Origin of the sequence: Agrobacterium sp. CNPSo 3708, assembly GCF_028674915.1 — a bacterium.
Classification (GTDB): domain Bacteria; phylum Pseudomonadota; class Alphaproteobacteria; order Rhizobiales; family Rhizobiaceae; genus Agrobacterium; species Agrobacterium cavarae.
Genome location: NZ_JAQZSF010000004.1, coordinates 114,726 through 230,068 on the forward strand (window position 1 = coordinate 114,726; position 115,343 = coordinate 230,068).

The window sequence follows — 115,343 nt, forward strand, 5'->3', positions numbered from 1 at the left end:
ACCGAAATAAAGTCACCAGTTTCACCGTGGCATCTGGATGATGGAGCAGCCGCGGCTCTTCGACAGTATGACAGACCGGCGCTCCAGGAGATTGGGAAAGAAGTCCGCTGATTTGCTGAAACGAAACTGGAGCGATATGTAAAATCTACTACAGATAGCTGCGTTGCGGATCCAGCGCACTCCCGAGCGCCGGGAATCCTTCATGATCGACAGAAGCAACAAATACTCGAATCGGCGCCTTGACGCCCTCTGCTTTGTTCCGTATTTGTTCCGCCATGATCAAATTTCGTCGACAACCTCAACAACGCTGACATTCCGCCGGGGAACCGGCGGTCATTGCATGTTTGTTGTGGAGATGACGATGAAACCTACAGACCTTGCAGGTCTCCGACTGCGCACAGACGGATCCGGGCCTGTCGAACGCTTCCGTCCATTTGGAACCGTGCGCTGCACGAACACTCCCTATTTCAAAAGCCAGCTTGCGCGCGATCAGGCATGTCTGCTCGACTTGGACGACGACGTCGTCGCCTGGTGCTGCCGTCCCACGGGAATGGATATCCTTCTACTCCAGCGAGGCTGGAGGGGCGAGGTGCCAGATTTCATGGCGAGCTACGCAAATGGACAGGATGTCTACATCAGCGTCCGAGAAGAAAGAGGCGACCCGGAGCTAACCGAAATCGCGGCATGCGGCCGGTTCACGCATACGTACGCGTCAAGGGCACAAATCAATTCCGGCTATCGTCTGCAGAACGCCAAGGACCTTCTTCGCTATGCGCGTTATCGATGCCCACTCGGCGATCGTATGCGCATCTTGTCGGCTCTCGAGCACGAAGGATCCGCGACAGTCGCAGAGTGCCTCGATGCATTCAAAGAGATCAACCCGATGGCAGGCCTGTCGTCGCTGATTCTACATCGTTTCGTGGCGCTCGAACTTGACGTTGAACCCATCGCACCGACCACCACCGTGAGCATCTTCAGGAGCGGGTGCAATGCGTAGATTGAAAACCAATAGTTCGTCCGCGCTCGCTCATGTCGCATGCACACTGGCTTTGCGAAGTACGCTGGAACGCACAATAAACCTTATCGAAAACAAGATGTTTGCGCTGGTTGTTCGTGTTCCGGATGATCTTTTGAAAGACTTCGTCACCGCTGCAGTGGACCTACCTAAAATCATGCCCGAGGTCGAGGAAATCGAAGTGTGCGAGGCCCTCAAGGGACCCAAGGGCGGCGTCGACTTTTCCGAAATTACTTCAGCCCTGAGGCTCGCAGACAGGGTGTTGATCGTGGTGAGGCGCGATCTGCCGCTCCCTCGAACAGTTCTCGCGGCAGTGGACGCCGTCGTGGATGCGGAGCCGGTGGGCGCGGCGACCATCGCGCACGCGGTCCGTCTGCTCGAGGATAGGGAGATCCCCGTCGCGGAGATCCAGAGAATGCTGGTGTACCCAATTGCCGATGTACTGGCCGCGATCCGACCGGGCAGGGACGCTAATCTGGCCCTAGAGAGACTGCGCGAGGCGCACCCCCGACGGGACCATTCCGACGACCCTCCGGGGATCGAGGAGTTGCACGGATATGGCATGGCGTCGGATTGGGCCCGAGACCTCGCCGACGATGTGGACGCTTGGCGACGAGGCGCTATCTCATGGAGCGATATCGACGCCGGATTGCTCCTTTCAGGACCCCCAGGCGTCGGAAAATCGATGTTCGCCAATGCGGTCGCGAAGAGTTGCGGCATGTCCTTCGTGGCGTCGTCGCTGGCCCAGTGGCAGTCGCGCGGTCACCTGGGAGATCTACTAGAGGCGATGAGAGCCACGTTCGAGGAAGCTGCGGCGAAAGCACCCTGCGTCCTGCTCCTCGACGAATTCGACAGCATTGGAGACCGCGCTCGCTTCGACGACCGGAGCGCCCAGTACTGCACCGAGGTAGTCTCAGGCCTGCTGGAGTGCCTAGACGGCGTCGGTCGCAGGGACGGGGTCGTCGTAGTCGGCGCGTGCAACCATCCTCAGAAGATCGATGCAGCGCTGCTCCGCCCTGGCAGATTAGGAACACACATTCGCGTGCCCCTTCCGGACTCGTCGGCGAGAGCACGCATTCTTCGTGGATACCTTCCCGAGGAACTGAGCGACCAGCAGATCGCGCAGGCGGCGTTTGAATGTGACGGTTTCTCCGGGGCCGATCTAGCCAACGTCGCGAAGAGAGCGCTGCGTCGTGCCCGCAGACGCGAAGAACCTCTTACCGTCGACGATCTGCGTGCAGCACTGCCGCCCGCGACGCCGATCAAGGGAGAGCTCCGCAGGCGGATCGCGGTACACGAGGCGGGGCATGCCGCCGTGGGCCTCGCGCTGGACGTCGGGGAACTCACCGGCGTAGTGGTTAGACACGCTTTCACGCAGAACTCACCCGTTGGCGGCGGCACGTTGTTCGAGGACTCGGAGCGCTTGCGGAACAGCGGATACTTCCTTGACGCAATCGCGATGGGTCTAGGTGGAATGGCGGCGGAGCTCGTCGTCTATGGCGAACATCTCGACGGCTCGGGCGGCGGCGTCGGGAGCGATCTTCACGCCGCCGCCGACCAGGCGACCGCTATGATCGCACAGGCCGGGATGGGCAGGAACCTCGGTCATTTCAACGCCCGCGACCAAATAGAAAGGGAGGCGCTTCGACGCGCGCTGCCTGCGCTGAATCGCCAGGTTGAGCAGATCCTGGATACCCAGCTAGTGCGAGCGATGGAGATCGTCCGCGGGCGGCTGGAGTTCGTGAAAGAACTCGCCGACATCCTCGATTTGGAGGGCGCCGTCGATGGAGATCGGGCGAGGGCGCTGTTCCGATAAGGGAATGACAAGTTGTCGCTATCCGGAGATGAAGTCGTAGGCGTCCAGCTTCAAGGCGCCTGCGTCAGCCAACGATGCGACGCTCCCGGCTTGGCGGCTGTTGCGTTTGACTTCCGCCTGTCTGTAAACAGATGACTGCCGAAGGATTCCCGACCAGCATTCGTCGCGCAAGAGCCAAATGGGCTTCCGCGCCGTCTGGCCATCACACCGAACGGTCATCCGTCGACGTGAGCATGCGGGTGCTATTCTTCAAGCAAATCGTGCCGTGCAATGACGACAGGCTTCCTCGACAGGATGACATCGAGCGTAACGGGGCGGAGACCCTGCGCGTCGACGCCGACGTCGAACTGCCGGGGAAGGGGCTTCAGACGGCCGTGGGAATGGCCGTGCAGATTGATCGACTTCTTTCCCATCTGGTTCCACGTCCGGAACGCGTAGTGGCATAGGATGAGGTGATAACCGCCCAGCCGGAGCTCGACGTAATGCTGCACGCTCTCCCAACCTGGGGACCCCGTCGTCATCTCCGCGTCGTTGTTGCCGACGATCAGGTGCTTGCGACCGTTCAGCTTGGATAGCAGCTCTGAGCAATCACCGGCTCTTGCCGACATGACGTCCCCCAGATGCCAGACCTCGTCTTCAGGCCCGACGGCGTCGTTCCAGTTCCGAATGAGCTCGGCGTCGTGTTCGACCATGTTGGCAAACGGTCGTCTGTCGAGGCGCAGGACGCGTGGATCGCCGAAATGAGTATCTGCGGTAAAATAGATCATCGGTTATCCAATGCAGTAGTTGACTCGGTTGCTGATCCTCTCAGCTATCGGAGCCGTCGGCGCGTGTAGCTCGAAAGCAGGACACCTTGTCACTCGCCGTTCCGGCCGACGCCCGACTATGAAACTGTATCGACGTCAGAGGCGATCTCCGCAAGTTCCAGGTTCCGCAAATCTTTTCCATGAACTACGAGATTTGAAGTGTCGAAAGCTCGCGTCCATTCCGCTGCTTACCACGCTGAATCAGAATTCGATGCCTACTGCAGGCGTATGACTGCTGACATGAAGATGCCTTGCCTGCGTTGGGCGGATTTCGAAGGTCGTCCGGAGCTGGTGATTCTTTCGATAAAACGCCTCTCAAACCCTTAAAGACAAGAATATGAAGCGAGGCTCATAAGTCGCGGCGATCGTATTTGGATCGAAGGACTTGAGCCAGTCGACAGGATGGCGCGGGCCGTGCTGCCTTGCCCGAATTCATTAAGGATAGAGGCATTTGCCAGAATTTGGGAACTTGGCGTTAAGACCTGGCAGTTGAAGAAGTCGGATACCGCTAAAATAGCTCCGAGGCTCCCCGTGACTGACGTTCCACCAATCTACCACCTCCATAGGCGAGTACGACAGCACCGCACTTCCGACTACGTGGCGGAAGCGGTGCGCTGCTACGACGCCGGAGCGTACCGGGCGTGCATCATTATGACCTGCAATGCGGTGTTCGACGCCGTGCGGGCGCGCATGGAGGAATTACAAGCAGGGCAAGTAAGCCGGGCGGAGAAAGTAGTCGCCGCTGTAAAAGAAGCGTTGAACGACAAAAAGACATATGAAGGCGCGCTCCTTACGAAGCTCCGGGAAACCGGAGTTGTGCCTGTCGTTGAAACCGATGCATTGGGTGAAATTCTCAACAAGCGCAATCATGCCGCCCACCCGAACTGCTCTGCTGCAACGGCAAAGGACGCATATTATGTGTTCGAGAAGGCTGTGACGTACTTCCTGTGCGAACAGGCAAGGCCCCTTCAGTTTAAAATCGACACGTTGAAGCGCGATATCTACACTGAAGGGTTCTTCACCGTCCCGATCATCGACGACGTCGCAAGAAAAGTAGACGAGGAAATCGCAATTTTCGACGAGTCGGACTACTACAAGCTCATCAGCAAGCTGAAAAAGTGGCTACTCAATGACAACTTCGACGAAGATTCGAAATCGCTATGGTTCCTATTAGGACTATTGCACCTGGACCGACCGAAATTACACTCGATTATCTCGACCGAGTTCTTTGGAAAGAGAGGCTTCAGTCCACAGAACGACGCTTTTCTGGTGGACATGTGCGTCGTTCGTCCTGAACTCCTGTCGATGATAAGTGGTGAAAACCGCAAGCGACTGGACGACACGTTTGCAAAGTTTACTGAGTCCCTTGAGACGCCTTCCGCCAAAGGATCGGTAAGAAGTCCGACGGCGCTCTTGGTCGCCATAGCAGACCACCTCAAAGATCCATGCATTGATACAGGCTACCCGAAGACGGTGGACGTCGTGCTGCGTCGGTTCTGGGCACATCCCGATCTTCCTGCGCTCTTCAACACTAGCCTCAAGAACAGGATGTTTGAACATCTATTGGAAGAGGTAAAGAGAACCGATGAAGAAGGCGGGACGGATCTTGCTTCGTATCTCGAGCGAGAAGACTCCACTCTTGCGACCGCGCTTACCCGTGGGCAGATCGAGACGCTGTTCCAAGCCTCGATGGCCTCCGGTTGCCGAAAGGAACTTCTCGAGTTGCGCGAAAGCGGCTTTGATCGGATCCCATGCCTTCGGGAGGTGATATCTCTTCCGAAGCCCCCGTCGACCAGACCGGTCCCATCCACTTCCTATCTCATATTGAAGGGGAACAATCTCGTGCGTGAATTCAGACAGCGGGCTTAGATTTGTGTCTCCGCCACGTCACCAGTTCTTCGGAACGCCAGCCCATGTTGGAGCGGGCTCGTCTCGCCTAAAACTGTTCGCTATCACCTCCGAAGCAGTGGGATTCGCTAGCATGAAACGGCCCGCGATACGTACCGCAAAATGCGTTAGGGTATCATCCTTGTGCTCAACGAACTTATAGGCACCGGCGAGAAGTAGATATGCATAGGCGATTGTATTATCGGCGAATTCAACGCCATCGTCGAAGTCGATAGGAGGATGGGTGCCATACCGGAGGCCATCCTCCTCTTCCCAAGTCAGTTTTCGTTCCCCGTTGGGGTTCCATTCCTCTAGAAGTTCGTAGGCAATATCGGACATGCACCTGATTGGATCAAGCAACGGCCGATCGTCATCGTAGTCAATGCCCCAGCGCCATCCAACTGCCGTGTATTCCTCAAGCCTCAACGCTTCCCCAGCCATTGCTTCGGGTCGCTCGTACCCGTGGTCCTCAAGACATTTCGCCGCCAGAAAGAACGCGACGGACTCGGGCGTTTCCCCATCGAGGGTGAGCGAGAGGTCCGCCTGCATAGCGCTCGCGACCTGGAACAGCACCGCGAACGGATCGGAGAGGTCGACGTCCCGCTCGAACAAGGCAGTATGCGCAGGCCCCTGACGCCTGACGCCTGTGACTTCAAAGTCCGCTAAGTTCCGCATCTTCAGCTTGATCCGCGCCGCCTTCAAAGCCTGCTCGAGGCCGTCAGCCCTCACGATCAGTCGGCTTTCGGTACCGTTGCCGAGAAACGTCACCTCGAAATTGTTCAGGTTGGCAGCCACGCTGAATGCTCCTTGCGCTTGTCCAGGCATTCGAGGCCACGTTGTCCGGCTCGCCACCCGAGAGCCCAACTCTGGCTTGGAACGTCGCAAGCAAGAACCGATTTCGACGAAGCGAACAGACATGTGGTTCGGAACGTTGACGACAAAGCGAGAAGCATCTCATCACGCCAATCCTTGACAGCGCAGATAACCAATCCTTCACAGCGGTGTGGCAAGAAGGGAGAAACTTTGGACGCCACATGACATACAGCCCAGACGAAAGAGCCTCAATCAAGCGGAAGATCGCCGAAGTCTGCTCCGCCCAGATCGCGGAGATGGGCCTCGAGAAAGTTTCAGCCCGCTCGGTGGCCAAGGGCATGCGAAAGACTGTTGGCTGGCTCTACACGATGTACGAAGATTTCGGCGAGATCATAAATGCCGCAAACTCGATGACGTTGAAGGAGCTGAACGATGCGTTGAGACATAACGGATCCGGTCAGGGTTCGATGCAGGCCGCCGACAAGCTCTCCGCGTTCGCCAACTCCTACCTCGTCTTCGCGCGAAAACATCCCGAACGGTGCGCGGCTCTGCTTGCACCCATGCCAATATCGCAAGCATTGCATCCAGCTCTAGACACCGGGTTCCAGTCGTTGGTGTCCCATCTAAAGGCTCCGCTCGCGCAGATCATGCCGGAAATTGATGGCGAGACGATCAACGCGACTGCAAAGACCGTATTAACGGCCTTGCATGCCATCGTCCTGCTTGATCATCCCAACAGGCCTGCCTACAGCCGCGATGTCGCAGTGGACGACCAACTCCGATCTTTCGTGAAGGCAATCGCTGCCGGCTACTCCGCGCTTCGCACGGATGAACTAGCAGGGCGCTGACCGAGTAGATAGGCCAGTTGCGAGGCATAGCGTGAAGAAGTAAAACGGGCACCTCCAATTTCTGGTGCAATCGAACCAAATATGGGTGCGACGTGTCGATGGTCGATTTTCTTCTCTCAGAACGGAAACAGAGGATGCTGAGCGCGTTGCTTCTCCAACCGGACCGACAATATGGCGCCAACGAGCTTATCGCGATCGGAGGGCCGGGGCAGGGCGCGGGGAAGCGAATCCTCGAGCAGTTCGAGAACTCCGGGGTCGTCACGAAGACACCACGCGGAAATCAACGCCTGTATTCGGCAAACAAGCAGAATCCGATCTATTCCGAGCTTCGCTCGATCTGCCTCAAGACCTTCGGGCTTGCCTACGTCATCAGTGAAGAACTCTGCAAGCACCGAGAACAAATCAGCGAAGCTTTCGTCTTCGGGTCGATCGCCCAAGGAACTGACAAGCCGCAGAGCGACGTCGATCTCATGCTTGTCGGGAGCGTAGACCTATTTGATCTGGGTGAAGTTCTAGAGCGCTTGGAGAGAGCGCTCGGAAGACGAATAGACCTGAATCTCTATACCGACGAGGAATGGAACAATGCACAGGGCGATCGCGTCGTCAGGTCGATAGTGGAGGGGCTGCGGATCATGATTTTTGAAAGGATCAGATGAGCGAGACCTTCGCCAACACGCGTGGCACTTTACAGCGGTTAGTCCAGACGCTCTTCTGACTGAAGTGCTAGCGCCAAGTTCGCTGCCTCCATATCCTTGCAACCATCTCCTGAGTTTCGCCGATCGCTGCGAGTTCCTCAAAGCCGATTACGCCGTTCTGAGTTTTAGGCCGCGGCGATCGACAATCTGGCAAACTAGGGCGCGGCTCGGCAAGATGTCGGTGCGAATAACAGTGAGTGAGAGGGGACTATTGCATTTCTGTCCGGCCCAACTGTCGCATTACCAAGATGGGCGCTACACACGAAGATCGCATAATATAGATTATGGAACTAAAACAATTCTTTAGTGGCTGCTGAGGCAGATAGCCCCTTGAACCGCCTTGAAATCGAGCGTGGATCATCTGATCATACTTATCGGAATTGGCGTCAAGGCTATGGGGTTTGTATTGGAACGCTTCGAATTACGGCGATTGCGTGCGGCGGATGCACCAGCGTTTCGGCATATCCGTTTACAGGCACTGTACAAGCATCCCGAAGCGTTTGGCGCTTCGTGGGCGGATGAAAATGAATTTGATGAACCGCACTTCGCCAAAAGACTGGAAAGCGGCTATGTTATCGGCGGGTTCTCTGATCAACAGACTATTGTTGGCACAATTGGTATCAAGTCCTCTCAAGCTGAGAAGACGCGACACATAGCTTCTATTTGGGGCATGTATGTCAGCCCTTCAGCGCGTAGTCGTGGGTTGGGGCGGCTTTTACTCATGGCGGCGATATCCGAACTGGAGCACTCCGTTAAATCGATAAGGCTCTGCGTGGAAGCCAACAACGGAGCGGCGATAAACCTCTATGAGTCTGTCGGTTTCAGACGTTGGGCTCTTGAGGCCGAAGCACTCAAGGTTGGAGATACGTATCACGATGAGATTTTGATGCGTTTGGATGTCACCTAGAAACGGTCTTCAACATCTGTCATCCGACTACTCCTCAAATCTCACCCGAAGCCTCGCGGCGTCGCATCTCCAGTTCTTCGCTGTAGCGGCGTAACGTGTGGCTTTCAGTCAACAGTCCCACCGGCCGGTTTTCCACCTTGTCATTGACGACGGCCAGCGCTTCGCTTTCGGTGTTGTCGAAAGCGGCAGCGGCTTGGCGCGCGTTCATGGTCGGAAGCAGCACGTCGTTCTTGTAATGCAGATATGTTTCAAGTCCGATCTTCGAAGCGTCGCGCTCCATCGGGTCGGCGTAGATTTCCGGCACCAGAATCATGCCTGCATAGCGACCGTCGTCGTGGGTCATGATGACGCGCTGGGTCGAGCCGAGCGGAAACTTTTCCTTGAAGGCTTCAAGGCCCATGCTGAGGTTGGCTTTGCGGATATCGGCACGCATCATCTTGCCAACGGTCAGGTCGCGGATCCAGCCGATGTCATGCGCGCTACGGATGCTTTCTCCGCGCAGGTGAAAACGCCATGTGGCGAAGGAGTAGCCGAAGGTGGTTCGCACCACGAGCGATGTGGTGATCACGGCGGCCAGCACAAGCGCGGTGATCTGGAAGTCACCGGTCAGCTCCAGGGCAAGAAACGTCATGGTCAAAGGGCCACCGATGATAGCGGCAGCAAAGGCGCTCATGCCGATAACGGCGTAGACGACCGGTTGCGTGGCGCCATAGCCGATATATGGTGCGCAGATCGCAAAAATCTTGCCCAGTAGCGAGCCCATGAACAGCGACGCGAAAAACAGGCCGCCACGGAAGCTCGATCCGATGGAGACCGCACTGGCCGTCGCCTTGAGCAGAAACAGCCCCACAAGGCCAAACAGTGTAATATTCGCATCGAGATTGAGATGCAGCGCGCCATGGCCGCTGGACAGCACCTGCGGTGAAATCAGTGCCAATGCGCCAACGACGAGACCACCGAGTGTTGGACGAAGCCAAAGTGGAATGGCGCTTTTGCGCGCGGTCTCCTCGATGAAGGATACTGCCTGCATCAGAACGATGCCGATGCCTGCGCACACGACGCCGAGGAAGATGGCTGGCACATAATCCGTCGGCGTCACCGTACTGGAGCCGACAACATCGATATTGATGCCATGGTGTGAAACGAGACCTGCCACGATATTCGCCACCAGCGCTGAGACGATCAGCGGTGCAAGCGTGACGATGGTATAGGTGCCGATAATCAACTCGATGGCGTAGAACGTACCCGTCAACGGCGCGTTGAAGGCGGCAGCAATGGCGCCGGCGGCGCCGCATCCAACAAGGATGCGCATGTCCCCTCGCCTCAGCTTCAAATTAAGACCGAGTTTCGACGCGACGCCACTGGCGACCTGCGTATAGCCAGCCTCAAGGCCGACAGAGGCGCCAAAGCCGTTGGAGACGATGTTCTGCACGCAGACAATGATACTGTCGGTCAAAGACAGACGCCCGCCATGCAGCGCATTGGCCTCGATCGGGTCGACCATCGGCTTTTTGCGGGTTCGGGAGAGAATGAAGAGAATCAAGCCAAGAACCGCACCACCGACGACTGGCCCGGCCAGCACGGTCCAACCAGTGAGATTGCTGCTGCTCAGCCTCTCGACCCCGAAGACGAAAACGTGAAGCGCCGTGCTCAGCGCGCCAATCAAAGCAACGAGAAGCCCTGCGGCGGCACCAACGAGGATCGCGAGAATGACGAGCGCAAGTTCGCCGCGACGGAACAGAGCACGCAGTCGACCGCTGCGGATATTGTCGAAAAAGCTCGCCATGCTGGGGGCGCGGAAGGGCTTGGTCGACATTGCATTCCTCTGTTGCAGCTACAGGCGCTCGTCCGCCAATTCCACCTCGAAACGCATCTGATCATAGCCGGGTTCGACATGGTCCGGCGTTTCCCGCAAGACGGTTTCATAATCCAGTGGCGTGTGCATATGCGTCAGTATCGCGTGCTTGGCGCCAAGCTTCTCGATCCAGGCGAGCGACTGCTCAAGCGAAAGATGGCTGGGGTGATAGCGATACTGCAACGTGTCGATGACAATCGTGTCGAGATTTTGAAGTTTCGCTACGGATTCTGGTGGAAAATCACTGACATCTGTGCAGTAGGCCACATCCCCGATGCGAAATCCAAGCGAGATGATATCGCCATGTTGCTGCAGGTGCGGCGTGATCCGCAGACGACCACCCTCGCCGTCGATGACGATGTCCTGATCCAGATCCTCGATCAGATGGGGTTCGATGATCGGCGGATAGTTGCTGCCGACGGGCGTCTCAAGACAGTAAGGAAAACCGTCGCGAATGCGTTGCATCGTGTCCGGCTCGGCATAGATCGGTATCCGGCTTCCAGAGGTGATGAAGTAGCCGCGCAGATCGTCGATTCCGTGCAGATGATCCGCATGATGATGGGTGTAAATCACGGCATCGATCGTCTTGACCCCGGCAGCAATCATTTGCTCGCGAAAATCCGGACCGGTATCGACAACGACCGTCGTTACACCGCCGTCTGGCGCGATCTGCTCGATCAGGAACGCGGCACGGGTGCGTCTGTTTTTCGGGTTGGTCGGGTCGCAGGCACCCCAGTCTCCATTGATGCGCGGAACGCCAGGAGAAGACGAACAGCCAAGAATGGTGAAGCGACGCCGGTATAATGCCAAGGATCAGACCTTTGTCATTTTCGAAAAACAGCGAAAAGCATTGTCCGTGGTGATCTCGGCCATTTTCTCGTAGGAGAGGCCGTGAACCTCGGCCAGTACCTCAGCCGTGTTGACGACGTAGGATGGCTCGTTGCGCTTCCCACGCCAGCGCTTCGGCGCAAGATACGGCGCATCCGTTTCCACCAGTAGCCGGTCCAGGGGAACTGTCGCGGCGATATCGCGGATGTCCTGCGACTTCGGAAAGGTCAGAATGCCGGAAAAGGACACGTAGCCGCCAAGCTCGACACCAGCCTTTGCAAGATCGGGACCTGCTGAGAAGCAATGGAGAATGAAGGGGAAGGCCCCCTTCCCGCTTTCCTCGCGCAAGATTGCGATCATGTCATCATCGGCGCTGCGGCTGTGAATGACGAGCGGGAGCTTGGTGATGCGTGCCGCTTCGATATGGCGCCGCAGGCCGGTTTTCTGGTCTTCCGGCTTCTGCGTATCATAGAAGTGATCCAGACCCGCCTCACCGATCGCCACGATCTTGTCATGGCTGTTGGCAAGCCGCACGAGGTCGTCCGTTGAAATATCCAACTCTTCGTCGGCATTGTTCGGATGCGTACCGACCGAACAGAAAACGGACGGATATGCGTCTACGATCTTAAGCAGTTCCGGCAGACGCCGAACACGGGTCGAGATCGTCACCATCTGGGCAACGCCCGACGCATGGGCGCGCGCGATGATGTCGTCGCGCTCCGCATCAAAATCGGCAAAGTCCAGATGGCAATGGGTATCGATCAGCATGCTGTGCTTCACGCCTCCGGCGCCACATAACGCGGGAAGACCGGCTTTGGCGCCTCAAGCGGCGTACCGGGCACCAGACGACCAGCTTCTCCAAGCGCCGCAAAATCCCGCTTGTCGGCAGGTGAAGCCACGAGATCGAGAAGCTTCTCGCAGGAGGCCGGCATGAAGGGCTGCAGCAAAATGCCGATCTGGCGCACGACTTCCGCCGTCACATAAAGCACGGTGCCCATCCGCTCCGGATCGGTCTTCTTTAGCGCCCATGGTTCCTGGCTGGCGAAATAGCGGTCCGTTTCGGAAACGACAGCGATGATCGAGGCCAGCGCCTTGTGGATCATCTGCTTGTTCATCTCGTCGCGGCAGCTCGCCAAAAGCGCATCGGCCGCAGCAAGCATGGCCTTGTCTTCATCGGTGTAGGGACCGGGTGTAGGGATTTGCCCATCGCAGTTCTTGACGATCATGGAGAGCGAACGGCTGGCGAGGTTGCCAATACCGTTGGCGAGATCGGCGTTGATACGGGTCGCAATACCCTCCTCGCTGTAGCTGCCATCCTGGCCGAATGAGACTTCGCGCAGGAAGAAATAGCGTACCTGATCAAGCCCGAAATGGTTCACCAGATTGACCGGATCGACCACATTGCCGAGAGACTTCGACATCTTCTCGCCCTTGTTGAGCAGGAAGCCATGAGCATAGACGCGCTTTGGCAGCGGCAGCCCCGCGCTCATCAGGAAAGCTGGCCAGTAGACGGCGTGGAAACGGATAATGTCCTTGCCGATGATATGCACATCAGCCGGCCAGTATTTTGCCCGCGGGCCATTTTTGTCTTCAATATAGCCTGTCGCAGTAATGTAGTTGGTCAGCGCATCTACCCACACATACATCACATGCTTCGGATCGTTCGGCACCTTGATGCCCCAGTCGAAGGTCGTGCGCGAAACGGAAAGATCCTTCAGACCCGATTTGACGAAGGAGATGATTTCATTGCGGCGCTCGGCCGGACCAATGAAATCGGGATTCTCCTCATAGTGCTTCAAAAGCTTGTCTTGATATTCTGAGAGCTTGAAGAAGTAGCTTTCCTCCTCCACCCACTCCACCGGCGTGCCTTGCGGCCCATAGCGAACGCCATCGGCGCGCACCTCGGTTTCGTCCTCGGCGTAATAGGCCTCATCGCGGACCGAGTACCATCCGGCGTAGCTATCCTTGTAGATGTCACCGGCATTTGACATCAGGTTCCAGATGTTGCGCGACGTCTCGTGGTGACGCTCTTCCGTGGTACGGATGAAATCGTCGTTGGAGGCATTCAGCAGCTTGCCCATCTCGCGAAACTGATCGGAATTGCGCTGCGCCAGTTCTTCCGGCGAAATGCCTTCCGCACGCGCCGTCTGCTGCATCTTCTGCCCGTGCTCGTCGGTGCCCGTCAAAAAGAACACATCCCGCCCATCCAGACGCTGAAACCGCGCCATGGCATCCGTCGCGATCAGCTCATAGGCATGGCCGATATGCGGCTTGCCGTTTGGGTAGGAAATCGCGGTGGTGATGTAAAAAGGGGTCTTGTCTGTCATGACGCTCGATCGGCTTTACGGTCTGATTTTTGAGTTAGACCGCTTTAGCCTATTGTTCGCACAAGCGAAAGCAAAAGCCGTACATTTCGTACGATCAAACCGAGCGCATGTCTTCCAGAATGGAAAGCACCATCTGCTTCTTGTCGAGATTGTAGGCCTGCGCAATCGTAATACGCTCGGAGAGCGACGATGACAGGCGCGCCTGGCGCTCGGCGCCCCTCAGATCACCGGCGACGGCCGCGGCTTTGGCGCGGTGCATCAGCTCTTCGGTCGCGTGCTCCATGAAAAATCCGAGAATGATATCGCCATCCTTCTGCGCCAAAGCATCGGCCAGCTTGTGCATCTGCTTGCGTGCCGAAGGCCCTTCCGCACTCATCACGGCGTTGAAGACGTCGACGATATCGGAGCCGCCATAATTGACGAGCTTCAGCGCTTGCGCGACGCTGCCTTTGGAGGCTTGTAGCAACGCCTCGCGCTTCTCGCCTGCGACACTCAGCCCCAGATTATCAAGTGCACGCTCCATGGCGCTGTCAGCCAAAGGCTGGAGACGCAGGGGCATGCAGCGCGATCGTATGGTTGGCAGAAGCTTGCCGGGCGCATGGGACAGCACCAGGAACATTGCCCGTTTCGGCGGCTCCTCCAGGATTTTCAGGATCGCATTGGCAGCGTTGCGGTTGAGGTCATCCGCCGGGTCGATGATCACGATCCGCCAGTTGCCAGTGCCCGACGTTTGCGAGAAGAAGTGCCCTGCCCGCCTCACCTCATCCACGGTGATGGCAGACTTCGTCTTTCCGGTTTTTTCATCGACTGGCCGAGTCAGGTGCAGGAGATTGTGCGATGCGCCCGATGAAATCTGGCGGCTGACGAAAGACGATGGCTCAGGATCGGCAATCTGGTCGGGCGCCTCCGTCGGATCGGGATGGGTGAGAACATGATTGGCGAAGCGAAAGGCGAGCGTCGCCTTGCCGATCCCTTCCGGCCCTTCGATCAGAACGGCATGGTGCCCTTTGCCGGAGCGATAGGACTGCGCTAGAAATTGCTCCGCCTCTTCATGACCGAAAAGGCGCGTATTGTCCTGAGGGGCAATGGCACCATCGAGAACGCCTGGCGTCTCACTCATTGCGCCACATCCGGAAGATGATCAAAACGCTCCAGCAACGGCTCGACCATGGACAGAACGTCTTCCGTCACCCTCTCTTGCGGCTGCTTGGCATCCACGATCCGGCAACGCCGTGGCTCGTTCAGCGCAATGTCAAGATAAGCTTCGCGCCGCTTTTCATGCGTTTCCAGCTCTTCCTTCTCGAAACGATCAGGCGTTGCGCCATCATCGGCGCGCTTGCGTGCCCGCGCCAAACCATCCACAGCCGGAATATCGAAGATCAGCGTGAGATCAGGCATGGTGCCGTCCACCGCAATACGTTGCAGCGTCTCGATAAAATCCGGCTCCAGGTTTCCAGTCGTTCCCTGATAAACGCGTGACGAATCGAGAAAGCGATCGCACAGAACCACCGCGCCGCTCTCGAGTGCCGGACGGATCACCTCTTCGACATGGTCGTTTCGTGCTGCGGCAAACAGCATCGCTTCCATGCGCACGCCAAATGCTTCCGCAGCCCCGGAGAGCAGCACGTGACGAATGGCTTCTGCCCCTGGCGAACCGCCGGGCTCCCGTGTCACGACAACTTCCAACCCGCGGCTGCGCAGGGTTTCCGCCAGAATACGGATCTGCGTGGACTTGCCAGCGCCCTCGCCGCCTTCAAAGCTTATGAACAGTCCTTTTTGGGGCAATGTCTTTTCCTGATAGTCTCAGCTTTGCTTCTTATTAGACGATATCGCCGCGGCGCGAAACGGCTTCGGCGACGCTGCGCATCCTTTTCAGGCGTACCGCGGGCTTTTTCAGAGCCAGAAAAACAGCAGTTCTTTCAGGGCGCCTGCCGCATTCTGGGTCAGCGTGCCGGGTGCAACGGCCGCCGTCGTATAAAGCGGCACTTCCCGCAACAATCGCTCACCGGAGAAGATGCGAAGCGTAGCAGCGTTGAAACCCGGCTCAAGCGGCGCGTTGAGCGGCCAGTTGTAGACGATCCGCCCCGATAACCGATCAGGGTTGTTGAGCGGCACGAGCACGCTTACCGTCTCATGCACCGCAAGATCGATGGCCGAAGCCGCGCCGCCATAGACGCTGACGCTGCCAACGGTCTCGTTCTTTTGAAACAGCTCGCGCTTTTGAAACGCCGTCAGTCCCCACTCGACGACGCGACGGGCTTCTTCCTGCCGCGTCTTGTCGTCTTCCATCCCGGCAAGCGTCAGGTAGATACGGCGACCGTCTCGTTCGGCGGAGATGACAGCGGAATAGCCATGGCCCTCGGCAAAGCCGAGCCCAAGACCATCGATGCCGAGATCAGGGGCAAGAAGCGTATTCTTGTTGCGTTGAAAGATGCGGTTCCACTCGAAATCCGGCTTGGTGAACAGGCTGTAGCGATCCGGATAGGTATCGCGCATATGCTTGGCCAGCGTCACCATGTCCTTGGCGGTCGTCTTGTTGGCCGGGTCGGGAAGACCAGTGGAATTGGCAAAGACGCTTCCCGTCAGACCAAGCGCTTTCGCCCGCTCCGTCATCGTCTTGGCGAAGGCCGCGTCGGAGCCAGTCATGCCTTCCGCCAGAATGATGCAGCCATCATTGGCATTTTGAACCACGATGCCTGTCAGAAGATCATTGATGCTGACGGAGGATTTCAGTGCTGCAAACATGGTTGACGTTCGGGACGGAGCACCACCCGTTCGCCAGGCATATTCCGAGACAGGATAAGCCGTCTCCGGCGTGACGCGCTCATTCTTCAGCGCATCCAGAACGGTTTCAACCGTCATCAGCTTGGCAAGAGAGGCAGGTGGAAATTGGGTGTTCTCATTCAGCGATAGCAGGACTGTGCCCGTCTCGGCATCGATCATATAGGCCTGCTGCGCTTTGACCGCGAGACCACCGGATTGGGAAAACGCAGTGCCTATGCTGCAGGCAAGCGCCAGCGCAACGAGGCTGAGACGCCGGAAGATTTTCGGTATCAAAGTCACCATGAAACGCCGGCCCGCCGTCTGTTTTGCTGCTTCACGCCCGCCGGACGATCCATAAAATGGAATCGTCCTCAGACACAGCGATTATGGGCCACAAGGCCGCCGAGGCAAAGCTCAACGGGCCTTGTTCTGCTTGTTCTTTACGTAGTTCAGAATGGACTGTTCCGTCAGCTCGCCACGCTCGACAAGAACGGCGTCGAAAACGTGAGCAGCCTTGGATGCTGGCGCTGCTTCGGAATAGGCGGAAGCGTAGCGCGGCGATGGGCCTGGAACGCGCAGGAAGTTGCCTTCAGGACGCTCGTTGATAAACGGACCGATCTCTGGAAGCGCGATGAACTGAACGTTGCCCTGCCCTCCAAAGGAAGCCGGAGCGGGACCCTCAACCAGCGGCATGGCCTGGAGCGCATTGTTCTTCTTCGTGCCAACCAGCGCGGTCTGCGCCGAGCCACCGTAAGCAGGGTTGGATGGAATCGGAATATTGCTTTTCGATGCAGAGGCAACCATCACACCGCTTGCAATCTGACCTTCAGGATTGACGCCCGGAGAACGCGATCCTTTGGGAATGTAGGACGCCATGAGGAATGGCATGTCGTGACCGTCAAGCGGTGCGCGACCGACATACTGCACGCGAACCTTGGCAGTGCCCGTACCCTTCATGTCGAGCAGATCGGCTGTCTTGCTGGAGACGTCGATCAGGCGACCCTCATGGAACGGGCCGCGATCGTTGACGCGCACGACGACAGAGGAGCCGTTTTCGAGGTTGGTCACGCGGGCGTAGCTTGGAAGCGGGAACGTCGGATGGGCGGCAGAAAGATGTTCTTTGTCGTAGGCTTCGCCATTGGCCGTCATGCGGCCATGAAAGGCGGAACCATACCAGGATGCCAGGCCTGACTTGTCGTAGCCCGGATCTTCCTTCGGGAAGTACCGACGGCCCTTGACCGTGTAGGCGTTACCGACGAGGAACCGGCCACCGCCCTTGGGGACGTTGGCACCTTCTGCGATACGCGGACTTGCCTTCACGCCATATTCCGACTCGGCGAAATATTCCTTGCTGCGCTTCGGCTTCGTTTTTGTTTCCGACGTCGTCGAACATGATGCGGTCGCGGCGCAGAGAACGGCAATGCCGACCCATTTGACGCTGACGCCAAGCTTCGTAACGGTAGACTTCAAATTCTTGCCCCGTGCTGCTTTAGACCGCGCCTGTGCACGGCCCCTCTCACACCTCGATGATCACGCCCATCACATCGAAGCACTTAACGGATGCCTAATCTTGCCCGCAACATGGCGAAAATGCGAACGATATGATCCGGAAAGCTAAAATTGTAATCAACGTGGTTAAGCAATGGTTAAATCTGAACTGATGAGAGCGACTGGTAAATAAGGCTTTTGAGGCAATTGACGCGCTGGCCCAAATGTTTATAAACCCGCGGCAGGCGAGGATGGGTGTCCGAGTGGTTTAAGGAACCGGTCTTGAAAACCGGCGTGCGGGAGACCGTACCGTGGGTTCGAATCCCACCCCATCCGCCATTTTCAGAAAAATCAAATACTTGCTGTATCACCCACGCAACGGGTTTGGCGTCCGCTGTCTTCTGATCGGTGCTTTCGCAGCGGCTAGGCTCCACATCCTGGCGTAGCGACGCCTTGGCTTGTGTTGAAAGTTGGTGATCCGAACCGTTCTTCGTCGTGGTCTCGAATGCCCGCCTTCAAGCGCGGTGGAACCTTGTGCATCGGCATATGTTAATGTCCGGCATTGGGAGAGAAATCATGAAGCTTTTAAGCGCAGCGATCTGCCTCGTTTCCGTCGGAATTCTGAGTGGATGCGTGGATGACCGCGGTTACCGCAGTGGCGGCTACTATTCGGCGGGCGTTTACGACCGATCCTATGAAAGGGATCGATACTACCGCAACTACGACCGCCGCGATTGGCGTGATCGCCGCGGCCCGCGCCGTGACTACCGCTACCGCCCACCGGTCTATGGCGGCACTCAAGAGTATCGCGTCATCGTCAGGTAAACTGTAGAAACTGTTGCGGTTTCAAACGTCTCAGCAGAATAAAAGCCTTTGGACATCGGCGCCGGTAAAGCGTTTCGCTAAGTTGCAAACACCAGACGGCCAGGGACACGATCGCTATTCAACTATTGGAGTAGAGTAGTCCCTTCGTGAGGCGACCAGACTAAGCAGTCGGCGGCATCCGGAGCCTCCTCAAGTGATGGCAAGGACCACATCTCCGGTCGTGCCCCACAAGCTTGGAGCCTACCCGCAATTCGCCCCCAGATTTAGGTGTTTCATCCGTCGCACACCTCGACGTCCGCCGCTAAAGATGAGCGGCAAAATGAGCCGAAAACCGATGACAGTTCCGGCTCATCGAGGTGGCTTACTTCCAGCTTCGATAATCTCCAGCCGTGCAGCCAAATGGTGCGTTTTGATCGCCGAAGCGTTTTTGCAATTGGGCGCATCCCCACTTGTTAATTGGACCCGGCATGAGGTTGTTAATGTCCATGGCCGGTGACGTGAATTGTGACGGCGCGGCGGTAACATACCAGAGCCAGTAGCCTCCGAGTCCGACGATCATCAGCAGGATGATGATACCGAATGCCTTAAGGCCTTGCAGGGCGGAAGCGCCAGCGGATTTTTGAGGCTGGGTTCCTGTCGTCCGCGTGACTTCCGACACCGCTGTATTGGCAGCGACAGCTGACAGCGCCTGTGCCCTCTCCGCGTCGGTCAATTCGATCCGCTCCAGACGATCGTCCAGAAGGACGGGCAGTGGGCTGTTCTTCTGCCAGGCTGCAAGCGCGATATCGTGTTTTTCGGATTGTCCGATGATGAATGGAACCTCATCCCTGCCCATCAGCGAGAAGGACTGCCGCTTCGTCTTGTTGTCGCGGATCGTGTCCGAATAGGTGAGGAAAACGCCACCGCGTTTTTTCGTGACATTCGTGAGAGCGACAGGCAACAGGGTCAGTGGCTGAGCTTCGCTGAGCTTGGCCTTTGCCCGGAAAAATCGAACGAGTGCAAAAAGCAGGGCGATCCCGCCGAAGCCGAGAAGAACAAAAAGGATTGCCAGGGTGATAATCCGGTTCCACAGCATGTCGAGACCGAGCGAGATGGTCGCAAGCTGCGGATCAGAGCCCGAGATGAAAAGACCTGCCTCATAGTCTCCGGAGTGCATATCGATGAACATCACCTCAACGTCGCTGTTATAGTGCTTGCCCTGATAATCGTAGGCGAGCTTGGCGTTGCAGGTGGTGAAGACAGCCTTCCGAGTTTTGCAGCTGCCGTTGAGATCGCCGTCCTCGATCTCCACCGGGTTCTGGCTAATCTTATAGTCCCGGATGATTCCAGGTCCTTCAGCCCACAGCATGAAGACGGCGAGTGCCAGCAGAATCAGCGGAGAGAAGTAGTAGGCGAATGGTACGGACAACACGCCACGCTTTAGTTTCAAAGGGCGCGGAGGAAGCTTGATGTCGGGGATTGTCATGATGGCCTTTGCGCAGTTTCTGATCACAAGCGCGGCATCAATAGTTTATCAGAGATAACTAAACAACCGCGACAAGCCACTTGACCGGTTTCACCTTATCCGGTTGCGCTGGCGGAATCGGCCGGGGCAGTACGCCGCGCGGTCTGAATTGCGCTCATCATAAAAGATGTCACAAGTCTCGCATGGTCATCGGTTCTCGTCGCGATGGCGATCGGTGCGCGCGGTGATTGCCCGGCGATCGGGCGGTAGACGGCGCCTTCATTCCGGATCGAACCAACCGAGCGCGGCACGATCGAAACGCCAAAGCCTGCGGCAACCAGAGGGATGATGGAAACGATCTGCGACGCCTCCTGGCCGAGCTTGGGGCTGACGCCTGCCTCGTTGCAGGCGGAGACGATGCTGTCATAGAGGCCAGGTCCGATGTCTCGGGGAAAGAGAATCAGATTCTCACCGGCAATGGCGTCGAGCGGCACCGCGTCATGGTCACGCAAAGCATGATCGGCGGGCAGCGCGATCACCATGTCTTCATCCAGACAGGCGCGAACGGAGAGCAACCCATCTTCAAGAACCGGCGGGCGGATGAAGGCCACATCCAGCCTCCCTTCCCGCAGGCCCGCAAGAAGAGCGGGCGTATTGCTCTGCTCCGGCGACAGCACAACATCTGGATAGGCTGAACGATAGGCGCGAATGATGAGCGGAATTGCCGGATGAAAATAGGTGGCGCCGGCAAAGCCTAGACGGAGGCGTCCCGTTTGGCCGGCCGCGTGGCGCCGCACCTGAGTGAGTGCGTCCTCGAAGCGCGCGACAATATCCAGCGCAGTCTCCTGAAATACCCTCCCCGCCGCCGTCAACTCCACGCCCTTGGCATGTCGAGTGAAAAGCTGTGCACCCACCGTTTCCTCAAGCTGACGGATCTGCATGCTGAGTGGCGGCTGGCGAATGCCAATCTTCTCTGCGGCTCGGGTGAAATGCTTTTGCTCCGCCACGACAAGGAAATAGCGAAGCCGCCGAATATCGATGTCATCCAATATCATATATGAAAAAGCCTCTGTTTATATATTGGAAATTAGATCGAAATGCTCCCAGCTTTCAAGGCAGACACCGATGCAAAGCAGAGAAGGAGATATCCATGACCATGACCGTCGCTGATCTACTGGCAGAAACCCTCGCCGATATCGGTGTCGAACGCATCTGGGGCGTCACTGGCGATAGCCTCAACGGGCTGAACGACAGCCTGAGGCGGCTTGGAAAAATAGAATGGATGCATGTGCGTCATGAAGAGACCGCTGCCTTTGCAGCGGGCGCCGAAGCGGCAGTCACCGGCAAGTTGGCCGTCTGCGCCGGCAGTTGCGGCCCGGGCAACCTGCATTTGATCAATGGCCTGTTCGACTGCAAGCGCAATCACGTTCCGGTACTGGCGATCGCGGCTCACATCCCCTCCTCCGAAATTGGTCTCGGCTATTTTCAGGAAACCCATCCGCAGGAACTGTTTCGCGAATGCGCGGATTTTGTCGAGCTCGTCTCCAATCCCGCACAGATGCCGGGCGTCCTCAACCGCGCGCTGAATACGGCAATCGGCCAGAACGGCGTTGCCGTGCTTGTCATTCCGGGCGATGTCGCTCTCGCCAATGCGCCCGTTTCGACAGTCCCGCCTCAGGCCGTTCCGGCCCTGCCTCGCATCCTCCCACGCGAGGAGGAAATCAGCCGCCTTGCCAATCTGCTGAATGAGGGCAAGGCCATCACCATTCTCGCGGGCAGTGGCTGCGCTGGCCATCACGATGCCGTTGTGGCTTTGGCAGAGGCACTGAAAGCCCCGGTGGTTCATGCGCTGCGTGGCAAGGAACATGTCGAATGGGACAACCCCTTCGATGTTGGCATGACAGGTCTGATCGGCTTCTCGTCCGGTTATCACGCCATGGAAAATGCCGACACGCTGGTGATGCTCGGCACCGATTTCCCCTATCGCGCCTTCTATCCGACGAAGGCGCGGATCATTCAGATCGACCGCGATGCGGGCGCGCTGGGAAAGCGCGCCACGCTGACGCAAGGCCTGGTCGGCGACGTTGGCGAGACAATCTCAGCTCTTATGCCGCACTTGAAGCCTCGCAGCGACGCGCATTTTCTCGACGCTGCCCGCGCCAATTATCTCAAGGCGCGCGAAGGACTGGATGATCTGGCGAAACCCTCTGGGGCCGGCCAACCGATCCATCCGCAATATCTGGCACAACGAATCAGCGAACTTGCGGCAGAAGACGCGATCTTTACCGCCGATGTCGGTACCCCCACCGTCTGGGCGGCACGCTATCTGGCGATGAATGGCAAGCGGCGTCTGCTGGGCTCCTTCAACCACGGCTCGATGGCAAATGCCATGCTTCAGGCCATCGGCGCCCAGGCTGCAGCCCCCGACCGGCAGGTCGTGTCACTCTCAGGTGACGGCGGCTTCACCATGATGATGGGCGACTTCATCACGCTGGCGCAACTCAATCTACCGGTCAAAATCGTCGTCTTCAACAATGGCTCGCTCGGCTTCGTGGCAATGGAAATGAAAGCGGCCGGCTATATCGATACCGGCACGGACCTCGAAAACCCGAATTTTGCCGCCATGGCCAACGCCATGGGCATCAAGGGCATCCGGGTCGAAGAATCCGTTGATGTCGACTGGGCTTTGAGTTCCGCCTTTGCCCATCCAGGCCCCGTGCTGGTGGATGTCGTGACCGCGAAACAGGAACTCGTCATGCCGCCGAAGATCAAGGCCGAACAGGCCAAGGGCTTCAGCCTCTACATGCTGAAGGCCATCATCAGCGGCCGCGGCGATGAGGTGGTCGAACTCGCACGTACCAATCTGCTGAGGTAAGGGAGACGACGGTGAACGAGACACGCGTCCGCGACCTGGCTTTTGTCCTGCGCTGCTCGGGGGCCGCGACGCTGTCCTATATTCTGGCGGAGGCGGCCGGGCTTCCTCATCCCGTCTGGGCTGCGATGTCCGGTATCATCGTTGGTCAGGAAAAGCTTGGCGATACGCGCCAGGCTACCATCGGGCGGTTTGCCGGCACGCTGCTCGGCGTGATCATCGCCGTTGTCATTGGAACGGCGGCGCAAGGCTTTGGCATCGGTCCTGTAGCGGAAATTGCCATTGCCGTCGCGCTCGCAGCCGTCATCGTGCGAAGCTATCCATCTTTGAAGGTTTGTATGTGGACCTGTCCCATCGTGTTCCTGACAAGCACGGCGGAGACGCCTCTTTGGGAAGTCGGCATGTATCGAGGCGCGGAAGTTTTGCTGGGGAGCGCTGTCGGTGCAGCGCTGCATGCCATCGCGGAACAGATTATCTGGATGCGTTATGGCCGACGCTGAACAGCAAAGACGCCGTGGTAATATCCGGTTGAAAGGCAGATGGGCGCTACCTCATCTTCGACGGGCCGCCCGCCGGCTGGAATTGCGCGCCGTCGGCCTGCTCCCCGAGCAATTCAGCGGCGAAGAAGGTGCGCGCGCCGCACTCGCTGTCGGAGCGCCGTTGATCATCGCGCTGACAACCGGTCAGCCCGCACTCGGCTGGGCGGTCTTCGCTGCGTTCTGGACATGCCTTTGCGACGGACCAGGTCCTCATGCCATGCGCCGCCACACCCTTGGACTTTTCGTCCTGATCGGCACCGTCCTCGCCTTTGCCGGATCCTGGGGCGCATCGGCGGGGATGGAAACTGCTCTCGCCGTCGGTCCTGCTCTTGTCTTCGTCGCCATACTGGCTGGTGCTGCCTTTTCCCTCGACGGTTTGCTGGGGACACTGCTCGCTGTGGTCGCCGTTGTTGCTGTCGGCTTTCCGCACCCGGCTCCCGCCGCTGCAGCGCAGTCGCTGACATTCCTGGCTGGCGGAAGCTGGGCCTTTATCCTCATCAATCTGGTCTGGCGCATCGATCCAACGGCCTCGCTCGACCGCAACGCGGGTGCGGTCATCGCACGGCTGTTCGATATGGCAGCAGATCTGGCCGCCATTGGCGATCGCGGCCATCGAGACGCGCAGTGGCACAGTGAACATGCCGAGCACAGACGCGCCGTGCGCATGTCGATGGAGCGATTGAGAACGGTGCTGGCTCGGCACCCGGCAGACGCGCGTCAATACCACAATGCGCTCCGGGCAACAGAGATCATCTTCGGCGCCCTCGTCGCCTTGGACCACGCCTATATCCACAGATTGGGGCCGACAACGGAGCGCGCGACAACAGCGCGTGCGTTCGCCACCGCCCTGCTCGGGGTCCGCCTCTCTCTGCGAGACGATGTCCGTCAGAGAAACCTCCTTCGCCGCGGCATCGAGCGGCTGGACAGGACAGCCAAAGATATGAAAGACGATCTCATGATCGGCTGCGTGCTGGCGCTTAAGAACGCGTTGCGCTTGCTTGAAAACCCGGAGCAATCCAACGAGGCTTTGGCAGCACCGCCGCATCAGGTCGCTCCAAACTGGAGGGAACGGGCAAGAGGTGCCATGAGGCTGGGCTTACGCCAGGCTGCGGGTGTCATTGGCGTCTACTACATCGCCATCATCTTTCAGTTGGGTTACCCCTACTGGGCAACAATGGCGCTGATCGTCTGCCTTCAGGGCGGCGCTCGTGTGACATGGGCGCGATCGCTCGAGCGCATTTTCGGTTCCCTGCTCGGTGGCTTTCTGGCTCTGGCACTGCTCTCCGTCACGCAGCACCCCGTCATCCTGTGCGTGCTGGCAATCCTGCTTGCCAGCGTCACGATTTCGCTGCGGGCGGTCAATTATTCCGTCTTCGTCGTGGTCCTGACCATGCTCTTCATCATCGTCACCGATATGATGCATCCAGGAAGCGGTGTCGCCGCAGCGCGTGTGGTGGATAACCTGCTTGGCAGCATCGCAGCACTGCTGGCCGTACTGGTTCTCTGGCCGGATTTCGGACTGCCGCTCCACACGTTGATCGTGAAAGGCCGGGAAGCAAATCGCGCCTATCTGGAAAGCGTCACGGCTGGAAGACCTGTGCTGGATGTGCGCACCGCACAGCGTGCCGCAGGACTGGCGAGCATCGATGTCGAAGTTGCGCTGCACGACCTCAGCGGCTTGCGATACCGCCGCCATCGACTGAATGAAAGTGACCAGTCGGCTCTGCGTGAGATGCGCAACCTTGCAGGCGAGGCAGCCGCAGCTTGGCACAGGCGGCTTGCAAGGGACCATGTGACGTGAAGCCATTCCGTCAACCAGAAACGGGGCGGTGGAAATCCCACCGCCCAGCAATTCTGTGATGCGCTAACGCTCTTTTCGGCGTCTTGGCAAACCGGATTAACCGGCAGGCTTCAACTGCAGATTAGCGATACCGGCGGCCAGGTTGACGCCCGTGCCTGCCTGGGCGCTCAAGGGCTGCAGCGCGAAGTTCTTGGCGTTACCGCCAATCAGGGCATTGGCGCCGAGACCAACTCCAACCGCGGCAGAGGCGGAAGCACCGACATAGTTACCGCTCAGCGCGCCATCGCCGACGCGGGATTCAGCCGTATTGAAGACGATCCAGCTCAAATACTGCTTGCCGGTCACGCCAACGTCGAGGCCAATCTTGCCGATCGTGCCGGTGTAGCGTTCGACGTCGCCCGAGCGCTGACGAAATTCGCAGGACACCGCCTTGCTGGAACCGATCACCAAACCGATGCCTCCTTCGATTTCACAAGACAGGGTGCCGACACGCTCTTTCTGTGCGGTTTCCATCTGCTTGTGGGAGCGCTTTGCTTCGGCATGGGCGACGGGTGCAACGGCAAGAGCGGCAATTGCGGTGGCAAGAACGATCTTCTTCATAGTGGACTCCTGTTGTCGTTGATATAGAGGTTTGGTTTGGTCAGGCGCGGAGGCGCCAGGTATTGAATGGTCGGTTTGATCGAGAGATCGGCGATGATCGGGCGCGAGGCAAAGCACTCCGCGATGAAGACCGCGCATTCGAGTGAGGCAAGCGTTTCCACCTCACCCGTCAGCATGACCCTGCCATTCTCCATGGACACCGTGATACGGCTGCCTTCCTGCCCATCCGCATAGGCGATGATTGCCTGAAGTGCGGCGCAGAGGCTGCAGTCCTGGGGGTTGGCGGCGGGCGCAAGTGCCTCGTCGGAAGAAATCATCATCTCGATCAACTCCTGGCCGAAGGCTTTACTTGAAGGTCTTGCGAACGGTGTCCTTGGACTCGCCGTATTTGCTTTGCACTTCGCCTGCGACCTTTTCGGCGCGGCCTTCAGCCTGCATGTGCGTGTTGCCGGCGATCTTGCCGACGGCTTCCTTGATCGAGCCCTTGACTTGGCGAACTGCGCCTTCGATGCGGTTGTTATCCATTTTAGAACTCCTTCCTTCTCATCATGATGTCGCCGTCATTGGCGCCATGGTGAAAAGATAGAGCGAGGAAAGCGTCCGCATCAGAGAGAAAACTACTAGTCCTACTGGTACAAACTGGCCTTTTTTCAATAAAATCAGCAGGAAAATTCAAACCTTGCGCAGTTTGCGCCCGCTGAAGCCTCGCTCGCGGGCCCAGATGACGGCGGCTGCACGGCGGTTGACGCCGATCTTGCCATAGAGAGAGGCAATGTGATTGCGGATGGTGTGTTTGGAGAGGTTGAGCCTGTCGCTCATCTCCTTGTCGCTGCAACCTTCGCAGATCAACGTCAGAATATCTTCCTCGCGCTCGGTGAGATCGCTGAGCGACGCCATTGATGCCGTTCCCCTCGATGTCTGGCGCAGGCCCGCCAGCCTTTCGACAACGGTGCGGCTGAACCACGACGTATCCGCCATTACGGTTTCGATCGCCTCGATCAACTCGTCCTCGGAGCGGCGACGTTCCGTTACATCCTGAAGCGCCCAGATGACACATTGCTGGTCGTTGATCTCGACGCGTTCAGCAGAGACAACGCATTCAGCGCTGCCACCATCCTTCAGGTTCATCCTGAGTGGCTCTTCGCGGATCGGCACATTGCCCTTCAGGCGGCGTTCCACGTCTCTGCGTGCATTCACGTCATCCCACAGTTTCAACTCGCTCGCTGTCTTGCCGATAACTTCCTGTTCCTTGCGTCCGCACAACTCCAGAAACGCGTCGTTGACTTCGGTAAAGACAAAGTCTTCGAGCCGGGAAATCGCTGTCGGCGCCGGAGAAAGGCGGAAGGACTTGAAGAAGCGCTCCTCGCTTTGGCGCAAAGCATTCTGCGCTTTTCTGCGTCCGTCGAGATCGGCAAAGGTGAAAAGCATGCAGGGCTCTTCGCCAACAGCGATCACCTCGCCAGCAACGATCACCAGTCGGTCACCCTCCGGGATGGGAATCAACGCTTCCCGGTGGCGAATGATGCGTCCGTCCTCAAGCCGATCAAGCGCGTCCTGTCCGGTTTCGCAATTGGAGAAGAGACCAAGCTCTTCAACACTGCGGCCGATGATCTCTTCCCGGGTAAACCCGGTCATCTCCATAAAACCCTGATTGACGCGAATGAAGCGCTTGTCCTCCATGCGGCAGATCAGGCCCGGCGCCGGGTTGGCGTTGAAGGCTCTTTCAAAGCGCTCTTCCGCCTCGTAAAGCGGCGTCTCGTCACGGATGATCAGAACCGTGACATCATCCGGCTTCGCACCAGAATCCTCGATCGTCAAACCCCGGATCGTGTGAACCCACGTCAAGTCGAGGTCAGAGGCCGGCGAGATTTCAACGGTCACATCGTCAACCTCTTCTCCGGCCACCAGCCGCTCCAGGGGATACTGCCCCTCGTCGAGCAGATGATTGTTGCGATAGCGAAGCGTGAAGTTCTTCCGGTAAGCCGCGATGTCCGTGCCGAGCTGCTCGAGCGTCTCGACCCGGTGCATCTCAAGCGCGGATTTGTTCGCCCACGAGATTGTGCCATCCGGCTCCACCAGAATGAGACCGTCACTCAAGCCCGCAATGACGTGCTGCAGAACGAGACGGTTGATCTTCGGGGACTGCTCGATGTCGCTCATGAGGGGCAATCTCTTTCGTTTATGAATGATTTGAAATGGATCGAAGACGATAGTCCGGTGAAACGCGGGCAAGCGCAAACATGTTGCGCAGGGGCGGAAAAAAGCTCAAATGGGCACCCAAGCGATTGCACGACGAACGATCCAAAAGGACGAGCCTTTTCAATGCCGCAGATTTATGTCGATGCCGATGCGTGCCCGGTAAAGCCGGAAATACTCAAAGTCGCAGAACGGCATGATCTCGACGTCACCTTCGTCGCCAATTCAGGGCTGCGACCCTCCCGCGATCCCAAGGTGAAAAACGTCATCGTCTCGAACGGTTTCGACGCGGCTGACGACTGGATTGCGGAGCGTGCCGGCGAAGGGGATATCGTCATCACCGCGGATGTTCCGCTGGCCGGTCGCTGCGTGGCGAATGGCGCCATGGTTACGGGTCCGACCGGCCGCGTTTTCGATCAAGCCAATATCGGCATGGCCACCGCCATGCGTGACCTTGGCGCGCATTTGCGTGAAACGGGTGAGAGCAAGGGCTATAATGCCGCCTTCTCCCCACGTGACCGTTCGCAATTCCTGGAAACCCTTGACCGGCTTTGCCGCCGGATAAAGAAGTAATCGAGCATGGCGATCGCACCCAAGACAAAAGAACAGACAAAGATCAGTCTCTACGCACGTCATCGGCCATTTCTAATTGCTGCCGTCTTAGGGGGCGCAGTGTTGGCAGCAATGCTCATGCTCATACCGAAGCTCGCCATCGAATCTGCCGCCGTTGCGTTTTTTCTGACCTACCTCTTCCTGCTCGCCCTCCGGCTTCCCTATCTGACAGCAGCCCATCTCAAGGCTCATGCCGATCGCGACGATCTTCCAGCGATCGCCATCATCTTCATCACGCTGTTTGCCGTCGTCGTCGCTGTGGTGTCGCTGTTCATGGCGCTCAATCATTCCGGCGAAACCGCGCTGTCTCTGACACTTTCCTTTCTATCGGTCATTCTGGGGTGGCTCACGATCCACACCATGGCCGCGGTCCATTATGCCCACCTGTTCTGGCGCCCATCTGCTGATGGCGGAAAGCGGGAGCCGAAGGGCGGCATGGACTTTCCCGATACCGCCTCGCCCGGTATTTACGAATTCCTCTATTTCTCCGTCGTCATCGGTATGACGGCGCAGACCTCCGACGTTGCCGTCACCACAACGGCCATGCGCAAGGTCACGCTCGTCCACTCGATCGTGTCGTTCTTCTTCAACACTGTGCTGGTAGCAGCGGCGGTCAACGCCGCGGTGTCGCTGGCAGGTTGAAACCGCTTTTATAAAGGATGCAGACCATGAAGGTAATTTCTCAGAACACGGCTTTTGGCGGCATGCAGGGTGTCTATGCGCATGAGTCCGAAACATGCAAATGCGAAATGACCTTCGCCGTTTTCGTGCCGCCAAAGGCGATCAACGAGCCCTGCCCCGTTCTTTGGTACCTTTCCGGACTGACCTGCACCCATGCCAACGTCATGGAAAAGGGTGAGTATCGAAGGCTTGCCGCAGAGCTTGGCCTCATCATCGTCTGCCCGGATACCAGCCCGCGCGGCAATGACGTCGCCGACGAGTTGACGAACTGGCAGATGGGCAAAGGCGCCGGCTTCTACCTCGATGCCACAGAGGCGCCCTGGGCCGAGCATTATCATATGTATAGCTATATCACCGAAGAACTCCCGGCGCTGATCGGTGAGCATTTCCGCGTCGATATGAGCCGACAGGGCATTTTCGGCCACTCGATGGGCGGTCATGGCGCCATGACGATTGCGCTGAAAAATGCGGACCGCTTCAAGAGCTGCTCGGCCTTTGCCCCGATCGTCGCGCCCTCGTCTGCGGACTGGTCGCGCCCGGCTCTCGAAAAATATCTCGGCGAAGATCAAGCCTCTTGGCGTGCCTACGATGCCTGCGCACTGGTGGAAGATGGTGCGCGCTTTCCAGAGTTTCTGATCGACCAGGGAAAAGCAGACAGTTTTCTAGAAAACGGCCTGCGCCCATGGCTGTTCGAAGAGGCCATCAAAGGTACGGATATCGGCCTCACGCTACGCCTTCACGACCGTTACGATCACTCTTACTATTTCATCTCCACCTTCATGGACGATCACCTGAAGTGGCACGCGGAACGTCTGGTCTAAGCCATTAGAATTGCGTCGGTCGTGATCGACATCAAGGCATGATTGAGGGCAAGTTTTCGTTATGCGAGTGATCTTTCTCGCGCCTTGCCCTTATCAAAACAAGAAATCTACCTTAATTAGATAAGCAATACATTGAGTTGATGAGATAATGCCGAAGTCACTTGTTCTGCCTCCCCTCCGGGAGTTTTTCGATAACGCAACAGTTGCCCTGGCGCTTGCCGAAGCGAAAGGAGACAACGCCCTTGTTCTCGTCAATCAGCACTTCAAAACCCTGACCGGCTATGACGACGCCGATGTTCTGGGCAAGAATTGCCGGATGCTACAGCAAGGCGCCAGCGGTGAGCGCGCTTCGAACGAAGAGGCGCGAGCGAAGATTCACTCCTTCCTGTCTCGGCCAACCTCGTCGGTGATACGCACACCAATCGTCAATTTCCGCAAGGATGGCCGCCCGTTCGTCAACTTGCTGTTCATGTCGAAGCTGAGTTCCTCATCCGGCGACGTCCAATACATATTCGCATCGCAATTCGATATCAGCCGGACGAGACCCGACCTGCTCGACAAATACAACACTGATCTGAGCACGACCCTCACGCGTATTCAGCCCATGCTTGAGGGCCATAATGTCATCATCGAAGGCAGCCTGGCAACGATCGCAAGCTCCGCCACCACGATTGCGCAGGCAAAAGTGACCTTGGCCGAGCTTGATAAGAGCGACCAGAGCCAGTCTGGTCGGACCCTGAGGGATTGAGTTTGGACCAACGTGCAGAAGCCCAGGATGTGCCCGTCGTCGGCATCGGATCATCTGCAGGAGGACTGGAGGCTCTTCGCGAGATGTTCAGCTCTGCTGAAGTCCCGACCGGCCTCGCCTTCGTCGTCGTGCAGCATCTCGATCCGCACCATGAAAGCATGCTGGCAGAACTGATCGGCAGGCATACGGCACTTTCCGTGAAACAATGTCAGGGCGGAGAGCGTATCCAGCCGGACACCGTCTTTATCATTCCGCCGGGACACGGTCTGTCCATTTCCAACGGAACGCTCGAGCTGACGAATTTCGCTCAGCCACGCGGATTGCGTCGCCCGATCGACGACTTTTTCGTCTCGCTTGCCAATGACCAGAACGGCAATGCCGCCTGCGTCATTCTGTCCGGCACGGGCGCGGACGGTTCCACAGGTCTTCGCGCCGTCAAGGAAAATGGCGGCCTGTGCGTCGCCCAGGAGCCGGAAACGGCAAAATATGACGGCATGCCGCTCGCTGCCGCTGGCACCGGCCTCGTGGATTTCATCCAGCCGCCCGACAAGATTCTTGCCTGCATCGCCGGCTTCTTCTTCCGGCGCACCAAGGTGCTTGCCGATGAGCAGCCTTCGCTGGTCGAGGATCATATAGACGAGCTGTGCAAGACGCTGAGAAGCTCAGTCGGGCACGATTTTTCCGGCTACAAGAAGACCACCTTCGTTCGCCGCATCGAACGCAGAATGCACGTTCTCGGCATCGAACGCGCGAGGGAATATCTGCACCGGCTGCAGCGCGATCAGGATGAATGCGAAGCGCTGTTTCGCGATCTGCTGATCAACGTCACGCGATTTTTCCGAGACCGGGAGTTTTTCGACGTTCTGCGCGATCGGGCGATCCGGCCCCTCCTCCAAAGCCAGGAAGCGCGCGACGGAGGCGTGCGCGTCTGGGTGCCCGGCTGTTCGAGTGGCGAAGAGGCCTATTCCATCGCCATGCTGTTTGCCGAAGCAGCCCGCGAGTTACAGATTCTATGCGATGTCCAAATCTTCGCGACCGATATCGATGAGAGCATGCTGCAGATCGCCCGGTCGGGCTCCTACCCGAATGCCGCACTGGCCGACATTCCAGCCGCGCTGCACGAACGCTACATTATTCCGCACAAGGACCGCTTCAACTTCGTCGGCCAGATCCGGGACATGATCCGTTTCTCCGGCCACAGCCTTGTGAAGGATCCGCCCTTTTCGAAGATCGACCTGATCTCCTGCCGCAACCTGCTCATTTATTTTGATGACAAGCTGCAGAAGACGATCATGCCGCTCTTCCACTATGCGTTGCGACCGGGCGGGTTTCTCTTCCTTGGTCCCTCCGAAAGCGTTGGTCGGTTCGAGACGGTTTTCGCCAGCATCGACCAGAAGGCGCGGCTTTTCGAAAGACTGCCGGGTCTTCCGACTTATCCCATTCCGCTTCCCGGAGGACGCCAGGATCAGGGTCGCCGACCGGGCGGCTCCGATGTTCAGCATGACGCAGCCAGAAGCGACGACGAAACCGTCGTGTCGCGTCTGCTTGAAAGATACGTGCCTGCCAGCATGCTTCTGGACCAGGAAGGTCAGATCATGGCAGCCTTCGGCAAGCTGAGCCGCTTTTTCGATTTTCCGGTGTCCCGCTCCAACGAGACCAGCGCTGCCTCGCTTGCCCGTCCCGGAGTCAAGGAGCAGATCGGACCTCTGCTGCGTCAAGCCCATTCAGCGAAGAAGCGTGTCATATCCAGCAAGGTCGAGGTCATCACAGAATTTGGCTCGCTGACGACAGACATCATCTGCGATCCGGTGGACGACGACAGGTTCCTCCTGGTGTTTCAGGATGCCGGGCAGTTCACGCCGCTGGAGGAAAGCGACCTTATCAGCCTTGAACCAAGCAACGGGCATGTCGAAGCCCTCGAGCGCGAATTGCGCTCGGCCAAGCACCGCCTTCGCTCCGCGACCGAAGAGCTTGAGACAGCGAATGAGGAGCTGAAGAGCTCCAACGAAGAAATGATGTCGATGAACGAAGAGCTTCAGTCGACGAACGAAGAGCTCACCACGGTCAATGACGAGCTGAAAAACAAGATCGAGCAGCTGACGATCGCCAATACCGATCTTCGCAACTTCTTCGATTCCACCAACCTCGCCATCATCGTTTTGGACCGAAACCTGCGTGTGCGGTCCTTCACCCGCGCGGCAACGGAGATCTTCCCGCTGCAGGCATCTGATCGCGGTCGGCCGATTTCGGATGTCACCACGCGCCTCTTGACCCGGGACTATCTCGATCATGTCCGTCATGTCATGGACGAAGGCGTGGATTACCAGGATACCGTCTGGCACGAAGAAACGCGAAAGACATTTACGCTCAGAATCCTGCCCTACAAAACCACGGATGGCACTATCACCGGCGCAACCATTGTCATGACCGACATCTCGCATGCGGTGAGCGTCGAAACCCAGTTGCAGCGAGAGCAGAACCGGCATGAGCTTGCCGTCGAAGCGGCAGGAATCGGCGTGTGGGAGTATCTGCCGGAACGGCAGGAGTTTCTTCTCGGTGGGTCCACAAGGGAGTTGCTGCAAGCACAGAGCGACCACCTCAGCAAGCAAGATTTCCTTGCGAAAATCCGCCAAGATGATCGGATCCAGGTGCTCGAAGCCCTCCAGCAGGCCGAGAAGGACCATGGCGGTTTCGACCTGACGACCGAACTTGCCTCCGCGCAAGGGTCTCGCTGGATCAAGGTGTTCGGACGTTACGTTGGCGATACGGATTCCCCGCGGATCATCGGTGTCACCGTCGATGTGACGGCCGAGTATCGGCTTGCCGAAACGCGCGAGTTGATGCTGAACGAGATGAACCACCGGGTGAAGAACCTCTTCGCCATGATCGGCGGCATCCTGCGCATGGCAGCACGCAAGCATGACACGGTGCAGAGCCTGGTTGCAGATGTCGAAGGCCGCATTCTGGCGCTGGGCAACGCCCATTCGCTTGCATCGAACCAGAAGCGCACTGGTCCGGTCGAGATTGCCGAACTGGTCAAGACAATCCTTGCACCCTACGAGCAGAAGGGCGGCATAAAAATCTCGCAAGGGTCCCTACCCATTCCTGCAAAATGCATCACACCGCTGACCCTCATCCTGCATGAATGGTCGACGAACGCGCTGAAATACGGAGCCCTTGGCCAGAGCCAGGGCAAGCTGAATGTGAGCTGGAACGAAGATAACGAAAATATTTATCTGCTATGGAACGAAACAATAGGAAAGCCCGTTGTAGCATTCGGGGAAAAAGGATTTGGGACTCTTCTGCTGTCAAGCGCCGCACGGCAATTGGGTGGCGCTATTGACACCAAGCTCGAAGGCTCCGAACTCCACCATATTCTGACTCTGCCACGCTCGGTATTAAATGACACGCAAATCGGTACTCATCGTTGAAGACGAAATCTTCGTTGCTCTTGACCTCCAAATGACCTTTGAAGAGGCTGGATGGGACGTCGCAGGGCCTTTTGCAAGCATCGAGCAATCATCGCTCTATCTCAAGGATCACACGCCAACCTGCGCAGTCCTCGATGTGCGCCTGATCGATGGCGAAGTGTTCCCAGTCGCAGACGTCTTGTCCGAACGCAACATTCCTTTCGTTTTCCATTCCGGCCATGCTGATGGCCGGCAATTGGCGCAACGTTACGAGGCTTCTGCTTTTTGCCAGAAACCATGCCTGCCTGGAAAACTGTTGAACGAGTTGGAAAAACTGTCGGACCGCGCTGATTCAAAGAGTTCTGAGGAAGTTCGAGCGAGCGCGTAAACCGTTCCCCTCCTGTCAGATCGACGCAAAAAAGCCGGCGTTTCAGCCGGCTTTTTCGTTGATAAACTCAAGGATTGTCGCGATCTTTCAGATTTGCTTCCTGCGCTTAGCTCTTCGCTTTATCGCAGGTCATTATCAAAAACCGCAGCACAGTTTTGCGTGGACCATGCTTCAGGTCACTGGCAGACCCGGAAACTCTCCATATGCCAACCACCATCATAAGAGTTCGGCACCCGGCGATCTTCCAACCAGCAGCGGGGTGGCGGTGGTGGCGGAGGCTCGACGTAGCGCGGACCGCTGTCATTGGCGATAGCGCCGCTGATGATGCCACCGAGAAGACCGGCTGCAATGCCGCCGGCAATGACGGCGCCCGTGTCGTTATGGCGATGCCTGCGTGGAGGGTCGCGATATGGCGGAGGCGGAGGGCCGCGGCGTTCGTAGCGATAAGGCCCGTCGTAATATTGCGCGGAAGCCGTCTGAACGCTGGCGAACAGAGTGCCAGTCGTCAGCACGGCGGCAAGGATCGAAAGCATAACTTTCTTCATGGCAGAAATCTCCAGGTGAACTGGCACAGAAGCTTGCCAGTCAACGCAGGATCAATCTGCCATAGAAGCTCTGAACACGCGATGAATGCTGAAGCCCATCGCAAGACCTCGACCGACGCCGACAAAACATGCCCCGTCAATTCTTTTGAGGCAGCGTACCGATCTCCAGCGCATTGACCTTTCGCAGCGACTGCCGCCGCGCTAATCCAGTCATCGTTCCTCTTATTTCAGAGGAGCTCCCAAGTCCTGAGAGCCAATCAGGTAACACCTCGCCCCGCCTAGAAGGTGGGGCTTTTTTCTTCGCTGCTTCAAGCGAGGCGCCTGCCCGGATGGAAGCGCGCCATATTCTATGCGACGTGATCGTTTGAATGAAAATCTGTTTTCCATCGCAACTTTTCTGGCGGCCCTCCGTTATTTGGCTGAGACTCCCAGTCTCTAGTTCCCCTCTCGACTGACAACCCGCCTCGCGCGGGTTTCTTTTTGGGAAATAGGTCGCGCTTACTGACATTTTTTGGGCAAGCGTACCGATGAGCCGCGATATGACCTCGCAGGCGCCCTCTTTCAGCGTTAGCTTTCCACCATCGCTCCCGGGCATTGCCCAACTTTCCCCGAGCGAACAACCTGCCCCGCCAATTTGCGGGGCTTTTTTGTGCCCTTATTAGGGTGACGGTGAGACAACTCGCCAGTTTTGGTCCGGCGAGGAACGCTCGCGACGGGACTCCTCGCCAAGGAGCTGGTCCAGCAGTTCGACAATGGCCGTCGGCATGTTGACGATCAACTCATCAACCATCTGGGTGAACCAATGATACCAATAGATGGCAAGCAGCGTCAGGACGAGCAGTAGAAGCCATGGCCAGAGCGGCTTGCGCGGCGGCTCCCTTTTCTCAGTCTGCGCGTCGAGACTCACATCGAACTCCTTGGGCAACGTCCTCTAGAAAGATGAAGATCAACTCAGGCCCTCCTGTTGCGAGGCTCGCCTCCGGGCGCGTAAGCTGTCTTCTGCTGAAAGCGAAAAATATTGCCGCACTGAGCACAACGGATCATGTAATCCGCCGGGTTCGTCGAAGGACGCTCCGCTCTGAAACCACGTGGCATTTCATCAATACGAAAATCCACGTGAGCAGAATCTTTTTCATCTATCTCAGACGCTTCGGCAAATCCGCTATGCCCGCAGCGCGAGCATTCGAGTTTCCGGGAGTATCGATCGCGAGAGGCCATTCTTCGTCCTTTGATTTCAGCATCAGGTAGCAGCGGCACGCGGGCGATTCAATAGTGACTCACACACCTGACATTTTCCTTGGCGCTCGAGAGCGATCGCACGTGGCGCTAAGATTCTGAAAAGATTCACTCTGTTCGAAAAAGGCGAATGCCGGAAATGCCGCATTTTATGGTTCGCGAATACGATTCATAAACCACTTGGTAACGTCATTCACCTAAATTTCGAAACGTGAAATTGTCTGGCGGGGCGTGTCGGACGGATCTGTGGCATGCGATTGAAGAGTTCAACAGTGTTGAAAAAACTATCTGAGGCGCTTGGTCGCGCAGTAGGCGCGACCTCTTTTGTGAAGGCTCTGCTGTTCGCAGCAGCCGTGGCGACAACCACCGTTTCCGCTACGCAAGTGGCGAAGGCGGACCCGAAATATGCTGGCATCGTCATCGATGCCAAAACGGGTAAGGTGCTCTACGGTGAAGATCCTGATGGTCTGCGCTATCCCGCTTCGTTGACGAAGATGATGACGCTTTACCTCACTTTCGAAGCGTTGAGCGCTGGGCGCATCACCCTTGACTCCAAGGTTCCAGTTTCGGCAAACGCCGCCAAGGAACCTCCGTCCAAGCTTGGCGTGCGCGCCGGTGGTTCGGTCACCGTCGAACAGGCCATTCTCGCCCTCGTCACCCGTTCCGCCAACGATATGGCAACGGCGCTCGGTGAGCATCTTGGCGGCTCGGAAGAGCGTTTCGCACGGATGATGACGGCAAAGGCTCGTGCGCTTGGCATGACACGCACCACCTATCGCAATGCCAACGGCCTTCCCAATACCGCGCAGATGACGACGGCGCGCGATCAGGCTCGTCTTGGTGTCGCGCTACGCCAGCACTTCCCGCAATATTATGGGTACTTCAATACCCGCACCTTCACCTTCGGTAAGCAGGTGATCGGCAACCACAATCGTCTCGTCGGTACGGTTCGCGGCGTTGACGGCATCAAGACCGGTTACACCCGTGCGGCCGGTAGCAACCTTGCAACATCAGCGCAGCTCGATGGCCGCTCTATCGTTGCTGTTGTCCTCGGTGGTCGTTCAAGCGCCGCCCGTGACGCCACCATGCGCAAGCTGGTTGCGGAATATCTGCCGAAAGCCTCGCGTGGCGGAAACAGCAACCTGATTGCTGCAACGCCTTCGGCTCCGATCGAAGAACCCGTCGCTGTCGTGGCCGCTACCACACCCACCTCCGGTCTTCCGAATGCTGGTCCTGTTCCGCAGCAGCGTTACGGCGACGAGGCCCCGGTCTCCGCATTCGCGCCGGCGCAGGCCAATGCAGCTGTTGCTGCCATGGATGTCGCAACACGTCCTCGCGCTCCGGTAAAGCCTATTCCTCCCGTCAGCATGAAGCCGGATCGTTCCGTGGTGACCAACTCCACGAAGGTCGACAACATCGTGACAGCCTCCACATCGCCGTCCAGCGCAGCCGCACCGTCTGCCGGCGCAGGTTGGGTGATCCAGATCGGCGCATCTCCAGACGAGAATTCCGCGCGCAACCTGCTTCAGGCTGCGCAGGATAAGGGCGGCAATGCACTGCGTACCGCCAAGCCATTTACGGTCGCCTTCACCAAAGACGGCGCCCAGATGTACCGCGCCCGTTTCGGCGGCTTCAACGGTCAGAATGATGCAGTCAATGCATGCAATGCTCTGAAGAAGAAAGGTGTCAGCTGCTGGGCTTCGCTCCAGTAGGCCAACAGACTGTTCCAGGACAGGCCGTGGTGTTTTGTAAAACACGGCCTGCCCACTCCTCGAATTGTATTGAGTAACGAGGCTTTACAGATGGCAATCAATGAAAACTACTTGGACATCGCCCCCAAAGGCAGAAGCCAGTCGGCGTCGGTGCTTCATCCAATCCACGAAGCAGCAATGAAAATTGCCGATATTGGGCTCAACAGATCTCGGCATAAGACCCGCGACCTGGTCAATCTCCTGCTTTGCCATGGCGCACGTGCCTGGCGCAGCAACCAGCCTGAGGCGAAGATCCATCTCCATATCGATGGACCATCCGGCCGGGCGCCTGTGCATCTCCGTCTTCGTTGAGAAACGGCGGCTCAAAAAGAAACCCTGCGAAACCTTCGTTTCGCAGGGTTTTTTCATTTCCGGGTTCGATCCTAGAGCGACCGTTTGAAAAAGGATGTGGCGGCTGGCGCCACACCCCACAGCTTACTCGGCAGAACCGTCCGTGTCGGGCGCGGGAGCCGCGTCGCCACTGGTCAGATCCTCAGCGCCTTCGATCAACGCCTCGACCTCTTCTTCGCCTTCCGGCTCGTTGATGCGCTCGACGGAGACAACCTTCTCATCCTTGGCGGTGGAGAAGATGGTGACGCCCTTGGTCGCGCGGCTGGCGATACGGATACCGTTGACGGGCACGCGGATCAGCTGACCACCATCGGATACCAGCATGATCTGGTCGGTATCTTCGACCGGGAAGGCCGCAACAAGTGCACCGATTTCCGTGGTCTTCGACGTGTCGGTGGCGCGGATACCCTTGCCCCCACGTCCCGAAGTGCGGAAATCGTAGGACGACGAACGCTTGCCGTAACCCTTCTCGGAGACAGTCAGAACGAACTGCTCGCGGCTCTTGAGTTCCTGATAGCGGGCTTCGCTCAGTTCGCCCTCTTCCGTTACCTCTTCACCCACAAGGGCGATGTCTTCTTCATCGACACCGGCGGCACGGCGCTCTGCTGCGGAGCGCTTCAGATAGGCTGCGCGCTCCCAAGGCTCGGCGTCGCTGCTTCCGACAATCGTCATCGAAATGATCCGGTCGCCCTCACCCATATTGATGCCACGCACGCCGACGGAGTTGCGGCCTGCAAAGACGCGCACGTCGTCGACCGGGAAGCGGATGCACTGGCCAAGCGCTGTTGTCAGCAGCACGTCGTCACGATCGGTACAGGTCTCGACGGAGAGGATTTCATCGCCCTCCTCGTCCAGCTTCATCGCGATCTTGCCGTTGCGGTTGACCTGAACGAAGTCGGAAAGCTTGTTGCGACGAACCGTTCCACGTGTGGTGGAGAACATCACGTCGAGCTTTTCCCACGTCGTCTCGTCTTCGGGCAGCGGCATGATCGTGGTGATACGCTCACCGGCTTCCAGCGGCAGCATGTTGATCAGCGCCTTGCCCTTGGACTGCGGCGTTCCGATCGGCAGACGCCAGACCTTCTCCTTGTAGACGATGCCACGCGAGGAGAAGAACAGAACCGGCGTGTGGGTATTGGCAACGAAGAGACGATTGACGAAGTCCTCGTCACGCGTTGCCATGCCGGAGCGACCCTTGCCACCGCGACGCTGCGCCTTGTAGGTCGTCAACGGCACGCGCTTGATGTAGCCCAGATGCGACACGGTCACGACCATGTCTTCGCGGGCGATGAGGTCCTCATCATCCATGTCCGGGCCGCCCTCAATGATCTCCGAGCGGCGCGGCGTGCCGAATTCCTCACGGATGGCCGCAAGCTCGTCCTTGACGATCTGCTGGATGCGGATGCGCGAGGACAGGATATCGAGATATTCGCTGATTTCGGCACCGATCTTGTTCAGCTCGTCACCGATTTCATCGCGTCCGAGAGCAGTCAGGCGTGCCAGACGCAGTTCAAGGATGGCGCGGGCCTGCTCTTCCGACAGATTATAGGTGCCATCCTCGTTGATGCGGTGACGCGGATCGTCGATCAGCAGGATCAGGCTTTCCACTTCGGTCGCAGGCCAACGACGCGTCATCAGCTCTTCACGGGCAGAGGCCGGGTCCGGCGCCTGACGGATAACGCGAATGACTTCATCGATGTTGGCGACGGCGATGGCAAGACCCACCAACACATGGGCACGATCGCGTGCCTTGCGAAGCAGGTACTTGGTGCGGCGGCTGACGACATCTTCACGGAAGGAGACGAAGGCGCGCAGCATGTCGAGCAGCGTCATCTGCTCCGGCTTACCGCCGTTCAGCGCCACCATGTTGCAGCCAAACGAGGTCTGCAGCGGCGTATAGCGATAAAGCTGGTTGAGGATCACTTCCGCATTGGCATCCCGCTTCAGCTCAACGACGACGCGGTAGCCCTGACGGTCGGATTCGTCACGCAGGTCGGAAATGCCTTCGATGCGCTTTTCCTTGACGAGCTCGGCCATCTTCTCGATCATCGAGGCCTTGTTCACCTGGAAGGGAACTTCGGTGATGATGATCTGCTCGCGGTCGCCACGCATCGGCTCGATAGTGGCGCGCCCGCGCATGATGACGGAGCCACGACCGGTCTCGTAAGCCGAGCGAATGCCGGAGCGGCCCATGATGAATGCGCCGGTCGGGAAGTCCGGACCTGGAATGATCTGCATCAGTTCCGGCAGCTCGATTTCCGGCCTGTCGATCAGCGCGATGCAGCCCTCGATCACCTCGGAAAGGTTATGTGGCGGAATGTTCGTCGCCATGCCGACAGCAATGCCGCCTGCCCCGTTGACCAGAAGGTTCGGGAACTTCGCAGGCACCACGACCGGCTCATGCAAGGTGCCGTCATAGTTCTCGCGGAAATCGACGGTTTCCTTGTCCAGATCGTCGAGCAGGGAATGCGCGGCCTTCTGCAGGCGGCATTCGGTGTAGCGTTCGGCTGCCGGCGGATCGCCATCGATCGAGCCGAAGTTACCCTGACCGTCGATCAGCGGCAGGCGCAAGGACCAATCCTGCGCCATACGGGCCAAGGCATCATAAATCGCAGCGTTACCGTGCGGATGGTATTTACCCATCACGTCACCGGTGACACGGGCGCATTTGACGTATTTTTTATTCCAGTCGATGCCGAGTTCGGACATGCCATAAAGAATACGGCGATGAACTGGCTTCAACCCGTCACGGACATCCGGCAGCGCGCGCGAAACGATAACGCTCATGGCGTAATCGAGATACGACCGCTGCATTTCCTCCATGATGGAAATTGGTTCAATGCCTGGCGGAAGCTTTCCGCCGCCTGGGGGGCTCTGGTCAGTCAAAACGGATCACATTCTCTGTTAAGAATCGGATGGATTTTTATAGCGGAAACGGCGTCCGCACGCCAATTTCTGCGCCGGTTTTGAACAGTCTTTTACGTCATTTACAAGACGATACACAGTTTTCTGCAGGCGTCAGGGCAAAAGCCGGAGCACGGGGTTCCAATAGCGCTGCCTCTTGCCTAACATCATCGCTAAACAGGTCGCCAGATACCTGTGAACGCCACCAACGGGGGCGGCATAAGAGCGGGGGACGGCATGGCAAGCGCAGAAATCTTTATCAATGCCCTGACGACGATGCTCGTCACGCTCGACCCTCCTGGACTGGCGCCGGTCTTTCTGGCGCTGACCATCGGCATGACCCGCGCTCAGCGCGGCCAGGTCGCCTTGCGCGGCTCGCTGATCGGTTTTGGCATTCTCGCGATGTTTGCGCTTTTCGGCGCGTCGATCCTCGAACTGCTCGGCATATCGCTTGGCGCGTTCCGGATATCCGGTGGCCTTCTGCTTTTCTGGATTTCCTTCGAGATGATTTTCGAGAAGCGTCAGGAGCGCAAGGAGAAGACGTCCGAAGTCGCGGTCACCCAGGATCACATCCAGAACATCGCCGTGTTTCCATTGGCATTGCCTCTCGTCGCCGGGCCAGGCGCGATTTCTGCGACTGTGCTGATCTCCGGCACGATGGAGACGGGCTTCGATAAAGCCCTCTTCATATTGCTGCTCGCCTTCAGCATGCTGATCGTCTTCGCAGCACTGCTTGCAGCCGATCGGCTGGACCGCTTCCTCGGCAATACCGGCCGCGCCATTCTCACACGCCTGCTTGGCGTGCTGCTCGCAGCGCTCTCCGTGCAGTTCGTGGTCGACGGAATAAAGTCTGTCATGAACATGTGAGTCCTGAACACATCGACCCATGACAGGATTTTTCAGTCCCGCATAGAAGCCGCCTCTAAAGGACATCTGTATTTGGAAAGACTATGAAAAACCTGTTGCGGTTCGTCGTGCCAGAGGCAACGCCCGTCAGCTACAAGGAGCGCTTACGCGCAGCCGCAGGCGCATGGATCGGCATTCTGGTCACAGGCCTGGTCGGATACATCGCCATCGGCGCGGGTCTGGCACCGCCCGCCCTGATCGCACCCATGGGCGCCTCAGCCGTCTTGCTCTTCGCCGTTCCCTCCAGCCCACTTGCGCAGCCTTGGTCGATCCTTGGCGGAAACACCGTTGCCGCAGTGATCGGCGTCACCATCGGCCTTCTCGTGCCACAGCCTTTCCTTGCTGGCGCTTTGGCAATTGCCGTTTCGATCGCTGCGATGATCACCCTGCGATGCCTCCACCCGCCGAGCGGGGCCGTCGCGCTTACCGCCGTTCTGGGTGGTCCAGCGATCCACGACCTCGGCTATGGGTTCGTTGTCTGGCCAGTGCTGGGCAACTCGGTGGCGCTCCTGGCGCTTGCGGTGGTCTATAACAATTTCACTGGGCGGCCCTACCCCCACGCCATCCGTCCGCAAGCAGCAGGTCATGGAACGAAGGATCCAGCGCCCGTCGAGCGAATTGGCTTTTCCTCTGCCGACCTGGATGACGTGCTGAAGGAATTTGACCAGGTTCTCGACATCGACCGTGACGATCTCGAAACGATTCTGCGCCGCACTGAACTCCGCTCCTATCGTCGGCGCGCCACCCATCTCGACTGCGCCAATATCATGTCGCGCGACGTCATCGGTGTAGCGCCGGACGATTCGCTGAAGAACGCCTATAGCCTGATGCGCAACCACCATATCAAAGCGTTGCCGGTGACGAATGATGTGGCGGAAGTCGTGGGCATCGTCACGCAGACGGACTTTCTCGACAAGGCCACGTGGACCCATGGCCGTCCGCGCATCGGCTTCCTCCAAAGGCTGCGTCTGATTGCAACAGGCAAACAGGCACCCAACGATACGGTCAAGGATATCATGACGTCTCCGGTACAGACGATCTCGCCGACGACGGCAATCGAGGATGCCATCATTATCTTCGCCGAGCAGGGTCTGCACTACTTACCGGTCGTAGATGCCAATCAGAAGCTGACGGGGATTATTTCGCAATCGGATGTGCTGGTGGGAATGCTGGCCGACAAGGTAGCGTCGGAACAGTGATACCGGTGCCTCTGACACAATTCGTTGACAGGGTCAGCTGCTGGTACCCGTCTTGCGGCACGGCCAGTTCCAGTCGCGGCTCTCACCAATGTCCATATGAACCGATTCCGTGTGGCAGTAGGTGCCGACGCCGCCTCTTCCGGGCAGAGATCGCAGATAGTCTGCAAGATCCCACTTGGACACACCCTTGATCTGTATGTCCACGGCCTCACAGGTGAAGTGCTTGGAGCCATGCGTCACGCCCTTTGGCGGGCGGTAGCCGGAGGTGATGATTGCTGGCTTGCGATAATGGGATTCGAGCTCCTTGATGCGATGCACCAACTCAGGCTTCAGGCAGCCCACATTCACCTGGTTCGTCTGCAAGACGAGCCCATTAGGCGCGATGCGCGTCAATCCTGGCATGGACACGAGTTTCATCAAGCCCGTCGGTTTATCGTCCTCGTCGTCCAGATGACTTTCATCAAAAGACTGGGCCGCCTTGCCGAGGGAGGCCACACCGGGTTGCGCCATGCCACCCAGAGCCGTTGCAGCATCCTGTCCGGTCGCCCCGCGCTTTTTGGGAACGCCGGCAAACAAGGCTGCGGCCATCGGGATGTTCTGCGGACCCTGCGACGGCTCTTCGTTGGTTGATGCCTTGCCACTCGCAAGCGCGGTCGTGGGCGCAGGACTGGAAGCGCCTGGCACCGCGTTGGACGATTGATCTTGGGAGGGCTGGGGCGTGGGTTCCGCAGGCGCGTGGCCTTGGGTAGAATAGACACTCTTCAACGCGGGCACGATCCGTCGCGTTGGAGCATAGGCCGGAACGCTGTCCATATCCGCTTGGCCAGTCGACGTCGTGCCGCTGGAGAAAATGCTGTGAGATCCGGCGGCAACTCCGGTCGCCTGCATGGCATAGCCGCCATTCGGCTGGTCCGCACCATTCCCGGCTGCCGGCACTTGCGGGGCCTGTGGCGCCCCGCTTGGCATGGTGTTGGCTGCCGACTTGCCGTTGGCCGCCGACACCATTCTCGGGTCGACGTAGCCCGGCTGAGTGGGTTTCACGCCATTAGGCGCCGAGGCCTGGGTTTCCCTATCGGCGCCCTCTCCATCCGAAAGCGCTGCGGGATCAAGAACGGCTGCCACATCCTTGCCCTCAGGCTTTGCTGAAACGCAGCCAGAAAGCATCAGGAGCGCCAAAACGATTGATGACGCGGCCGCTGCTGCGTCGCGCGATCGTCGTCGCTGCTGACCCATCTCCATCTTCAAAAGGAAAAACCTCCGCGTCTTGCGCTTCGACTGCACCAGGAACCGTGAGTTCGAGCAAAGCATAGCGCCGAGCCCGAAACATGCGCGGCTCTTGGGGCGATCAAGACGAAGCGCGGAGAATGCGCTTAAGCCTAAGGCCTTACCAGGAGCCGGTATTTTCCATAGATATCCACGGCTCGGCTGGTGCCAGGCTTGCGCCCTTCTGCAATATCTCGATGGAGATGCCATCGGGCGAGCGAACGAACGCCATATGCCCGTCACGCGGCGGACGATTGATGGTCACGCCAGCGGCCTGGAGCTTAGCGCAGATCTCGTAGATATCGTCCACCTCATAAGCCAGATGGCCGAAGTTGCGTCCGCCCGTGTAATCTTCGGTATCCCAGTTATAGGTCAGCTCAAGAGCAGGCGCCTTGTTTTCCGTCGCCGCCTTGACGTCGTCGCGCGCAGCGAGGAACACGAGCGTAAACCGCCCCTTCTCGTTTTCGATACGGCGAATCTCCTGCAAGCCGAAAATATCAGAGTAGAATTCGAGCGACGCCTTCAGGTCTTTGACCCGAACCATGGTGTGCAGATAACGCATTATGTATTCCTCTCATGTGTAGCATTCGGCTTGAGCGCAGACTCTAAAGCCTTTGGCCCGAAGACGGAAACGTTTTAGACGATGCCCGTCAGCCTTGAGCAAGCCCTGATCATTAAAAACCGGTCTGGAAACTGAAAACTAAGACTTGCGTACAACCGTTACTGCAATGTTAATCTCTTAGTAGGGAATCAGTTGACCGGTAGTGGTGCGTATTGAGGGGCTGGGCAAAATGGCTGATAGAATGTCGTCGAAGAGCATCGCCGAATTCGAAGATTTTTCTGGCGATGCCGTTGACCTGATCGAGATCACCGGCGTCGTTAAATGGTTCGACGTGGCAAAAGGTTTCGGGTTCATCGTACCGGATAACGGCATGCAGGACGTTCTTCTGCACGTCTCCTGCCTGCGCCGCGACGGCTACCAGACCATTCTGGAAGGCACGCGGATCGTTGCACTCATTCAGCGTCGCGACCGGGGCTATCAGGCCTTCCGCATTCTGTCGATGGATCAGTCGACAGCCGTTCACCCATCGCAGATGCCGCCGGTGCGTACCCATGTTCAAGTAACGCCTCACAGTGGCCTGGAGCGCGCCATCGTCAAGTGGTTCAACCGCACCAAGGGCTTCGGCTTCCTGACGCGCGGCGAAGGCACGGAAGACATCTTCATTCACATGGAAACGCTGCGCCGCTTCGGCCTTGCGGAACTCCGCCCGGGTCAGGTCGTTCTGGTTCGCTATGGTGATGGCGACAAGGGCCTGATGGCCGCTGAGGTGCATCCCGACAATCCAGCCAGAATTGGAATGGCGCACTGATGAACCGCTTTGACATTAGTACCGTCGCAAGCGCCTTCGTGGCGCTTCTCTTTTTTGTGGCGTCTTACGCAGGCGCTGTGGCCCAGGAAACGTTTCCCAGCGAGAAGCTCGAGATCGTTAGCACCTCAGGCAAAACACACGCATTCACTGTGGAAGTGGCAAGTAGCGACAGTCAACGTCAGCAGGGGTTGATGTTTCGCAAATCCATGGGCGAAGACCAGGGGATGCTGTTCGATTTCAAAGAGGACAGAGATGTGATGATGTGGATGAAGAACACCTTCATCCCTCTCGATATGCTCTTTATTTCCAAGGCTGGAAAAATCACGCACATTCACCCGAATGCGGTGCCTCATTCTGAAGACATCATCAGTTCAAACGGACAGGTACGCTATGTCCTGGAACTGAATGGCGGCGCTGCGAAAAAGCTGGGGTTGGCCGTCGGCGACTCGGTGAAGGCAGCGCAGATAAAATAGATCCTTCGGATCATCGCGCTGAGCGTTGTCACTCACAGTAGACAAGCTAGATTAGCCGAGAACATGCAGTCAGCCCGCATGAGCAGACATCGGCAAGATCAAGCCGGGCGCTTGTGGCCCGGCTCTTGATTCTCAGTAGACTGGCTCTACATGGCTAAGGATGCGGCAGTTCGAAATAGACGATGCCAGACTGATTGCGGTTTCGATCGCCTCGACGGAATCAGCAGTCCCCTGCAAGTAGATCACGTCGTTTTCAGCCGTTGCTGAGATGTTTGATTTCTCGAGGCCCGATTCGAAGGCCAGAGCAGATGTAATGGCCTGGCAAACGCCAGCCATGCGGTCGCCGAAAAAGCTTTCCTGAATTCCAGACAGATTGAACATAATCGGGCCTCCTTCATTTAGAGCAGTGTTAACGCGCGAACAGATTGTTTGTTCATCTCCGGTTCATGTGTTTGTTCATTTTCCATTCATCTTGCAAAAAAGATACCCCTAATGTGTTCACTTTTTTCGTGATCAGGAACCGAAGCGTGAGGCTGGGGTTATTCGTGCGCGGTGAGAAAGGAGAATGCGATGCTTATTCACAACTCAGAACCTTGCCATCACGCACAGTGGTGCAAGCCTGTCGCAGTCCATCTGCCCATGTGCCCGGCCGTGGAAATATACAGCCCGCTCGTAGCGCTGGAGATGCTCACATATCGCTGGCCCAAGGAACACGGTCCGGAATACGAAGCAGCCAAAAAGCAATGCCTGGACGCGGTCGCAGGACGTTGCGATCTCGAGGCGGCCCGGGAAGCCTTCATGCTCGCGAGCAGCCGCGCGCACATCCTGACCGTCCACTAACGTTCAAAAACCACCCTGACATTGGCCGCGATAAGCGGCCTTTTTTATTTCTCCGGGAACGACCAGAAGCTCCGTACCAACACGTTGGAGCGGCCAGACGGGCTCTCACCCGCGCGAAACGTTAGCATGTTCGCCAGACGAATCGATAATGGACAGACGATAGCAAAGAGCAGTACGCCTCCAAAAACGTCTGATAGATGGTGAGCCCCTTGAATTAGCACAGCCGGCAACATCACGAGGTTCAACGTCACGATGACCAAGATAACCGCGCGATAACGTGGAACAAAATAGACTGACATTGCCGCCATGAAGATATGAAAAGAAGGAAAACCAATCAGCCCCTCTACGTTTCGTGGCGTTAGGTATCGCACGCCTTCTTGACCCAGACGAACGAGTTCACGTCCATATTCAGGTCCCAGAGCCAGCGGCATTGCTTGAGGGACCCACGCGGGCAGCTCTTGAAATGCGCTGGGACTATAGGTTGGGAAGAATACCCAAAAGATTATACTTATGAGCGCGCCTAAAACTCCCGTAAGAAGAAACTGGTGAAGCTGCCGAATCTTACCTGTGAAACCGAGAACTATAATGATGAAGAGAAGTTGAGGCAGCGACGTGGCGTATACGAAGAATAGCAACGTCCCGACAAACGGATAGCTCGCGACCCATGTCACGCTGCGTGCCCAGTCATAGCCGATCCAGCCATCGATCCGCATCAGCATCTCGTCGATCAGCGGAAAACGCACTGGCAGGAACATGTAGTTAAAGATCGAGCCGCAGATAGAAAACAAAATAAAAAGGCCTGCCGCTATAAGAGCTGCCGCCATTTTTTCTTCCCGTTTTCTTGCGCGATAGATCTGCCCTAAGAAAACAAGCCCACTGCCGATACCAATGGAAAGGCAGTAGCCCACGACATCAATTTGTATGTCCTTGAATCCGACCAACGCGATATCGATGACGAATAACGCAGCTATGATCGAAGCCACGAAGCGTTCAACGGGGAGGAAATGCAACAGAAGTCACCATGTCACAGATTGTCTTGCGACATGATATCCAACAGGCATTAACAAGCTCTATTATCCGAAAATCACCAATCCCAAGCCCAGCAGTACAATTGGCACGACCACCCCGACAATGACGCGCTGACCGCTTGCCAGAAACGCAATGAAGCCGATGACGGCAGCACCGATTCTAAGCTCCATTGGCGAGTGCGACAGCGCCCCCGTTGGGAAGACGATGAGTTTCGCTGTCACTGCCATCACCAGCGCTGTGGCGACTGCCCTCACCCAATGCAATGCCTCCGATTCTTCCTTCAGCTTGTTTCCTGCCACAACACCAAGCCATCGCCAGATATCGGTAGCGATCCAGCCAGCAAGCGCGATGAAAAGGTAAGGTGCCCACCAGGCATCGATCATGGCTCGCCCTCCGTCGACGATGGGACGATTTTGCGACGAAACCAGAAGCGGTCGATCAGATAGGCGAGTGTTCCTCCACCGATCCCGGCATAGAGAATATCGAACTCGGGCTCGATCAAGGCGAACAAGGGTCCGCCGATCACCCCAATGATGAAGGCCACCTTGACGACCGAGTGTCGCGCAGAGGCCCATATGGAAGAGATGAAGTAAACCGGCGTCAGGAAGAACAGGACGCCAGCGACAAGCGGCGGAAAGGCAGCAACCACGCCGTAGCAGATTGCGACGATTGCTGTATTGATGAGCGTGAGAGTGATGCCGAAACCCGCAAACCATGCGACACGCGCTTCGCGAGGCACCTTCGTTAGGTTCTGGGTTGCGTAGACCCACGCCGTTATCGCAACGAAGTGGGAGAGAAACAGCAGCAGCCATGTGGGGGTCTTCGCTGTCCGCATATCCGGCACGATAGATGCCACCATCGGCATCATTCGGATCGATGACAATGTCACCGCCAGAAAACAGGCGGCCATCCCTGCCCCGCTCACCATGGAGCCGATCAATATCATCTTGGCCGGCAAGGCCCAGATGGTCAGCGTCATGAACACGGCCTCGCCGCGCGTGACGCCGGATTCCAAAGCAAAGGCGCTGAACCCGACGAAAGACGTCATCAGAATGAGAGAAGGAAGCGAGAATATTCCCATCATTCCCCTGGCAAACCAGAGAGGAAGAGAATGGGTGTCACCATGTGCAGACATCGGTCGTTCCGGAAGAATAGACAAATCGCTGGGGCCTGACCGAAGTACCAGACGCTTCGGCACAAGCCGAGGCTTGTCTAGCACGCTTTTCGAAATCTGCGCGTCTAAAATGACGCAAAGGGATACCGCGCAAAAGCGTGCAGCCGCTTTATGATCACGACACGCTTAGAGCACCGGCCCAAAAGTCAAATCGATACATCCTCGCAATTAAGCGCTTGGACACGCAGAGGTGGACAAAAGAAAAGGCGGCGAAGAGTGATCTCCGCCGCCATGTATCCGGGTGTCCAAGCGAACACCTTTTACTTTTTCTTCGGGACCTTCGGAACGGTGTTGCCCTTGCGACGTGGCTTGGCATCCTCGTCCTTTTTATCGGTCTCTGCCACCAAAACCTCAGCCTGTTCTTCAGCCTTTGAAGTCTTGGCTTTCGATTTGCCAGGAGACTTCGCAGCCTTCAATTCGGCTTCCGGCTTTGGCTTGACGGGCGCCGTCTCAGGCAACACATCGAGCTTGAGGCCATCCGTGCCGTCTTCCTTCTTGTCGAGGCTGACACTGACGACGCCACCCTTCTTCAGCTTGCCGAAGAGGATTTCGTTGGCCAGTGGCTTCTTGATGTGCTCCTGGATAACACGACCAAGCGGACGAGCACCCATCTTTTCATCATAGCCCTTCTCAGCCAGCCAAGCGACCGCATCGTCGTGCAGATCGAAGGTAACGTTACGCTCGGATAGCTGTGTTTCAAGCTGCATGACGAACTTCTGGACCACCTTGTGGATGACCGCAGTCGGCAGTGGCGAGAACGGAATGATCGCATCCAGACGGTTGCGGAATTCCGGGGTGAACAGGCGGTTCAATGCCTCTTCGTCTTCACCAGACCGCTTGGACGAACCAAAGCCGATCGCAGACTTCGCCATTTCAGAAGCGCCCGCATTGGTCGTCATGATCAAAATGACGTTGCGGAAATCGATCTTCTTGCCGTTATGGTCGGTCAGCGAGCCATGATCCATGACCTGCAACAGAATGTTGTAGATGTCCGGATGGGCCTTCTCGATTTCGTCCAGCAGAACCACGGAATGCGGATGCTGATCGACTCCGTCTGTCAGAAGCCCGCCCTGGTCGAAACCGACATAGCCGGGAGGTGCACCGAGCAGGCGCGAGACCGTATGACGCTCCATATACTCAGACATATCGAAGCGCAGCATTTCCACGCCGAGAGACGACGCAAGCTGCTTGGCCACCTCGGTCTTGCCGACGCCGGTTGGACCGGAGAAGACGTAAGAACCGATGGGCTTGTTGGGTTCGCGAAGACCCGCACGCGCCAGTTTGATGGCCGTGGAGAGTGCCTCGATCGCTGTATCCTGACCGTAGACGACCGAGCGGAGTTCCTGCTCGAGATTGGCAAGAACCATCTCGTCGTCCTTCGACACCGTTTTCGGCGGAATGCGTGCCATGGTCGCGATCGTGACTTCGATTTCCTTCTCAGTGATCAGCTTGCGGCGCTTCGATGCCGGAAGAAGCATTTGAGCAGCACCGGTCTCGTCGATCACGTCGATCGCCTTATCGGGAAGCTTGCGGTCGGAAATGTAGCGTGCCGACAGTTCCACGGCAGCCTTGATGGCGTCGTTGGTGTAGCGAAGGTGATGATACTCTTCGAAATAGGGCTTGAGGCCCTTCATGATCTCGATAGCGTCATCGATGGATGGCTCGTTGACGTCGATCTTCTGGAAGCGACGAACAAGCGCGCGGTCCTTCTCGAAGAACTGCCGATATTCCTTATAGGTTGTCGATCCGATGCAACGGATGGCGCCGGAAGACAAAGCAGGCTTCAGAAGGTTGGACGCATCCATTGCGCCGCCGGACGTTGCGCCTGCGCCGATCACCGTATGGATTTCGTCGATGAACAGCACGGCACCCGGATATTCTTCCAGCTCCTTAACGACCTGCTTCAGACGTTCTTCAAAGTCACCGCGATAGCGCGTACCGGCCAGCAGCGTACCCATGTCGAGCGAGAAGATCGTGTCGTTGATCAGCGCTTCGGGCACCTTGCCCTCGACGATGCGCTTTGCCAAACCTTCGGCAATCGCCGTCTTGCCGACGCCGGGATCGCCCACGTAAAGCGGGTTGTTCTTCGAGCGGCGGCAAAGAACCTGAATGGTACGATTGACCTCTTCATGACGACCGATCAACGGATCGATACGACCGGTTCTGGCCTTGTCATTGAGGTTGACGCAATAGGCTTTGAGCGCGTCCGGCTGCTTCTTCGCGCCAGCCGCATCCTCTTCCGCGCCACCATTGCGGGCAGCCTTGGGTTCGTTGTCGCCTTCGTCAGCACCGCGCGGCGTGCGGGTCTGGGAGGAGCCAGGACGTTTGCCGATACCATGAGAAATGTAGTTCACCGCGTCGTAACGCGTCATCTCCTGCTCCTGCAGGAAGTAGGCGGCGTGGCTCTCGCGCTCGGCGAAGATCGCGACCAGCACGTTGGCACCGGTCACCTCTTCGCGGCCGGAAGACTGGACATGAATGACGGCGCGCTGAATGACGCGCTGAAAGCCGGAAGTCGGCTTGGAATCCTCGTCATATCCTGTCACGAGATTGGAAAGTTCGTTGTCGACATAGTCGATCACCGTCTTGCGCAACGTGTCGAGATCGACATTGCACGCGCCCATGACGGCCGCTGCATCAACGTCGTCGAGCAGAGCGAGAAGCAGATGTTCGAGCGTCGCATATTCGTGGTGACGCTCATTGGCAAAGGTCAGTGCCTGGTGCAGCGCCTTCTCGAGACTTGGGGAAAAAGTTGGCACGTTGCGATCCTCATTTCTTTTCCATGACGCACTGTAGCGGATGCTGGTGCTGTCGGGCGAAATCCATGACCTGGCTTACTTTTGTCTCTGCGACCTCATAAGTAAAGACCCCACATTCACCGACACCATGCTGATGGACATGCAGCATGATGCGAGTGGCGGCATCCCTGTCCTTCTGGAAAAAACGCTCCAGAATATGAATGACGAACTCCATGGGAGTGTAATCGTCGTTCAGGAGAAGAACACGGTACAAATTCGGTCGTTTTGTCTTAGGCTTGGTGCGGGTGATAACAGACGTTCCGCGGTTCGTTCCGCCGTCCTCCCCTTCGCTGTCGCCTTGCATGTAGATCGACTTAACGATCATTTTTCATCATTCTCCAAAATCAAACTCGCAAGCAATGAAGGGTGCGAGCAAGAATTTCGCCTCTTCTTATTTAGGTCTGTCTCAGTCGATTTTAAGCCCCTCGCGCGGCACTGCAATCAATAATCTGTTGGCGTCCGGCGAAAAGTAGAAGGACGACAGAAAGCGTAAGGCTCAAAGCTGAGCCTTTCTCCCATGTTTCACGCTACAGCGGGGAAGTTGTGCGAAAGTTACGCGGCATTCTGTCGCCGCGCGGTCACAAGAAGATGGTTAAGCCACAGATTGAAGGCCGCAAAAGCGGCGCTTCAATCCTCACTATCGAGCATTTCGCGCACGGCAACAGCCAGTTGCTTCAGCGAAAATGGCTTGGGCAGGAAGCCGAATTTGGCCTCCGCCGGCAGGTTCTTGGCGAAAGCATCTTCGGCATAACCGGACACGAAGATGAACTTGAGATCGGGGTAGGACTTGCGCAATTCACGCAGCAAGGACGGGCCGTCCATTTCAGGCATGACGACGTCGGAGACGACGATATCAACCTTTCCTTCCAGCTCTTCCATCACCTCCAGGGCTTCCGTGCCGGAGCCGGCCTCGTGAACAGTATACCCGCGCGTTTCCAGCATACGCTTGCCGCCGCGCCGCACCGCCTCTTCATCTTCTACCAGCAGCACCACGGCAGACTTCCCGGTCAGATCAAGCGGCTCATCCTTGGCTTCCGGTTTGGCAGTGACGGCTGCTGCAGCCGTAGCCTGACCCTCTTCGCCAGGAACGACGGGTACAGGCTGTACCGGCTCGACGATATGGCGCGGCAACAGAATGCGAAACGCCGTTCCCTTGCCCACTTCCGATTCCGGGTAGATGAAGCCGCCGGACTGTTTGACGATGCCATAGACCATGGAAAGTCCAAGTCCCGTACCCTTGCCCACCTCCTTGGTGGTGAAGAAGGGTTCGAAGATCTTGTCCATGATCTCCGGCGGAATGCCTGTACCGTTATCGGCGACTTCGACCATCACCATGTCTTCAGCCGGAAGCTCCGACTTGCCGAATGCGGCGACCTCGGCAGCTGGCAAGTTGCGGGTCGTCACCTTGATCTTGCCGCCCTGCGGCATGGCATCGCGTGCGTTGACGCAGAGATTGATCATCACCTGCTCGAACTGGGACAGGTCGGTTTTCACCGGCCAGAGATCGCGGCCATAGTCCACTTCCAACTTGACGTTGGTGCCGGAAATCAGCCGGTCGACCAGCATGCGCAGATCGCCGATCACGTCGGTCAGATTGAGAACAGCAGGACGCATCGTCTGCTTGCGCGAAAACGCCAGCAATTGCCGCACCAGAACAGCGGCACGGTTCGCATTGCGCTTGATTTCCATCAGGTCTGCAAAGCTTGCATCCGCCGGCCGCGCCTGCAGCAGCAGATGGTCTGACGACAGCAGAATAGCGGTGAGCACATTGTTGAAGTCATGCGCGATGCCGCCTGCAAGCGTGCCGACGGCATTCATCTTCTGCGTTTGCGCCATCTGGGTTTCAAGCGCCTTCTGCTCGGTCACCTCGATGGCATAGACGATCGCCACCTCTTCAGGCGCCTCGTCATTCTGGTCGATGACGGCATTGACGTAAAAACGGAAGTGGCGCGTCTCGTCCTTCGGATGGCGGGAATCGAAAGGCGGAATATCGCCCTGGCGATCTTTCGCGGCACTCATGGCCTGCGCGAGTTTGGCTTTCTCATTGTCGTGCAGCACGGTTTCGAACGCGACGGCGCTGTCGATGTCATCGCGGCTGACGACACCAGAAAACAGCTTCAGGAACGGCGCATTGGTGCGCAGGATGCGTCCCTCGCCATCCAGCGAGGCGATCGCCATCGGCGTATTGTTGAAGAAGCGGGTGAACCGCATCGCGGACGAGGATTCCGCGTTTTCCTGCCCCTTGGGACGCATGAGAACGAGTGTCCGGGTTTCACCCGGCGCACCGTCACGCGCCGCGGTTACCTGATGAACGAGGCGAGCCGGCATGCTCTGGCCGTTGACCCGGCGCATGTCGAGATCGAGCATTTCCGTGCGGTTGCTGCCCGCGTGCGGCTGAACCGATTCGATCAGCGCCATCCCCTCGCCTGCGACGATATCGGAAACATTCAGAGAGCCCGGCGAAAACTGCGCGAGATCGATGCCAAGCCATTCGGACAGCGTCGCGTTGAGATAAACGATATCGCCCTTGCGTCCTGCGGCGAAGAAGCCAGCAGGGGCGTGGTCGAGATAATCGATGGCATTCTGCAATTCGCGGAAGAAACGCTCCTGGTCCTCGCGCTCGGCGGTAATGTCGGCGATCTGGAAAACGTGCAGATCCTGCCCGTTCACCTCCTTCAGCAAACGCGCCTTAAGCCGGAACCAGCGGGGACCGGGCTGACTGACGGCCGACTGGCTGAGAGGTTTGAGAAGACGAAATTCCTCGTAACCATCCCGTCCCTCTCGCAGTCCGTTGATCAGGCGGTAGAGTGCCTCGGTCGATTCCCGGTCTCGCGACAGAAGCTGTTCGAGGCTTTGAATTTCCGTCGCACGGGTCGCGCCGGTCATCTGGCAATAGGTAGCGTTGGCATAAACCAGCCGCCCCTTGGTGTCGGTGATCAACGTGCCTTCAGGATGGGACGAGAGAAACCGCCGCGCCATCCCGTCGGATTGAGACTGCGGCATGACCTCGATGAAACCGATCACGGACGAGACGAGGAAGAAAATCCCGAGCATGGCAAGAACGCCGAGTATCCCGAGCACGATCTCGTTTTCGAGCGAGTCCTTGAAGTAAACGAAAGCAATGGCAGCGGCGACGAGCACAAGTGCCAGCAATAGAATACGAAGCACGGTGGCGGAGCGCCCACGCCTGTCCACCAAGGGGAAGTCGTTATCAGTGGATTGACGCACCTTGGTCATCGAGGTTTTACCCTTGCAGTTCTGCTAGTGGAATGACTTTGACATTTGATGCCCACATGCGGAAATCTCGAGAATCAAATGTCAAATTCGTAAATTCCACTAGAAACAAAAACTTACTAGTGGTCTTGAAGATTTTGACATTTGCTCTCGAGTCCTCTGCCAGCGGTAGCAAATGTCAAAATCAGACCACTAACTGTTGCGGCATGCCGAAAAACAGCCGCGTCGAACGGAATCGCTTCTATTTCCTTGTAGCAATTTGCATAAATATCAAAAAGCTCCGTCCATCTATAAGCACCACCCATGCACAACCAATAACGATTTCGGCCATCTACGCGCTTTGAGACAAGCTCTATAGTCGGGTGCTTTCGTCAAACTTGCAGCAAATTCGTGGACGAACGGGATAAATTCTTGTGCGAGGCGAAAAAAAATCGTCTTTTCCCGTCACGTTCTGTGAACAAATGTAATGCGGGTACATTTCCGCTGCACGAAATGGCTGAAGGGACCGGCTCCGTTATGGAAGATTTCATTGGCACATATGGCAATCGCCTGATCATTGCAGTGGTTGGCGTGGGTGCGGCACTCCTGCTGCTTGCCATCGTCCTGTGGTTCATCCGCAGACGCAGTGGCTCTGCCCCGTTCATCCGTGGCGGCCGAAACCGCCAGCCGCGCCTGCAGGTGCTGGACGCGACAGCCGTCGATGCAAGGCGGCGTCTCGTTCTCGTGCGCCGTGACAATGTCGAGCATCTGGTGATGATTGGCGGGCCAACGGACATCGTCATCGAAAGCGGTATTGGCGCCATCCCGTTCATGAAGGATGTGCGCGATCCGCAGGAAGACGCCCTGATCGCACGTGATGCCGACCGCAGCGTATCCGCCGACCGACAGCGTACGCTCGCCCAGGCACCACAAGAGGATGTTCGCCCTGCAGGCGCATTTACCGCTCCCGAACTGAAGAGCGAGGCTCCCGAAGAACCCAGGAAGCAAACCGCGAGCACCGCGCCCGTGAAGCCTCAGCCAGCCGCCTCGCCTTTGCCAGCACCCGCCGTTGCGTCCAGGCCCATTCCTGCTGCGCCACCAGTTCCGCCGCAGCCCGCAGTCCGAAAGCCACAGCCTACGCCGGCGACACCTCCCGTTTCGACGGTCGCACCCTCGGCGTCGACTCCAAGCCGGGAGGCGCCTGAAGCGGTCGTACCACCAGCACCCAGAACGTTGGCCCGCGAGCCCGTCGCTCCGTCCATTCCAGTCGTACCGCCGTTGGTTGCCGCCGCCATTATGCAGCAGGAGGAGGACATGAACCGGTCTGCTGCACCGGCTTCTCAAGCTCCCGTGGCCTCCGAAGCCCCTGTCGCTCCACAATCGCCTCTTCCTTCACAGGTCCCTAGCGTTCCTCCGGTTGTCGCACCGGTCGTATCCACGACCTACGACCGAAGATTCGCAGAGCCTAAGCTCACGGCAGAGCCTACATTGGAAGAAAAGTCAGAGCCGGTTGGGCATAGCGAGCCAGCGATAGCGGAGCGAAATGCAGTCGATTTTCTCGACGCTGCCCGCGACCGCGTGCTTCCCGCCTACAGCGCTACACCGTCCGTTACCACCGCATCCGCAACGCCTGTGGCGCCGCTTGTCGCAAAACCGGAACCGCTTGCCCCAAGTGACAATGGTCCCGTCTTCGGCGACCAGTTGACCAGTGATTTCGAAAGCTTCCTTGAAGCCGAGATCGCTAAGAGCGCCAATGCCAATATCGATCTGCCGCGCCCGCTTGCCGTGGCGCCGCCGGTGAACTTGGACACAACGACACCTGACCCGCAACCCGATCCAAAGTTTTCGGAAGCGCCTGCGGATGCCGAACGAGACGTCCAAAAGGAAATGGCTCGCATCTTCGGTGAGATGTCGGTCACCCGCGACCGATAGTGACGATTTAAAGCAACGCCCGCGCGACACAGGAAGCCTCAGAGCTATCGTGTCGCGGCGGGCGTATCCATCTTCATCGCCCTTCCTGACGTCCTTGTGGCTCCTGATTGCGCCTCATTCTTCGACCGGCACAGGATTCTATTGCGGTTTTCCCCGCGCCTAATCTTGGTCATCATACGGCCGCCACCTCACCCCGAGCGGGCATATCCTTTCCGCGCCGAAGCTTGTCGAGCAAAAGGTAGATGACGGGGGTCGTATAAAGTGTGAGGACTTGGCTGACCATGAGTCCGCCGACGATCGCATAGCCCAAAGGTTGACGCAGTTCAGCACCGGACCCGTGACCAAGCGCCAGTGGTATTCCACCCAAAAGAGCGGCCATCGTCGTCATCAGGATCGGTCTGAAACGCATCTGAGCGGCTTTGACGATCGCCTCCTCGCTCGACAATCCCTCCTCCCGCTCTGCCTGGATGGCGAAATCGACGAGCATGATGCCATTCTTCTTGACGATACCGATCAACAGAATGACCCCGATCATTGCCACAAGCCCGAAGTCGAAGCCGGCCACCTGCAGAGCCAGAAGCGCGCCAAGGCCCGCCGAAGGCAACGTCGACAGGATCGTTAGCGGATGGATAAGGCTTTCGTAGAGCACGCCGAGAATGATGTACACGACGACAAGCGATGCCAGGATGAGCAGAGGGATGGTCCCAAGCGAGTCCTTGAAAGCCTTCGCGCTGCCGGAAAACGATGTCTGCAGCGACCCCGGAGGATGCATGTTGGACGCGGCATTTTCGATGACGGCAGTGGCGTTCCCCAGAGCGACATTGGGCGCCAGGTTGAACGAGATGGTCACAGCCGGCGATTGGCCCTGATGCGCAATCGATACCGGCGAGGTGCCATCCGTCGTCCACTTCGCCACGACCGAAAGCGGCACAAGCGTTCCATTGCTTGCTCTGACCGAGAGACGGTCAAGCGTGGCGATATCTCGCTGCAGATCCGGCAAGACCTCAAGAATGACACGGAAGGTGTCGGTCTGACTGGAGAAGGAGGCTACCTGGCGCTGACCAAAGGCGTCGTAAAGCGTCTCGTCGATGGTGGAAGGAAGGACGCCATAGAGCGTCGCTGCGGCGCGGTCGATCTTGATCGTCAGATTGGGCGCTTCAGCTTGCTGATCGCTCCCGACATCGCGCAGTTCCGGCAGCCCGGAAAGCTTGCTGGTGATCTTATCCGACCAGTCGCTGAGTTCCGCGATATCGGCATCCTGAAGTGTGAACTGATATTGCGTTTTCGCCGGCCGCGCACCGATATTGATATCCTGTGCCGACTGCATGAAGAGCTTGATGCCCTGCTGCGCATTCAGCGCCGTGCCCAACCGGTCGATCACCTGCTTGGCACTGACATCGCGTTCCTCCAGAGGCTTCAGCGTGATGTTGACATGGCCCTGATTGAGCGCATTGCCGCCGTTACCGCCGCCGATATCCATGAAGACGCTATAGACAGCGGGATCTTTCATGATGATCTCGCTGACGCGTTCCTGAAGCTTCGCCATCTCGGTAAAGGAAATGTCGGGAGAAGCCTGCGAAAGGCCAGCAATGAACCCGGTATCCTGCTCCGGAAAAAAGCCCTTGGGCGCGACGACGAACAGATAGCCGGTTGCCGCAATGGTCGCGAGAAAAACGAAGAGCGTCAAAAAGCGATGCCGAATGACGGGCTTGAGGCTGCGGATATAGAGTGCTGTCAATCCGTCGAAGAATGCCTCTCCCGCCAGATAGAAACGGCTGCGCTGATCCTTCTCGATGGGGCGGATGAATTTCGATGCCAGCATCGGCGTCAACGTCAGCGACACGATGGCGGAAATGACGATCGCGACAGTCAGCGTCACGGCAAATTCCCGAAACAGGCGCCCGATGATGCCACCCATCAACAGGATCGGAATGAGGACTGCAATAAGCGAGAGACTGATGGAAACGATCGTGAAACCGATCTCCCGCGTGCCTTGGAGCGCCGCCTGTCTCGGCTCGACCCCGTCTTCGATATGGCGGGTGATGTTCTCCAGCATGACGATGGCGTCGTCGACGACGAAGCCGACGGCGACGACCAGCGCCATGAGCGACAGATTGTCCAGACTGAAGCCCAGAAGCCACATGGGTGCCAGCGATCCGGCCAGAGCAATCGGAAGCGTCACCACGGGGATGAGTGTTGCGCGCAGGTTTCGCAGGAAAAGGAAGATCACGACAACGACGAGGCCGATGGTCAGCATCAGGGTAAACTGAATATCCGTCACGGACGCTCTGATCGTCGTCGTCCGGTCGGTGACGAGTTCCAGCTTGACCGAACGCGGCAGCGAGGCCTGGAGTGCGGGCAATTGCTCTTTCACCGCATTGACGACCGCAATCACATTGGCACCGGGCTGACGAAAAACGTCGAGCGCGATGCCTCGCTCTCCATTTGTCCAGTGCGCCATCTTTCTGTCTTCCGCACCATCCGTCGCCTGCCCGATATCGCGAATGCGCACCGGCCCGCCGTTTCGATAGGCGATGACGGCGTCGTTCCATTCCGCGCTGCTGGAAATCTGGTCGTTCGTATAGATCGGAAAGGTGCGTGTCGGGTCGTCGATGTTCCCCTTCGGCGCACTGAGACTGAGATTGCCGATGGCGGTGCGCACGTCCTCCATCGTCACGTCGGCCTGGGCCAGGCGACCTGGATCGACGGCGATGCGGATGGCCGGTTTCTGCTTCCCGCCAATGTTAACGAAGGCCACGCCTGAGACCTGACCGATTTTCGAAGCGACGTTGCGTTCGATGTATTCATCGAGTTGCGGCAGTGTCAGCGTATCGGAGGTCGCCGAAAGCTGCATGATCGGCGCATCGGCAGGGTTTGCCTTATGCACTGTGGGAAGCGAGGTCATATCCTTCGGAAGTTCACCCGCCGCTTCGCTGATTGCCGTCTGTACATCGCTTGCAGCAGTCTCGATGTTCTTGTCCAGATCGAACTGCACCGTGATCGAGGTGGTGCCAAGCGAACTGTTTGACGTCATTTCGGTAATGCCGCTGACGCGTGAGAGCGCCTGTTCAATGGGTTGCGCGACACTGGAGGCCATCGTCTCCGGCGAAGCACCGGGGAGATTGGCCGCGATCTGGATCGTCGGAAAATCAATTTGCGGAAGTGCCGAAACCGGCATGAATGGATAGCAGATGGCGCCGACCAGAAAGATGCCGGTCATCAGCAGCCCGGTCGCCACCGGATGCAGAATAAAGAAATCGAAGAAGCTGGACGTACGGTTTTGGTCCTGATCGTTTTTCATGGTCAGTTCGCCTTCTCGGCAAGTTCGCCTGTTGGCGACCCTGTCCAGGGGGTAGCGGTGACAGTCGCGCCATTGCCGATCCGCGACTGGCCGTCCATGACGACCTCCTCGCCCTCCTTTATTCCCTCCGTCACCAGCGCTCTTGCGCCGGTCACGAAGGCGGTCTTGACGTTTCGCTGTTCCACCTTGTTGTTTTTAGAGACCACATAGGCGTAAAGCCCGTTACGCCCTCTCGCCAACGCCTTGTCGGGAACGACCACCCCGCTCTTGTGCTCGACTGTCAGTGTGGTTGCGACCGGCAGGCCAGGCCAAAGAGCGCCGTTGCCATTGTCGAAGATCGCCTTGAGATGAATGGAGCCGTTGGAGGCATCGACCGAGTTGTCCATTGTCGTCAACTGGCCCTTCGCCAGGACGCGGCTTCCATCGGTCGTGATCAGGGTCACTGCCGCGATCTTCTCGCTCAGCGCTTGGCGGATCTCGCCGAACCTGTCGCCAGGCGCGACAAAGGACACGGCAATTGGATCCATCTGGGTGATTGTCACGATGCCATCGGTCGAGCTTGCGCTGACCACGCTACCCACATCGACCTGCTTGAAACCCGTGCGTCCGGAGATCGGGGCAATCACGGTTGCGAAGCCGAGTTGCGTTTCCGCACTCTTGATCATGGCATCATCATACTGGACGGCTGCAGCATATTGCTCGCTCAGCGCGTTCTTCTGTTCAAGCGTGGAGGCGGACGCCACTCCCTTTTCGGCGAGCGAGGCATAGCGCTGCGCTTCAGTTTTGGCACTGTTCCATTGGGCTTCATCCTGAGCCCTCTTCGCCTTGGCGGAGGTGAGCGCGGACGAAAGCTCACGGTTATCCAGCGTCAGCAAGACGCTTCCTTTTTCTATCATCTGGCCTTCAGTGAAGCGGATACCGGTCACCTGCCCGTCAATCCGCGGTCTGACCGTGACGCTCTGTAACGGGTCCACGGTACCGATACCGTTGATCACCTTGTCGATCTCCTCGACCTTTGCCTTATAGACCGTGACAGGAACGGCAGGCGCGTCTTGCGCGCGGACGATGTCAGGCTGCAACGCCAGCGCTACTCCCCCCAGACAAATCGCAGGGAGCACATAAAAACGGAAGGCTTTGACGAACATGCTGCTGATCTCGCGCGCTGGAGTTCAAATTCAGCAGTAAACTCGGATCACGAATTTTTGTTCTGATGTGATACTAATATTAGGAACTACTTTTCCGACGTTGCGCATTGTTGAGCGCCAAGATCACAGAGAAGTCTCACCCTAACTGATGAGCGCGACGCCACGGGGCGTTTCTATCTCCGCGATGTAACGGAAACTCTTGGCTTTGATCACCGTCGGCGGGTCGATAATCTCAAGATCAGCATAGAGTTCTCGAACCCGATCCGCCTCGGGATGTTCGATCTGGAAGCTCTTTAGCCGAAAGCCAAAATCCGGCATGGATGGCGCGGGGGGTTCCCCGCGCTCCCCAGTCCATCACGGAAGGTGCAACGCCGCCGCACGGCAGAGATCCATCGTCGGCGACCGCGAACAGCCACTCACGATCTCCACGTGACACCGTCTCTTGACGTCCCAGCAGATCGCCATGCCGCGCGAGCACGCTGGCAAAGTCGCTGGTCCGCGCCACCCAGGCGCGCAGCCGTCGCCCCTCGTCCCACGCCGCCTGAACGACCTCAAGATCATCGAGCCCGAACCAGCGTCGTCTCTTAGGCGGCTCTGCCTCTGGATCGACGGCAATAACTTCCAGAAAGACATCCGCGCCGAGCCGTAGCAGCAGATTGTGGGTGCCCATCTGTGGATGCTTGCCGCCTTTCGGCATGTCGATGCCGAGCGCGTCGCGCACATAGTCGGCGCCAACCTCAAGCGACGGCGCAATAATCGCCAGGTGATCCAGTTTCAACATCACGCACTCCATCGCTTGAAAAGCAAAAGGCCGCATTGCTGCGGCCTTTCAATCTCTAGTCCTGTGGTAGCCAGCCGATCAAACCAGACGGCTCCGAACCAATGCTGCCTCGATGAAGCTTGCAAAGAGCGGATGCGGATCGAGCGGGCGGCTCTTGAGTTCGGGGTGATACTGCACGCCGATGAACCAAGGATGATCCGGATACTCCACCGTTTCCGGCAGAAGACCATCCGGCGACATGCCGGAGAACACCAGACCGCAGCTCTCCAGACGATCCTTGTACTCCACATTCACCTCGTAGCGGTGACGGTGGCGCTCAGAAATGTCCGTTGAGCCATAGATGTCGGCGACCTTGGTATCCTTCTTCAGCGCCGCCTTGTAGGCGCCAAGACGCATGGTACCGCCGAGATCACCCTTCGAATTGCGCTTCTCAAGCTCGTTGCCCTTGACCCACTCGGTCATGAGACCAACGACGGGCTCCTGTGTGGGACCGAATTCGGTGGAGGATGCCTTTTCGATACCAGCCAGATGACGCGCCGCTTCCACGACAGCCATTTGCATGCCAAAGCAGATACCGAAATACGGAACCTGACGTTCGCGGGCAAACTGAGCTGCACGGATCTTGCCTTCAGAACCGCGCTCACCAAAACCGCCAGGAACGAGGATCGCATTGACCTTCTCGAGATAGGGAGCCGGATCTTCCTTTTCGAAGACTTCGGACTCGATCCACTCGAGCTTCACCTTCACCCGGTTGGCAATACCGCCGTGATGCAGCGCTTCGATGAGCGACTTGTAGGCGTCCTTGAGGCCGGTATATTTGCCAACGATGGCGATCGTGACTTCGCCTTCCGGCGTATGAATGCGGTTGCAGACTTCTTCCCACTGCTCAAGACGGGGCTTGGGAGCAGGCTCGATGCCAAAGGCGGCCAGCACTTCATTGTCGAGGCCTTCCTTGTGGTAGGCTGTCGGCACGTCATAGATGTTCGCGACATCCAGCGCCTGGATAACGGCAGACTGGCGCACGTTGCAGAACAGCGAAAGCTTGCGGCGTTCCGCTTCCGGAATTTCGCGATCCGCGCGAACCAGCAGGATATCCGGGTGGATACCCAACGCCTGAAGCTCCTTGACGGAGTGCTGTGTGGGCTTCGTCTTCAACTCGCCAGCCGCTGGAATGTAAGGCATCAGCGTCAGGTGAAGATAGATCGCCGTCCCGCGTGGGAGGTCGTTGCCGAGCTGACGGATGGCTTCCATGAAAGGCATTGCCTCGATGTCGCCGACCGTGCCGCCAATTTCGCAGATGACGAAATCATAGTCGTCATTGCCTTCGGTAACGAAATCCTTGATCTCGTTGGTCACATGCGGAATGACCTGAACCGTCGCGCCGAGATAATCGCCGCGGCGTTCCTTATCGATGATGTTCTTGTAGATACGACCCGTGGTGATGTTGTCGGTCTTGGTTGCGGAACGCCCGGTAAAGCGTTCATAGTGACCAAGATCGAGATCCGTCTCCGCGCCGTCATCGGTCACGAAAACCTCACCGTGCTGGGTGGGGCTCATGGTGCCGGGGTCGACATTGAGGTAGGGGTCGAGTTTGCGAAGCCGCACCCGATATCCACGGGACTGCAACAACGCTCCGAGTGCCGCGGCCGCAATGCCCTTCCCAAGGGAGGATACCACGCCGCCTGTGATGAATACATATCGCGCCATGGGAGTCACCGCTTACCTTTTAATAGATGATTCCGCCAGCCCCAAATTCATTGATCGCGAAATCATCTGTTGATGACGCGTGGAAGCTCAGCCGGAATGTAAACAAAAGAAAACCGGCAGGCTTTTGGCCTGCCGGAGTGTTAGTCGTCACCTGCGCCTTATTGGCCGGTGGGAACACCATTGGTGTTGGCGGGAGCCTGCTGCGGAGCAGGTGCGGCCGGAGCGGCAGCGCCACCTTCAGCCGGTGCCGCTGGCGTCGTCGTCGCAGGCGCCTGGTTGGTCGCACCATTCGTGGTGGACGGAACGCCATTGGTCGCTGGAGCCTGCGAAGGCGTCGTCGAGGACGGGCCGAGCGTATCGAGGATGCCGTTACTCTGCCCCTGCTGTGCCGGAATGCGGTCCAGGATGTCCGTTGGACGCGATTCGTAGCGGGTCAGGAGACCAAGGCCAAGGGACGTCGCAAAGAACAGAGCCGCGAGGATCGCTGTCGTGCGGGTCAGGGCATTTGCGGTGCCGCGTGCGGACATGAAGCCAGAGCCGCCGCCAATACCGAGGCCGCCGCCTTCGGAACGCTGGATCAGGACCACGCCGACAAGCGCCAGCACGATCATGAGGTGAATAACAATCAGTACGTTCTGCATGACAATCCATTCCATGCCCCATCAGGAGCACAATGAAGAAGTTTGCGGCTCTTTACATGAGGCGAAAGCGTATTCCAAGCCCCCAAGGATCGAAAGCCCGGCTGCTTTTCCTAAAAAATCAGGCCGTCAATTTCTCGTAAGCTGCATAGATGGACAGGAAGTCGGAGGCTTTCAAGCTCGCGCCGCCGATGAGGGCACCGTCGACATTCTCGATCGCCATGAGCTCTGTGGCGTTGGACGGCTTGACCGAGCCACCATAGAGAATGCGCATCCCCCTGCCCTCGCCGCCAAATCGCTTGACCAGCTCTTCGCGCATGAAGGCATGGGCTTCCCGCACGTCCTCAACGGTCGGTGTCAGGCCTGTGCCGATCGCCCATACGGGCTCATAAGCGATAACCGTGTTGGCGGCGGTCGCCTCATCGGGCAAGGATCCATCGAGCTGGCGCTTGAGCACGTCAAGCGTCTGGCCGGACTCGCGCTGCTCCGCCGTCTCACCGATGCAGATAATGGCGATGAGATCGGCCGCATAGGCAGCACTCGCCTTCGCGCGCACGAGGTGATCCGTTTCCGCATGATCGGTGCGGCGCTCGGAGTGTCCGACAATCACATGCGTGCCGAAGCAGTTGGCAATCATCTCGGCGGAAATATCGCCCGTATGCGCGCCCGATGCATTCTGGTGGCAATCCTGCGCGCCGATCTTGAGCGGGCTGTCGTCACAAAGCGCGGTCGCAACATAGAGAAGCGTCGAAGGCGGGCAGATCAGCGACTCGACCTTTTCTGCAAGCGGTCCCTTGACGCCCTCAGCCATCGCCTTGATCTGATCGAGCGAGGCGCGCGTTCCGTTCATCTTCCAGTTTCCAGCGACGAGCGGGCGAATATCAGGGGTCATTGAGCGATCATTCCTCTTTATTGTTGGCAGTGTCTTCTCAAAGAGACAGCGACAGGAATTCGGACGAAAAAGCAAGGTTTTGGTTCGAAATTTGGTGAATTTCGTACAAAACCTCTCGTGAATGACATGGTTTTCCGAGCTAGCGGGTCAAAATCCAATTAAGAACCGCGCGCCAGTCGGTCATGCGAACCGGCGTCCCGTGCGTGCCGGTTTCAAAGAGCGTGAAGCGGGTGGTAACACCGGCCTTCAAAAGCCCTCGGAATGTCGCGGCCTGCTGATCGGCCGAGTAGACCTTATCCACACTTCCATGGGTAAAATAGACGGGCTTCTTCGCCTTGATAAATGCACTCTTTGGAAAATCGGGATCGACCGCACCACCGAGAATGGCCATCCCCTTGAGATTGGCGACCGCAGCGGCATCGCGGCTTATGCCGTAACAGATGAAGCTGCCCATGGACGCACAGGTTAGAATGACAGGCTTGCCACCGGATTTCGCCTTGGCGTCCGCGATCAGCGCGGCAATATCCGCAACGCCGTTTTGATCGAAACTTTTCACGCTCGGCGCGTAATACGTCCCGCCGTTTTCGACAGCGAGGTTTTTCAGCCGGTTGAAGTTGCCGCCGAATGTATAATCTTTCATTGCAAGCCGGCGGTCCCCACCTCGTCCATGGATGAAGATCACAGTAAAGGCCTGCCCGTTCGCTGGACCGACGCGCCCCACATCGATGGACCGTCCGCCGATGGACATGGTCTCCATCTCCTGCACACGTTTCGGTGCGAGATCGACATATTGCCGTTTTACCCGCTGCTCAGGAATCTCATCGCGCCCGTTGATGTCACGCAATTCCTGGTAGTCGATCACCTGCGAGGCACCGCCATCCCCCGTGGAAAGCACTGTCTGACTTGAGAACAGATCATCCTTGAAGGGCTTCAGTGGTCCGCCGCTGGTCTGAGCGTGAGCGGGCATCGCTGCAACAGACAGGCAGAAAAGAGTACAAAAGGTGAAAAGAGCTGTGGACATGCCTTGAGGAACCGTTTGATTTGCGCCACAAGTCTTGCCATCCGGGCTGCTGCAACGCAATCCTTAGCGGTAAAGCATCAAGCCCTTTGTACCCTGCTAGAGTAGCCTGACACCGGTATCGATGTCTGAATCCTGTCTGCTCGCATGGACAAAATCCGGGCAAAATCTGATTGAACTGGACCTATGGACGATAGCAACGATCTTTTTTCCGGCCTTCCCGCAGCCACTCGCGCTGAAGCAGAACCGCGAGAAACCGCACCTGTTGTAGAACCAGTTGCCAAGGCGGCCGTGCAGCCGAAAGCCCCTTCCGCACCCGTCACGTCGTCGGGCGATGATTACGGCGCCTCGTCTATCCGTGTTCTGGAAGGTCTGGAGCCGGTGCGCATGCGTCCCGGCATGTATATTGGCGGTACCGACGAGAAGGCGCTGCACCACCTCTTTGCCGAAGTCATCGATAACTCGATGGACGAAGCCGTCGCAGGCCATGCCAACTTCATCGAGGTGCATCTCGATACCGAGGGTTTCCTGACGGTGAGCGATAACGGTCGCGGTATCCCTGTCGAAAACCATCCGCAGGTACCGGGCAAGTCCACGCTTGAAGTCATCATGACCAAGCTGCATGCGGGCGGCAAGTTCGACGGCAAGGCTTACGAGACCTCAGGCGGTCTGCATGGTGTGGGCGTGTCCGTCGTCAACGCGCTTTCCGACGTGCTGGAAGTGGAAGTCGCACGTAATCGCAAGCTCTACCGCCAGCGCTTCTCGCGCGGCATTCCGCAAGGTTCGCTGGAAGAGTTGGGCGATGTTCATAACCGCCGCGGAACCCGCGTACGCTTCCATCCGGATGCGCAGATTTTTGGCGACCATGCCAAATTCGACGCCGCCCGCATCTTCCGCATGGCGCGCTCCAAGGCCTATCTCTTTGGCGGTGTTGAAATCCGCTGGAGCTGCGATCCGGGTCTCGTGCCCGCAGGCGGCGAAATCCCTGAAAAGGCTGTCTTCCATTTCCCTGGCGGCTTGAAGGATTACCTCTCGGCCACGCTTGGCAAGGACTTCACCGTCACCCGCGAAATCTTCTCGGGCAGAACGGAAAAGACCGGCGGCCACGGTGCGCTAGAATGGGCGGTCACGTGGTATGGCGGCGACAGCCAGGTCCATTCCTATTGTAACACCATCCCGACGCCCGAAGGCGGCACACACGAAGCTGGTCTTCGCATCGCCTTGACCAAAGGCTTGAAGAACTACGCCGAGCTGACGCAGAACAAGCGCGCACGCGAGATCACCACCGATGACGTGATGATCTCGGCTGTCGGCATGCTCTCCGTCTTCATTCGCGAGCCGGAATTTGTCGGCCAGACCAAGGACAAACTCGCGACCGTCGAAGCCCAACGCATCGTCGAAAACGCGCTGCGCGATCCGTTCGATCATTATCTCACCGGCAATCCCGCAGAAGCGGCAAAGCTTCTGGAATGGGTGATCGAGCGCTGCGAGGAGCGTCTGCGCCGTCGCAAGGAAAAAGAGGTCAACCGCAAGACTGCGGTGCGCAAGCTTCGCCTGCCGGGCAAGCTCGCCGATTGTTCTCAGAACACCGCCGAAGGCGCAGAGCTTTTCATTGTCGAGGGTGACTCGGCTGGCGGTTCAGCCAAGCAGGCACGCAACCGCGCCAACCAGGCCATCCTGCCACTACGCGGTAAGATTCTGAACGTCGGTAGCGCCAGCCGCGAAAAGCTCTCTGCCAACCAGCAGATCGCCGATCTCATTCAGGCGCTTGGCTGCGGCACACGCACGAAGTACCGCGACGAGGACCTCCGTTACGAACGCATCATCATCATGACCGATGCCGACGTCGACGGCGCCCATATCGCCTCGCTGCTGATCACCTTCTTCTATCAGGAAATGCCTGAACTGATCCGCGGCAGCCACCTCTATCTTGCCGTTCCGCCACTCTACAAGATCACGCAAGGATCGAAGTCAGCCTATGCGCGCGACGACATCCATCGCGCTGAGCTGATGGAGACCGAGTTCAAGGGCCGCGGCAAGATCGAAATCAGCCGCTTCAAAGGTCTTGGCGAAATGTTGCCGGCCCAGTTGAAGGAAACCACGATGGATCCCTCCAAACGCACATTGCTGCGCGTGGAAATCGACGACGTGGATTTCGAAGGCACGCGCGAGGCGGTCGACAATCTGATGGGAACAAAGGCAGACGCCCGCTTCCGCTTCATCCAGGACAGAGCCGCCTTTGCGGAAAACCTCGATATCTGATTGGTGCCGAAACTAGACTTCCGAAAGGCCTGAAGTGCTTTTATGATCAAAGGTGATCACGGCAAAGGGCCAAACCGCTGCGTCGTCATGGTCACCCCTCGGATCAAGTCGAGGAGACCGGGTCATTCATAAGCCATTGAAAACCTGGATCCTTGGGTCAAGCCCGAGGATGACGCAGAACGAATAAGAGCGTGGCCGAACCTTACAGCTTAGGCCCGAAAATCGGAATCGATTTTCAGAAAGCACGATGCGTAGCTTCAAAAGGTAAAGCGCCATGCGTCCAATAAGACGCACGGCGCTTTAGCTGTCAAAATCGACTTGAAACTTCGAATCCATCTCACAAAGCTCATGGTCAAGCGCTTTGGCGCGCCGACCAATCACTCAGCAGCAGCCAGAAGCTTCTTCTCACGATTGGCGCGCAACCGTTCGAAATCGTCGCCGGCATGGTGCGACGAGCGCGTCAGCGGGCTGGACGAGACCATGAGGAAGCCCTTTGTGTAGGCAACCGTCTCATAGGACTTGAACTCTTCCGGGGTTACGAAGCGTTCCACCTTGTGGTGCTTGCGGGTCGGCTGCAGATACTGACCGATGGTCAGGAAGTCGACATCGGCGCTGCGAAGATCGTCCATCAGCTGCAGCACTTCGTTACGCTCTTCGCCAAGACCGACCATGATACCGGACTTGGTGAACATGGTGGGGTCCAGTTCCTTCACCCGCTGCAGCAGGCGGACGGAGTGAAAGTAGCGTGCACCGGGACGAACGGTCAGATAGTTGCCAGGAACGGTTTCCATATTGTGGTTGAACACGTCAGGCTTGGCCGCGACAACACGCTCCAGAGCACCTGGCTTCTTGAGAAAGTCCGGCGTCAGGATTTCGATGGTCGTGTTCGGAGACGCAGCGCGGATTGCCCAGATCACCTTTTCAAAATGCTCGGCACCACCGTCGGCGAGATCGTCGCGGTCGACCGAGGTAATGACGACGTGGCTGAGGCCCATCTGCTTGACGGCCTTGGCAACGTTTTCCGGCTCATTGAGATCAAGCGGATTGGGCTTGCCGGTCGAGACGTTGCAGAAGGCGCAGGCGCGCGTGCAGATCTCGCCCATGATCATGAAGGTCGCGTGCTTCTTTTCCCAGCATTCGCCGATATTTGGACAGCCAGCCTCTTCGCACACCGTCACCAGCTTGTGGCTGCGTACCAGTTCGCGCGTCTCGTGGTAGCCCTTGGACGTGGGCGCCTTGACGCGGATCCATTCCGGCTTTCGCGCCACTTCCGTATCCGGCTTGTGTGCCTTCTCCGGATGGCGGATGCGCTTCTCTTCCGGCTGGGACATCCTGTCGAGAATAGTGACCATAAGAAACCTGCTTCTACCGCTTATAAGCGGCTCTAACGCCTGACGAGCTTGGCGAGGAATAACAGAAGGCTTGCGCCCAGGAAAGACGTGACGAAGTAGCCGAGGCGGCTGTCTTGCACAAAGACATCGAATGTACGCAACAGAGCCACTGCCACCACCGAGCCGACAATGCCGAGAACGATGTTGATGAAGATGCCAAAGCGCATATCCATGAGCTTGCCCGCGAGCCAGCCCGCAAGGCCGCCGATGATGATGGCCGCAATCCAGCCTACACTTTCCATCCGTGATCCCTTTCTTTAACCCGCTGCTTCGCCTGGTGTCGGCTAAGCGATCAACCTGGCAATCAGCGTCACGATGATCGCACCCACCGTTGCATGGATGATCTGCACCACTAGCGCATTTTCAATACCAAGCGAAATGCCGAGAGCATTGAACAGATAGCCACCGACAAACGCGCCGATCACGCCGCTCAGAAGGCATCCGATCAACCCGCCACCCCCAACGATGAGGCTGGCGAGGAAACCGGCCACCAGACCGATCAGCAGAAAAACAATCCAGGCTTCTGTTGCAATAGACATGCCGGCTCTCCTTTGACGTCGCTCCCTTCAAGAGTGGGAGCGATCAAGCCAATTATCAAGCGTTCAGGACACATCCGTAAGCGTCCAGCACGCTCTCCTTCATCGACTCCGACAGGGTCGGATGCGGGAAGATGGTGTGCATCAGTTCTTCTTCGGTCGTCTCGAGGTTCATGGCGACAACGAAGCCCTGAATGAGCTCGGTCACTTCCGCACCTACCATATGTGCACCGATCAGTTCGCCCGTCTTCTTGTCGAAGATGGTCTTGACCATGCCCTGATCTTCACCGAGCGCCACGGCCTTGCCATTGGCAGCAAAGGAGAAGCGACCCACGCGGATCTCGCGGCCCTGCTCTTTCGCCTTGGCTTCCGTCAGACCGACGGACGCGACCTGCGGATTGCAATAGGTGCAGCCCGGGATCTTGCTTTTATCCATGGGGTGAACATTCGGAACCCCGGCAATCTTCTCAACGCAGATGACGGCTTCGTGCTCGGCCTTGTGTGCGAGAAGCGGACCTCCGGCAACATCACCAATGGCGTAGATGCCAGGAACATTGGTCTTGCCATAGCCATCGATGACGATGAAGCCGCGCTCGGTCTTAACACCAGCAGCCTCAAGGCCGATATTCTCGATATTGGCCTGGACGCCAACGGCGGAAATCATCCGATCCGCTGTGATCTTCTGCGAGGAGCCGTCCTTCATCTCGACGGTCGCCGTAATCGAGTTTGCACCCTTTTCGACTTTCGCTACCTTTGCCTCGAGGTGGATCTTGATGCCCTGCTTTTCCAGCTGCTTTTTCGCGAAGGCGGAAATTTCCGCATCCTCGACCGGCATCACCTGGCTCATGATTTCGACAACGGTAACCTCGACACCCATGGTGCGATAGAAGCTGGCGAACTCAATACCGATCGCGCCCGAACCCATGACCAGCAGCGACTTCGGCAGCTCTTCCGGCTTCATTGCTTCGAAATAGGTCCAGATCAGCTTGCCATCCGGCTCGATGCCGGGCAGCGCGCGCGGACGGGCGCCGGTGGCCACGATGATATGCTTGGCGGTGTAGGTTCCCTCGCCCAGCGTGTTCTTCGGCACGGGGCCCTGCGGCTGAACCACAGGCTTGGTCGACTTGCCGACGACGATCTCACCCGGCTTGGTGATCTTGGCTTCGCCCCAGATGATATCGACCTTGTTCTTCTTGAACAGGAAGCCGACGCCATTATTCATGCGGGCAGCGATGCCGCGAGAGCGCGCGACGATCGCCTTGACGTCCGGCTTGATCGACCCTTCCAGCGTCAGGCCGTAATCCTTCGCATGGGTGGCCGTGTGCATCACATCGGCCGTACGCAGCAACGCCTTGGTGGGAATGCAGCCCCAGTTTGAGCAGATGCCCGCGAGATGTTCACGCTCGACGACGGCAACCTTCATGCCCAGCTGAGCTGCGCGAATGGCGGCAATATAACCACCAGGACCGGAGCCAATGACGATAACGTCGTAGGATTGAGCCATTCTATATCCTGCCTTTATCTTTTTGACGGCGACTTCTGCGCCGCTGCGTCAATCGAATTCACATCAAATTCCAAGCAGCATGCGCACCACGGGCTCAAGCCCACGTCCCAGCGCACGCGTGTTTTCAGCGTCCAGGTGAACGCCATCGAGCGGTGTCGTCACCGCAACGGAGGCCGCATCGAAGAAGGCGCAGCCCTTGTCGTCTGCCAGATCGCGATAGAGCGAACCCATCATCTTCGACTGCTCGATGGCACCCGCATACATGGCCGCAAACATATCGTTTGCCGTTTCGCAAATATGCGGCGGCGAAACGATCAGAATCTCCGGCTCGTCATGATCCTCGAAAGACCACGCATGATGCCGGATGAGACTGACCAGCCGCTCCACGCCCTTGACCGCACCAACTGCAGAGCCTGCACCGATGCCCCGCTTCAGGTCGTTGGTGCCGAGCATGATGATGACGAGATCAAGCGGGGCATGGCTGTGAAGGATCGTCGGAAGCAGCGTCGCACCATTGCGGTCGCAATCCGCCAGATGATCATCATAGGCGGTGGTGCGCCCGTTCAGTCCCTCGGCAATGACATTGACCTCACTGCCCAGCGCCTTCTGCAGCACGCTCGGCCAGCGATCGTCGAAGGCGTGACGCCCGAGATTCTCGGCGTCATATCCCCATGTCAGGCTGTCGCCATAGCAAAGAACGGTCTTCGTCACATCCGCCTCCTGAAGGAGAAAAGCCGAAGGCTGACACCAGCATCCGGCTCGACTATTTTATCAGACCAGCATCGACATCGGGCTTTCGATGTAGCGCTTGAAGGCGGAAGCAAGCTCCGCGCCGAGCGCGCCATCGATAACGCGGTGGTCGAAGGCAAAGGTCGCCGTCATCACCGTACCGACTTCGATCTTGCCGCCGCGAACGACCGGCTTCTCGACGCCAGCGCCGATGGAGACGATCGAAGCCTGCGGCAGGTTGACGATCGACGTGAAGGACGAAACGCCGAACATGCCGAGGTTCGACACGGATGTCGTGCCGCCCTGGTATTCTTCCGGCTTCAGCTTCTTGTCGCGAGCACGCTTGGCGAGATCCTTGACCTCGTTGGAGATAGCCGAAAGCGACTTCTCCTCGGCCTTGCGGACGATCGGCGTGATCAGGCCATCCGGGATCGACACGGCAACGCCGACATCGGCATGCTTGTGAAGAACACGGGCTGTCGATGTCCAGGAAGCATTCGCCATCGGAACATCGCGCAGTGCAAGCGCCATGGCCTTGATGATGAAGTCGTTGACGGAGAGCTTGAAGGCCGGAACCTCGCCCTTCTCGGTCTTCTTCACCGGTGCGGATGCATTGATCTCGGCACGAAGCTTCAACATCGCATCGAGCTCGCATTCCATCGACACCGTGTAGGACGGAACCGTCTGGGTCGACTCGGTCAGGCGCGAGGCAATCGTCTTGCGCATGCCGTCATGCGGCAGAAGCTCGTAGGAGCCTTCGGCAAATAGCTTGAGGACGCTGTCATCCGACGGACCCTTGGCAGCGGCCGGAGCCGGAGCAGCGGACGATGCAGGTGCCTGTGCAGCAGCTGGTGCAGCCTTTGCGGCACCGGAAGCAACTGCCTTTTCGACGTCAGACTTCACGATACGGCCATGCGGGCCGGAGCCGGACACAGCGGAAAGATCAAGACCGGCATCCTTGGCCATGCGGCGTGCCAATGGCGAGGCAAAAAGGCGCTCGCCGGACTTGGAAACAGGTGCTGGCGTGGAAGGCGCAGCAGCCTGATCTGCAACCGGCTTGTCAGCCTTGGGAGCAGCTTCAGACTTCTCGTCCTTCGGGGCCTCGGCGTTGGCTTCCTGCTTGGGAGCTTCAGCTTTCGCCTCTGATTTGGCAGGGGCAGCATCGCCACCCTTTGCCGCTTCAGCCACGTCTTCGCCTTCGCCTGCGAGGATGGCGATCAAGGCATTCACCTTGACCGCTTCGGTCCCGGCCGGAACCACGATCTTGGCGACCGTGCCCTCGTCCACGGCTTCCACTTCCATGGTCGCCTTGTCGGTCTCAATTTCGGCAATCACGTCGCCGGGAGCAACCTTGTCGCCTTCCTTGACCAGCCACTTGGCCAGATTGCCCTCTTCCATCGTCGGAGAAAGGGCAGGCATGGTGATGTTGATAGGCATCGAAACGCCCTCCCCTTACTTGTAGCAGACGGCTTTGACAGCCTGGATGACTTCGTCAACGTTCGGCAAAGCCAGCTTCTCCAGGTTTGCAGCGTAAGGCATTGGAACGTCCTTACCGGCAATGGTCAGGATCGGTGCGTCGAGATAATCGAAAGCAGCGCGCTGAACCTGGTTGGAGATGAAGTCACCGACCGATGACTGCGGAAAGCCTTCTTCGACAGTGACCAGACGGCCGGTCTTCTTGACGGATTCGATCACCGTCGGAAGATCCATCGGGCGGATGGTACGAAGGTCGATCAGCTCGACATCGATGCCTTCCTTTTCCAACTCGGCGACAGCCTTGACCGCATAGGTCATGCCGATACCGAAGGAAACGATGGTTGCATCCTTGCCCTTGCGGTGAATGCGCGCCTTGCCGATCGGCAGGACGAAATCATCCAGCTTCGGCACGTCGAAGCTCTGACCGTAAAGGATTTCGTTTTCGAGGAAGATAACCGGGTTCGGATCGCGGATCGCAGCCTTCAAAAGACCCTTTGCGTCGGCTGCCGTGTAAGGCATGACGACCTTAAGTCCTGGGATATGGCTGTACCATGCGGCATAGCACTGCGAGTGCTGAGCAGCGACGCGGGCAGCAGCACCCGACGGACCACGGAACACCATCGGTGCACCCATCTGACCGCCAGACATATAGAGTGTCTTGGCAGCCGAGTTGACGATCTGGTCGATCGCCTGCATGGCGAAGTTGAAGGTCATGAATTCGACGATCGGCTTCAGGCCGGTCATGGCAGCGCCAACACCGATACCGGCAAAGCCGTGCTCGGTGATCGGCGTATCGATCACGCGCTTGGCGCCGAATTCCTGCAGGAGACCCTGGGTGATCTTGTAGGCGCCCTGGTACTCGGCAACCTCTTCGCCCATGACGAAGACTTTTTCGTCAGAGCGCATTTCTTCAGCCATGGCATCGCGAAGCGCTTCGCGCACGGTCTGGCTGACGAACTCGGTACCTTCCGGAATGTCCGGATCAGCGGCAACTTCGATCTTCGGTGCAGCCGGAGCCTTCGCCGTCTCTTTAGAAGCGGATGGTTCTTCGCTGGCTTCGCGGGCCTTGCCGCCGGCGGCATCAGAACCGGAGCCTGCGGCTTCGGCCTTCGGCTCTTCCTTCTTCGGTGCGGCAGAGGACGACAGGTCGTCTGCGCTTTCGCCTTCCTGAAGGAGAACGGCAATTGCCGTATTCACCTTGACGTTTTCGGTACCGGCATCGATCAGGATCTTGCCGATGACGCCTTCGTCCACGGCTTCCACTTCCATCGTCGCCTTGTCGGTTTCGATTTCCGCGATCACGTCGCCGGAGGTGACCTTGTCACCCTCTTTCTTCAACCACTTGGAAAGCGTGCCTTCCTCCATGGTGGGGGAAAGGGCGGGCATAAGAATTTCTACTGGCATTGTTTTCCCTTTCCCGATCAGAGCAGAATGTCGGTGTAAAGCTCGGATACATCCGGCTCTGGATCGTTCTGGGCAAAGTCGGCGCTGTCGGCCACGATGTCACGGACATCCTTGTCGATCGCCTTCAACTCGTCTTCGCTTGCCCAGCCCTGCTCCATAAGCCGCGCCTTGACTTGCTCGATCGGGTCATGCTCGGAGCGCATCTTCTGCACTTCGTCCTTGGAACGATACTTGGCCGGGTCGGACATGGAGTGACCGCGATAGCGATAGGTCAGCATTTCCAGAATGATCGGACCCTTGCCGGAGCGGCAATGCTCGAGAGCTTCGTCCGCAGCAGCCTTGACGGCGCGAACGTCCATGCCGTCCACCTGAACGCCCGGGATGCCGAAGCCGGAACCGCGAAGCGAATAGTTCGACTGCGCCGTGGCACGGCTGGTCGAGGTGCCCATGGCGTAACGGTTGTTTTCGACGATGTAGATGATGGGCAGTTTCCAGAGAGCAGCCATGTTGAAGCTCTCATAGACCTGACCCTGGTTGGCCGCACCGTCACCGAAGTAGGTCACCGACACATTGTCGTTGCCGCGATACTTGTTGGCGAAGGCGAGACCCGTACCGAGCGAAACCTGCGCACCGACGATGCCGTGGCCGCCGTAAAAATGCTTCTCCTTGGAGAACATATGCATCGAGCCGCCCTTACCCTTGGAAAGGCCGCCACGACGTCCGGTCAGTTCCGCCATAACACCGCGTGGGCTCATGCCGGCGGCCAACATATGGCCGTGGTCACGATAGGCGGTGATGACCTGATCGCCTTCCTTCTGCGACATCTGCATACCAACGACAACGGCTTCCTGGCCGATGTAGAGGTGACAGAAACCGCCGATGAAGCCCATGCCGTAAAGCTGGCCGGCCTTTTCCTCGAAGCGGCGGATGAGCAGCATCTCGCGATACGCGTGGAGTTCTTCGTCCTTACCGAAATCCGGGGCGTTCTTGCCGGTGAATTCCTTGGCAGGCGTCTTTGCCGTTGTCTTGCGGCCGGATACAGACGCGTTTTTGCGCGGCGCCATTCATCCCTCCCTAGTTGAATTAGAATGGTTGGATCGGCGCGTAACATATGCAAGAAAGGTCGCCACAGCAATGCCATAAACGCATGGCACATATTCTAAGTAAACGACTGTATTTAAAAATAAATTCCATGATTAACCGAAATCAGGTTAATCACATATATCCGTTCATGATGACGATTTCGTCCGGTTTGGACATGTTCAACTGATAACGCGAAATCTCGTCGATCATATCCCGCTCAAGCGACCCATCGCTCATCAACTCCACCTGACGCTCCAGCGCCACGCGAGTCTTGACGATCTTGTCCCGCTCAGCGGTTCTGGCGATACGCTGGCGCTCCAGGCGCTCCATAGCCTCCAGCCCGAAATCGCCATGAATGGAATGATAGCCGAAATAGGAAAGAAAGGCGACCGTGATCGCTGGAACAACGAGACGGCCGAACCGTCTTTTCTTATGATGCTTCGTCCACATACTCTGAAAACAGCCTTCAAACGCGCTACTGGAATCACAATAGCCGCATTTGCTTAACCATCCGTTGACCGTGTTTGGTTGACGCATCCTCTGGGTCATCGGGGTCGCTGACCAACAGGAATCCCAGTACTGATTGCCCATCTGATCGTCTTATGCGATGTTGACTGGGTAACGTCCGCACGCTCCGGGATTGATCTGGACGGTCATGTCGTTGCCGGTGGGTGCACGAATTATCTAGAATCACTGGCCTCGGACGAAGCGAACTCGTCCTTCTCGTTGCAGCCCTTATGGGGCTTAGCTCGATTTCCCTCCATATTATGCTCCCTGCTCTGCCCGATATCGGCCTGGCATTGGCGGCCTCATCGTCCAATCTTGCGCAATTAGCTGTCGGCGCATTTCTCCTTGGGGCGGCGATCTCATCCTTTGTCGTCGGCCCGGTCGCTGATCATTATGGCCGCCGTCTACCGATCTTGTGTGGGCTTCTCGTGTTCGTCGCGGCCTCGCTCGTCGCGCTTTTTGCCAAGAACATGGAAATGATGCTTGTTCTTCGGTTCATTCAAGGAGCCGGAGTTGGCACGACTCGCCTGTCTCAAGCCATCTTGCGAGATCGCTATTCCGGAAGCGAGATGGCGAGAGCCATGTCGCTCGTGTTGACGGTATTCCTCATCATGCCGGTTCTGGCGCCTCTGGTGGGCCGAGCTATTTTGATGGTCGGCGATTGGCGCGCCATCTTTTTTACAATGGCCGTATTTGGCTTGTCGTGCTGGTCTGGACTTGGTGGAGATTGCCGGAGACGCTCGCCCCGGCGAATAGGCGACCGCTAAGCTTCGGCTCGGTCTGGTCTGGGCTGGCTATTATTGCCGCAGACCGGAGCGCGATCGGATATGGCCTGGCCGCTATGCTGCTGCTCGGTACCCTATACGGCTTCATCGCAACTGCCCAACCGCTCTATGGTCAAGCTTATGGACTGGGAGATCGCTTCGCGCTTGCCGTGGCCGCGACAGCGATCGTCCAGTCAATCGCAGCATTTGTTTGCTCACGCTTAATTCCACAGTTCGGCCCGCAGGCTGTAGGAATGACTGGGCTCGCGACGTATCTCGTGTTTGCTGCCGTCGCGTTGATCATGCTCTATCTCGATGCGCTGCCGTTCTGGCTGCTCTTCCTCATCATCACCGCAATGATGACGATGTTCACCTGGGCAGACGCAACGCTCGGCGTTCTCTCCATGGCTAATCTCGGGAAGATTGCCGGCACGGCCGCATCGGCATTTGGCGCGATCCAGCAATTGGGTGCTACCTTGCTCGGTTCGATCATCGGCCAGTGCTATGATGGAACGCCGCGTGCATTACTCTGGGGATCGTTTCTCCTGGGGGCAATCGCGCTTGCCTTAGCGTTCCGGGCTGGAAAGTCTCAAAGACAGTGAAACGCTTTCAGGCTCGACCGCCCTGCAATGCCAGCCACCGGCCCGGCGTGATGCCGAAGGCATCGCGAAAATGCCGCGTGAGGTGAGCTTGATCCGCAAAGCCTGCTTCGACTGCCGCGCCCGCCAGGCTGCTGCCCGCCAACAGCAATTGCTTTGCTCGGCCAAGTCGGCGCATCACGAGATAGCGGTGCGGGCTGGTGCCAAGCAACTGCCTGAAATGCCTTGCAAGGGCATACCGGTCCAGCCCTGTGATGTTCTCAAGCGTCGCGGATCGAACAGGCTCATCACTATGGCTGAGAAGAAAATCCCGCGCCCGCAAGACAGCTGATTGCGCAACCTTGGTAACCCGCTTGCGAGGTGCTCCCGCTTCACGAGAGAGAATCGTCCCGATCCGCTGGATCGCATCATCCTTGGCAAGATCATCCGGTTCGTGATCAAGGTCCGACAGAATGTAGGCAAGCGTATTGGACAACTCGGCATTGCCGACCACGGGATCCGGCACGAATGGCAAGGAACGAGAGTAACCATCGATGGCGCCGATCAACTCGGGCGGCATGTAGACCATGCGATAGATCAGCCCTGCATCCGTTCCAGCAGCCCCATCGTGAACCTCATCTGGATGCAGCACGATGACGTTTCCGGGCATGCTGAACCGCTCGACGCCGCGATAGCGAAAGGTTTGCACGCCGTGCAGGGTCAGCCCCAATGCGTAGGTGTCATGCCGATGCGGTGTAAACCCATTGCCGTGGAACCGCACCTCGGTCCGCTCAATCCCTCTACTTTCCGCAACCACGCGCACGCCAGGCTGAAATTCCACGCACGAACGTTCAAGACCCAGCGCCCGCTGCAACGCTAGTTGCTCGATGTCCTCGATACCTTCAAAGGAGTAAGACATGTTCGACACCAAAATCGCGATCATCATTCGCGATGACCTTGCCACGTGGCAAAAGCTAAACGTCACCGCTTTTCTGACAAGCGGTATCATCGCTCAAGCGCCGGCGATCATCGGCGAAGCATATCGGGATGCCGCGGATAATGTCTACAATCCGATGTCCATCCAGCCGATCGTGGTTCTGGCGGCTGACCAAGAAACTCTGAGAACCATCCACCGGCGAACGCTGGAGCGAAATGTCACGGCATCAGCCTACATCGAAGAGATGTTCGCAACGGGTCACGATGCGGCCAATCGAGAGGTCTTTGCCAGGTTCACTCCGGACAATGCCAAGCTCGTTGGTCTCGCGTTGCGGTCCGATAAGAAGATCGTCGACAAGATTTGCAAGGGTGCAAAGATGCATCCCTGATGTCTCTAAAGCACGTCACTTATAAATGACGATCCTTATCGCAAGGAGCAGCGTGCCAGCAGCAACCGGCGCACCGCGCCGACTGGCGTATGTCCTTCAGGCTGTTGCCCTCAGCATCCTTGAGAACTCCCACTCCTTGTCCTCGATCTCGTCACGATACGGAGCATAGATCGCGTGGGCCTGAATCAACCCGACGCCTATCTCTTCAACTAGGCATACCAGTTGATCTACTGTCAGTATCGCATTGATCTCCAGCACCTCGAGTTTCTCGGATGGCATGTAAGAGCTTCGGACCATTTCCGCAAAATCACTTAGTTGTTCTTGGAGTGACTCGATATCGGTCCATGAAATATCTTCTCCATACTTCGTGAGATGATAAATCATATTAAAAGGAGAAAAACTGAAGGCATTTGGGCCGCAACACTCCTTCTCGCAAAATCTTTCACATTCTTTGACGAGTGCCGAAATTGAAGGCGGAAAACCTAGCTGCTCCATTCATAATTCCTCAAACGGACCCCTCGCTCACCGCTTCGCCTTCAGCAAACGCTTCCAGATCGTTCCACCGAGATATTTGTTAAACACAACAAAATAGGCGACGATGGAGGCGAAGAAGACGATGGCCGATAGGCCACTCAGCTCGAAGCCGTTTTCCGTGCGGCCGCCAAGGATCGACGCGACGAGGAAGCCCAGCACCCAGAACGCCGTAAAAAAATCGAGAATGAAGGCCAGGACGATCCGCCAGGTGGCGGGTTGCGGGGAAGGTGATGTCTGGTCTGGCATATGCGTATCCTTCAATGACTAAAGAAATAAGGGGCAGCGTAACCGCCACCCCTTCATATTGTCTTATCAACTGGCATGAGCGCGCAAAACAACGCGTGCCTCAACCGCCGTCATCAAAACGGGATATCGTCGTCCAGATCGTTGGAGAAGTTGCCGCCGGAGGGCTGGCCACCGCGCGACGCACCGCCGCCACGCGCGGGCTGCTGGTCGTAACCGCCACCGCTGCCCCCACCATAGGAGCCGCCGCCGGCATAATCGCCACCGCCACCAAAGTCTCCGCCACGGCCACCGCCGCCGCCTTCGCCGCGACCGTCAAGCATGGTCAGCGTCGAGTTGAAGCCCTGGAGAACGATTTCCGTCGAGTAACGATCATTGCCGTTCTGGTCTTGCCATTTGCGGGTCTGCAGCGCGCCTTCGATATAGAGCTTGGCGCCCTTCTTGACGTATTGCTCAACGACCTTGCACAGGCCTTCATTGAAAACGACGACCGTGTGCCATTCGGTCTTTTCCTTGCGCTCGCCCGAATTGCGGTCGCGCCAGCTTTCCGACGTCGCAATGCGCAGGTTGGCGATTGGTCGGCCATCCTGCGTGCGGCGAATTTCCGGATCAGCGCCGACATTTCCGACCAGAATAACCTTGTTTACGCTGCCAGCCATATTTATCTTCCTGTCTGCCGAACGTCATGAACGGCATTTTTCCTGTTCAAAAGTCCCGCGCACCATAGACCATCCCCCGCCGCGATGGGCAGCGAGTGGAACGACAATCCACAAGGAATGTTCTTGCCAACGGGCATAGTTGCAATATGTTCCTTTTTTGTTCTATTAAGGCGTGGTGAGTGAGTCAAGCAGATCCAGAAGCATTCCCAGGCGAGAGCGCGCCGGGCAATACCATACCGGAACGTCAATCGTCTCGACACGCCGTTCCAGATGATGACATAAGAACCGATCCGTCCAAACAGCTGAAATCCAGAGCCTTGTCATGAGTGAATTGAAGACGATTTCCATCCGCGGCGCGCGCGAGCACAATCTCAAGGGGATCGACCTTGATTTGCCGCGCAACAAGCTGATCGTCATGACGGGCCTGTCCGGTTCCGGCAAGTCGTCGCTGGCTTTCGATACCATCTATGCCGAGGGACAGCGCCGTTATGTGGAGAGCCTTTCGGCCTATGCGCGCCAGTTTCTGGAGATGATGCAGAAGCCGGATGTAGACCAGATCGAGGGTCTGTCACCGGCGATCTCCATCGAGCAGAAAACGACCTCGCGCAACCCGCGTTCGACCGTCGGCACGGTGACGGAAATCTACGACTATATGCGACTTCTCTTCGCGCGTGTCGGCGTTCCCTATTCGCCCGTGACCGGTCTGCCGATCGAGAGCCAGACGGTGAGCCAGATGGTCGACCGCATTCTTGCTTTCGAGGAAGGCACGCGTCTCTACATTCTCGCACCCATCGTGCGTGGTCGTAAGGGCGAGTACAAGAAGGAACTCGCCGAGCTGATGAAGAAGGGCTTCCAGCGCGTCAAGGTGGATGGCCAGTTCTACGAGATTGCCGACGTTCCTGCCCTCGACAAGAAGTACAAGCACGATATCGATGTGGTGGTGGATCGCGCCGTAGTGCGTCCGGACATGGCTGCGCGCCTGGCCGACAGCCTTGAGACCTGCCTGAAGCTCGCGGACGGTCTGGCCGTTGCCGAATTTGCCGACAAGCCGCTGCCTGCGGAAGAAACGTCCGCCGGCGGTTCCGCCAACAAGTCGCTCAACGAAACGCACGAACGCGTGCTGTTTTCGGAAAAATTCGCCTGCCCCGTTTCCGGCTTCACCATTCCGGAGATCGAGCCGCGCCTTTTCTCCTTCAACAATCCTTTCGGTGCCTGCCCGACCTGCGATGGTCTGGGCTCGCAGCAGAAAGTGGATGAGGCACTGATCGTGCCGGAGCCTGCACGCACGCTGAAGGATGGCGCTATTGCGCCGTGGGCCAAGTCCTCCTCGCCCTATTACAACCAGACGCTGGAAGCGCTCGGCAAAGCCTTCGGCTTCAAGCTCTCCAGCCGATGGAGTGACCTGACGGATGCCGCCAAGAAAGCGATCCTGAAAGGCACCGACGAGAAGATCGAGTTCCAGTATCAGGACGGTGCCCGCTCCTACAAGACGGTGAAGAATTTTGAAGGCATCGTGCCCAACCTCGAACGCCGCTGGAAGGAAACGGACAGCGCCTGGGCGCGTGAAGAGATCGAGCGCTACATGTCGGCAGCCCCCTGCCCGGCCTGCGCCGGTTATCGCCTGAAGCCCGAGGCGCTCGCCGTCAAAATCAACACACTGCATATCGGCGAAGTCACGCAGATGTCGATCAAGGTCGCTCGCGACTGGTTCGAAGGCCTGCCGGAAAAGCTGAACGCCAAGCAGAATGAAATCGCCGTTCGCATTCTGAAAGAAATCCGCGAACGTCTGCGCTTCCTCAATGACGTCGGTCTCGATTACCTCAGCCTGTCGCGCAATTCCGGTACGCTGTCGGGCGGTGAAAGCCAACGCATCAGGCTTGCGTCGCAAATCGGCTCCGGCCTGACCGGGGTTCTCTACGTATTGGACGAACCGTCCATCGGCCTGCACCAGCGCGATAATGCTCGCCTGCTGGAAACGCTGAAGCATCTTCGCGATATCGGCAATACCGTCATCGTTGTCGAGCATGACGAGGACGCCATCCTGACGGCGGACTATGTGGTCGATATTGGCCCCGCTGCCGGCATCCATGGTGGCCAGGTCATTGCCGAGGGCACGCCGCAGGAAGTGATGGCCAACCCGAACTCGCTGACGGGCAAGTATCTGTCGGGCGAAATGGGCGTGCCTGTTCCTGCAGAGCGGCGCAAGCCGAAGAAGGGAAAGGAGATCAAGGTCGTTGGCGCGCGTGGAAACAATCTGAAGAACGTCACGGCTTCGGTGCCGCTCGGCGTCTTCACAGCGGTTACCGGCGTATCGGGTGGCGGCAAGTCCACCTTCCTGATCGAAACGCTCTACAAGTCTGCCGCACGCCGCGTCATGGGCGCGCGCGAGATTCCGGCGGAACACGATCGTATCGATGGCTTCGAATTTATCGACAAGGTCATCGACATCGACCAGTCGCCGATCGGTCGTACACCACGTTCCAACCCGGCCACCTATACCGGCGCCTTCACGCCTATTCGTGACTGGTTCGCCGGTCTGCCGGAGGCGAAGGCCCGTGGATACGCACCTGGCCGTTTCTCCTTCAACGTCAAGGGCGGGCGCTGCGAAGCCTGCCAGGGCGATGGCGTGATCAAGATCGAGATGCACTTCCTGCCGGATGTCTATGTCACCTGCGATGTCTGCCACGGCAAGCGCTACAATCGCGAGACGCTGGACGTAACCTTCAAGAGCAAGTCGATTGCTGACGTGTTGGACATGACAGTGGAAGAAGGCGTTGAGTTCTTTGCCGCCGTGCCTGCGGTGCGCGACAAGCTGCAATCGCTTTTCGATGTCGGTCTCGGCTACATCAAGGTCGGCCAGCAGGCCAATACGCTGTCGGGCGGCGAAGCGCAGCGCGTCAAGCTTGCCAAGGAGCTGTCCAAACGCTCGACCGGCCGGACACTTTACATCCTGGATGAACCGACGACTGGCCTGCATTTCCACGATGTGAAGAAGCTGCTGGAAATGCTGCATGAGCTGGTCAATCAGGGCAACTCTGTCGTGGTCATCGAGCACAATCTCGAGGTCATCAAGACGGCCGACTACATCATCGATATCGGTCCGGAAGGCGGCACAGGCGGCGGTGAGGTCGTGGCAGCGGGCACGCCCGAGCAGATCGTCAAGGAAAAGCGCTCCTATACCGGTCAGTTCCTGAAGGAACTGCTGGAGCGCCATCCGGAAAAGAATATTCAGGCGGCGGAGTGATCCGCCCCCTTCATATGGCAATTCGCGTTGATGGGAGAGACGGATGAGCAAGTCGGGAACGATCCGCGCCGGTATCGGCGGCTGGACCTTCGAGCCTTGGGAAGGCACGTTCTATCCTGAGAAGCTCACCAAGAAACGCCAGCTGGAATATGCGAGCTCCAAGTTGAAGGCGATCGAGGTGAACGGCACCTATTATGGCAGCCAGAAACCCGCGACCTTCGCCAAGTGGGCCTCCGAAGTGCCGGATGGTTTCATTTTCTCGCTGAAGGCCAGTCGTTTCGTCACCAACCGCAAGGTTTTGGCCGAGGCAAAGGAATCGATGACGAAGTTCCTGACGCAGGGGCTGACCGAACTTGGCGAGCATCTCGGCCCAATCCTCTGGCAGTTCGCGCCGACGAAGAAATTCGAGCCGGAGGACTTTGCCGCCTTCCTGGCCTTGTTGCCGGAAAAGCAGGACGGGTTGAAGTTGCAGCATGTCGTCGAAGTGCGCAACGACAGCTTCCAGGTACCGGAATTCATCGAGCTATTGGCCAAGCACAATGTCGCTGTGGTCTGCGCCGATCATCACGACTATCCAATGCTGCCGGATGTGACGGCGGATTTCGTCTATTGCCGTCTACAAAAGGGCGAGGACGATATCGAGACCTGCTATCCTGAGAAGGATGTGAAGGCGTGGAGCGAGCGCCTGAAGACCTATGCAGCTGGCGGCGCGCCAGACGATCTTACAATGATCGCGCCCGACCGAAAAGCCGAGAAGACGCCGCGCGATGTTTTCGCCTTCTTCATCACCGGCGGCAAGATCAACGCGCCGAACGGCGCGCAGCTGCTGCAGACCCTCGTCTGAACCTGCCCTGATTATGCGTCGATTGCCGCCGGCGCTCGCTCGAAGTCGATGGCGTCGAAGGCGGCGGCAATGACTTCGCAGCCGGCGCCGGGTTTCGTCGCGTCGCTGGAGAGGATTTGCCGGAAGCGTCGTGCGCCGGGCAACCCCTGAAACAGGCCGACCATATGGCGGGTGACGTGGTTCAGGCGGCCGCCCTTGGCAATATAATCTTCTGCATAGGCCATCATCGCATCGCGCAAGGCGTCTGGATCGAGATCGCGGGACTGCGCGCCATAGATGCGGTGATCCACCTCCGCAAGGATCGAGCTGTTATGATAGGCAGCACGCCCCAGCATGACCCCATCCATATGCTTCAAATGCTCGTCCGCCTGATCGAGATCGGTGATCCCACCATTGATGCCGATGAAGAGATCGGGAAATTCCTGCTTCATGCGATAAGCCAGCTGATAATCCAGCGGCGGCACTTCGCGGTTCTCCTTGGGTGACAGTCCCTGAAGCCATGCCTTGCGGGCGTGGATCCAGACGGCATCCGCCCCTGCGGCAACCATACGTGCGATGAAGTCTGGAAGAACAGCGTCCGGCTCCTGGTCATCCACGCCGATGCGACACTTTACCGTCACAGGCACAGTCGCCACCGCCTTCATCGCTTCGACGCATGCCGCAACTGTCTCAGGCTCGCGCATCAGGCACGCGCCGAAAGTGCCGGACTGAACGCGGTCGGAGGGACAGCCGACATTGAGATTGATCTCGTCATATCCATAGTCCGAGGCAATTTTGATGGCCTCGGCGAGCTTCCCGGGATCGGAGCCGCCAAGTTGCAATGCCACGGGATGTTCTTGAGGGTGATAGTCCAGCAACTTGTCGCGCTTGCCGTGGATGATGGCATCGGCCACGATCATCTCCGTATAGAGAAGCGCATGCTGCGAAAGCTGGCGATGCAGGAAGCGGCAACGCGTATCGGTCCAGTCGATCATCGGCGCGACGGCGAAGACCTTTCCACGCGCGTAATGCGACGCGCCATCCTTGCGTTGAGAAGTCATCGTCATAATCGTTGGCCAATCCTTGATTGCCGCCTCGTCTCCTTCGCGTGACATAGACGTATCGAAGGCTTAGACGATCGGCGTTTCGGGTCCATATAGGGCGGAATGGCTGAGCGATCTACCCGCGTCTTTTCAAATCCGCGATGCACGAACCGGAACCCTCAATGATCGAAGGGGTTTATGAAGCACGGTGTCAGAAAATTTTGGGGAGATCATGATGAGTGAGAAGAGCGACGAGAAGTCTCTCTACTGGAGCATCGTCGGCGCCGACAGCAACACCAATGCGGGTGTTGGCAGGTTGCTCGCGGTCATCGTCGCCCTCATTGTCGTAGGGGGTTGTGTCGTGTGGCTCTTATCCTGACGGCGAATATTGCAGAAAGATTGGACTGGAAATCGCCTTGAAATTGCGGGACAACACCACTCCCAAGAAGGAGTGCCATTATGTCCGCAACAGTGATCCCCGCCCCCCAACCCGTTCTCCTGCCCGTCGAAGGCACGAACGAAACCTTCCCCGTGCGGCGGGTCTATTGCGTTGGGCGCAACTACGCGGACCACGCCATCGAGATGGGCCATGATCCATCCCGCGAGCCTCCCTTCTTCTTCCAGAAGAACCCGGACAACCTGCTGCCCGCCGGCCAAGACTTTCCCTACCCGCCCCTCTCTTCCAACGTTCATTACGAAGTCGAATGTGTTGTCGCACTGAAAAGCGGCGGCTCGAATATCTCGGTAGACGGCGCGCTCGATCACGTCTGGGGCTATGGTGTCGGCATCGACATGACCCGGCGCGACATGCAGGACGGATTGAAGAAGATGGGCCGCTCCTGGGAAGGCGCAAAGGCCTTTGAATTCTCCGCACCGATTTCGCCACTCGTTCCGGCCTCGAAGATCGGACACCCGGACAAGGGTGCGGTGTGGCTGGATGTGAACGGCGCGCGCAAGCAATCCGGCGATCTCGACCAGATGATCTGGAAGACTGCGGAAATCATCGCCGAACTGTCGAAGGTCTTCACGCTGGCCGCTGGCGATGTGATCATGACCGGCACGCCGGCTGGCGTCGGCCCAGTTGTCAAGGGCGACATCATGGAGTGCGGCGTGGATGGCGTCGGCACTTTGACGGTCAAGGTCGTCTGACACCCGAACAGAAATCGGAGATCCGCCTATGCCAGTCTATCGCCTCGGAACGAGAGTGCCCAACCTGCCAGCAGCGGATCGATACTGGATCGCGCCGGATGCCAATGTCATCGGCTCCGTTACCCTGGGTGACGATGTCGGCATCTGGTTCGGCGCGACGTTGCGCGGCGATAACGAGCCAATGACGGTTGGCCGCGGCACGAACATTCAGGAAGGCGTGATGGTGCACAGCGATCCGGGTTTTCCCGCAACGATCGGCAACGACTGCACCATCGGCCACCACGCCATCATCCACGGCTGCACGATCGGCGACAACACCCTGATCGGCATGGGAGCGACAATCCTGAACGGTGCGAAGATCGGCAAAAACTGCCTCGTCGGCGCCAATGCGCTCGTCACCGAGGGGAAGGAGTTCCCCGACAATTCCCTGATCGTCGGTTCCCCTGCCCGCGTCGTCCGCACGCTGGATGAAAAGGCCGCCGAGGGCATCAGAAAGTCAGCAGAAAAATATGTGGCCAACTGGAAGCGCTTTGCCGAAGAACTGGAGCCCGTCTAGGCTGCCCGCCTACCTTCCAGCCTCGTGCTTTTGAGACTAGACTGCACAGGCCTCACAAAGACCACGGATCTCGATCGTCGTCTTTTCGGCCTTGAACTTCTGTCCCTTGACCCAATCGCCAAGGCGATGATCGATCTCGTGATCGTGAAACTCCGTCACCTGGCCGCAGGCGTTGCAGATGGCGAAGGCCACCGTTCCGTGGTGATGGGTGCAGCAATCCGCGCTTGTGTGGGAGCAGGCTACGAAAGCGTTCAGGCTCTCCAACCGGTGGACCAGACCGAACTCGATCAGCTTTTCCAACGCGCGATAAACCTGCAAGGGCGCGCGAAAGCCGCTGTCCCTCAGCTTGTCGAGGATCACATAGGCACTGAGTGGCGCCTGCGAGCGGGACAGCGCGTCGTAGACCAGCGACTGGTTGCGCGTGAGGTTCTTCGCATTCGTATTCATGTTCATCAGTTCACTCCCTGCTCGGCACTGCGCGACCGTCCCGGCACAGGCAAAAGACTCAAGACGAAAAGCAAGACGGCGGCGACGACAATCGACGGGCCGGACGGCGTGTCGTATTGCAGCGATCCCATCAGTCCGCCGATGACGGCGACAGCACCGATGAGCGACGCCAGCACCGCCATGATTTCCGGTGTCGACGAAAAGCGTCTGGCCGTTGCTGCTGGAATGATCAGCAGCGATGTGATCAGCATGATGCCGACGATCTTCATGGCGATGGCAATGACGAGCGCCATCAGCAGCATGAAGAGAAGCTTCGAACGTTCCGGCCGCAGTCCTTCCGCCTCAGCCAGCTCGGCATTGACCGTGGAGGCCAGAAGCGGCTTCCAAAGATAGACGATCGCCAGGAGCACAAGGATTCCGCCACCCCAGACCATCTGAATATCGGTGACCGAGACGGCAAGAATATCGCCGAAGAGAAAGGCGACAAGATCGATCCGCACCCATGTCATGAAGGCAACGATGACGAGACCAAAGGCAAGTGCGGAATGCGACAGGATACCCAGCAGCGCATCCGCCGACAGAGCTTGACGCCGTTGCAGCAAGAGCAACAGCAGAGACACCGCCGCGGCAACGAGAAAGACGCTGACGATCAGGTTCAATTGAAACAGCAGCGAGAGCGCCACACCCAAGAGCGCGGAATGGGCCATCGTATCGCCGAAATAGGCCATGCGCCGCCAGACCACGAAGCAGCCAAGCGGCCCGGCGGTCAGCGCGACGCCGACGCCTGCAAAGATGGCGCGGATGAAGAAGTCGTCAAACATGCTTCACTCCGGGCGCATGGGTCGTGTCATCAGAGCGATGATCGTGGTGATGGCCGCAGCCGCAGGCATCTTCTTGTTCATCATGGGAATGATTATGAGCGTGGACGTGATCATGGGTGTGATCATGCTCATGATGATGCCCGTCATCGGGATGGCAATGGTCCGTCACCGAGCCGTCGGAATGCATGACGCGTCCATCCGGCAGATGCGTGTGATCATGGTGGTGGCTATAGACTGCCAGCCCCTTGGCAGCCGCACCGCCAAAGAGGCGCATATATTCCGGGCTCTGGCTCACGGCCTGCGGCGTCCCACGGCAGCAGACATGGCCATTCAGGCAAATGACCGTATCGGTCTCCGCCATCACAACGTGCAGATCGTGGGAGATCAGGAGAATGCCGCAGCCGGTGGAATTGCGGATGGTCTTGATAAGATCATAAAGCGCAATCTCTCCGGAAAAATCCACACCCTGAACCGGCTCATCCAGAACAAGCAGATCGGGCTTGCGGGCAATCGCACGCGCCAGAAGCGCACGCTGGAACTCTCCACCGGAAAGATGCTGGACCTCGGCCTTGGCGAGATGCGCGATGCCGGTGGCATTCAACGCCGCGTCAATTTCACGTGGCGGCAGGGCTCCGGTCAGCGTCATCAGCCGCCAGACGGTCAAAGGCATCGTCCAGTCGACGGAAAGCTTTTGCGGCACATAGCCAACCTTCAGGCCAGCCAAACGCTCGACCTTTCCTTCATCCGGCTTCATCACGCCGATCGCCATCTTGGCACTCGTGGACTTGCCAGAGCCATTCGGTCCAATCAGCGTCACGATCTCACCGCGACGGACGGAAAAGTCGACGCCGCGTACCAGCCAACGCCCGCTCCGTCTCACGCCTGCACTGGACAGGGAGACGAGATTTCCGTTGTTTTTGGCCGGAGAATGAAGCATGGGATTTTCCGATTGCGGCTGTTGCACATGGCTATGGCATACGTTATAGCGTTACGCAACTTATGTAATAACATTACACTTCGATACAAGTGGAGCATACCCTATGAAGTCACTCGCCGCCCTCCTCCTCGCCTCTGCCGCCATGATCGGCGCCTCCAATGCCATGGCCGCGCCGAATGTCGTTGTGTCTATCAAGCCGATCCACTCGCTAGTGGCAGCCATCATGGAGGGCGTCGCAGTGCCGCAGGTCATCGTCGATGGCGGTGCATCACCCCACACCTACAGCCTCAAGCCGTCCAATGCCAAAGCGCTCGAAAATGCAGATGTTGTGTTTTGGGTCGGTGACGGACTGGAAAAGTTTCTGGAAAAGCCGCTGGAATCGCTGGCCGGAAAGGCAACAGTCGTCGAACTGGACGACGCGCCTGGCATCGAAAAGCTGAGTTTCCGCGAAGGCGGCCCCTTCGAAGCCCATGACCATGGCGACCATGAAGGTCATGACCATGCGGAGGCCGAGGGCCATAACCATGCTCACGAGGGCGACGATAAGCACGATCACGAGGGTCATGATCATGCGCATGAAGGCGAAAAAGGTCACGACCACGCACATGAGGGTGAGCACGCGCATGCCCATGAGGACGGACACGACCACGGCGAATACGACATGCATCTTTGGCTGGATCCTGCCAATGCAAGGGCCATGGCGACGGAAATCGAAAAGACGCTGATGACCGCCGATCCGGCCAATGCCAAGACCTATCAGGAAAACACCAAGAAGCTGGTCGACAATCTCGACGCGCTCGACAAGGAGCTTGAGGCAACCGTCGCGCCGATCAAGGACAAGCCCTTCATCGTTTTCCATGATGCCTACCAGTATTTCGAACACCGTTACGGTGTGAAGACGGCAGGCTCCATCACCGTCAGCCCTGAAAACATGCCGGGTGCCGACCGCATCAAGCAGATCCAGGCCAAGGTCAAGGAACTCAACGCGACCTGCGTATTTGCTGAACCGCAATTCGAGCCGAAGCTGGTCAACGTCGTAATCGAAGGCACAAACGCCAAATCCGGTACGCTTGATCCGGAGGCCGGCACGCTGGAAGCGGGACCCGATCTCTATTTCAAGCTGATGCGCGGCATCGCCAATTCGCTGAAGAACTGCCTGTCCTGATCTGACGGGAGACAAAGGGCGGCACGGACCGCCCTTCTTTCGGACCATCTATGTAATGTTATAACAAATGAGGTTGTGATATGAAAAAGAAGCTGCCTGTTACAGTTCTGTCCGGCTTTCTCGGAGCCGGCAAAACCACCCTTCTCAATCATATTCTCGGTAATCGCGAGGGACTGCGGGTCGCGGTGATCGTCAACGATATGAGCGAGGTCAACATCGATGCGGCTCTTATTCGCGATGGCGGAGCGAACCTGTCCCGAACGCAGGAGCAGCTGGTCGACATGACCAATGGCTGCATCTGTTGCACGCTGAGAGACGACCTCCTGAACGAGGTCAGGCAATTGGCAGAGCAGGATCGTTTCGATTACCTGCTGATCGAGTCCACCGGCATTGCCGAACCGCTGCCCGTTGCGGCCACATTCGACTTCCGGGACGACAAGGGTGACAGCCTGTCGGATGTCGCGCAGCTTGATACCATGGTCACCGTGGTCGATTGCGCCAATCTGCTGAAGGACTACGGCTCGGCTGACTTTCTGGCGGATCGCGGCGAAACGGCGGGCCAAGGTGACGATCGGACGCTCGTCGATCTCCTGGTCGAACAAATCGAATTTGCCAATGTCGTGGTGCTGAACAAGGTCTCGGCCGCGAGCCCCGCAGAGCTTGATGCTGCCCGCAAGATCGTCGTCGGCCTCAATCCCGACGCACGTCTTGTCGAGGCCGATTTCGGACAAGTCGATTCAGCGGAGATACTCGGCACCGGCCTTTTCGATTTTGCCAAGGCGGAAACGCATCCGCTCTGGTTCAAGGAGTTGCATGGCTTCAAGGACCACATACCGGAAACGGAAGAATACGGCATCCGCTCCTTCGTTTATCGGGCAAAGAGGCCCTTCGACCCCGCCCGCTTCCATGCCTTCATCAACCGCGACTGGCCGGGCGTCATCCGCGCCAAGGGCTTCTTCTGGCTGGCTACGCGGCCCAACCATGTTGGCGAAATCAGCCAGGCGGGCGCCTTGGTGAAAACCGGCAAGATGGGGCTCTGGTGGTCCTCCGTGCCAAAAACACGTTGGCCGGATGATCCGAGCTTCGAGAAGATGCTGGCACCTTACATGGACACTATCTGGGGAGACAGGCGACAAGAGATCGTCTTCATCGGCGCAGACCCCATGAGCGAGGCAGCACTTCGCCATGAACTCGATGCCTGCCTCGTCAATGCCAAAAGCTTTACGCCGGATGCCTGGCAGACCCTGAACGATCCATTCCCCGATTGGAACAGACAGGCAGCCTGACCCTGCAAAAGAAAGCGGGCGCTCGATGCGCCCGCTTTCCTGTTCATTGGTTACCGCGCTGCGGCGAGGCCGATGATCAGGCCGCTGACGGCATTGATCAACAGGAATTGGTTGTCGACGCGCACCCAGCGCTCATTGCGGCGCGGTTCTCTGAGGTGATAGCGGCGATATTCACGACGGTCGACGAAGTGACGTCGCTCGGCCGGCGTCAAACGCTGACCGCGGTCCCAGCGGTGCTTCTTGATGATCACCTTCTTGGTCGTGACAGTCCGTTCGTGAACCCCACGGCGGTCATGCCCGTAGTCATGGCGACCCTGCGCCTGGGCCATCGGCGCTGCGAGAATTGTCGCAGCCAGAAAAACGGTGACGAGCTTTTTCATGGGTGTTTCCTTTCCTGTTATGATGGGATGACCCTACCGCGCCGAGGATGAATGGAAACTGAAGCATGAAATTACAATATCGTAATGTTGACTAGAACTTAGAGGAAGAAATTAAAGTTCACAATCTCTAATGTGACGAGCAAGTCGACGGTGGCCGCTCGGACTAGAATGCCCGAGCGGTGCTCTTGCCTTACTTTTTCAGTTCGGCAGATTTGGCCCAGAGGTTGATATCCGCATCTCGTGCATAGCGATCGATTTCGGCCAGTTCGTCCGCGGTGAAGTCCGGCTTCTCAAGAGCCTTCACGCAATCTTCCACCTGTTCAGGCCGGCTTGCGCCGATCAGTGCAGAGGTGATGTGACCGCCGCGCAGCACCCAGGCAATCGCCATCTGCGCCAGCGTCTGTCTACGCCTTTCGGCGATGGCATTCAGCCCACGTATGTTCTCGATGTTGCGATCATTGAGGAAGGCGGGGTTGAGCGACTTGTTCTGGCTGGCGCGGCTCGCATCCGGCACGCCGTTAAGATACTTCGTCGTCAGCATGCCCTGTGCCAGCGGAGAAAAGACGATGGAGCCGATGCCGAGTTCCTCCAGCGTATCGACTAGGCCGTCCTCCTCGATCCAGCGGTTGATCATCGAATAGCTCGGCTGATGGATGATGCAGGGCGTACCGAGATCTTTCAGGATCGCCGCAGCCTCACGGGTGCGCTGCGAATTATACGACGAGATGCCGACATAGAGCGCCCTGCCCGACCGCACGATGTGATCGAGCGCGCCGCAGGTCTCTTCCAGTGGCGTGTCCGGATCGAAGCGGTGGGAATAGAAGATATCGACATAGTCGAGACCCATGCGCTTCAGGCTCTGGTCGCAGGACGAGATCAGATATTTGCGGCTACCCCATTCGCCATAAGGACCGGGCCACATATTGTAGCCCGCCTTGGAGGAGATGATCAGCTCATCACGATAACCGGCAAAATCGGTTTTGAGGATTTCGCCGAAGGCGCTCTCGGCGCTGCCTGGAGGCGGACCGTAATTGTTCGCAAGATCGAAATGGGTGATGCCGAGATCGAAGGCTTTGCGGCAAATCTCCTGCTTCGTCTTGTGGGAGAAATCGTTGCCGAAATTGTGCCAGAGGCCGAGCGATATGGCCGGAAGCTTCAGGCCGGTGCGGCCGCAATGATTGTACTTCATGGATGCGTAGCGGTTTTCAGCCGGTTGCCAGGCCATGGTTTTCCTCCCTTGTATGGAATTGCTTATCCGCCGCGGAGGCGGCGGATCGTGGTGCAGTTTAGATTAGAAGATCAAAGTCGGCTTTCAAGCCTGTGACTGCGATGTGTACAGATCGAACAGCTTAAACGACGGCTTGGCCGTCTGCGACTTGTCGCTTGGCGAGAAGACGATGCGACGGCTTTCTCCCGCAGCCAGATCGAAGAGGTTGTCAAAATAGCGCCCGGCGATATCGGCTTCCACCATGACAAAAAGCGCAAGACCTTGCGCCTGAACCTCCACCTCGAAGTCACCATTGTCCAGCGCCGTTACCCGATGGCTGAGACCCGATGGTTGCAGATCGAGCGCCTTGTAGGTATCTCGCACGTGATGCCCCTCGCCCAGCATGCCGTTGGAGGCGATGAAATTCCAGGAGAGCAGCGCGCCGGTTGGAATTTGATCCAGGTCGATCTCGGTCAAGAGCGAGGCGGCATCCGGTCCGCAGGTGCCGCTGGCAGATTTCAGCGGAATCCGAACGCCGTCGAGCGCCAGCGCGAAGATGTTCATGTCGATTTCGACGTCATCCAACGTATCGTTGACCATGGAGAAGCGAACCGACTTACCGTCTTCAGACGGAACGGCTGACACGGCGACCGGCTGGAAGAAGCGCCGTGCCGCATAATGAAGGGCTTTCCAGCTACCGCCATAGTCGAGGCTCGACCACGAGGCGACCGGCCAGGTGTCGTTCAGCTGCCAATAGAGCGTGCCCATGCAATGGGGTTTGAGCGAACGCCAATATTCGACGGCCGTCTTGATGGCGAGCGCCTGTTGCACCTGGCTGACATAGACGAAGTTCTCGAAGTCCTTCGGGAAGCGGAAATAGCGGAACATCGTTGCGGCAATGCGCTCATTGCCGCCCGCATTCTTCTGGTGGAGCTCGATCACAGGCGACGCGATGTTCATGTCCTTGTTGTCCGCATAGGTGCGGATAATCGGCATGGACGTATAGGACTGAAAACCGAACTCCGAGCAGAACCGCGGACGCACCGTCCGGTAATCATCGAAGGATTTGTTCTCGTGCCAGACGGACCAGTAATGCATGTCGCCCGAACCATCCGCGTGCCATGCATCGCCATAGTCCAGATAACCGGAGGCCGGGCTTGACGGCCACCAGATGGCCGACGGGGCCGCCTTCCTCAGCGCGCGCTCGATGGTGCGGTTGAGGCGATCATAGGCGACAAGATAGCGGTCGCGATTGTTGCGGGACTCTTCGAACCAGTTAAGCGCTCCAACGAGTTCATTGTCGCCGCACCAGAGCGCGATCGAGGGATGCGAGGCCAGCCGCTTTACCTGGTAATCGACCTCGAGCTCGACATTGTCGAGGAAGTCTTCGGTGCAAGGGTAAAGATTGCAGGCAAACATGAAATCCTGCCATACCATCAGGCCCAACCGGTCGCAGAGATCATAGAACCAGTCCGGCTCGTAGAAGCCACCGCCCCAGACGCGGATCATGTTCATATTGGCTTCGACCGCGGACAGAAGCAGGTCTTCCGTCTTTTCTGCACTTGAGAGCGAAAACAGCGCGTCCGAAGGGATCCAGTTCGCGCCGCGGCAGAAGATCTCACGGCCATTAACGCAAAGCGTAAAACGGCTGCCGGCCTCATCCTTGTCGGTCAAAAGCTCGACTGTGCGCAAGCCGATCTGACGGGTCATCGTCTCGTCTGGCAATTCGACGCTCAGCGTATAGAGCGCCTGCTCGCCGCTGCCTGCCGGCCACCAGAGCTTGGGATTCTCGACGAAGAACACCTGGCGGATGACAGTTTCGCCGGCAGAGACGCCACAATCGAGGCGTAGCCGTTCATCGCCGAGCGACAGATGCACGGGCAGACTGGCAGGCTGGGCGGCATGGAGTGTCACCTCGACATGCAGTTCAACACCGCCATCCTTATGATGCTGCGTGGTCGTGACATGCTCAATGCGCGCTGTCTCAAGCCGGCGCAGCATGATGTTTCCATAAATACCGAGTGGCGCTATCGCGATGTTCCAATCCCAGCCGAAATGGCACTGCGGTTTTCGCAGAAGATTGCCGTTGGGGATGGGTGAGTTGCCCGGGTGATACGGCACATAAAAAGGCTGAGCCGCCTGGCGGTCCGCGCCTGCCTTTATGCTGGAATGGAAATGGATGCGGATGACGTTTTCACCCGGCTGGAGAGCCGAGGACACGTCCGGTCGGTAGCGACGGAAACAATTGTCGGCTGCAAGCACCGGCACATCATTGACGAAGACGACGGCCACCGTGTCGAGATTGTCGATATCGAGATACCAGTCGGCATCGACATCATCGACCGTAAAACGGCGCTCGATGATCCAGTCGCGATGCGCCACCCACTGCACGTCGTTCTCGTTACGGCCAAAGTAGGGATCGGGAATGATCGATGCCTCATGGAGCGCCGTATGGACGTCACCCGGGATCGTTATGGTGGTTGCATGATCACCCTCGGCCGATGCCAGACGCCACTGGCCTGAAAGATCGATAACGAGATCGCTTGCGTAAGTTGATGCCATTTTCACTGCCTTGCTTATTACGCAACGGCCATGGCGTTGCGACTCCATCCACTGTCAGCAATGCGGTCAAAACGAGTCGTCGCTCTTTCCGCAGCCATGAAAAATCAGATCGAGAATTCCTCCGGGCAGAAACGTTATCGTAAAAAACTATGACCGTCACGCCCGAAAAGTTCGATCAACACACATCGGGATTTACGTCAGCCAAGATCAAGCGTAAGAAATCAACATATATTTTGAATATCAGCTAACTAGAAGAGTTTTTTAAGATCATTTGGAAACAAATCATCCCCTTGTTGTCGTCAATATGTCCTACTATCTCCCCTTCTCACACCAACCTTTCAACCTCTCTCACGCCATCCAACCTGCATCGTTTCAGACGCTCCAAGTCACAAGCCGTACCGGTTACGACACCTTGAGCTTTGCAATGGAATAAAACCGCACTACGATGCCCGTCCGGTTATGGGAGGCGGCGGCAAATGAACGATAGCACGGACATAGAAGCAGGCGGCCAAGCGCTTTCGTCCAATGAACGCCCGACGCTGAAGACCATTGCCTATATGACGGGTCTCGGCATCACTACAGTCTCCCGCGCCTTGAAAGACGCACCCGATATCGGGGCGGATACCAAGGAGCGCGTGCGGCGTGTCGCCCGCCAGATCGGCTATCAGCCGAACCGTGCCGGCGTTCGCCTTCGCACCGGAAAGACCAATGTCATTGCGCTGGTTCTCAGCGTCGATGAAGAGTTGATGGGTTTTACCTCGCAGATGGTCTTCGGCATCACCGAGGTTTTGACCAACACACCCTACCATCTTGTCGTCACACCCCACACGCATGCCAAGGACACGATGACCCCAATCCGCTACATTCTGGAGACGGGATCGGCAGATGGCGTCATCATTTCCAAGGTCCGCCCCGAAGATCCACGCGTGCGCCTGATGACCGAGCGCAACATGCCCTTCGCCACCCATGGCAGAAGCAGCATGGGCATCGATCACCCCTTTCATGACTTCGATAACGAAGCCTATGTCTACGAGGCGATGAAGCGCTTAGCCCAGTGCGGCAGGAAACGCGTGGCCGTGCTGCTGCCGCAAAGCCAGTTCTCCTATCACGACTTTGCCCGTCGCGGATTTGAGCGTGGATTGAAAGACTTTGGGATCACTGAGTTCGCCCTGCCCAATATCAACAACGACACGCCTTTGGAGGAGCTGAAGCAGGAAACGGCACGGTTGATGAGCGGCAGCGATGTGCCGGATGGCATCGTGTCGATCAGTGGCAGTTCGACGATTGCGATCGTGGCCGGGATCGAAGCGAGTGGCAAGAAGGTCGGAACGGATGTGGATATCGTGTCGAAACAGTCAGCCGACTTTCTCAACTGGCTCCGACCGGAAATCCATACAATGAACGAGGATATCAAGCTGGCGGGTCGCGAGCTTGCCCGTGCCGTGCTGGCACGCATAGAGGGCAGACCGACGTCAGAACTTCAGACGATCAGCAAGCCCGTCTGGTCCAGCCATACGCCGAAGCTGTAACACACTCGTCAGCCTGTCCTGACCCTCGCCTCGAAAGCCTCGAATGGCCGTACCGCCGATGCCAGATCTTCGGCGATCAAGCCCGGCCCAAGCCTCTGCCCCATCTCCCCATGCAACCAAACGGCCGCAGCGGCAGCTTCGAATGCCGGCACCTGCTGCGCCAAAAGCGCGCCGCAGATACCGGCCAGCACATCGCCAGATCCCGCAGTCGCCAGCGACGAGGGTGCGTTGGTGTTGACGCTTGCCCGACCGTCGGGAGCTGCAATCACCGTATCGGCTCCCTTGTAGATGATGACGGCATTGCTGCATTTGGCAGCGGCTTGCGCCTTTTCGATTTTGCTTAGTGTGGCATCCGCATGAATATCCGGGAACAGTCGTGCAAACTCGCCCTCGTGCGGCGTCATGATCCTGGGCGCGTCTTCGGAAAAGAGCGAAATGAGCTTGAGAGTATCATCCTTGAAGGCCGTAATCCCATCGGCATCGAGCACGAGCGCGCGATCCTTGAGGAGCGCTACGAACGCTCTGGCTTTTTCCAGATCGCCAAAACCAGGCCCGAGAACATAAGTCCCATGGCGTGCGTCTTCAGCCCATTCCCCGAGAGCGTCTCCATCGTCGATCGGTGTCACCATCACCGCCGTGAGTGTCGCCGAAAGAACGGAGATCGCCTCTTGTGGAGCCGCGATCGTCACGATCCCGGCGCCTGCCCGCAAGCCGGACATCGCCGTCATCCGCGCGGCCCCTGTCGAATGGGACGGACCTGCGAAGACCGTCAGATGACCGCGTTTGAACTTGTGCGTCTCCACATCATCATGGACAAGATAACTCTTCCAAAGATCGGGGGAGTTTTCCCATAGAGCTCCAACATTCGCTTCGACGATGCGTCGAGGAATGCCGATATCGAACACCTCCAGCGCACCGCAAAACTCGCGTCCCGGCATCAGCATATGACCCGGCTTCTTTGCCACGAAGGTTACTGTCCGGGCAGCCTTGAATGCAGAGCCGAGGGCAACACCCCGGCGGCCGCAGAGCCCCGAGGGAAGATCAATCGCAATGACTGGTGTTCCTGCGTGCCCCACAGCGCGAATAACCGCAGCAACTTCCGGCGGAACTTCGCGCGAAAGCCCTGCCCCGAAAATCCCGTCGATGACCACGTCGCCATCACGCGGGGTGAATGCGGCGAGCGATTGATTGCCGATATCGCCCGAAACATCGATCCACGCCTCATAAGCCTGCTGGGCGGCACCTTTGAGCTTGACCACATCGCCGAACACGAACACCGCGACATCCGCCCCCGCTTCACGAAGAGCGCGAGCGGCAACAAAACCGTCGCCGCCATTGTTGCCTGCTCCACAAAGCACAGCGTATCGGCGCGCTTCAGGATAGTGCCGCAATGCGCAAGCAGCGACCGCTTGTCCTGCGCGCTCCATCAGCGAGATGATGGAAATCCCGCTGGCTTCAGCGGCGGCATCAATGCGGCTCATAGCAACCGGATCGACCAAACGATATTGAACGGAATGAGTCATAATTCGCACCTCATCGGAAAATGCGGCGAAACGCAACCGGCGCTTTTTAAGGCAAGAAAGAAAGACTAAAAATAAGTCAAATGATCATTTTTTTAGCAACCACACGACATCGGGGCGTGTAGGCTAACGAATTGTAATTGTGGCCGCTTCAGATGAATTCTGCCATATTTGGCGCGGTTGGTGAGCATGTTGTGGACTCAACATGCTCAGACCGCGCGGAATTGTTCCCTTCGACGTCAGATTTCGCAGATTTTTTATCCAAAGCGGCTTCCGATCTGGCACGATACGTGCATTCTTGTGGCGGAGCGGACAGACCGCTTTAACGGGAGAAGCGGAGAGATATTTTCTCATGAAAAAGATCGAAGCGATCATTAAGCCTTTCAAGCTCGATGAAGTGAAGGAAGCCCTTCAGGAAGTCGGCCTCCAGGGAATAACGGTTACGGAAGCCAAGGGCTTTGGTCGTCAAAAAGGCCATACTGAACTTTATCGCGGCGCAGAATATGTCGTCGACTTTCTGCCGAAGGTGAAGGTCGAGGTGGTGCTTGCAGATGAAAATGCGGACGCTGTGATCGAAGCGATTCGCAATGCCGCTCAGACAGGGCGCATCGGCGACGGAAAGATTTTCGTCTCGAATGTGGAAGAAGTTATCCGTATTCGTACGGGTGAAACGGGTGTTGACGCCATTTAAAAAAAGACGAGCCGAAAAAGGCTCATGCTTCACCGGGTTGAACATTACCACTCAAGGAAAATTGCTATGACCACCGCCAATGATATCTTGAAGCAGATTAAGGACAACGATGTAAAATTCGTCGACCTGCGCTTTACAGACCCAAAGGGCAAGCTGCAGCACGTCACCATGGACGTGGCCTGCGTGGACGAGGACATGTTTGCCGACGGCGTCATGTTCGACGGCTCCTCCATCGGAGGATGGAAAGCCATCAACGAGTCCGACATGGTGCTGATGCCGGATCCAGCCACCGTTCATATGGACCCGTTCTTCGCGCAGTCCACCATGGTCATCATCTGCGATATTCTCGATCCGATCTCCGGCGAATCCTACAACCGCGACCCGCGCGGCACGGCCAAGAAGGCTGAAGCCTACCTCAAGGCGTCGGGTATCGGTGACACGGTTTTCGTTGGTCCCGAGCCTGAATTCTTCGTCTTCGACGACGTGAAGTACAAGGCCGATCCCTACAATACCGGCTTCAAGCTCGACTCGTCCGAACTGCCATCCAACGACGATACGGATTACGAGACCGGCAACCTTGGTCACCGTCCGCGCGTCAAGGGTGGCTACTTCCCAGTACCACCTGTCGATAGCCTCCAGGACATGCGTTCCGAGATGCTGACGGTTCTTGGCGAAATGGGCGTGGTCGTTGAAAAGCACCACCACGAGGTCGCCTCTGCGCAGCACGAACTCGGCGTCAAGTTCGACACCCTGGTCTCCAGCGCCGACAAGATGCAGATCTACAAGTATGTGGTCCACCAGGTCGCAAACGCCTACGGCAAAACCGCAACCTTCATGCCGAAGCCCATCTATGGCGACAACGGCTCGGGCATGCACGTTCACCAGTCTATCTGGAAGGGCGGCAAGCCAACCTTCGCAGGCGATGAATATGCCGGCCTCTCCGAGACCTGCCTCTATTACATCGGCGGCATTATCAAGCACGCCAAGGCGATCAACGCCTTCACCAACCCGACGACCAACTCCTACAAGCGTCTGGTCCCGGGCTATGAGGCGCCGGTTCTGCTCGCCTACTCGGCACGCAACCGCTCGGCATCGTGCCGCATTCCGTTCGGCTCCAACCCGAAAGCAAAGCGCGTCGAAGTCCGCTTCCCGGACCCGACCCAGAACCCATATCTCGGCTTCGCCGCCATGCTGATGGCAGGCCTCGACGGCATCAAGAACAAGATCCATCCCGGCAAGCCGATGGACAAGGATCTTTACGACCTGCCGCCAAAGGAACTGAAGAAGATCCCAACGGTCTGCGGCAGCCTGCGCGAAGCGCTCGAAAGCCTCGACAGGGACCGCAAGTTCCTGACCGCTGGTGGCGTGTTCGACGACGACCAGATCGATGCCTTCATCGAACTGAAGATGCAGGAAGTCATGCGTTTCGAAATGACCCCGCACCCTGTCGAATTCGACATGTACTACTCGGCTTAAAGGTTCGCGTGAGGCGCTCTTCGGAGCGCCTCTCTCAAACCTTACGCCATCCTGGCAGGATATATGCCCATCGAACGACTTGAGGCGCCCTGCGGGGCGCCTTTCTCTTTCCAACGAGCAGGTCGCCGATGAGTAGTCTGCTCACATGCGAAAACTGGAAATGCCCATGAGCCCCGCCCCGTCCCCTCGCCTGCGTGACTGGCTGATCTTTCTGGCCGTTCCCTTCTTCTTCTCCAGCAATGTGATATTCGGGCGCGGCATCAGCGGCGAAGTCTCACCCTTTACCACGGCATTTCTGCGTTGGTCGCTATCCACCCTTTTCGTGCTACCCTTCATCCTGGGCGACTGGCGCGCCTGCGTCACCTTCATCCGCAAGAAGACAATGCTCTGGTTTGTGCTCGGCGCGCTTGGCATGGCGGTGTGTGGTGGCGTGGTCTATTGGGGCCTGACAAAAACCTCGGCCGCCAACGGCACGCTGATTTACACCACATCCTCGCTCTTCATCATCATCTTTCAGCGCATCTTCCAGGCTCGACCGATCAGACGGCTTGAACTCATTGGTATGCTCATTGCCTTTGCCGGCGTGGCGGAGATCGTTCTGAAGGGAGATATCTCGCAACTATGGGCATTGAATTTCAACATTGGCGATCTCGCAATCTTGAGCGGCGCCATCGCCTTCGCAATCTACTCCCTGCTGCTGCGTGATCCCGCCGCGCGCGATCTCGCATCGCTGAGCCTCTTTGGCACGATCGCCTTTTCCGGCGCTCTTGTTCTGGCACCACTCGCTGGCATAGAACTTTTCAACGGCGGCCTTTTACCCTCGACGCCGACGGCCTGGGCAAAGATTGGTGGTATCATTCTCTTTGCGTCGATTGCGGCCTTCTACTGCTTCACGCATACGGTCCGCGTGTTCGGACCGGTTACAGCCGGCATTACGCTTTACATGATGCCGCCAGTATCCATCGTCATGGCCGTGTTGTTTCTTGGCGAGACATTCGAACCATATCATGCGGTGGGCATTATACTTGTGACAGGAGGCGTGGTTCTCGCAACGGCACCTTTGGGAAAAATCCGCTGATAGGCGCTTGAGACCGCTACATCTTGATATTTCCGCATCATACCCCAAATTATACGGGGAAAGGATGACATGCCATGAAACAACGAAACGCAAAATTTACGATCGGTGAAGTCGTTCGCCACAAGGTGTTTCCGTTCCGCGGTGTGATATTCGACGTTGATCCCGAATACGCAAATACCGAGGAATGGTGGAACGCGATCCCGGCTGAGATCCGCCCCGACCGCGACCAGCCCTTCTACCACCTGCTGGCGGAAAACGATGAGACGGAATACGTCGCATACGTCTCTGAGCAGAACCTTGTGCATGACGAGAGCGAGCAGCCATTGCGCAATCCGAATATCACCCGGATATTCGACACCACTCCCAATGGTGAACTCAGGCCAAAGTCGGCCATGACGCATTGAGCCAGCAAGCCCCAAAACCCAGACACGAAAAAACCGGCCTCAAACGAAGCCGGTTCTTTTTTTTGATCTCTGCAGATCAGATTAGTTTGCAGGCTTGGCCTTGGCAGCGTCCTGTGCTGCTTCCAGCTTCTTGCGGGCTTCCTCAGCCTTCTTCTGCATGCCTTCCTGCAGCGAACGCTGGCTTTCGGCAAGCTGAGACTGGCTGATCGGCTGGCCGTCATAAGCACCGGTGAAGCCGTTCAGCGCAATCTTGATCGGGTTCGGAGCGCGACGGAAGTTGATCGAGGTGAAGACGACTTCGTTGCCCTTCTTCAGGCTTGCAATCATCGCATCCGTCAGCTGCACTTCAGCGGTGCACTTGTCTGGAAGGCAGACGGCGTAATCGAGCTTCTGGCCCTTGCCGCCATCGATCTGCATGACGACGCCCGGAGGCAGAAGACGTGCAGTCGGGACGGACACCTGAAGGATCTTGCGGTTGACCTTGCCTTCGACGCTGATCAGGCCAACGGCGGTGATCATCTGGCCGTTCTGGGCAAGAACGATATTCTGCACGACGCAAACATCATTGTCTTCCTGCTTGCTGCAGGTCTTGAACCAGCCCAGCGGCGGAGCGCCTGCCGGAGCGGCAGCCTGCTGAGCCTGAGAAACAGCCGGTGCAGACACGGCGCCCAGAGAAAGAACGAGAGCAGACAGGGCCGCCCGGGTGAATGTGTTTGCAGTTTGCATCATAAGAGTTCCGTCTCCTGAATTTATGCGAAGCAGCGCTTCATGTGAGCACCGCTCAACATCGCCGGTATCCGTCTGCCCGTTCCACTGTCGTTTAAATGAGGCAAATGCGTGACCCGAGTGTTTCGGGACTCCTGTTACATCCCGATCGACCTGATATCCAGCATTTCTTTTACTTTTTCCTTGTATCCGACAAGATTTCCATGATCGGATGCCCCTGTCCGCTGTGATAGATTTGCGCGGGAATCAAACAAGACAGGCGATTTGAGTTCAGGTCCCACGACCTTGGAATCAACAGCCCGAATGCGACAGGATAGTGACATGCGAAGCCTTTTGGCGCTCATTCCCGCCCTTCTTATCTCCGGCATGGCGATGGCTGAACCGCTTCACGGCATTTCGATGCATGGCAAACCCGCCCTGCCGGCGGACTTCAAGAACCTTCCTTATGTCAATCCGGACGTCAAGAAAGGCGGACGCGTCTCCTACGGCGTCGTCGGCACATTCGATGCGCTCAATCCCTTCGTTTTGAAGGGTATGCGCACCACCGCGCGTGGCGTTTGGGACCCGGAATTCGGCAATCTTCTTTATGAACCGCTGATGCAGCGCTCCCATGACGAGCCCTTCACCCTATACGGCCTGCTGGCGGAAAGCGCCGAATGGGACGATGAGCGAACCTACATCCAATTCAACCTCAATCCGAAAGCCCACTGGCAGGATGGCAAGCCCGTCACGCCGGAAGATGTGATCTTCAGCTTCAATCTTTTGAAGGAAAAGGGTCGTCCGCCTTTCGACAGCCGCCTGAATGGCGTTGCCAAGATGGAAAAGGTGGGCGAGCGCAGCGTTCGCTTCACCTTCAATGAAAAAGCCAATCGCGAGACACCTCTCATCCTGGCATCCTCCACGCCGATCCTGCCCGCCCACGCCATCGATGCCAAAACCTTCGAGCAGGCAGGCCTCGGGCCGGTGATCGGCTCCGGTCCCTATCGAATCAAGACCCTGCGACCTGGCGAACAGATCGTCTGGGAACGGGACAAGAATTATTGGGGCAAGGATATTCCCTCGAAGATCGGTTTCGATAATTACGACGAGATCAGCGTCACCTACTTCCTGCAGGTGACGACGATGTTCGAAGCCTTCAAGAAGGGCGATATCGACATCTATCCGGAAGGCGATGCAATCAACGGTACCTCTGATACCTCCCACTGGGGCCAGGCTTATAATTTCCCGGCGGTTCAGCGGGGCGACATCTCGAAAGATGTTTTCGAACCGGGCCTACCGTCTGGCATGTTCGGTCTGGTCTTCAACACCCGTCGCCCTATGTTTGCCGACGAGAAGGTGCGTGAGGGACTGTCCTACGTGCTCGATTTCGAGTGGATGAACCGAAACATTCTCGGTGGCGCCTTCAAGCGAACCCAAAGCTACTGGCAGAACTCCAAGCTCGGTGCCTATGGCAACCCGGCCAACGAAAAGGAATTGGCGCTGCTCGGCGACGCCGCAAAGCGTCTGCCGCCGGAGATCCTGGCAGGCACCTACGAAATGCCGACGACCGACGGAACGGGCGCAGATCGCACCGTCCTGAAGAAAGCCGTCTCCAAGCTCGGTGAGGCTGGCTTGACCATCAAGAACGGCAAGATGGTCGATAAGGATGGCAGGCCGCTGAGCTTCGAGCTCATGACGCAAAACCCTGCTCAGGAGCGTATTGCGCTTGCCTACCAGCGTTCTCTGAAGCTGATCGGCGTCGATATGGCGATCCGCTCCGTGGATGACGGGCAGTATCAATCCCGCTCGAATAGCTTCGATTATGACATGATCATCCGTTCCTTCCCGTCGTCCTTGTCGCCGGGTGCAGAACAGATCAATCGCTGGGGCTCGGTCTCGAAAAATGCCAACGGCAGTTTCAATTATGCCGGCGTTGCGGACCCGGATGTCGACCGGATGATCGAGGCCTTGCTGCAGGCCCGTGAGACGGAAGATTTCGAGGTTGCCGTGCGCGCCTATGATCGGCTTCTGACGGCTGGCCACTATGTGATTCCGCTCTACTATATCGGTGCACAATGGGTAGCCCGCTGGAAATATATCGACCGGCCGGAGAAGACCCCGCTCACCGGAAACCAGAAGCAGACATGGTGGGACGCGCGCGCGCAGTAGAAGGCTTGCGCCGCTCCACCAGTGACGGTTCCCTTTTGGTAACGCCTTGTGCCGTAAGCACAGACTATCTAGATGAGGCGTTATTCAAACACAGGAAGGAACAGCACCATGCAACGCATTGTCATCGACATCGTCTCGGACATGGTGTGTCCCTGGTGCTATCTCGGAAAAGCGCGTCTCGATCTGGCCCTGGCTGAAGTTCAGGACGAAGTCAGCGTCGACATCAACTGGCGTCCATATCAGTTGAACCCGGATTATCCGCCGGAAGGAGTCGATCAGAAAGTCGAGTTGGAAAAGAAACTCGGCGGCAAGGATCGCGTCGAACAGGCCCATAAGATGCTCACCGAACTCGGTCGTGAAGTGGGTATTGCCTATGATTTCGAGGCGATCAAAATCGGTCCGAACACGCTTGACGCGCACCGGCTTTCGCTCTGGGCGCATGCCGAGGACCGCGCGCTTCAGGACAGAATCGTCACGGCACTGTTCAAGGCAAACTTCGAAGAAGGCCGCAATATCGGCGATCATGCCGTGCTGATCGACGTCGCAGGTAAATGCGGTATGGACCGCGAACTCGTATCCCGCCTACTGGCGTCAGATGCTGATAAGGATACGATCAAGGCCGAGATTGATGCGGCGCAGCAAATGGGCGTTTCCGGGGTCCCGTTCTTTATCCTGGATCAGAAATACGCCGTCAGCGGCGCACAAACGCCGGACGTGCTTATTAATGCACTGCGGGATATTGCCAAAATGAAAGCGGAAGAGCATAGGGCAATGAACTGATCGCAGCGCCCGAAATGGCGTGAGTAGCGCCTCGTCGCCGCTGCGATTTTCGACCCAGTAATCCAGCGGTGATTTCGTGCCAGACAGCAGGTTGAAGGGCATATTGCTCGCCTTTGCCGCCTTCGCGGCCTATGCTTTCAGCGATGCAAGCGTAAAACTTATCGACGGGCAACTCCCACCCGTCGAATCGGGCTTCTTCGGAGCGTTCTTCGGGCTGCTCGCACTCCCCTTCATCCGCAAGCGTCACGATGCCTGGACAGATATCGTCCGCACGACGAACCGGTCTCTCTGGCTTTTGCGGTTCTTTGCCACCGGTGCCAGCACCATCGGCAGCGTCGTCGCATTTACCCATCTTGCCATGGCGGAAGCCTTTGCCCTGATTTTCCTCCTGCCCTCCTTCGTCACCATCATGTCGGTCATCTTTCTAAAGGAGCAGGTCGGCATCAAGCGGTGGTCGGCGGTCATCATCGGCTTCGCCGGCGTTCTCATCATCTTGAGACCGGGCTTCCGCGAACTCTCCATCGGTCATCTCGGGGCGATCATTGGCGGCATGGGCGGGGCGATCTCCATCGTCATCTTCCGCGCGATCGGGCCACGGGAAAAGAACATCTCGCTTTATGGAGCGGGCCTGCTTGGCTGCCTTGCTGTCTGCGGCGTGTTGATGATTCCCACCTTCACGCTTCCGAACGCCGAACAATGGCTGATGCTGGCTGGCTACGGCCTGCTGGCGGCGCTTGCCAATGTCCTCATCATGTATGCCGCGCAATATGCGCCCGCAGCGGTGATCGGCCCGACGCAGTACAGCCAAATGCTCTGGGCCATTCTTTTCGGATACCTGATCTTCGGCGACAGGATAGACGGCTGGATGCTCGTCGGCATCGCACTGATCGTGGGCTCTGGCCTGCTGACGCTGATGCGCGAAAAACAGCGGAACGTGCCACTGCCAAACTCTGTTGCTGCATCGGACCAGAATGTAACGGCCGTTATGTTGCCGGATGAAAAAACGGAGGCGGGCCGATAGTCGGCCCGCCCCGTTTATAACCACTTGATTGAAAAATTTTATTTATTTTCGTCTTACAATATCAGCTCACATCAACAGCAATATCATTCACATCAATCGCAGACACGGACGCGATACATGTCGCCAAATCCGTCCTGACGCCATGCAACATGGCAACGGGGATAGACGGGCTCGTAAACGACAGGGGGCGGGCCGTAATAGGTGGGTTCGGCGTAAACAGGCGTGCCATAAACCGGCCTGTCATGCGCAGCAGACAGCAATGCGCCGCCTACGAGTGTACCAGCAATACCGGCGGCAAGGCCGCGGCCGAAATTGTTGCGTGCTTCAGCTTGGCTGGTGGTGGCAATTGTGGTGCCCGCAATTGTCAAAGCAACCAGACCAGCGGTGACAAATCTGTTCTTCAATGTCCACATAGTCCTGCTCCTTAAAATCTGTCAGCACATCGTCCTGTGCTGATGAGGATGAGACTACGCCCCGGAAGACTACCGATACATGTCCGTTTGATTAATTCCCTGTAAGGAATCTCAAGGACGCGATTTTTCTTACTTGCGTCAGGATTTCGCCAGTTCCGCAAGCTGTGTCATGATCATCGCCGCGCCGGCCAGGCGCTTTTCAGGCGTCGGCAGATCGCGGGTGAGGAACACGCTGTGGTCAGGCCTGATCTTTGCCATGGAGCCCTGCTTGGCGATGTAGCCAACGAGTGCCGCCGGGTTCGGGAACTCCTTGTTGCGGAACTGCACGACGACGCCCTTCGGACCGGCATCCAGCTTCTCGACATTGGCGGTACGGCAGAGCGACTTGACGTAAACGATCTTCAAGAGATGCTGCACTTCCTTCGGCAGCGGCCCGAAGCGGTCGATCATTTCCGCGCCGAAGCCGTCGATCTCGTTGAGGTCCGTCAATTCGCCCAGGCGACGGTAAAGCCCCATGCGCAGGTGCAGGTCAGGCACATAGCTTTCCGGAATCATCACGGAGGTACCGACGGAGATTTGTGGCGACCAGCCGGTGTCGATAACGTCGTCCTCGCCCTTCACCTCGGCAACCGCTTCTTCCAGCATCTGCTGGTAAAGCTCGAAACCGACTTCCTTGATATGGCCGGATTGCTCTTCGCCAAGCAGATTGCCGGCACCGCGAATATCGAGATCGTGGCTGGCAAGCTGGAAGCCCGCACCGAGCGTGTCGAGCGACTGAAGCACCTTCAACCGGCGCTCGGCCATCGTCGTCAGCACCTTGTTGACCGGCAGCGTGAAGAGCGCAAAGGCGCGAACCTTGGAACGCCCGACACGACCACGTAGCTGATAGAGCTGTGCCAGACCGAACATGTCCGCGCGGTGGACGATCAGCGTATTGGCGGTCGGCACGTCGAGACCGGATTCAACGATGGTGGTGGACAGAAGCACATCATATTTGCCGTCATAGAAAGCATTCATGATGTCTTCCAATTCCCCCGCCGGCATCTGCCCATGGGCAACTGCGACCTTCAGCTCGGGCACATCCGATTGCAGGAAGGCTTGAATGTCCGCCAGATCGGCCAGACGCGGGCAGACATAGAAGCTCTGCCCGCCGCGATAATGCTCGCGCATCAAAGTTTCGCGGATGACAAGTGGATCGAAAGGCGAAATGAAGGTGCGAACCGCCATGCGGTCGACCGGCGGCGTGGTGATCAACGACAGTTCGCGCACACCCGTCATTGCCAATTGCAAGGTGCGGGGGATTGGCGTTGCGGATAGTGTCAGAACGTGAACATCGCTCTTCAACTCCTTCAGCCGCTCCTTGTGCTTGACGCCAAAATGCTGCTCTTCGTCGATGATCAGAAGGCCGAGATTGGCGAAGGTGATCCCCTGCCCCAGAAGCGCATGCGTGCCGACAACGATATCGGTCTTGCCTTCCGCTACTTCCTTCTTGACGAGATTGAGCTCCTTCGCGCCGACCAGGCGCGACGCCTGCTGTACGCGGATCGGAAGTCCACGGAAACGCTCTGAGAAGGTGCGGAAATGCTGACGTGCCAGAAGCGTGGTCGGCACGACGACGGCCACTTGAACGCCATTCATGGCCGCAAGGAAGGCCGCGCGCAGCGCCACTTCCGTCTTGCCGAAGCCCACATCGCCGCAGATCAGGCGGTCCATGGGCCGGCCGGCACCAAGATCGTCCCGGATCGAGTCGATGGCATTCATCTGATCTTCAGTTTCCTCATAGGGGAAACGCGCGGCAAACTCGTCGTAGAGGCCATCGGGTGCCGTCAAAACCGGCGCCTGGCGCACGAGACGAGCGGCAGCAATCCGAATGAGATCGCCTGCCATATCGAGGAGGCGTTTCTTGAGCTTCGCCTTGCGCATCTGCCATGCGCCGCCGCCAAGCTTGTCAAGCTGGGCTTCCGCCGCATCCGAACCGTATCGGGACAGAAGATCGATATTCTCGACCGGCAGGAACAGCTTGGCATCGTCGGCGTAATGCAGTTCAAGGCAGTCACGCGGAGCACCGGCGGCCTCGATGGTGCGGAGCCCGACGAAGCGACCGATACCATGTTCGGCATGCACGACGAGCGATCCTTCGTCCAGTCCCGCTACTTCCGAAATGAAGTCGGCACCGCGCTTGCGGCGTTTGGAGCGGCGCACCATGCGGTCGCCAAGGATGTCCTGTTCGCCGATAATGGCGAGATTGCTCGTACCGAGGGTCGTCTCAAAACCGGCTTCGAGGCTGAGAACCGCCGATGCCGCCTCGCCCTTTGCGAGTTTCTCGATCTCTTTGAGTGATGAGATCGGCTTGATTTTTTCAAGCCCGTGCTCGTTCAAAACCTGCAAGAGGCGGTCCAGCGACCCTTCCGACCAACCGGTGATCAGAACCTTCCAGCCCTTGGACCGGCGCTCGGCAATGTGTTTGACTGCCAGATCAAAGACATTGATGCGGTCTTCGCTGCCGCCTTCGGCCGGAGGCTTTGCCCAGCGAGGACCCACATGTGCATCGAGAGTGGCCACTGGCCTGTCGTTGGAGTCCTGCTCATTGAAGGGCGTCAGGCGCACGGCATTGACGGCGTTCAGCGCCTCATCGAAGCTCTTGCCGCCGAGGTAGAGTTGGCTGGGTGACACCGGCTTGTAAGGCGCGCCCTGCGTGGCACCCTTGGTCTGGCCGGAATTGCGCCGCGCCTCGAAGTAATCATGCACGAGCTTGGAGCGCTCGACAGCCGCCTCGCGCGCGTTGTGATCGGTGACGATGCGGAAGCCTTGCAGATAGTCGAATGCGGTTTCCAGCTTCTCGTAGAAGAGCGGCAGCCAGTGCTCCATGCCGGCATAACGTCGGCCTTCCGAGACAGCCTGATAGAGTGAATCGTCACGGGTGGCGGCGCCGAAGAGCGACAGATAATTCTTGCGGAAGCGGCTGATCGTATCCGGCGTCAGCGTCACTTCACTCATCGGGCTGAGATCGAGCGAGCGGGCCTGGCCAATGGTGCGCTGGCTGGCGGGATCGAAGGTGCGTATGCTCTCCAGCGTATCGCCGAAGAAATCAAGACGCACCGGCTCTTCCGTGCCGGGAACGAAGACATCGAGAATACCGCCGCGCACGGCAAATTCGCCGACCTCGCGAACCGTCGCAACACGGTCGAAACCGTTACGCTCCAGACGCGCGGCGATCTCTTCCATGCGGATCTGATTACCCGGCTTGGCGGAGAAAGCCAGACTCTCGATGACATCGCGCGGCGCCATCTTTTGCAGCATCGCATTGACCGTGACGAGCACGATGGCCGGATGCGGCTTCTTTTGATGCTGGATGAGGCCGGAAAGCGCTGCCAGCCGGCGCGCGGAAGTATCCGCACTCGGGGACACGCGGTCGTAGGGAAGGCAGTCCCACGCGGGCAACGTCAGAACCGGAATGTCCGGGGCCACGAACCCAAGGATCTGCTCGAGATCTGCAACGCGGTGTCCGTCCGATACGACATAGGCAACGGATGTTCCACCGCGCGCCATATCTGCCAGGAGAAGCGCCTCCACTCCGGACGGCACATTTCCAATGGTCAGCGGCGTATCGGCCGATGCCACCAGCTTCACATCAATCCCGGCGATCATAAATCAGGCTTTCGTTGTCTCGGATGTGACCGGATCGAAGTCCGGGCGATAAGAGGCGATTTTCATGAAGAGAGGCGTCTGGAATTTTTCAGGGATCGGCAGAGCGCCCGTCACCATCTTGACGAGGTCGTTGTCCTCCTCAGCCATGATCACTTCCAGCTCGTCGAGTTCTGCATCTGAAAGATCGCCGATATTGTCTTCGGCGAACTGGCCCAAAACCAGATCCATTTCGCGAATGCCGCGGTGCCAACAGCGATAGAGAATCCGCCGGCGTCTCGGTTCGAGGTCGGCACTCGTGCGCACCAGTCCAGTCATCGCAGTCACCTGTTTGTTGGAAATTCAACAAATTGTTGATTTTCGTTCTCCTATAGAACAGGACAGGAACGCTTGGGAACCGCTATTTGTGCAAATATGCGGCACAGGGCATAAAAACTGCCGGTGATAAACGCGCTTTATCGGTGTCGCGCTATTGCAATGGGGACAGCCTTCCCCGATTTTGCAGCCCATGCGCCCCGCCATACTCGATCCCCTGTTTGCCACAGTCTCTTCGCTTGCCGGCGTCGGGCCGAAGCTTGCCGATCTGTTGGCAAAACTTTTGGGCCGCGAGAACGCCGAAGACACCCGCGTTATCGATCTGCTGTTTCATGCGCCGTCCAATATCATCGACCGGCGTAACCGCCCGGGCATCGCGCTTGCACCGCAGGGCGCCATTGTCACCATTCAGGGACGCATCGACCGGCACCAGCCTGCGCCGCCCGGCAATCGCTCGGCACCCTATCGTGTCTTCCTGCATGACGAGACAGGCGAACTGGCGCTGACCTTCTTCCGCGCGCGCGGCGACTGGCTATCAAAGGCGCTTCCTGTCGATGAAGAGGTGATGGTCAGCGGCAAGATCGACTGGTTCAATGGCCGCGCCTCCATGGTTCATCCGGATTTCATGGTGAAGGTCTCGGAGGCCGACAATCTGCCGCTGGTCGAAGCCGTCTATCCGATGACGGCCGGTCTTTCGCCCAAGATATTGAAGCGTTCCATCGATAGCGCGTTGCAGCGCCTGCCGGTCTTCCCCGAATGGATCGACGAGACGCTTGCCACACGCCAAAGCTTCCCGCATGTGGCCGATGCCTTCCGCGATTTGCACGATCCACGCGACACTGTCGATATCGATCCGCAGGCCCCTGCCCGCCGCAGGCTTGCCTATGACGAGTTCCTGGCCGGACAGCTTTCGTTGGCACTGGTCCGACAGAGACTGCGCAAGGTCGCGGGTCAGCCGATCCGCGCCAAGGGAGATTATGCAGCGCGCATTCTGGCAGGCCTGCCCTTTTCGCTGACCGCAAGCCAGAACGCTGCGGTGAAGGATATTCTGACCGACATGGCAGGCGAAGACCGCATGCTCCGCCTGCTTCAGGGCGATGTCGGCGCGGGCAAGACGCTGGTGGCCCTGATGGCGATGGCAACGGCTGTGGAGGCCGGTGGCCAGGCCGTACTGATGGCGCCGACGGAAATTCTGGCGCGCCAGCATTTTGCAACGATGACGAAGTACGCCGCCGCCGCCGGCATCTCCTGCGAGGTTCTGACGGGCAGAACCAAGGGCAAGGAGCGCCGCGAAATCGAGGAGCGCATCGCATTCGGCGAAGCACAGATCGTGATTGGCACGCACGCCCTGTTTCAGGACAGCGTGTCCTACAAGAACCTCGTTCTTGCGGTGGTGGATGAGCAGCATCGCTTCGGCGTGCATCAACGCCTTCGTCTCACCGCCAAGGGCATCACGCCGCATATGCTGGTCATGACGGCAACACCCATTCCCCGCACGCTGGTTCTCGCCGCCTTCGGCGATATGGATGTC

At 57.8% G+C, this 115,343-nt stretch carries 105 protein-coding genes and 1 tRNA gene (1 of these 106 only partly in view); 45 read left to right on the top strand and 61 right to left on the bottom strand.

Translation table 11 applies throughout. The features are described 5' to 3' along the window. Positions 1–202: 202 nt before the first annotated feature. Both PVA19_RS10550 and PVA19_RS10555 read left to right on the top strand, forming a co-directional pair. Positions 203–997: a hypothetical protein gene (locus PVA19_RS10550; protein WP_274102379.1), complete on the top strand. Its 795-nt coding sequence runs from the start codon at positions 203–205 to the stop codon at positions 995–997. A gap of 97 nt (positions 998–1,094) precedes the next feature. Further along, complete coding sequence (locus tag PVA19_RS10555) at positions 1,095–2,831, top strand: AAA family ATPase (RefSeq protein ID WP_274102380.1); 1,737 nt, start codon at positions 1,095–1,097, stop codon at positions 2,829–2,831. 242 nt (positions 2,832–3,073) lie between these two features. Here the strand turns inward: PVA19_RS10555 and PVA19_RS10560 are convergent, their stop codons facing one another. After that, positions 3,074–3,598 carry a metallophosphoesterase family protein gene (locus tag PVA19_RS10560; RefSeq protein ID WP_274102381.1) on the bottom strand — a complete coding sequence of 175 codons (525 nt, stop codon included), beginning with the start codon at positions 3,596–3,598 and terminating at the stop codon, positions 3,074–3,076. Positions 3,599–4,168: 570 nt separating this feature from the next. Between PVA19_RS10560 and PVA19_RS10565 the strand changes: the two genes are divergently transcribed. After that, positions 4,169–5,506 (top strand): hypothetical protein, encoded by a 1,338-nt coding sequence (locus tag PVA19_RS10565; protein ID WP_274102382.1) that lies wholly within the window; start codon positions 4,169–4,171, stop codon positions 5,504–5,506. An 18-nt stretch (positions 5,507–5,524) separates the two neighbouring features. Here PVA19_RS10565 and PVA19_RS10570 read toward each other — a convergent pair whose 3' ends face one another. After that, positions 5,525–6,319 (bottom strand): hypothetical protein, encoded by a 795-nt coding sequence (locus PVA19_RS10570; protein ID WP_274102383.1) that lies wholly within the window; start codon positions 6,317–6,319, stop codon positions 5,525–5,527. A 239-nt stretch (positions 6,320–6,558) separates the two neighbouring features. Between PVA19_RS10570 and PVA19_RS10575 the strand changes: the two genes are divergently transcribed. The 3 genes from PVA19_RS10575 to PVA19_RS10585 all read left to right on the top strand — a co-directional run bounded on the left by PVA19_RS10575 (position 6,559) and on the right by PVA19_RS10585 (position 8,787). Next, positions 6,559–7,185 carry a hypothetical protein gene (locus PVA19_RS10575; RefSeq protein WP_274102385.1) on the top strand — a complete coding sequence of 209 codons (627 nt, stop codon included), beginning with the start codon at positions 6,559–6,561 and terminating at the stop codon, positions 7,183–7,185. Between the two features lie 98 nt (positions 7,186–7,283). After that, a complete protein-coding gene (locus PVA19_RS10580; RefSeq protein WP_274102386.1) occupies positions 7,284–7,841 on the top strand; it encodes a nucleotidyltransferase domain-containing protein in 558 nt (185 codons plus the stop codon). A gap of 391 nt (positions 7,842–8,232) precedes the next feature. After that, positions 8,233–8,787, top strand: coding sequence for a GNAT family N-acetyltransferase (locus PVA19_RS10585; RefSeq protein ID WP_274102387.1), 555 nt, complete (start codon positions 8,233–8,235; stop codon positions 8,785–8,787). Positions 8,788–8,821: 34 nt separating this feature from the next. On the opposite strand, the gene PVA19_RS10590 is transcribed toward PVA19_RS10585, so the two are convergent. From PVA19_RS10590 to PVA19_RS10625, 8 genes are all read right to left on the bottom strand, one after another. Continuing rightward, entirely contained in the window at positions 8,822–10,603 is a 1,782-nt protein-coding gene (locus tag PVA19_RS10590) for a chloride channel protein (protein ID WP_274102389.1), read from the bottom strand. 18 nt (positions 10,604–10,621) lie between these two features. Beyond that, a complete protein-coding gene (locus tag PVA19_RS10595) occupies positions 10,622–11,452 on the bottom strand; it encodes an MBL fold metallo-hydrolase (protein WP_274102391.1) in 831 nt (276 codons plus the stop codon). Between the two features lie 3 nt (positions 11,453–11,455). After that, a complete protein-coding gene (locus PVA19_RS10600) occupies positions 11,456–12,238 on the bottom strand; it encodes a TatD family hydrolase (protein ID WP_274102392.1) in 783 nt (260 codons plus the stop codon). 8 nt (positions 12,239–12,246) lie between these two features. Beyond that, positions 12,247–13,797, bottom strand: a complete 1,551-nt coding sequence (gene metG, locus PVA19_RS10605) for a methionine--tRNA ligase (protein WP_274102394.1) — start codon at positions 13,795–13,797, stop codon at positions 12,247–12,249. Between the two features lie 94 nt (positions 13,798–13,891). Then, positions 13,892–14,917 (bottom strand): DNA polymerase III subunit delta', encoded by a 1,026-nt coding sequence (locus PVA19_RS10610; protein WP_274102395.1) that lies wholly within the window; start codon positions 14,915–14,917, stop codon positions 13,892–13,894. Next, positions 14,914–15,582 (bottom strand): dTMP kinase, encoded by a 669-nt coding sequence (gene tmk / locus PVA19_RS10615; protein ID WP_113227480.1) that lies wholly within the window; start codon positions 15,580–15,582, stop codon positions 14,914–14,916. Before tmk ends, PVA19_RS10610 begins: the two co-directional genes overlap by 4 nt. Before the next feature lie 108 nt (positions 15,583–15,690). Then, positions 15,691–16,863, bottom strand: a complete 1,173-nt coding sequence (locus PVA19_RS10620) for a D-alanyl-D-alanine carboxypeptidase family protein (protein ID WP_274102396.1) — start codon at positions 16,861–16,863, stop codon at positions 15,691–15,693. A gap of 111 nt (positions 16,864–16,974) precedes the next feature. Beyond that, positions 16,975–18,030 carry a septal ring lytic transglycosylase RlpA family protein gene (locus PVA19_RS10625; RefSeq protein ID WP_113265787.1) on the bottom strand — a complete coding sequence of 352 codons (1,056 nt, stop codon included), beginning with the start codon at positions 18,028–18,030 and terminating at the stop codon, positions 16,975–16,977. Positions 18,031–18,297: 267 nt separating this feature from the next. Between PVA19_RS10625 and PVA19_RS10630 the strand changes: the two genes are divergently transcribed. Next, positions 18,298–18,387, top strand: a tRNA-Ser gene (locus PVA19_RS10630). Positions 18,388–18,624: 237 nt separating this feature from the next. Continuing rightward, on the top strand, positions 18,625–18,873 hold the full coding sequence (locus tag PVA19_RS10635; protein WP_062425214.1) for a hypothetical protein: 249 nt from the start codon (positions 18,625–18,627) through the stop codon (positions 18,871–18,873). Between the two features lie 361 nt (positions 18,874–19,234). Here PVA19_RS10635 and PVA19_RS10640 read toward each other — a convergent pair whose 3' ends face one another. Then, on the bottom strand, positions 19,235–20,338 hold the full coding sequence (locus tag PVA19_RS10640; RefSeq protein ID WP_274102398.1) for a hypothetical protein: 1,104 nt from the start codon (positions 20,336–20,338) through the stop codon (positions 19,235–19,237). A 95-nt stretch (positions 20,339–20,433) separates the two neighbouring features. Next, on the bottom strand, positions 20,434–21,372 hold the full coding sequence (locus tag PVA19_RS10645; RefSeq protein WP_274102399.1) for a LysR family transcriptional regulator: 939 nt from the start codon (positions 21,370–21,372) through the stop codon (positions 20,434–20,436). 95 nt (positions 21,373–21,467) lie between these two features. Between PVA19_RS10645 and poxB the strand changes: the two genes are divergently transcribed. The 3 genes from poxB to PVA19_RS10660 are packed head-to-tail and all read left to right on the top strand — an operon-like array spanning position 21,468 to position 25,529. Continuing rightward, positions 21,468–23,192, top strand: coding sequence for a ubiquinone-dependent pyruvate dehydrogenase (gene poxB, locus PVA19_RS10650; protein ID WP_274102400.1), 1,725 nt, complete (start codon positions 21,468–21,470; stop codon positions 23,190–23,192). Between the two features lie 11 nt (positions 23,193–23,203). Beyond that, positions 23,204–23,689, top strand: a complete 486-nt coding sequence (locus tag PVA19_RS10655) for an FUSC family protein (RefSeq protein WP_274102401.1) — start codon at positions 23,204–23,206, stop codon at positions 23,687–23,689. Beyond that, complete coding sequence (locus tag PVA19_RS10660; RefSeq protein ID WP_274102402.1) at positions 23,676–25,529, top strand: FUSC family protein; 1,854 nt, start codon at positions 23,676–23,678, stop codon at positions 25,527–25,529. Before PVA19_RS10655 ends, PVA19_RS10660 begins: the two co-directional genes overlap by 14 nt. 96 nt (positions 25,530–25,625) lie before the next feature. Here the strand turns inward: PVA19_RS10660 and PVA19_RS10665 are convergent, their stop codons facing one another. The 4 genes from PVA19_RS10665 to PVA19_RS10680 all read right to left on the bottom strand — a co-directional run bounded on the left by PVA19_RS10665 (position 25,626) and on the right by PVA19_RS10680 (position 28,289). Further along, positions 25,626–26,129, bottom strand: a complete 504-nt coding sequence (locus tag PVA19_RS10665; RefSeq protein WP_153311461.1) for a DUF992 domain-containing protein — start codon at positions 26,127–26,129, stop codon at positions 25,626–25,628. After that, positions 26,126–26,449: a BON domain-containing protein gene (locus tag PVA19_RS10670; protein ID WP_062427538.1), complete on the bottom strand. Its 324-nt coding sequence runs from the start codon at positions 26,447–26,449 to the stop codon at positions 26,126–26,128. Before PVA19_RS10670 ends, PVA19_RS10665 begins: the two co-directional genes overlap by 4 nt. A 25-nt stretch (positions 26,450–26,474) precedes the next feature. After that, positions 26,475–26,654: a CsbD family protein gene (locus tag PVA19_RS10675; RefSeq protein ID WP_062427339.1), complete on the bottom strand. Its 180-nt coding sequence runs from the start codon at positions 26,652–26,654 to the stop codon at positions 26,475–26,477. 147 nt (positions 26,655–26,801) lie between these two features. Next, entirely contained in the window at positions 26,802–28,289 is a 1,488-nt protein-coding gene (locus tag PVA19_RS10680) for a helix-turn-helix transcriptional regulator (protein WP_274102403.1), read from the bottom strand. 162 nt (positions 28,290–28,451) lie between these two features. Here PVA19_RS10680 and PVA19_RS10685 point away from each other — a divergent pair, with 162 nt between their 5' ends. The 6 genes from PVA19_RS10685 to PVA19_RS10710 all read left to right on the top strand — a co-directional run bounded on the left by PVA19_RS10685 (position 28,452) and on the right by PVA19_RS10710 (position 34,985). Continuing rightward, positions 28,452–28,898: a YaiI/YqxD family protein gene (locus PVA19_RS10685; RefSeq protein WP_062427341.1), complete on the top strand. Its 447-nt coding sequence runs from the start codon at positions 28,452–28,454 to the stop codon at positions 28,896–28,898. Between the two features lie 6 nt (positions 28,899–28,904). Next, positions 28,905–29,579: a DUF1345 domain-containing protein gene (locus tag PVA19_RS10690; RefSeq protein ID WP_111850739.1), complete on the top strand. Its 675-nt coding sequence runs from the start codon at positions 28,905–28,907 to the stop codon at positions 29,577–29,579. A gap of 26 nt (positions 29,580–29,605) precedes the next feature. Beyond that, the gene (gene fghA / locus PVA19_RS10695; RefSeq protein WP_274102404.1) at positions 29,606–30,439 is read left to right on the top strand and encodes an S-formylglutathione hydrolase; all 834 of its coding nucleotides are present in this window, start codon (positions 29,606–29,608) and stop codon (positions 30,437–30,439) included. 148 nt (positions 30,440–30,587) lie between these two features. Next, positions 30,588–31,187: a PAS domain-containing protein gene (locus tag PVA19_RS10700; protein ID WP_274102405.1), complete on the top strand. Its 600-nt coding sequence runs from the start codon at positions 30,588–30,590 to the stop codon at positions 31,185–31,187. A 2-nt stretch (positions 31,188–31,189) separates the two neighbouring features. Then, a complete protein-coding gene (locus tag PVA19_RS10705; protein ID WP_274102406.1) occupies positions 31,190–34,618 on the top strand; it encodes a CheR family methyltransferase in 3,429 nt (1,142 codons plus the stop codon). Continuing rightward, positions 34,590–34,985 carry a response regulator gene (locus tag PVA19_RS10710; RefSeq protein ID WP_062427345.1) on the top strand — a complete coding sequence of 132 codons (396 nt, stop codon included), beginning with the start codon at positions 34,590–34,592 and terminating at the stop codon, positions 34,983–34,985. The genes PVA19_RS10705 and PVA19_RS10710 overlap by 29 nt, the downstream gene beginning before the upstream one ends. A 176-nt stretch (positions 34,986–35,161) precedes the next feature. Here PVA19_RS10710 and PVA19_RS10715 read toward each other — a convergent pair whose 3' ends face one another. The 3 genes from PVA19_RS10715 to PVA19_RS10725 form a co-directional block, all read right to left on the bottom strand. Further along, the gene (locus PVA19_RS10715) at positions 35,162–35,530 is read right to left on the bottom strand and encodes a hypothetical protein (protein ID WP_062427346.1); all 369 of its coding nucleotides are present in this window, start codon (positions 35,528–35,530) and stop codon (positions 35,162–35,164) included. A 658-nt stretch (positions 35,531–36,188) separates the two neighbouring features. Beyond that, positions 36,189–36,437 carry a hypothetical protein gene (locus tag PVA19_RS10720; RefSeq protein WP_162744256.1) on the bottom strand — a complete coding sequence of 83 codons (249 nt, stop codon included), beginning with the start codon at positions 36,435–36,437 and terminating at the stop codon, positions 36,189–36,191. Between the two features lie 44 nt (positions 36,438–36,481). Then, positions 36,482–36,748, bottom strand: coding sequence for a hypothetical protein (locus tag PVA19_RS10725; protein ID WP_082546508.1), 267 nt, complete (start codon positions 36,746–36,748; stop codon positions 36,482–36,484). Between the two features lie 269 nt (positions 36,749–37,017). Between PVA19_RS10725 and PVA19_RS10730 the strand changes: the two genes are divergently transcribed. Both PVA19_RS10730 and PVA19_RS10735 read left to right on the top strand, forming a co-directional pair. Continuing rightward, positions 37,018–38,478 (top strand): D-alanyl-D-alanine carboxypeptidase, encoded by a 1,461-nt coding sequence (locus tag PVA19_RS10730; RefSeq protein ID WP_113265775.1) that lies wholly within the window; start codon positions 37,018–37,020, stop codon positions 38,476–38,478. A 90-nt stretch (positions 38,479–38,568) separates the two neighbouring features. Beyond that, positions 38,569–38,829, top strand: coding sequence for a hypothetical protein (locus tag PVA19_RS10735; RefSeq protein ID WP_062427349.1), 261 nt, complete (start codon positions 38,569–38,571; stop codon positions 38,827–38,829). Positions 38,830–38,952: 123 nt separating this feature from the next. Here the strand turns inward: PVA19_RS10735 and gyrA are convergent, their stop codons facing one another. Continuing rightward, positions 38,953–41,754, bottom strand: coding sequence for a DNA gyrase subunit A (gyrA, locus tag PVA19_RS10740; RefSeq protein WP_274102407.1), 2,802 nt, complete (start codon positions 41,752–41,754; stop codon positions 38,953–38,955). A gap of 255 nt (positions 41,755–42,009) precedes the next feature. On the opposite strand from gyrA, the gene PVA19_RS10745 reads away from it, so the two are divergent. Then, complete coding sequence (locus PVA19_RS10745; RefSeq protein WP_062427351.1) at positions 42,010–42,639, top strand: MarC family protein; 630 nt, start codon at positions 42,010–42,012, stop codon at positions 42,637–42,639. Between the two features lie 83 nt (positions 42,640–42,722). Further along, positions 42,723–43,877, top strand: coding sequence for an HPP family protein (locus PVA19_RS10750; RefSeq protein WP_274102408.1), 1,155 nt, complete (start codon positions 42,723–42,725; stop codon positions 43,875–43,877). Between the two features lie 33 nt (positions 43,878–43,910). Here PVA19_RS10750 and PVA19_RS10755 read toward each other — a convergent pair whose 3' ends face one another. Continuing rightward, positions 43,911–45,041 (bottom strand): D-Ala-D-Ala carboxypeptidase family metallohydrolase, encoded by a 1,131-nt coding sequence (locus PVA19_RS10755; RefSeq protein ID WP_274102410.1) that lies wholly within the window; start codon positions 45,039–45,041, stop codon positions 43,911–43,913. Between the two features lie 220 nt (positions 45,042–45,261). Then, positions 45,262–45,702 (bottom strand): lactoylglutathione lyase, encoded by a 441-nt coding sequence (gene gloA, locus PVA19_RS10760; protein ID WP_062427355.1) that lies wholly within the window; start codon positions 45,700–45,702, stop codon positions 45,262–45,264. Positions 45,703–45,931: 229 nt separating this feature from the next. Between gloA and PVA19_RS10765 the strand changes: the two genes are divergently transcribed. Both PVA19_RS10765 and PVA19_RS10770 read left to right on the top strand, forming a co-directional pair. Further along, entirely contained in the window at positions 45,932–46,510 is a 579-nt protein-coding gene (locus tag PVA19_RS10765; protein ID WP_112954869.1) for a cold-shock protein, read from the top strand. Further along, entirely contained in the window at positions 46,510–46,983 is a 474-nt protein-coding gene (locus PVA19_RS10770; RefSeq protein WP_274102412.1) for a DUF192 domain-containing protein, read from the top strand. The genes PVA19_RS10765 and PVA19_RS10770 overlap by 1 nt, the downstream gene beginning before the upstream one ends. A gap of 132 nt (positions 46,984–47,115) precedes the next feature. Here PVA19_RS10770 and PVA19_RS10775 read toward each other — a convergent pair whose 3' ends face one another. Continuing rightward, entirely contained in the window at positions 47,116–47,364 is a 249-nt protein-coding gene (locus tag PVA19_RS10775; RefSeq protein ID WP_062427358.1) for a BON domain-containing protein, read from the bottom strand. Positions 47,365–47,553: 189 nt separating this feature from the next. On the opposite strand from PVA19_RS10775, the gene PVA19_RS10780 reads away from it, so the two are divergent. Then, positions 47,554–47,823, top strand: a complete 270-nt coding sequence (locus PVA19_RS10780; protein WP_062427359.1) for a DUF982 domain-containing protein — start codon at positions 47,554–47,556, stop codon at positions 47,821–47,823. 44 nt (positions 47,824–47,867) lie between these two features. Here PVA19_RS10780 and PVA19_RS10785 read toward each other — a convergent pair whose 3' ends face one another. The 6 genes from PVA19_RS10785 to cckA form a co-directional block, all read right to left on the bottom strand. Continuing rightward, positions 47,868–48,833: a phosphatase PAP2 family protein gene (locus PVA19_RS10785; RefSeq protein ID WP_062427360.1), complete on the bottom strand. Its 966-nt coding sequence runs from the start codon at positions 48,831–48,833 to the stop codon at positions 47,868–47,870. 63 nt (positions 48,834–48,896) lie between these two features. Further along, entirely contained in the window at positions 48,897–49,235 is a 339-nt protein-coding gene (locus tag PVA19_RS10790; protein WP_113179680.1) for an AzlD domain-containing protein, read from the bottom strand. Then, on the bottom strand, positions 49,232–49,987 hold the full coding sequence (locus PVA19_RS10795; protein ID WP_062427362.1) for an AzlC family ABC transporter permease: 756 nt from the start codon (positions 49,985–49,987) through the stop codon (positions 49,232–49,234). Before PVA19_RS10795 ends, PVA19_RS10790 begins: the two co-directional genes overlap by 4 nt. 299 nt (positions 49,988–50,286) lie before the next feature. Further along, positions 50,287–52,785, bottom strand: coding sequence for an ATP-dependent Clp protease ATP-binding subunit ClpA (clpA, locus tag PVA19_RS10800; protein ID WP_062427363.1), 2,499 nt, complete (start codon positions 52,783–52,785; stop codon positions 50,287–50,289). Positions 52,786–52,795: 10 nt separating this feature from the next. Then, complete coding sequence (gene clpS, locus PVA19_RS10805; protein ID WP_062427364.1) at positions 52,796–53,149, bottom strand: ATP-dependent Clp protease adapter ClpS; 354 nt, start codon at positions 53,147–53,149, stop codon at positions 52,796–52,798. Positions 53,150–53,451: 302 nt separating this feature from the next. Beyond that, positions 53,452–56,061 (bottom strand): cell cycle histidine kinase CckA, encoded by a 2,610-nt coding sequence (cckA, locus tag PVA19_RS10810; protein ID WP_274102414.1) that lies wholly within the window; start codon positions 56,059–56,061, stop codon positions 53,452–53,454. 513 nt (positions 56,062–56,574) lie between these two features. On the opposite strand from cckA, the gene PVA19_RS10815 reads away from it, so the two are divergent. Further along, on the top strand, positions 56,575–57,969 hold the full coding sequence (locus PVA19_RS10815; protein ID WP_274102415.1) for a flagellar biosynthetic protein FliO: 1,395 nt from the start codon (positions 56,575–56,577) through the stop codon (positions 57,967–57,969). A gap of 172 nt (positions 57,970–58,141) precedes the next feature. Here PVA19_RS10815 and PVA19_RS10820 read toward each other — a convergent pair whose 3' ends face one another. The 7 genes from PVA19_RS10820 to PVA19_RS10850 all read right to left on the bottom strand — a co-directional run bounded on the left by PVA19_RS10820 (position 58,142) and on the right by PVA19_RS10850 (position 67,454). Further along, entirely contained in the window at positions 58,142–61,270 is a 3,129-nt protein-coding gene (locus PVA19_RS10820; RefSeq protein WP_274102416.1) for an efflux RND transporter permease subunit, read from the bottom strand. A gap of 2 nt (positions 61,271–61,272) precedes the next feature. Beyond that, positions 61,273–62,415, bottom strand: a complete 1,143-nt coding sequence (locus tag PVA19_RS10825; RefSeq protein ID WP_274102417.1) for an efflux RND transporter periplasmic adaptor subunit — start codon at positions 62,413–62,415, stop codon at positions 61,273–61,275. A gap of 238 nt (positions 62,416–62,653) precedes the next feature. Then, positions 62,654–63,196 (bottom strand): VOC family protein, encoded by a 543-nt coding sequence (locus tag PVA19_RS10830; RefSeq protein ID WP_274102418.1) that lies wholly within the window; start codon positions 63,194–63,196, stop codon positions 62,654–62,656. A 78-nt stretch (positions 63,197–63,274) separates the two neighbouring features. Continuing rightward, a complete protein-coding gene (locus PVA19_RS10835) occupies positions 63,275–64,903 on the bottom strand; it encodes a CTP synthase (protein ID WP_274102419.1) in 1,629 nt (542 codons plus the stop codon). Positions 64,904–65,061: 158 nt separating this feature from the next. After that, positions 65,062–65,544, bottom strand: a complete 483-nt coding sequence (gene secG, locus PVA19_RS10840) for a preprotein translocase subunit SecG (protein ID WP_274102420.1) — start codon at positions 65,542–65,544, stop codon at positions 65,062–65,064. Positions 65,545–65,662: 118 nt separating this feature from the next. Next, the gene (gene tpiA, locus PVA19_RS10845; protein ID WP_274102421.1) at positions 65,663–66,433 is read right to left on the bottom strand and encodes a triose-phosphate isomerase; all 771 of its coding nucleotides are present in this window, start codon (positions 66,431–66,433) and stop codon (positions 65,663–65,665) included. Positions 66,434–66,572: 139 nt separating this feature from the next. Then, on the bottom strand, positions 66,573–67,454 hold the full coding sequence (locus PVA19_RS10850) for a dienelactone hydrolase family protein (RefSeq protein WP_274102422.1): 882 nt from the start codon (positions 67,452–67,454) through the stop codon (positions 66,573–66,575). A gap of 183 nt (positions 67,455–67,637) precedes the next feature. Here PVA19_RS10850 and parE point away from each other — a divergent pair, with 183 nt between their 5' ends. Next, positions 67,638–69,713, top strand: coding sequence for a DNA topoisomerase IV subunit B (parE, locus tag PVA19_RS10855; protein ID WP_274102424.1), 2,076 nt, complete (start codon positions 67,638–67,640; stop codon positions 69,711–69,713). Between the two features lie 377 nt (positions 69,714–70,090). Here the strand turns inward: parE and lipA are convergent, their stop codons facing one another. The 9 genes from lipA to PVA19_RS10900 all read right to left on the bottom strand — a co-directional run bounded on the left by lipA (position 70,091) and on the right by PVA19_RS10900 (position 78,286). Continuing rightward, entirely contained in the window at positions 70,091–71,065 is a 975-nt protein-coding gene (gene lipA / locus PVA19_RS10860; protein ID WP_062427372.1) for a lipoyl synthase, read from the bottom strand. Between the two features lie 32 nt (positions 71,066–71,097). Continuing rightward, complete coding sequence (locus PVA19_RS10865) at positions 71,098–71,346, bottom strand: GlsB/YeaQ/YmgE family stress response membrane protein (protein WP_274102425.1); 249 nt, start codon at positions 71,344–71,346, stop codon at positions 71,098–71,100. A gap of 42 nt (positions 71,347–71,388) precedes the next feature. Beyond that, a complete protein-coding gene (locus PVA19_RS10870) occupies positions 71,389–71,643 on the bottom strand; it encodes a GlsB/YeaQ/YmgE family stress response membrane protein (RefSeq protein ID WP_062598429.1) in 255 nt (84 codons plus the stop codon). A 55-nt stretch (positions 71,644–71,698) separates the two neighbouring features. Beyond that, on the bottom strand, positions 71,699–73,144 hold the full coding sequence (gene lpdA / locus PVA19_RS10875; protein WP_274102426.1) for a dihydrolipoyl dehydrogenase: 1,446 nt from the start codon (positions 73,142–73,144) through the stop codon (positions 71,699–71,701). Between the two features lie 63 nt (positions 73,145–73,207). Further along, the gene (locus PVA19_RS10880; protein ID WP_130979545.1) at positions 73,208–73,855 is read right to left on the bottom strand and encodes an SGNH/GDSL hydrolase family protein; all 648 of its coding nucleotides are present in this window, start codon (positions 73,853–73,855) and stop codon (positions 73,208–73,210) included. A gap of 60 nt (positions 73,856–73,915) precedes the next feature. Further along, the gene (locus tag PVA19_RS10885; protein ID WP_274102427.1) at positions 73,916–75,310 is read right to left on the bottom strand and encodes a pyruvate dehydrogenase complex dihydrolipoamide acetyltransferase; all 1,395 of its coding nucleotides are present in this window, start codon (positions 75,308–75,310) and stop codon (positions 73,916–73,918) included. Between the two features lie 15 nt (positions 75,311–75,325). Further along, positions 75,326–76,753, bottom strand: a complete 1,428-nt coding sequence (locus PVA19_RS10890) for a pyruvate dehydrogenase complex E1 component subunit beta (RefSeq protein ID WP_062437398.1) — start codon at positions 76,751–76,753, stop codon at positions 75,326–75,328. A gap of 17 nt (positions 76,754–76,770) precedes the next feature. Next, positions 76,771–77,817: a pyruvate dehydrogenase (acetyl-transferring) E1 component subunit alpha gene (gene pdhA, locus PVA19_RS10895; RefSeq protein ID WP_062427379.1), complete on the bottom strand. Its 1,047-nt coding sequence runs from the start codon at positions 77,815–77,817 to the stop codon at positions 76,771–76,773. 151 nt (positions 77,818–77,968) lie between these two features. Further along, a complete protein-coding gene (locus tag PVA19_RS10900) occupies positions 77,969–78,286 on the bottom strand; it encodes an FtsB family cell division protein (protein WP_062427380.1) in 318 nt (105 codons plus the stop codon). 317 nt (positions 78,287–78,603) lie between these two features. On the opposite strand from PVA19_RS10900, the gene PVA19_RS22415 reads away from it, so the two are divergent. After that, positions 78,604–79,110, top strand: a complete 507-nt coding sequence (locus PVA19_RS22415; protein WP_443111633.1) for an MFS transporter — start codon at positions 78,604–78,606, stop codon at positions 79,108–79,110. After that, positions 79,005–79,709, top strand: a complete 705-nt coding sequence (locus PVA19_RS10905; protein ID WP_274102429.1) for a hypothetical protein — start codon at positions 79,005–79,007, stop codon at positions 79,707–79,709. The genes PVA19_RS22415 and PVA19_RS10905 overlap by 106 nt, the downstream gene beginning before the upstream one ends. Before the next feature lie 7 nt (positions 79,710–79,716). Here the strand turns inward: PVA19_RS10905 and PVA19_RS10910 are convergent, their stop codons facing one another. Then, the gene (locus tag PVA19_RS10910; RefSeq protein ID WP_274102430.1) at positions 79,717–80,631 is read right to left on the bottom strand and encodes an AraC family transcriptional regulator; all 915 of its coding nucleotides are present in this window, start codon (positions 80,629–80,631) and stop codon (positions 79,717–79,719) included. Between PVA19_RS10910 and PVA19_RS10915 the strand changes: the two genes are divergently transcribed. Continuing rightward, positions 80,603–81,010: a DUF2000 family protein gene (locus PVA19_RS10915; protein WP_274102431.1), complete on the top strand. Its 408-nt coding sequence runs from the start codon at positions 80,603–80,605 to the stop codon at positions 81,008–81,010. The two genes, PVA19_RS10910 and PVA19_RS10915, sit on opposite strands and share 29 nt — an antisense overlap. A gap of 96 nt (positions 81,011–81,106) precedes the next feature. Here PVA19_RS10915 and PVA19_RS10920 read toward each other — a convergent pair whose 3' ends face one another. The 3 genes from PVA19_RS10920 to PVA19_RS10930 all read right to left on the bottom strand — a co-directional run bounded on the left by PVA19_RS10920 (position 81,107) and on the right by PVA19_RS10930 (position 82,446). Further along, a complete protein-coding gene (locus PVA19_RS10920; protein ID WP_274102432.1) occupies positions 81,107–81,505 on the bottom strand; it encodes a DUF6331 family protein in 399 nt (132 codons plus the stop codon). A gap of 27 nt (positions 81,506–81,532) precedes the next feature. Then, complete coding sequence (locus PVA19_RS10925) at positions 81,533–81,790, bottom strand: hypothetical protein (protein ID WP_274102434.1); 258 nt, start codon at positions 81,788–81,790, stop codon at positions 81,533–81,535. Positions 81,791–81,903: 113 nt separating this feature from the next. Further along, positions 81,904–82,446, bottom strand: coding sequence for a single-stranded DNA-binding protein (locus PVA19_RS10930; protein ID WP_062427384.1), 543 nt, complete (start codon positions 82,444–82,446; stop codon positions 81,904–81,906). A 322-nt stretch (positions 82,447–82,768) separates the two neighbouring features. On the opposite strand from PVA19_RS10930, the gene uvrA reads away from it, so the two are divergent. Together uvrA and PVA19_RS10940 are read left to right on the top strand one after the other, a co-directional pair. Then, entirely contained in the window at positions 82,769–85,690 is a 2,922-nt protein-coding gene (gene uvrA, locus PVA19_RS10935; protein WP_062598439.1) for an excinuclease ABC subunit UvrA, read from the top strand. A 43-nt stretch (positions 85,691–85,733) separates the two neighbouring features. Beyond that, positions 85,734–86,534 (top strand): DUF72 domain-containing protein, encoded by an 801-nt coding sequence (locus PVA19_RS10940; RefSeq protein ID WP_274102436.1) that lies wholly within the window; start codon positions 85,734–85,736, stop codon positions 86,532–86,534. Between the two features lie 11 nt (positions 86,535–86,545). On the opposite strand, the gene dusA is transcribed toward PVA19_RS10940, so the two are convergent. Beyond that, a complete protein-coding gene (dusA, locus tag PVA19_RS10945) occupies positions 86,546–87,574 on the bottom strand; it encodes a tRNA dihydrouridine(20/20a) synthase DusA (RefSeq protein ID WP_274102437.1) in 1,029 nt (342 codons plus the stop codon). Positions 87,575–87,791: 217 nt separating this feature from the next. On the opposite strand from dusA, the gene PVA19_RS10950 reads away from it, so the two are divergent. The 3 genes from PVA19_RS10950 (at position 87,792) to PVA19_RS10960 (ending at position 89,261) form a co-directional block, all read left to right on the top strand. Next, a complete protein-coding gene (locus PVA19_RS10950) occupies positions 87,792–87,935 on the top strand; it encodes a hypothetical protein (protein WP_162727935.1) in 144 nt (47 codons plus the stop codon). A gap of 80 nt (positions 87,936–88,015) precedes the next feature. Continuing rightward, positions 88,016–88,705: a fumarylacetoacetate hydrolase family protein gene (locus PVA19_RS10955; protein ID WP_274102438.1), complete on the top strand. Its 690-nt coding sequence runs from the start codon at positions 88,016–88,018 to the stop codon at positions 88,703–88,705. A gap of 28 nt (positions 88,706–88,733) precedes the next feature. Next, positions 88,734–89,261 carry a gamma carbonic anhydrase family protein gene (locus PVA19_RS10960; protein ID WP_274102439.1) on the top strand — a complete coding sequence of 176 codons (528 nt, stop codon included), beginning with the start codon at positions 88,734–88,736 and terminating at the stop codon, positions 89,259–89,261. A gap of 36 nt (positions 89,262–89,297) precedes the next feature. Here the strand turns inward: PVA19_RS10960 and zur are convergent, their stop codons facing one another. From zur to PVA19_RS10975, 3 genes are read right to left on the bottom strand one after another with little or no spacing between them, the layout of a single operon-like run. Continuing rightward, positions 89,298–89,708 (bottom strand): zinc uptake transcriptional repressor Zur, encoded by a 411-nt coding sequence (gene zur, locus PVA19_RS10965; RefSeq protein ID WP_440598712.1) that lies wholly within the window; start codon positions 89,706–89,708, stop codon positions 89,298–89,300. Positions 89,709–89,713: 5 nt separating this feature from the next. Next, entirely contained in the window at positions 89,714–90,529 is an 816-nt protein-coding gene (gene znuB / locus PVA19_RS10970) for a zinc ABC transporter permease subunit ZnuB (protein ID WP_062427390.1), read from the bottom strand. After that, a complete protein-coding gene (locus tag PVA19_RS10975) occupies positions 90,522–91,466 on the bottom strand; it encodes an ATP-binding cassette domain-containing protein (RefSeq protein ID WP_274102440.1) in 945 nt (314 codons plus the stop codon). The genes znuB and PVA19_RS10975 overlap by 8 nt, the downstream gene beginning before the upstream one ends. A 103-nt stretch (positions 91,467–91,569) precedes the next feature. On the opposite strand from PVA19_RS10975, the gene PVA19_RS10980 reads away from it, so the two are divergent. After that, positions 91,570–92,631 carry a zinc ABC transporter substrate-binding protein gene (locus tag PVA19_RS10980; RefSeq protein WP_274102441.1) on the top strand — a complete coding sequence of 354 codons (1,062 nt, stop codon included), beginning with the start codon at positions 91,570–91,572 and terminating at the stop codon, positions 92,629–92,631. Between the two features lie 80 nt (positions 92,632–92,711). Beyond that, positions 92,712–93,917 (top strand): GTP-binding protein, encoded by a 1,206-nt coding sequence (locus tag PVA19_RS10985; protein WP_274102442.1) that lies wholly within the window; start codon positions 92,712–92,714, stop codon positions 93,915–93,917. Positions 93,918–93,967: 50 nt separating this feature from the next. Here PVA19_RS10985 and PVA19_RS10990 read toward each other — a convergent pair whose 3' ends face one another. From PVA19_RS10990 to PVA19_RS11000, 3 genes are all read right to left on the bottom strand, one after another. Next, entirely contained in the window at positions 93,968–94,297 is a 330-nt protein-coding gene (locus tag PVA19_RS10990; RefSeq protein WP_062427394.1) for an RcnB family protein, read from the bottom strand. Between the two features lie 190 nt (positions 94,298–94,487). After that, positions 94,488–95,522 (bottom strand): L-glyceraldehyde 3-phosphate reductase, encoded by a 1,035-nt coding sequence (mgrA, locus tag PVA19_RS10995; RefSeq protein WP_274102443.1) that lies wholly within the window; start codon positions 95,520–95,522, stop codon positions 94,488–94,490. 87 nt (positions 95,523–95,609) lie between these two features. Next, positions 95,610–98,066 carry a beta-mannosidase gene (locus tag PVA19_RS11000; protein ID WP_274102444.1) on the bottom strand — a complete coding sequence of 819 codons (2,457 nt, stop codon included), beginning with the start codon at positions 98,064–98,066 and terminating at the stop codon, positions 95,610–95,612. 476 nt (positions 98,067–98,542) lie between these two features. Here PVA19_RS11000 and PVA19_RS11005 point away from each other — a divergent pair, with 476 nt between their 5' ends. After that, entirely contained in the window at positions 98,543–99,595 is a 1,053-nt protein-coding gene (locus tag PVA19_RS11005; protein ID WP_274102445.1) for a LacI family transcriptional regulator, read from the top strand. 8 nt (positions 99,596–99,603) lie between these two features. On the opposite strand, the gene PVA19_RS11010 is transcribed toward PVA19_RS11005, so the two are convergent. Then, positions 99,604–101,118, bottom strand: coding sequence for an NAD(P)H-hydrate dehydratase (locus PVA19_RS11010; protein WP_274102446.1), 1,515 nt, complete (start codon positions 101,116–101,118; stop codon positions 99,604–99,606). Between the two features lie 349 nt (positions 101,119–101,467). Here PVA19_RS11010 and PVA19_RS11015 point away from each other — a divergent pair, with 349 nt between their 5' ends. The 4 genes from PVA19_RS11015 to hspQ all read left to right on the top strand — a co-directional run bounded on the left by PVA19_RS11015 (position 101,468) and on the right by hspQ (position 104,764). Beyond that, complete coding sequence (locus PVA19_RS11015; RefSeq protein WP_007753933.1) at positions 101,468–101,806, top strand: P-II family nitrogen regulator; 339 nt, start codon at positions 101,468–101,470, stop codon at positions 101,804–101,806. A 66-nt stretch (positions 101,807–101,872) separates the two neighbouring features. Next, positions 101,873–103,282, top strand: coding sequence for a type I glutamate--ammonia ligase (gene glnA, locus PVA19_RS11020; RefSeq protein WP_062437373.1), 1,410 nt, complete (start codon positions 101,873–101,875; stop codon positions 103,280–103,282). 160 nt (positions 103,283–103,442) lie between these two features. Further along, positions 103,443–104,360, top strand: coding sequence for a DMT family transporter (locus PVA19_RS11025; RefSeq protein ID WP_274102447.1), 918 nt, complete (start codon positions 103,443–103,445; stop codon positions 104,358–104,360). A gap of 74 nt (positions 104,361–104,434) precedes the next feature. Next, on the top strand, positions 104,435–104,764 hold the full coding sequence (hspQ, locus tag PVA19_RS11030; protein WP_062437371.1) for a heat shock protein HspQ: 330 nt from the start codon (positions 104,435–104,437) through the stop codon (positions 104,762–104,764). Between the two features lie 81 nt (positions 104,765–104,845). Here hspQ and PVA19_RS11035 read toward each other — a convergent pair whose 3' ends face one another. Then, complete coding sequence (locus PVA19_RS11035) at positions 104,846–105,493, bottom strand: invasion associated locus B family protein (protein ID WP_062427402.1); 648 nt, start codon at positions 105,491–105,493, stop codon at positions 104,846–104,848. 318 nt (positions 105,494–105,811) lie between these two features. Here PVA19_RS11035 and PVA19_RS11040 point away from each other — a divergent pair, with 318 nt between their 5' ends. The 3 genes from PVA19_RS11040 to PVA19_RS11050 all read left to right on the top strand — a co-directional run bounded on the left by PVA19_RS11040 (position 105,812) and on the right by PVA19_RS11050 (position 109,439). Continuing rightward, on the top strand, positions 105,812–107,638 hold the full coding sequence (locus PVA19_RS11040) for an extracellular solute-binding protein (RefSeq protein WP_153311496.1): 1,827 nt from the start codon (positions 105,812–105,814) through the stop codon (positions 107,636–107,638). 108 nt (positions 107,639–107,746) lie between these two features. Beyond that, positions 107,747–108,418 carry a DsbA family oxidoreductase gene (locus tag PVA19_RS11045; protein ID WP_144620743.1) on the top strand — a complete coding sequence of 224 codons (672 nt, stop codon included), beginning with the start codon at positions 107,747–107,749 and terminating at the stop codon, positions 108,416–108,418. A gap of 76 nt (positions 108,419–108,494) precedes the next feature. Next, positions 108,495–109,439 (top strand): DMT family transporter, encoded by a 945-nt coding sequence (locus PVA19_RS11050; RefSeq protein ID WP_113265743.1) that lies wholly within the window; start codon positions 108,495–108,497, stop codon positions 109,437–109,439. A gap of 92 nt (positions 109,440–109,531) precedes the next feature. Here PVA19_RS11050 and PVA19_RS11055 read toward each other — a convergent pair whose 3' ends face one another. From PVA19_RS11055 to PVA19_RS11065, 3 genes are all read right to left on the bottom strand, one after another. Then, positions 109,532–109,852 carry a hypothetical protein gene (locus PVA19_RS11055; protein ID WP_062427406.1) on the bottom strand — a complete coding sequence of 107 codons (321 nt, stop codon included), beginning with the start codon at positions 109,850–109,852 and terminating at the stop codon, positions 109,532–109,534. Between the two features lie 138 nt (positions 109,853–109,990). Next, entirely contained in the window at positions 109,991–113,500 is a 3,510-nt protein-coding gene (gene mfd / locus PVA19_RS11060; RefSeq protein ID WP_274102448.1) for a transcription-repair coupling factor, read from the bottom strand. A gap of 3 nt (positions 113,501–113,503) precedes the next feature. Further along, entirely contained in the window at positions 113,504–113,815 is a 312-nt protein-coding gene (locus tag PVA19_RS11065; protein WP_062427408.1) for an FAD assembly factor SdhE, read from the bottom strand. Between the two features lie 190 nt (positions 113,816–114,005). On the opposite strand from PVA19_RS11065, the gene recG reads away from it, so the two are divergent. Beyond that, a protein-coding gene (gene recG / locus PVA19_RS11070; protein WP_274102449.1) for an ATP-dependent DNA helicase RecG crosses the window boundary here: on the top strand, positions 114,006–115,343 show its 5' portion. The gene runs 768 nt beyond the window's last position; the window shows 1,338 of its 2,106 coding nt (coding positions 1–1,338); its start codon is at positions 114,006–114,008; the stop codon falls past the right edge of the window.

Coding starts and splice junctions, on each gene's coding strand:
- PVA19_RS10550 (WP_274102379.1), top strand. CDS start 203: ATGATCGACAGAAGCAACAAATACTCGAATCGGCGCCTTGACGCCCTC.
- PVA19_RS10555 (WP_274102380.1), top strand. CDS start 1,095: ATGTTTGCGCTGGTTGTTCGTGTTCCGGATGATCTTTTGAAAGACTTC.
- PVA19_RS10560 (WP_274102381.1), bottom strand. CDS start 3,598: ATGATCTATTTTACCGCAGATACTCATTTCGGCGATCCACGCGTCCTG.
- PVA19_RS10575 (WP_274102385.1), top strand. CDS start 6,559: ATGACATACAGCCCAGACGAAAGAGCCTCAATCAAGCGGAAGATCGCC.
- PVA19_RS10580 (WP_274102386.1), top strand. CDS start 7,284: ATGGTCGATTTTCTTCTCTCAGAACGGAAACAGAGGATGCTGAGCGCG.
- PVA19_RS10590 (WP_274102389.1), bottom strand. CDS start 10,603: ATGTCGACCAAGCCCTTCCGCGCCCCCAGCATGGCGAGCTTTTTCGAC.
- PVA19_RS10600 (WP_274102392.1), bottom strand. CDS start 12,238: ATGCTGATCGATACCCATTGCCATCTGGACTTTGCCGATTTTGATGCG.
- metG (WP_274102394.1), bottom strand. CDS start 13,797: ATGACAGACAAGACCCCTTTTTACATCACCACCGCGATTTCCTACCCA.
- PVA19_RS10610 (WP_274102395.1), bottom strand. CDS start 14,917: ATGAGTGAGACGCCAGGCGTTCTCGATGGTGCCATTGCCCCTCAGGAC.
- PVA19_RS10620 (WP_274102396.1), bottom strand. CDS start 16,863: ATGGTGACTTTGATACCGAAAATCTTCCGGCGTCTCAGCCTCGTTGCG.
- PVA19_RS10635 (WP_062425214.1), top strand. CDS start 18,625: ATGAAGCTTTTAAGCGCAGCGATCTGCCTCGTTTCCGTCGGAATTCTG.
- PVA19_RS10640 (WP_274102398.1), bottom strand. CDS start 20,338: ATGACAATCCCCGACATCAAGCTTCCTCCGCGCCCTTTGAAACTAAAG.
- PVA19_RS10645 (WP_274102399.1), bottom strand. CDS start 21,372: ATGATATTGGATGACATCGATATTCGGCGGCTTCGCTATTTCCTTGTC.
- poxB (WP_274102400.1), top strand. CDS start 21,468: ATGACCATGACCGTCGCTGATCTACTGGCAGAAACCCTCGCCGATATC.
- PVA19_RS10660 (WP_274102402.1), top strand. CDS start 23,676: ATGGCCGACGCTGAACAGCAAAGACGCCGTGGTAATATCCGGTTGAAA.
- PVA19_RS10665 (WP_153311461.1), bottom strand. CDS start 26,129: ATGAAGAAGATCGTTCTTGCCACCGCAATTGCCGCTCTTGCCGTTGCA.
- PVA19_RS10670 (WP_062427538.1), bottom strand. CDS start 26,449: ATGATGATTTCTTCCGACGAGGCACTTGCGCCCGCCGCCAACCCCCAG.
- PVA19_RS10675 (WP_062427339.1), bottom strand. CDS start 26,654: ATGGATAACAACCGCATCGAAGGCGCAGTTCGCCAAGTCAAGGGCTCG.
- PVA19_RS10680 (WP_274102403.1), bottom strand. CDS start 28,289: ATGAGCGACATCGAGCAGTCCCCGAAGATCAACCGTCTCGTTCTGCAG.
- PVA19_RS10685 (WP_062427341.1), top strand. CDS start 28,452: ATGCCGCAGATTTATGTCGATGCCGATGCGTGCCCGGTAAAGCCGGAA.
- PVA19_RS10690 (WP_111850739.1), top strand. CDS start 28,905: ATGGCGATCGCACCCAAGACAAAAGAACAGACAAAGATCAGTCTCTAC.
- fghA (WP_274102404.1), top strand. CDS start 29,606: ATGAAGGTAATTTCTCAGAACACGGCTTTTGGCGGCATGCAGGGTGTC.
- PVA19_RS10700 (WP_274102405.1), top strand. CDS start 30,588: ATGCCGAAGTCACTTGTTCTGCCTCCCCTCCGGGAGTTTTTCGATAAC.
- PVA19_RS10710 (WP_062427345.1), top strand. CDS start 34,590: ATGACACGCAAATCGGTACTCATCGTTGAAGACGAAATCTTCGTTGCT.
- PVA19_RS10715 (WP_062427346.1), bottom strand. CDS start 35,530: ATGAAGAAAGTTATGCTTTCGATCCTTGCCGCCGTGCTGACGACTGGC.
- PVA19_RS10725 (WP_082546508.1), bottom strand. CDS start 36,748: ATGGCCTCTCGCGATCGATACTCCCGGAAACTCGAATGCTCGCGCTGC.
- PVA19_RS10730 (WP_113265775.1), top strand. CDS start 37,018: ATGCGATTGAAGAGTTCAACAGTGTTGAAAAAACTATCTGAGGCGCTT.
- PVA19_RS10735 (WP_062427349.1), top strand. CDS start 38,569: ATGGCAATCAATGAAAACTACTTGGACATCGCCCCCAAAGGCAGAAGC.
- PVA19_RS10745 (WP_062427351.1), top strand. CDS start 42,010: ATGGCAAGCGCAGAAATCTTTATCAATGCCCTGACGACGATGCTCGTC.
- PVA19_RS10750 (WP_274102408.1), top strand. CDS start 42,723: ATGAAAAACCTGTTGCGGTTCGTCGTGCCAGAGGCAACGCCCGTCAGC.
- PVA19_RS10755 (WP_274102410.1), bottom strand. CDS start 45,041: ATGCTTTCTGGCTGCGTTTCAGCAAAGCCTGAGGGCAAGGATGTGGCA.
- gloA (WP_062427355.1), bottom strand. CDS start 45,702: ATGCGTTATCTGCACACCATGGTTCGGGTCAAAGACCTGAAGGCGTCG.
- PVA19_RS10765 (WP_112954869.1), top strand. CDS start 45,932: ATGGCTGATAGAATGTCGTCGAAGAGCATCGCCGAATTCGAAGATTTT.
- PVA19_RS10770 (WP_274102412.1), top strand. CDS start 46,510: ATGAACCGCTTTGACATTAGTACCGTCGCAAGCGCCTTCGTGGCGCTT.
- PVA19_RS10775 (WP_062427358.1), bottom strand. CDS start 47,364: ATGTTCAATCTGTCTGGAATTCAGGAAAGCTTTTTCGGCGACCGCATG.
- PVA19_RS10780 (WP_062427359.1), top strand. CDS start 47,554: ATGCTTATTCACAACTCAGAACCTTGCCATCACGCACAGTGGTGCAAG.
- PVA19_RS10790 (WP_113179680.1), bottom strand. CDS start 49,235: ATGATCGATGCCTGGTGGGCACCTTACCTTTTCATCGCGCTTGCTGGC.
- PVA19_RS10795 (WP_062427362.1), bottom strand. CDS start 49,987: ATGTCTGCACATGGTGACACCCATTCTCTTCCTCTCTGGTTTGCCAGG.
- clpS (WP_062427364.1), bottom strand. CDS start 53,149: ATGATCGTTAAGTCGATCTACATGCAAGGCGACAGCGAAGGGGAGGAC.
- cckA (WP_274102414.1), bottom strand. CDS start 56,061: ATGACCAAGGTGCGTCAATCCACTGATAACGACTTCCCCTTGGTGGAC.
- PVA19_RS10815 (WP_274102415.1), top strand. CDS start 56,575: ATGGAAGATTTCATTGGCACATATGGCAATCGCCTGATCATTGCAGTG.
- PVA19_RS10820 (WP_274102416.1), bottom strand. CDS start 61,270: ATGAAAAACGATCAGGACCAAAACCGTACGTCCAGCTTCTTCGATTTC.
- PVA19_RS10825 (WP_274102417.1), bottom strand. CDS start 62,415: ATGTTCGTCAAAGCCTTCCGTTTTTATGTGCTCCCTGCGATTTGTCTG.
- PVA19_RS10830 (WP_274102418.1), bottom strand. CDS start 63,196: ATGTTGAAACTGGATCACCTGGCGATTATTGCGCCGTCGCTTGAGGTT.
- PVA19_RS10835 (WP_274102419.1), bottom strand. CDS start 64,903: ATGGCGCGATATGTATTCATCACAGGCGGCGTGGTATCCTCCCTTGGG.
- secG (WP_274102420.1), bottom strand. CDS start 65,544: ATGCAGAACGTACTGATTGTTATTCACCTCATGATCGTGCTGGCGCTT.
- tpiA (WP_274102421.1), bottom strand. CDS start 66,433: ATGACCCCTGATATTCGCCCGCTCGTCGCTGGAAACTGGAAGATGAAC.
- PVA19_RS10850 (WP_274102422.1), bottom strand. CDS start 67,454: ATGTCCACAGCTCTTTTCACCTTTTGTACTCTTTTCTGCCTGTCTGTT.
- parE (WP_274102424.1), top strand. CDS start 67,638: ATGGACGATAGCAACGATCTTTTTTCCGGCCTTCCCGCAGCCACTCGC.
- lipA (WP_062427372.1), bottom strand. CDS start 71,065: ATGGTCACTATTCTCGACAGGATGTCCCAGCCGGAAGAGAAGCGCATC.
- PVA19_RS10865 (WP_274102425.1), bottom strand. CDS start 71,346: ATGGAAAGTGTAGGCTGGATTGCGGCCATCATCATCGGCGGCCTTGCG.
- PVA19_RS10870 (WP_062598429.1), bottom strand. CDS start 71,643: ATGTCTATTGCAACAGAAGCCTGGATTGTTTTTCTGCTGATCGGTCTG.
- lpdA (WP_274102426.1), bottom strand. CDS start 73,144: ATGGCTCAATCCTACGACGTTATCGTCATTGGCTCCGGTCCTGGTGGT.
- PVA19_RS10885 (WP_274102427.1), bottom strand. CDS start 75,310: ATGCCTATCAACATCACCATGCCTGCCCTTTCTCCGACGATGGAAGAG.
- PVA19_RS10890 (WP_062437398.1), bottom strand. CDS start 76,753: ATGCCAGTAGAAATTCTTATGCCCGCCCTTTCCCCCACCATGGAGGAA.
- pdhA (WP_062427379.1), bottom strand. CDS start 77,817: ATGGCGCCGCGCAAAAACGCGTCTGTATCCGGCCGCAAGACAACGGCA.
- PVA19_RS10900 (WP_062427380.1), bottom strand. CDS start 78,286: ATGTGGACGAAGCATCATAAGAAAAGACGGTTCGGCCGTCTCGTTGTT.
- PVA19_RS22415 (WP_443111633.1), top strand. CDS start 78,604: ATGCTCCCTGCTCTGCCCGATATCGGCCTGGCATTGGCGGCCTCATCG.
- PVA19_RS10915 (WP_274102431.1), top strand. CDS start 80,603: ATGTTCGACACCAAAATCGCGATCATCATTCGCGATGACCTTGCCACG.
- PVA19_RS10910 (WP_274102430.1), bottom strand. CDS start 80,631: ATGATGATCGCGATTTTGGTGTCGAACATGTCTTACTCCTTTGAAGGT.
- PVA19_RS10920 (WP_274102432.1), bottom strand. CDS start 81,505: ATGGAGCAGCTAGGTTTTCCGCCTTCAATTTCGGCACTCGTCAAAGAA.
- PVA19_RS10925 (WP_274102434.1), bottom strand. CDS start 81,790: ATGCCAGACCAGACATCACCTTCCCCGCAACCCGCCACCTGGCGGATC.
- PVA19_RS10930 (WP_062427384.1), bottom strand. CDS start 82,446: ATGGCTGGCAGCGTAAACAAGGTTATTCTGGTCGGAAATGTCGGCGCT.
- uvrA (WP_062598439.1), top strand. CDS start 82,769: ATGAGTGAATTGAAGACGATTTCCATCCGCGGCGCGCGCGAGCACAAT.
- PVA19_RS10940 (WP_274102436.1), top strand. CDS start 85,734: ATGAGCAAGTCGGGAACGATCCGCGCCGGTATCGGCGGCTGGACCTTC.
- dusA (WP_274102437.1), bottom strand. CDS start 87,574: ATGACTTCTCAACGCAAGGATGGCGCGTCGCATTACGCGCGTGGAAAG.
- PVA19_RS10950 (WP_162727935.1), top strand. CDS start 87,792: ATGAGTGAGAAGAGCGACGAGAAGTCTCTCTACTGGAGCATCGTCGGC.
- PVA19_RS10955 (WP_274102438.1), top strand. CDS start 88,016: ATGTCCGCAACAGTGATCCCCGCCCCCCAACCCGTTCTCCTGCCCGTC.
- PVA19_RS10960 (WP_274102439.1), top strand. CDS start 88,734: ATGCCAGTCTATCGCCTCGGAACGAGAGTGCCCAACCTGCCAGCAGCG.
- zur (WP_440598712.1), bottom strand. CDS start 89,708: ATGAATACGAATGCGAAGAACCTCACGCGCAACCAGTCGCTGGTCTAC.
- znuB (WP_062427390.1), bottom strand. CDS start 90,529: ATGTTTGACGACTTCTTCATCCGCGCCATCTTTGCAGGCGTCGGCGTC.
- PVA19_RS10975 (WP_274102440.1), bottom strand. CDS start 91,466: ATGCTTCATTCTCCGGCCAAAAACAACGGAAATCTCGTCTCCCTGTCC.
- PVA19_RS10980 (WP_274102441.1), top strand. CDS start 91,570: ATGAAGTCACTCGCCGCCCTCCTCCTCGCCTCTGCCGCCATGATCGGC.
- PVA19_RS10985 (WP_274102442.1), top strand. CDS start 92,712: ATGAAAAAGAAGCTGCCTGTTACAGTTCTGTCCGGCTTTCTCGGAGCC.
- PVA19_RS10990 (WP_062427394.1), bottom strand. CDS start 94,297: ATGAAAAAGCTCGTCACCGTTTTTCTGGCTGCGACAATTCTCGCAGCG.
- mgrA (WP_274102443.1), bottom strand. CDS start 95,522: ATGGCCTGGCAACCGGCTGAAAACCGCTACGCATCCATGAAGTACAAT.
- PVA19_RS11000 (WP_274102444.1), bottom strand. CDS start 98,066: ATGGCATCAACTTACGCAAGCGATCTCGTTATCGATCTTTCAGGCCAG.
- PVA19_RS11005 (WP_274102445.1), top strand. CDS start 98,543: ATGAACGATAGCACGGACATAGAAGCAGGCGGCCAAGCGCTTTCGTCC.
- PVA19_RS11010 (WP_274102446.1), bottom strand. CDS start 101,118: ATGACTCATTCCGTTCAATATCGTTTGGTCGATCCGGTTGCTATGAGC.
- PVA19_RS11015 (WP_007753933.1), top strand. CDS start 101,468: ATGAAAAAGATCGAAGCGATCATTAAGCCTTTCAAGCTCGATGAAGTG.
- glnA (WP_062437373.1), top strand. CDS start 101,873: ATGACCACCGCCAATGATATCTTGAAGCAGATTAAGGACAACGATGTA.
- PVA19_RS11025 (WP_274102447.1), top strand. CDS start 103,443: ATGCCCATGAGCCCCGCCCCGTCCCCTCGCCTGCGTGACTGGCTGATC.
- hspQ (WP_062437371.1), top strand. CDS start 104,435: ATGAAACAACGAAACGCAAAATTTACGATCGGTGAAGTCGTTCGCCAC.
- PVA19_RS11035 (WP_062427402.1), bottom strand. CDS start 105,493: ATGATGCAAACTGCAAACACATTCACCCGGGCGGCCCTGTCTGCTCTC.
- PVA19_RS11040 (WP_153311496.1), top strand. CDS start 105,812: ATGCGAAGCCTTTTGGCGCTCATTCCCGCCCTTCTTATCTCCGGCATG.
- PVA19_RS11045 (WP_144620743.1), top strand. CDS start 107,747: ATGCAACGCATTGTCATCGACATCGTCTCGGACATGGTGTGTCCCTGG.
- PVA19_RS11055 (WP_062427406.1), bottom strand. CDS start 109,852: ATGTGGACATTGAAGAACAGATTTGTCACCGCTGGTCTGGTTGCTTTG.
- mfd (WP_274102448.1), bottom strand. CDS start 113,500: ATGATCGCCGGGATTGATGTGAAGCTGGTGGCATCGGCCGATACGCCG.
- PVA19_RS11065 (WP_062427408.1), bottom strand. CDS start 113,815: ATGACTGGACTGGTGCGCACGAGTGCCGACCTCGAACCGAGACGCCGG.